A 115343-nucleotide genomic window follows, 5' to 3' on the forward strand; every position below is an offset into this window, starting at 1 on the left:
TACTAAAAGTGGCCACTGATATTCAGAAATTCGGAGCCCAGGGAATTACAATTCATCCACGTCCGGATGAGCGCCATATTCGTTATCAGGATGCACGCGATTTAAAAGCAATCGTTCATACTGAATATAATATCGAAGGAAATCCACAGCATAATTTTATCGATTTAGTTTTAGAATGCAAACCAACGCAAGTAACATTGGTTCCGGATGCCATTGGAGCAATTACATCTTCTGCAGGCTGGGATACAATAAAAAATCAATCGTATTTGACCGAAGTGATTCAGGAATTTCAGCGTAACGGAATCAGAACGTCTATTTTTGTTGATCCTGTTTTGGATATTATCGAAGGAGCAAAAAAAACAGGAACTGATCGTATCGAATTGTATACCGAAGCTTTTGCACATCAATATGACTTAGGAAACAAAAACGGAATTGACCCTTACGTGAAAGCTGCAGAATTGGCCAACGAATTAGATTTAGGAATTAATGCCGGACACGATTTAAGTTTAGATAATATTCAGTTCTTCAAACAAAATATTCCAGGTTTATTAGAAGTTTCTATTGGTCACGCTTTAATTGCAGAAGCCCTTTATCTTGGATTGGATAATGTAGTGAATATGTATTTGAATAAATTGAAGTAAGGTTTATAAAGAGCTATTTCTCAGAGATACATAAAAAATACACACAGAGATTCTCAAAGAAAATTTTGTGCTTCTTTGTGTAAAACCTTTGTGGAATAAGTTTTTCAATAAAAAATAATAAAAAATGTTATACTCAAAAATAGAAGGCGAAGGAAAACCATTTGTCATCATGCACGGATTTTTAGGAATGTCTGATAACTGGAAAACCTTGGCAGGACAATATGTAGAAGCCGGATTTCAGGTTCATATTTTAGATTTAAGAAATCACGGTCGTAGTTTTCATTCAGACGAATGGAGTTATGAAGCCATGGTGCAGGACGTATTTGAATATTGCCAGGCAAATCAATTGACTAAAATCGATATTTTAGGTCATTCGATGGGCGGAAAAGTAGCCATGCTTTTTGCTACCACACATCCTGAAATTGTAGATAAACTAATTGTGGCCGATATTGGTCCAAGATTTTACAAACAACACCATCAGGATATTTTGGCAGGTTTAAATGCTGTTGACTTTTCTGTAAAACCCAGCCGTAATGATGTCGAAGCAACTTTATCAGAATATGTTGCCGATTTTGTAACGCGCCAGTTTTTGTTGAAAAATTTATATTGGCAGGAACCGGGACAATTGGCTTTTCGATTTAATCTAACCGCTTTCAATAATAATCTGGATGCTATCGGGAAAGCTTTAAATGAGAATTTGGTTTTCGATAAACCAACCTTGTTTATTCGTGGAGGAAATTCCGGATATATTCAGGATGCTGATTTTGACGCTATACGTCAGCAATTTCCAAACGTTAAATTCGAAACAATTCCAAATGCAGGACATTGGCTTCACGCCGAAAATCCTAAATTGTTTTTCGAATTAACAACAGAATTTTTAAAAGAGTAATAGTTTTATAAAGTTCAAGAAAAAGGAAATGAGTGATCATAGTATATCTATAGTTTGCAGAAAATCAGCTTATCATGGTAATGAAGCTAAAGCAAAAGAAATTTTACAATGGTTAATATCAAAAGATATTGTTAAGCCTGAACTTTCAAACTGTATTTTAAGTGCTGATAAAGGTTATGCGATTTCTGATGGCGCAAGACAAATTGTTTCCTTTCCTGACGAACTTCCTTATTTTCTTATTTCGAATGGACTTGATGTTATAACTTCCCGACAAATATTTGATACAGGCGAAACGGGAATAGAAGAATGTATTTGTCCTAATTGCAAAAAAGATATTGCAAAAGAAGATTGGGATTTTTTTTATAATTGGTACGAGGTAAATGATGATCTAATTTGCCCCTTCTGTAATATTGCGGCAGATATTCATCAATTTAAGTTTACACCAGAATGGGGTTTTAGCGATTTGGGTTTTACATTTTGGAATTGGCCTGAATTTGAAGATAGTTTTATAAGCGAATTTAAAGAGAAACTAAATTGTGATGTGTCAGTTGTTTATCAGCATATTTAATTATAATCTCAGCGTGTCATTCATAAAAGTAGCCTGACAAACAAAGCCTGTTGCAAAATTTTATTACTTTTATTAAAATTTTAAATTCAAAAAATATGAAAATATTACTTAGACTCCTTGTTACTGCGGCCTTGGTGTTGTTAATTGCTAATTTTTTAACTGGCGTACATGTTGCGAGTTTTGGCACGGCAGTAATCGTTGCAATTGTTTTAGGATTATTAAATCTTTTTATAAAACCAATATTAGTTATCCTTACATTGCCTGTAACATTTATAACTTTAGGTTTATTTTTATTGGTAATTAATGCCATCATTATTTTGTTATGTACCAATATTGTAGGAGGTTTTGCAGTCGATTCCTTCTGGACCGCATTGATCTTTAGTGTTATACTATCTATCCTTCAGTCTATTACTTATAAAATATTAGGAGACGATAAATAAAATCGAAATCTAAGCGAGTTAAAAACCGCTTCAAATACAATAGATTAAAAACTTGGTTGGGTTGCAAAAATTTTATAATTTTGCAACCCAATTTTATTATGTAAATTAAAGAAGAAGATGGATATTAAAAGAGTAGCAATAGACGCTGTGAATGAAACGATTGTATTAAACGTTGTTCACATGGATTATAAAGGTCAGGTAGCAAAAAGAATAAACGAAAAAATGCCATTGGCTACCGTAAAAGGTTTTAGAAAAGGACAAGTTCCTAAAGACCTTGTTGAAAAACAATACGGAAAAGCAATTAAGCAGGAAGAAGTTAAAAAAGTAGTAGATTTGGCTTTAGAGCGTTTTGTTCAATCTGAAAGATTAAATCTTTTAGGAACTCCTCTTGCTAAAGAAAACGAAAACTTTGATTGGGATGCTGAAGAACTAACTTTCGAATACGAAATTGGTTTGGTTCCTAACTTCGAAATTGATTTAGAAGCAAAGAATAATATCGTAAAATATATCGTTACTGCTGATGATAAATTAATCGACGGACAAGTAGAGCGTATCCAAAAACAATTCGGAAAAGCAATTCCACAAGATAAAGTTGAAGCTGATTCTGATTTAACCGGAACTTTCGCTAACGAAGAAAAAGGGATCAACAATACAACTACAATTTCTGTAGCTACTTTCAACAAAGCTGCCGGAGATAAATTCATTGGTAAAAAAGTGGGTGATGTTGTAACAATAAGTACAAAAGGTTTATTCGAAGACGATCACCAATTAATGGATTACTTAAAAGTAGCTCATGATGATGTTCACGGTTTAGATGTTGAAGTAAACTTTACTATCGAGGCTATCAACGGAGCTGAATTGGCTGAATTAAATCAAGAGCTTTTTGATAAGCTTTTTGGTGAAGGAAAAGTAGCTTCTTTAGAAGATTTGAAAGCTAAAATTAAAGAAGATGCTGAAGCGCAGTTTGCACAACAAGCAGATCAAAAATTATTGTTAGACGTTCAGGATTTCCTGATCGAAAGTACAAAATTTGATTTACCGGCTGAATTCCTTAAAAAATGGTTGCAAACTGTTGGAGAGAAAAAACTTTCTGCAGAAGAAGCTGAAGTTGAATACGCAAGATCTGAAAAAGGTTTACGTTTTCAATTAATCGAAGGAAAAGCAATGGCTCAAAGCAATATCCAAATTACATTTGAAGACTTGAAAGCTTTTACAACAAACGCGATTAGACAACAAATGGCTCAATTTGGTCAAACAAACCCAACTGACGAAGAAGTTCAGGGAATCGTGGCTAGAGTTTTATCTAACCAGGAAGAAGTAAAAAGATTATCTGAGCAAGTTGTTGCTGAAAAATTATTGGAAGTGTTCAAAGAAAAAGCAAATCCAACAACTAAAGAAGTAACTTACGAAGAATTTATCGCTGCGTCTTACGGAGAATAATTTCTAAAACAATAAGTATATTTGAGCGTCGGGAAGTTTTTTCCTGACGCTCTTTTGTTTTAATTTATTTTTGATTACTTTTCAGAAGCTAATCCAGCTATTCGTTACAAGTTTTTTCTTCCGTTTAAGTTTTTTAAATTCTTGCAAGAGCTTCTTTCAGTCGCTTTACAAGAATAAAAAAACTAAAAAACGGAATTCAAAAAGCTTTTCACTGCTATCTGGGCTATTTAAGAAGCAAGTTCAAAAACTTGAAACCTGAAACAAAATTAAACTTGAAACAAAAAACTAAGACAAATTGACATTCTTTATAAAGAGGTATAACCTTTGATGGAAGAATATACAGATATTACGTAAAACTTAGAACACTTAAAATATGAACTACGGTAAAGAATTCAAAAAATTTGCTACAAAGCACCAAGGAGTAAACGCAATGTATTACGATAAAATCGTAGCAGCGATGAACCCAACAAACATGACTCCATACATTATCGAAGAGCGTCAGTTGAATGTTTCTCAATTAGATGTTTTTTCAAGATTAATGATGGACAGGATTATCTTTTTAGGAACTGGTATCGACGATCAAATCGCGAATATCGTTCAGGCTCAGTTATTATTTTTAGAAAGTGCTGATGCATCAAAAGATATTCAAATTTATCTAAATTCTCCTGGAGGAAGCGTTTACGCAGGATTGGGAATTTACGACACCATGCAATACATCAAACCAGACGTTGCGACAATTTGTACAGGTATGGCAGCCTCAATGGGCGCTGTATTATTATGTGCAGGAGCTGCAGGAAAACGTTCGGCTTTACCACATTCAAGAGTAATGATTCACCAGCCATCAGGAGGAGCACAAGGTGTTGCAACTGATATGGAAATCAACTTACGTGAAATGTTGAAACTAAAAGATGAATTATACAATATCATCTCTCAACATTCAGGACAATCTTTTGAAAGAGTGCACAAAGACAGTGAGCGTGATTACTGGATGAAAGCTGACGAAGCAAAAGAATACGGAATGATTGATGAAGTATTGAGAAGAGGATAATTTTCTAGTTAAAAATTTGTTTCAAGTTTTAGGTTTCAAGTTAACAAAGCAAACTTGACCCGAGGCTGCAAGCCGAACTGGCGAAGCAAACCTGAAACTTGAAACCTTTTTTAAAAACTTGAAACAAAAATATAAGTTAATAGGTTGCTAAGTTTTTGAGGTTTTAGTGATAAATCTCAAAAACTTAGTAACTTTGTCGCTTAGTAACTAAATAAGAATGGCTAAAGTAGTATTAGAATGTTCGTTTTGTGGAAGAAAAAAGCCAGAAACCAATTTATTGATTGCAGGTATTAATGCACATATCTGTGATAAGTGTATTGAACAAGCACACGGAATTGTATTAGAAGAATTAAAATCAAGCGGAAGCGCGAAATTAGTTGGCGACTTAATTTTAAAGAAACCAAAAGAAATCAGAGCTTTCTTAGATCAGTATGTTATTGGTCAGGATCAGACAAAAAAAGTAATGTCAGTTGCTGTTTACAATCACTACAAACGTTTAATGCAACAGCAATTAGACGATGAAGTAGAGATCGAAAAAAGTAACATCATTATGGTAGGTCAAACCGGAACCGGAAAAACATTGGTAGCCAAAACTATCGCAAAAATGTTAGACGTTCCTTTGGCTATTGTTGATGCGACTGTACTTACAGAAGCAGGTTATGTAGGAGAAGATGTCGAAAGTATTTTGACACGTCTATTACAAGCGGCTGATTATGATGTAACCAAAGCAGAAAGAGGAATCGTATTTATTGATGAAATTGATAAAATTGCCCGTAAGAGCGATAATCCATCTATAACTCGTGACGTTTCTGGAGAAGGTGTGCAACAAGCTTTATTGAAATTATTAGAAGGAACTGTTGTTAACGTGCCACCAAAAGGAGGACGTAAACATCCGGATCAAAAATTTGTTGAGGTAAATACGCAGAATATATTGTTTATTGCCGGTGGAGCTTTTGATGGAGTGGAACGTATTATTTCGAAACGTTTAAACCGTCAGGCAGTTGGATATTCTACTTCTAAAAACGTAGACAACATCGACAAAGACAATTTATTGCAATATATTATTCCAAAAGATATTAAAGATTTTGGTTTGATTCCGGAGATTATCGGTCGTTTGCCGGTTTTAACTCATATGGATCCTCTTGACAGAGAAACTTTACGTGCGATTTTGACACAACCTAAAAATGCCTTAATCAAACAATATCAAAAATTATTTTTAATGGATGATGTTGAATTTAATATTTCAGATGAAGCATTAGATTTTATTGTTGATAAAGCGTTAGAATACAAATTAGGAGCTCGTGGATTGCGTTCGCTATGTGAAGCTATCTTAACAGATGCGATGTACGAATTACCAAGTTCAGATGATAAAGTTTTGACAATCGATAAAGATTATGCAAAACATACTTTGAATAAAAATTTATTGAAGCGTATGGAAATTGCTTCGTAAATCTTGATATTACTTTGTCAAAGTTCAAAACTTTGACAAAGTTTACCTAAAACCTGCTCCTTTATTTGAGTAGGTTTTTTTTATGCTTTTTTCACACTCTTTTCGTTTCAGTTTTTATGTAAATTGGCATTATGAAAAAAATATTCCTCATCATAAGTTTGTTTTTGATGTTGTCCTGTAAAAACAAGACAGAAAAGCGAGAAGCAAGCGTTTTTAAGCCCGAAAAAGCAGTCGAAATTACTTCTAAAGAAAAACCTCGTAGCGAAATCAAAGACATTGATTACAGTACTTATTACAAAGAAGCACAACAATATTGCAAACGCAATAATCTCAATCAGGATACATTTTTCCTGATCGATTTAGGGATACATTCCGGTTTAAAGAGATTTTTTGTGTATGATTTTAAAAAGAATAAAATAACAAAATCATATATGGTAAGTCACGGTTGTGGCGATAATAGCTGGGGCGCGACGATGTCGAAAGAAAATGCACCAATAAGTAATGAGTTCGATTCGCATTGTTCTTCGATAGGTAAATTTATTATTCTGGACCGGGGAGTGAGTCAGTGGGGGATAAAAGTGAATTATGTTTTGCAGGGAAAAGAAAAGACAAATTCGCATGCCAGAAGCCGGGCGATAGTATTGCATTCCTGGGAAGCCATTTCAAGCGAAGAAGTATATCCCAAAGGAACTCCGGAAGGCTGGGGTTGTCCCGCGGTTTCTAATGTAGATATGAAAGAAATTGATAAACTCCTGAAAGAAAATAAAAAAGTCCTGATGTGGATTATTAAGTCTTGAGGTAGTTTTAACTTCCCAACCTGATTGTCTTCTAAAAATAAAAAGTTCTCGTATAGCCCTGATCGAAACGACATCCTTTTGCTGTGGGGTTCACAGCAAAAGATATAGTGGAGAGCAGGACAGGACGTCTTTTGAAAACCGAATTTCTGCTCCTGAAAAAAATTACTGCACTCTAAATTTTTCCCGATATTCTATGGGTTTCATGCCCACCATTTTAAAGAATACTTTACGGAAAGCCTTTGGATCATTATACCCTGTTTTTTCGATAATTTCCGAAATCGTAAGCTGGGTTTGTTCCAAGTATTTCTTAGAACTTTCGACTCTTATATTTTGTAAATATTCAATAGGCGGAATTCCTGTAACTTGTTTGAATCGTCGTGTCATGTTTCGGGCACTTGTGGGGATATCTTTGGTGATTTCTTCCAGTTTTTCGATGGTGTGATACTGACTTTCTATTTTTTGCTGCAACATCGCAACCAAAGTATCGTTGTGCAAATGATTGGGCCTGAAAGTACTAAAATAGCTCTGTTTGTATCGGTTTAAGTCGATGGAGAAAATTTTGGCGATTTGAACAGCAATTTCGTTTCCGCAATATTTCTGAACCAGTAAAATCAATAAATGAAAGGTTGAGGTTGAGCCGCCGCTGGTATATAAACTGCCATCTGCCGTTAGAGTTTCTTCGGCTTTTAGTTTTACCAACGGAAAAGCTTTTGTAAACGCACTACAAGCATCGACATGAGTTGTAGCCAGTTTTTCGTTTAATAATCCTGAAGCCGCAAACAAAAATGCGCCAGTACAAAAACTCGCCAATTCGGCTCCGAACTGATGTTGTTTTTTCAGCCAGGGAATAAAATTCTTGTTCTTGGCGATCATTTCGCTCATATTGTCTGTGGTAAAAGCAGGAATCAAAATTAGATCTAAAACTTGGGCTGAAACTTCTATAGCTTTCACTTCGTAACCAAACAAACGTTCTTCGTTGATTTGTTCTGAAGATTGAAATATCATAATTTCAAAATATTTATCTCCTTTAGAAAGTTTATTGGCCGTTTCAAAAACTTCTAAAATCGCAGCTATGCTTAATAATTTATAGTCGTGCGGTACAATTAAACCTACTTTCTTGCTCATGATAATCTCTGTTTTTAGAAAAATGATAACATACAAAAATAGTTAAATTGTCTTAAATGACCCTAAAGTTGGCTTTTTATGTATGTTAAAGCTTTCTGTAATATTTTAAATTTGTTTAATAAATTTTGTAAGTTTATGTATTAACTAGTATAAATTTAAGAAAAACACAATGATAACAGTACAAAATACGATTAATGCATCGATAGACAAAGTTTGGGAATTTTGGACGCAACCTGAACATATTAAGAACTGGAGTTTTGCTTCGGCAGAATGGCATACACCTTATGCGGAAAATGATTTAAGAGAAGGCGGAAAATTCAAATCGACTATGGCAGCAAAAGATGGCAGCATGAGTTTTGATCTTGGAGGTGAATATACTTTGGTAGAAAAAAATAAAGCGATTGAATATGTATTAGAAGACGGAAGAAAAGTCGAAATTACTTTTACAGAAACCCCGGACGGAGTAGAAATTATACAAAGCTTTGACCCTGAAACTCAAAATTCAGACGAAATGCAACAAGGAGGCTGGAATGCAATCCTGGATAATTTTAAAAGTTATGTAGAGCAAAATTAGTTTTTTTTGGAGGTCCAAAGGTCCAAAGTTTAGCAAAAAAAACTTTGTGACTTAGTGTCTTTGTGGTAAAACAATAAAAACAAGAAACAACAAAAAACTATGACAAAACAAATATGGCTGAATTTGCCAGTTAAGGATGTGGCAAAATCAAAAGATTTTTTCTGGAAAATCGGTTTTTCTTTTAATGAGCAACATGATACGCCTAGTTCAACATGTATGGTGGTAGGCGATTCTCATTTTGTTGTTATGCTTTTTGAAGAATCGTTATTTGCCAGTTTCTCTCAAAACAAACTGACAGATACACAATCAAGTTCAGAAGTTTTAATTTCGATTGATGCCGAAAGTGCTTCAGAAGTTGATGAATTAGCAAAAAAAGTCGAAGAAGCAGGCGGAACCATTTTTTCCCCTCCGGCAGAAAGCCAAGGCTGGATGTATGGCTTTGGTTTTGCAGATTTAGACGGCCATCGTTGGAATGTTTTATTTATGGATTTTAGTAAATTATCATAATTATGGAAACATTAGAATTTAAAATCAGAATTAAAGCACCGGCAGACAAAGTCTGGTCGGTTTTATGGAACGATGAAACTTATAAAAAATGGACAGGAGTTTTTTGTGAAGGATCATATACAATAACAGATTGGAATCAAGGTGATAAAGTGCATTTCATGTCACCAAATGGAGAAGGAATGTATAGTATTATCGAAACTAAAATTCCAAATGAATATATGGCTTTTAAACATTTAGGTGAAATAAAAGACTTTAAAGAGTTGCCTATTACCGAAGAAACAAAAAAGTGGAGCGGGGCAATGGAAACCTATCGATTAACTCCGGATGACGAATTTATAGATTTAGTCGCTCAGGTTGATACAGTCGAAAAGTATATCGATTATTTTAAAGGAGTTTTCCCGAAAGGCTTGGAAATAGTGAAGGAGCTTTCTGAAAACTAAATTGCAATTTCAATAAACAAACCATAAGTAATCATGGCAACATCAGTAAACCCTTATTTAATTTTTAACGGAAATTGCGAAGAGGCATTTTTGTTTTACAAATCAGTTTTAGGAGGAGAATTTCCGTATATCGGAAAATTTAAAGACATGCCTCCAGGTGAAGATGGCGGTTGTGCCGAAATATCAGAGAAAGATGCTGATAGAGTAATGCATGTTTCGTTACCCATTGGAAATACTATTTTAATGGGAAGTGACAGCAACGACCAATCTGGAGACGTAGTCTTTGGAGGAAATTTTTCAGTGTCTATAAATGTTGAAAGCGCAGCAGAAGCAGATAGAATCTTCAACGGACTTTCGGCAGACGGACTTATTTACATGCCAATGAATAAGACTTTTTGGGGCGCTTATTTCGGAATGTTCAAAGATAAATTCGGCGTAAGCTGGATGGTGAACTTTGATGAATCAGAACCTATGAAATAATTCAGAAGATAATTCGCCACGAATTCGCGAGTTTTAATTACTTAATTCGTGAATTCGTCGCGGAAAAAAAGCCTAACTTGTTACGTTATTTCGATAGTAAAGTATTATTGTTAAATTACTCAATAAAGTGCATTCTTGTGTGCTTTTTCTTTTCAAAAAAACAAACAATATTCTTTTTTATCAACAATAGATTGCCGATTTTTGTCGCTTCTTAAAATCAATAGATAAAATGGCAATAGAGGGTAAAGAGATTATTTTATTAAAAGTTTCAGGACATGATAAAATAGGAGTAACAGCAGGTTTAACAGCCGTATTGGCTACTTACGATGCCAATATTTTAGATATTGGTCAGGCTGATATTCATGACACACTTTCTTTAGGGATTTTGTTCGAGATCGAAGCCGGTTCAAGTTCAGGTCCTGTTTTAAAAGACCTATTGTTTAAAGCTTATGAATTAGGAGTTAAGGTAAAATTTATTCCAATTTCTGTAGAAGATTACGAAACCTGGGTAAAATCACAATCAAAACAACGCTATATCATCAATATTTTAGGAGAGAAACTGGCAGCTTCACAGTTGGCAGCGGTAACTAAAATAATGTCAGATCAAAACCTGAATATCGATTCTATTATCAGATTAACAGGCAGAACTTCTATTGTAGAAAAAGAAGAATATCCGCGTTCTTGTATACAGCTATCCGTTACCGGCGAAATTGTAAATAAGATCATCATGACAGCAAGTTTTATGGAGATTTCTAGAACTTTGAACGTCGATATTTCATTTCAGGAAGATAATATTTACAGACGAAACCGTCGTTTGGTTTGCTTCGATATGGATTCTACTTTAATCCAGACCGAAGTTATCGACGAACTCGCAGAACTAAACGGAGTAGGAGATCAGGTTCGTGCGATTACAGAATCTGCAATGAATGGCGAAATAGATTTCAACGAAAGCTTCAAACAGCGTATGGCGTTGCTGGAAGGTTTAAGCGAAGATGTTTTACAAAATGTTGCCATCAATTTACCTATTACAAAAGGTGCGCATCGTTTGATGAAAGCCCTGAAATATTACGGTTATAAAACTGCAATTCTATCCGGAGGTTTCACTTATTTTGGAGAATACCTGCAAAAAGAATTGGGTATCGATTATGTTCATGCCAATAGATTAGAGATCAAAGATGGTAAACTAACCGGTAAATATTTAGGCGAAATCGTAGACGGACAAAAGAAAGCCGAATACCTAAAAGCCATTGCCGAAAAAGAAGGAATCCACATCAATCAAACTATAGCAGTAGGAGACGGCGCCAATGACTTGCCAATGATAAATTTAGCCGGATTAGGAATCGCTTTTCATGCAAAACCAAAAGTAAAAGAAAGTGCTTCAACTTCAATATCAAGTTTAGGTCTTGATGGTGTCTTATACTTATTAGGATATCACGACCGATATATTGATATGATGTAATGTAACGTGTCGAATAAACATACAGTTTGTCATTTTGAGGAACGAAAAATCTCCACAAGTAACTCGACAATCTAAATAAATTAGACCTTAGTTTTTTAATAAAAGCTAAGGTTTTTTTATGGGCATGCCCCTCCGGGTCGGGCTATCCGTTCCACACGAGCGATAGCGAACTGACGAAGTAATCTTTTGTGTTCGCCACGGCGGACACAAAAGGATTTCCACTTCTATCCCTCATGCGATTTAGTATTTATAAGTTCATTTTGGGTCATTTGTGCTTCTATTAAGACTAGCTATTATGTTATTTTGAGCGTCTCCCATGAGTGTGCGAAACTTTTAAAAATAGGCTGAAAGCCCTAAAAAGCAATAGCGTAGTGCAACGCACTACAAATTAAGTCAAAAGGGGAAATGCCCTGAAAGGGCAAAAGAAAATTGATAATACAGATTCAAAGAAAAAGGTGTTTTAAAGCAGTACATCATGTAAAACATGGTGAAAAATGCTTTTTGAAATTAGGCTTCCGCCCTTACAGGGCTTAAAAATTATAATCGTTTTTCATTCATAGTGCTTCGCACCATGCTATTGCTAGAGCTCTTTCAGAGCAATAGGTTTCGGACACTTATAGTGTGTAGATAGTACACACACACAGCAAAGTAAAAAAAAAATAAAATTGATTATGCTCACGGGCGAGACATCCGCGCCAGCGAGAAGTTTTGTTTTGAATAGCCTCCTGCTTTACCTGGAGGGAATTAATAGAAATGAATTTAATCTATCTCAAAAGTAAAATCTACTTTTGTCCTAACGTGATATCCTTCGTGTTCTCCACAAAGCCATTTCGGAGATTTTTCTAATATTCTCTTAAGTGTTTTTCCTGTTTTTATCCCGTAATCTTTTATAATTGCAACATTCGTTATCGAACCATCCATTTCAACAATAAAATTTGCAAGAATCGATCCTTTAATATTTTTATTAATGTTTGACTTTTTGAAATTTATTTGTACGTATTCAAGAAATTTTTCTTTTCCACCAGGAAATTCTGGTTTTACTTGAACTGTTTCAAAATCATAAAGTACTTTTTGAATTGGACTTAGTGGTTCAATATTTTGAGATATCAGGCTTTGAGTGAATAGGATAAAAAGCACTAGTATGCTATTTTTCATTACTAATTTATTTTTTTAAGCTGAGTTCCTTGTACTCGTAGAAGTTTTTTAGGTCGATGTAGTCACAAGCTAGGCGATCGCATCAGCGACATAACTTCGTGAAAATTCGTGAAATTAGTGTTTAACCACACACATCTCCTTCAACTGCTCCAAATAATCCCTTTGATTAGAAAGTCTCGGAATTTTATGCTGTCCGCCTAGTTTATCACGTTCTTTCAGCCAATCATAAAACAAATTCTCACGAGCCACATTAATCACCAAAGGATTCAATGTCATATTATTGTGACGTTTCGCTTCGTAATCAGAGTTTAAGGTCTGTAACGTTTCATCCAGCACTTTCTGGAAAAGGCCAACATCAGCCGGTTTTTTCTTGAATTCGATCATCCATTCGTGTGCGCCTTTTTCTTTGTCCTGCATAAAAATTGGGGCAACCGTATAATCAATCACTTCAGTTTGGGTAATTTGGCAGGCTTTGGCAATAGCCTGATCGGTATTTTCGACCATTAATTCTTCGCCAAAAACATTAATATGATGTTTGGTTCTGCCTGTAACACGAATTCTGTATGGGTTTAAGGATGTAAAACGCACCGTATCACCAATCAAATAGCGCCATAAACCCGAATTGGTTGTAATGACAATCGCGTAGTTTTTATTCAGTTCAACATCAGCCAGACGAATTACTTTTTGATCCGGAGTTCCAAAGGTATCCATGGATATAAATTCGTAGAAAATGCCGTAATCCAGCATCAGTAATAAGTCGCTGGAATTATTCAAATCCTGAATGGCAAAGAAACCTTCAGAAGCATTATATATTTCGTAATATTTGAAATCTTTACTAGGTAAAATTTTCTTGTATTGTTCTTTATAAGGAGAAAAACTTACACCTCCGTGAAAGTAAACTTCCAGATTAGGCCAAATTTCCAATAAGTTTTGTTTGCCGGTATTTTCTAAAACCTTATTCATTAAAACCAACATCCACGAAGGAACACCCGCAAAACTGGTCACGTTTTCGTTTTTGGTTTCGTTTATGATGGCAGCAATTTTAGTTTCCCATTCGCTCATCAACGAAGTTTTGCTGCTTGGCGTACTGCTGAATTCAGCCCAGATTGGCATATTCTCAATCAAAATAGCTGATAAATCTCCAAAGAAAGTATTGTTGTTTTCGTAGATCTGAGAACTTCCGCCCAAGCGAAGACTTTTTCCTAAAAACAATTCCGAGTCTTCGTTGTTGTTCAAATACAAACAAAGCAAATCTTTACTTCCTTTATAGTGACAATCTTCAAGAGCCTCATTACTTACCGGAATAAATTTACTTTTTGCATTCGTAGTACCGCTCGATTTGGCAAACCATTTTATAGGCGTTTCCCAAAAAACTCCCTGCTCGCCCTGACGGGTACGTTCTATTAAAGGTTGTAATTCTTCATAAGTTGCGATAGGAACTCTTTCAGCAAAAGTGGCATAGGATGTAATCGATTCAAAATCATATTTCTTTCCTACAATCGTGTTTTCCGAAGCCGTCAATAAATTATGCAGCAGTTCTTCCTGAACTTCGTTGGGATATTTTAGAAAAAGTTCTATTTGATGTATCCTTTGTTTCAGGACCCAAGAGGCAAACGAATTGATTATTGATAAGGGCATGAGTTAATTTTTAGATTGCTGATTTTACATTTTAAATTTCTCTTGACACGAAAATCAAAAAATATAAAATTTGAATATCGATCGACAAATACTAACTTTGCCGTTGTATCAAAAATAGTGTTTTTTTGTAAAAAAACAGTTCTATAAAAGGAAAGATTCCAATTGATAATTGGAATTTTAACAAAATAAAAGTTCATAATACAGAGCAAATCTAATATCTGAAATCTACAATCTACAATTCTTATGACATATCAAGGAGTACTTACAAAAATGCAAACTGAATTAGGGAACCCAATACAATATTATTTGGTTTTCGAAGATAGTTTTCTACATATGAATCAACTTTTGAATAAAGAGATTGAGATTAATTTTGCAGGTTATGAATGTTTGAATTGTCATAAAAAGAAAAAAATATTCCGTCAGGGTTTTTGCTACGATTGCTTTTACTCCAGTCCTGCAGTTGGTGACTGGATTATGAGGCCGGAATTAAGTACTGCCCATCTGGGGATTGCAGATCGTGATCTGGAGTATGAACAAAAAGTACAATTACAGCCTCACGTTGTTTATCTGGCGTTGGCAAGTGAAGTAAAAGTGGGAGTAACCCGTAAAACCCAGGTTCCAACCCGTTGGATCGATCAGGGCGCAACACAGGCAGTCGCAATTGTTGAGGTTCCAAACAGATATTTAGCCGGAATTACAGAGGTCGCATTAAAAGATCATTATACGGATAAAACCAATTGGAGAAAGATGCTTCAGAATACAGGGGGAATTTTTGATCTTCTTGCTGAAAAAGTAAAAGTAGAAAGCTTAATTCCTGATGAGGCTAAAGAGTATTTTTATTCCCAAAAAAATGATCTGTATGAATTGCATTATCCGGTTCTCAATTATCCTGCAAAAGTAGCCAGTTTAAATTTGGATAAAAATCCATCGTTTCAGGGAAAATTAATAGGGATTAAAGGGCAGTATTTAATTTTTGAAAATGGAACTGTTTTTAATGTTCGCAGTTCAGAAGGGTACGTAGTCACAATAAACGTCTAGCGTTATTGGTTATTCGTCTTGTTTTTTTGACTAACTGTCTAGTATTTATTTGATTAAGAAATATTTTTAGTAGTTTTAAATTGCTTTCAACTAGTTGAATATGTGAATGTTGATACATTTGGTTACAATTTTGTAATAATTGCTTATTGAAAGAATTTAATTTTAAAAAATAAAAGAGACTAGTTTTAAACTAGTTTAAACACTCTGTTTTTTTTAAAATTTAAATGAAAATTTAATAACTCCTAAATTATTTACAAGATGGCTATTCTCAATAAAATAAATGTTTTTAGACGCGGCTTAATGCGCAATCTTACTAAGAATATTGGAAAAGCAAGATCACAAGGAGATATTATTTTAGTCGATAAAAATGACATAAAAAAAATCTTAATCTGCAGACCAAACGGAAGATTAGGAAACTTATTATTGATCACACCTCTCGTTCAGGAAGTCACAGAAATATTTCCAAATTGTAAAGTCGATTTGTTTGTTAAGGGAACGTTAGCTCCAATTATTTTTGAAAATTATGATAATATTGGTAAAATAATTGACTTACCCAGAAAGCCTTTCAAAAGTTTATTGAAATATCTGAATGTCTGGATTTCAATAAAAAAACAAAATTATGATATCGCAATTAATGTAGATCAAAACTCTTCTTCGGGACGTTTAGCCGTTCAGTTTTCAAACGCCAAGTATAAATTTTTTGGAGATTCTAATGAAGAAACCCAATTTGTAAAAAGCGATTATGAGCATATTGCCAAATATCCTGTTTATAATTTTCGAAATTATCTCACCCAGCTGCGTTTTCCAAAAAGCAATAAAATAATAGCTCCTTTAGATCTTAAGTTATCTTCTTTTGAAATGACCGAAGGCAAAAGAATTTTAAATGACTTATTCCATAACGATAAAAAAACAATCTGCATTTTTACATACGCAACAGGCGAAAAGTGTTTGTCTGAGGAGTGGTGGGGAAAATTTTACTCACAGCTTAAAGAAGAATATAAAAATTATAATATTATCGAAATCCTGCCTGTAGAAAATGTTTCGCAAATTGCTTTTAAAGCACCTACATTTTATAGTAAAGATATTCGCGAAATAGGAGCTGTCATTGCCAATGCCGATTTATTTATAGGTGCCGACAGCGGTATTATGCATTTGGCAAGTGCTGTACAAACTCCAACAATAGGGTTGTTTTCTATATCGAAGATCAAAAAATACGAACCTTATGACAATTCAAGTATTGGAATAGATGTCAAATTATATACTAAAAAGGATTATCTAAAAGTCATCAATTCCATTTTGAATAATGGAAAAATAAATAGTTATTCAAAAGCGATTTAATAAAATATAGTATAAAAAAAGAGGCATTCGTTGTAATGGATGCCTCTTTTTTTGTGTAAATCTTTGTTTTATTTTTTCTTAAATAAACCATTGATTAAGTCGCTCGCTTTTTTTGTAGCTTCTTGCGTTTTCTGCTCTTTTTCTGTTTTTGCAGCCTGTGTAGTATCTTTTGCTTTTGTATTCTTATTGATCAGGTCAGTAAGAGCCGAAGTACCTTTTTGAGTCAGTTTTTCTTTTTGCTGGTTTACCAGTTGAGTGGTTAAGCTTGTAACAGCCGTTTTCATGTCTGTAGAAACTTTCGGGTTAGAAAAATTACCTGTAATCAAAGCGTTTATCGGAATGTTTTGCAATTTTGCAGCATCTGCCGGAGACATTTTAGCAATAAAGGCGTTGGCCTCAGTTCCTAAATATTTAGCCGGTACATCTAACTTTAAGTTGTAATTCATTGTTTGATCAAAACCATGAGTTCCGCCAACAGTTACTTTGATGTCCTGATATTTAATATCAAAAGGTTTTACGTTTACTTTTCCATTTTCAAAAGTTACCGCAGCTTTAATATCATTTAAATTCACCTTACTCATATCAAGAAATTTGATATTTGAAGTTAAGGCATTTAATACCGTTGAATTTTTAGCATTCACAGTTGTCGAAAGCAATTGCCCGATTAAATCTCCTGAAATTGATTTTAAATCCGGAGTAAGTTCGTTGGCATCAAGATTACCGTTTAATTTAATAGTCGAATTTAATTTTCCATTAATGATTCCGGCAATTGGAGCAATCTTTTTCATCATGTCCAGTTGCGTAAAAGTCTGCGCAATATCCACCTGATTAAAACCTAAATTCATATCAAAAGTAGGTACTTTTGCTTTTGTAGAAACCGTTCCTGTAAGACCAATTGTTCCTCCAAAAATAGAAGTTTTAAAGTTTTCTAAAGTTGCTTTTTCATCCTTTACAATCAGTTTTCCTGAAACAGCAGTTAGTTTTAAATTGTCATACAAAACCGTGTTTGCTTTTGCATTTATGGTGCAATTCAGGAAAGCAGGAATCTTCATTGCATCAGCAGGTTTTGCAGGTGTTGCCTTTGTTCCTCCTTCTTTTCCGGTTGCAGTTCCCGTTTTAGCAGGTTCCCCGGCAGTCATAAAATCATCAACAGCTAACTGGTTCGAACTCATGTTGAAGTTTCCTCTTAGTTCTTGTTTCTTAAACATAAAACCATAGAAATTTTCTAAAACTCCATTAATGCTCAAATCACTTTTTCCGGTTGTAGCATCAAATTTTTTCAGGTTAATTGTACTTGGGTTAAACTCAACCAAAGCCGTACTAATGTTCATCGATTTATTGTTTTCGTCAGTATATTTAAATCCTGACAAACTCATCGTTCCTGCGTTTTTAATGTTTTGATATTGGCTTTTTTCTACAGATGCCATATCAAATTGTGTCGTTACATCAGCTTTTAGAATACCGGCAAGAGGTTTATCCATTTTAATTGGATATGCTTTCGAAAGATTGGCTAAATTGATAGTTCCTTTTAAAGCCGCATCTACAAACGGATTGACGGTTATGTTTTTGATATTGGCTTTAGCATTAAAAACATCCTGATCAATTCTAAAAGAAAGTTTATCTAGGTTTATATAAGTATCATTTAGAATCCCCGTTTCATTGATGATTTTTGTGTCGATTACAATATTCTGAACTGATTTTGGTAAGTTAGGATATTGAAAAGAAGCATTATTAGAAGCAATTGCAATGTTGAATTTAGGAACAGTAGTATCTGTAAGTTCTCCTTTTGCAAAACCAACAACGGTAAAATCTCCGGTTGTTTTTACACCATCTAAGCTTGAAGCATAGGCCGAAGGAATTAATCCTAAGAAATTCGTAAACGATGACGTTGGCGTTTTAAACTTTAAATCATAAACCTGACCTTTCTCCACCATCTTGATAAATCCGTCAAATTCTAATGGCAATTGGTTAATTAAAGCTTTATTTTCTTTAAAAGTATATTTACTTTGTTCTAGATCAATTCCAAGAACAGCATCTAAAGTCAGTTTTACATTTTTCATGTAATTCATTTTATCCATATCCAAAGACACGTTGGCGGTAGATTTTGTTGTCAAATCTAATTTAGAATTGGTAAAATCTCCGGTTCCCTCATGGTTCAGACTATCAATTACCATTTTTATTTTAGAACCCTGATCGATATATCTAAAAGTAAAATTCTCGATTTTATAATTTTGGATTTTTAAAGAAAGCGGTTTGCTTGCTTCGTCTGTTTTTGTTTCTTTTTTATCTTTTAAGGCAATATCAAAGTTACCAAGACCGTCTTTATTAAAAATAATATTGATTAAACCATTTGTAGAGCTTATTCCCTGAATATTCAAAGGTTCATCTTTTCCTTTAAAAAGTTCTTTAATGCTCATCTTTAAATTCAGTTCGCCTAACGAAACCAATGTGTCACCTTCAAAAGGAGCTTTGTTGATAATGACTAGTTTTTCGATCCCTACAGTTGCGTTTGGGAAGTTTTTAAACAAGCTTAAATCAGCATCGGCAAAACTTACTTTGGCATCAACACTTTCGTTGATAGCATCAGCAATTTTAGCTTTTATTTGATCTTTAAAGAAATACGGAATGGCAAATAATGCGGCTACAATCACCACGAGAACTATGGCTGTGATTTTTAAAATTTTCTTTAACATATTAATAGATTTGAGAGTTTAAATTCATAAAATGAGCTCGTACAAAAATAGTTTTTTTTGATTGAGATCAAAGCTAAAGTTTTTACAAAAAGTAGGAATATTTTTATTTTATTGAAAAATAAAAAATCCGTTTGAATATAAGTTCAAACGGATTTTTAATGATTTTATGATTTTGATTATTTTTTAATGAAAGAAATAATCTTGTTGGTCATGATTTCTGAGATTGGTAAGCTTTCATTATTATAACTTTCCATATTTGCCTGAGTGTCACCTTCGATAGTTTTCATGATATGATTCATTTTGTCTACAATCAATAGTTCGGCACTTTTATTGGCTTGCGATAAAAGTTCAGCGTCTTTTACTGTAACTTGTAAATCCTTGTTTCCTTGCAAAATTAAAACGGGAACCTTTAAAGCTTTAATCTCTGCTTGAGGATTATATTTAAACCAGGAAATTAAATAAGGCTGAATACTTGGTCTAAAAAGAGAATTCAGCATTGGGTCAATTTTTTGTGCATAATGTCCGCTTTTTAAACTATCAATAATAGGAAAAGTCATTTCTTCTAATTGTTTGTTTGACTTAGAAGCAATTTGCGCTTTAATCAATTTATCAGCAGATTCTCCCGGACCGGCAATAGAAATAAATTTGTTTGCTTTTGCTCCGGCAATCATTCCTATCAAAGAACCTTCGCTGTGCCCGATAACAATTACTTCAGAAAAACGTCTGTCTTGTTTTAATAGATTTATCCAGCTTTTGGCATCTTCAGTATAATTTTCGAATACCAAAGTTTGTTCTGTTACAGCTGAAGCTTTGCTTTCGCCAATTCCTCGTTTATCGTATCGTACTGATGCAATCCCTTTTTTTGCTAAAGCTTCTGCCAGCATTTTTAGCGAATTATTTTTCATCATCGGATTATTTCCGTTTCGGTCTGTTGGTCCTGAACCCGAAATGATTAACGCCACCGGATATTTCGTTGTGAGATCCGGAGTGGTCAGCGTACCAAAAATCTGATCGATATTAATTTTTAATATTAACGGAGATTCTTTAAACGTAAGTTCTTTTTTATCCTGAGCATTTACAAAACCCAAGAATAAAAAAGCAGCAAGAGCAAATAATTTTTTCATTTTACAAAATGTAATTATTTAATATTTAATCCAAAAGGAAGCATTGCCTGAACTCCTTTTTGTTTCTGAAGTCTTTTTACCTGCTCGATAAGCATATAATTCTCTTCACCAATTTCTTCTTTTATAAATGCTTCTTTCGATTGTGCAAATGGTAAACCTGAAAGAATATCATTGAATGTTTTCTCGTATTCAGGATAGTTTTGTGTGCTGTATGATTTTACTTTGGCAATTCGTGCAGCTTCGGCAATAGCATCATTTAATCCACCAATTTTATCCACTAAACCAATTTTTAAAGCTTCAGATCCTGACCATACTCTTCCTTGTGCAATGGCATCAACCTGAGCAAAAGTCATTTTTCTGCCTTCGGCAACATGCGTTACAAAAGTGTTGTAAATGTGTTCAACACCTTCTAAAGTAAAAGCTTTGAATTTTTCATCAACAGGTACAAACGGACTATAATTAGCCGAGTTTTCATGCGTTTTTACCTGCTCAGTATTAATTCCTAATTTATTGGCTAAAGGACTAAAATTTGGTAAAATTCCAAAAACACCAATAGAACCGGTAATAGTATTGCTTTCGGCAAAAATAGTATTGGCATTACAAGCGATATAATATCCTCCTGAAGCGGCATAATTTCCCATAGAAACAACCACAGGTTTTACTTTTTTGGTAATTTCAATTTCTCTCCAGATCAGGTCAGAAGTTAAAGCGTTTCCTCCAGGACTGTCAATTCTAAGCACGATTGCTTTTACATCTTCATTTTTACGGGCTTCTTGTAAAGAACGACGCATAGAACCTTCGCCAATTACGGTAACATCTCCTTCGCCGCTTTGTATTTCGCCTTGAGCGTAAATAATCGCAATTTGATCTGTTGCTGTATTCGTTAAAGCAGTTGTAACATTATTTTGAGTATAATCTAAAATCGAGATTTTATTATAATCGTCATCGCCGGTTACTTTCAGGGCTTTTTTAATGGCATTATGGTACACATCTTCGTAAGCGACAATATCTACTAAATGCTGCGCTTTTGCCATTTCGGGAGTTCTGGCCAATAAACCGTTTGCAATTTCATTTAATTTATCAAGCGGAATGTTTCTGCTTTTTGCAATATCGGTAGAAACCGTTGTCCAGATCGAATTTAAAAGTGCCGTAACTTGTTCTCTGTTGGCATCACTCATTTTATTTTCTAAAAACGGTTCAACAGCACTTTTGTATTTTCCGTGACGAATCACTTCCATATGAATGCCTGATTTATCCTGGAAATCTTTAAAGAACATTACTTCAGACGAAAGTCCTTTAAAATCTAAATCACCTGCAGGATTAATGTAAACTGTATTGGCGACAGAGTTTAAATAATATTCTTTTTGCGAATAAGTATTGGCGTACGCCCAAACAAATTTTCCTGATTTTTTGAAACTTTCAAGTGCGTTTCTCAAATCTTTATATTGAGCTAATCCTAAAGAAGATTCATCATTAAGTATTGAAATTCCTTTAATATTATCATCTGTTTTTGCTGCTTCGATCGCATTAATAACATCGGTCAAACCAACTCCTTTTTTATCAGAGAAAACAGTTACCCACGGATCTTTGTATTTTCCGGCATAATCGTTTTGAATTTGTTTTAAATTTAATTCTATAACAGAATCACTTTTGACAGAAACAGTATCGTCTCCTCCAAAAATAGCTCCGATAAGAATTATTCCAAAAAAGAAGAACATAATAAATACAAAAATACCGACAACTGTGGCAATTACATTTCCTAAAAACTTCATAAGTATATTTTTTTTAATAAGTAGCGAAAAAGGCTGGTTTGTTACAAATGTACTCTAAAAACAAATTATTTCGAATATACGATTTGATCAAATAGTTGTGCTTTTTACATTTTTAACTATCTTAATTAAAGATAGGATATTTTGTATCATATCAGCAATTTTTTAGGAAGTTATAAGAAATAAAAAATCAGAAACAGTTCGAAACTTCTAATTCTTGATTTAAATAATATGGGTAATTCTAAAATAGTTTTAGTTAATTTGCATTTATTATGAAGTCACAGCATCAAGTCGTTTTATCTATAGGGAGTAATCAGGGAAACAGGTTAGCAAACATCGAAAGTTGTATCGATTTGATACATCAGGAAGTAGGAACTGTAATCAGGGTTTCAAAACTATACGAAACTCCCGCCTGGGGTTTTGAAAGCGATGCTTTTTATAACTGTGCTCTCCTTTTACATACTACTTCATCAGCACAAAAAATACTAAATCAGGTTTTAAAAGTCGAAAAACATTTAGGGCGAATCCGTTCGAATCAGGAAGGCTATCAATCCCGAATTATCGATATTGATTTAATTGCTTTTGATGATGAAATTATTGATTCTGAAAAACTGAAAATTCCGCATCCTTTAATGCAGAACAGAAATTTTGTTTTGATGCCGGTTCAGGATTTAAAATTAGACTGGAAACATCCTGTTTTTCAAAAATCGGTTTCAGAATTAATTGCCGTTTCACCAGATGACAGTGTTTGTACAGTAGTTCAGGATTTAAAAAATCCTCTACGCGAAATAGCCTTAGAAACCTTTAATTATATTGCTTTTGAAGGAAATATAGGAGCAGGAAAAACAACTTTGGTACAAAAAATTGCTGAAGATTTTAATGCCAAAACAGTTTTAGAGCGTTTTGCCGATAATCCTTTTTTACCTAAATTTTATAAGGATCAAAATAGATATGCTTTTCCATTGGAAATGTCTTTTCTTGCAGATCGTTATCAGCAATTATCAGATGATTTGGCGCAGTTTGATTTGTTTAAAGATTTCATAGTAGCCGATTATCATATTTTTAAATCTTTGATTTTTGCCAAAATTACCCTGGCAGAAGATGAATATCGTTTGTATCGAAACTTATTCGATATTATTTATAAAGAAATGCCAAAACCTGATTTGTACGTTTATCTGTATCAGAATTCAGAACGATTGCTTCAGAATATCAAAAAACGCGGTAGAACTTACGAACAGAATATTGAGGCAGAATATTTGGATAAAATTAATAATGGTTATCTGGATTATATTAAATCCCAAAAAGACCTCAATGTCCTTATTATAGATGTTTCAGATCGTGATTTTGTAAAAAAGCACGAAGACTATCTTTTTATATTAGATGAAATTCAGAAAAAAATAAATTAATTAGAGAATTAGAGAATGTGTCAATTAGATAATTCTAATAGCGTATTTGAATTATCTAATTAACAGAATTATCTCTTCAAAGAAAAATGACCTTTAAAAACAGGATGTGTATTGTCAATTTTTAGCGCATACCAATAATCAGAAGCGGGAAGAGGCATTTTATTAAAAGTTCCGTCCCAACTCATTTTAGCAGCGGTAAGTTGTGCAATTAGTTTTCCGTAGCGATCAAAAATGGTGACTTGCGCCTGCGGATAATTTTCCATTCCGGTTACTTGCCATACGTCATTATAAGAATCATTGTTTGGAGTGAAAAAAGGAGGGAACACAAGTACAACAAATTCTTGGATAATTTGTCCGCAACCGCTTTTTTCTCTAACATAAGCTGTTTGTAATCCTCCGGAAACATCAAAAAAAGTATTTGAATCCTGAAAGTTTATTCCATCAACAGAAAATTCAAAATAATCGGCTTCTTTTTTAAGATAAATTACAGCTGTAGTTCCGTTTACATCAATTCGATCTATTTGCGGAATTTGATGTTCTTCGACTACTATTGTTTTTCTGCTCGTGCAATTTTCGGGAGCAGGACTTGTAACGTCTACGGTGTAAGTTCCGCCTGTAGTAACATCAATAGTGGGCGATGTTGCACCGGTATTCCATACATAAGTCATTCCCGAAATTCCTGCGTCAAGTGTTATAGTCTGAAATTGACATAAAGGTAAAGTTTCGTCAGTGACAATAGGAGGCGTATAGATGACAATGTTTACAACTGTACGATCAGTATTAATGCAAGTGCCATTTGAGGCCTGTGCATAATAAGTAATATTGTTCGAAATGGCTGGTGTTGTAAAACTATTTCCTGTATAAACACTATTTCCTCCAGCAGAAGATGTAAACCAACTGATAGTACCCATATTAGAATTGGCTTCGAGAGTTACGCTTCCAGGTCCGCAATTATAAACTGTTGAAGATGCTGCAACTGGGGTTGAAGGTGTTGTATTTACAGTAGCAACAACTGATTTTCTGTTTGATTCACAACCGGCATCAACATAATAAGTTGTTGTTGTAGTTAGAGTTGGAGTAGTGTAAGTGTTTCCTGTTCCCAGTAAAGTTCCACCAACAGCCTCGTTGTACCAACTAATTGTTGAGCCAGCTGTTGCTGTAGCGCTAAATGTAAAACTCCCGGAATCACACACAGGACTCGGATTTGCGGCAGGTGTTGCAACGGGAATTGTAATTTTGGTACTCGCAGCAATTTCTAACGGTAATTCGCCAGGCATTCCGCCATATTCTACTACATAACCTTTGGGCTGGTAATTACCACTTGTATCTCCCATATTTGATAAATCATTCCATGATCCTCTTATTCCAACTCCGGGTTGGGTAATATGGGCATAGTCTTCATCTCCCTGATTATTGGGTTCGCCAGTATTCCAGAAAGCAAAATTTGGAGTAGAGCCATTTACTGCTCCATTCCAGAAGACAGTGCCTTCTTCAGGTCCTGTAACCCATTTCCATACACCTTCAGTTTCTGAGTCACTTCCACCAATCCATCCGGTTCCTGAAGCTTGTTCACCAATTAATTTAGCTTCATCTGCAGATAATATAGTAGCCAGATAACCTTGTAATCCGTAATAATTACTGTTTTCGGCAGCAGTTTTTGCTGCGGTCCAGGAAATACCAATGCTGGGAACAAATAAATAGTAATGTTGAGTAGATGGAAGATAATTGGCGTTACCAATCGTGATAGAAAAAGTTTTAGTTCCGGAAGCGGTAGCCGAAGAATTGGAGAATATCACATCTTTGATAGCAGATTCTAAATCAGTATATAAAACATTACCACCTGTTGCACTTGATATTTTTAATTTTCCGGCAGTAGCATCCCAACTTGTAGTGATTGAAGGATGTGTTGCAGCGTTTGAAAGAGCTAATTGATCGAAACCACTGGAATAACCTGAAGAGACCTGGATATATCCGGCTTCAGTTCCCGGTTCTAAGGGATCATGAGTAATGATAATGCTGGTTACAACATTAGTAGTAGTTTGTGGACAGTAAAATTGATCTCCGCTAGCTTTAATTGACGGAGGAACGATGGCAAGACCTAAAGAGCCCTTTTTTTTGTTTGGCTTAAGAGTGTCATTCGTTATCTTAATTAGACATCTGTCTAAAGATCTAATTTTTTCAATTGAATAAGACTGTTTAAAGCTTAATACAAAAAATATTATGATTATTTTTAAGAAATTGATACTTTTCATTTTATAAAAGTATCAATTTTATAATAACAAAAAAATATATTTAAATATCTAACATTTAAACCTTAAATCTTCTTTAAAAATAACATTTTATGAAAGGAAATTCTGTTATTAAATAGTGCTTGGCCAATTTAATTTTTGAAATAAATCCCAAACTACAATTCCTGCACTTACTGCAATGTTTAAGGAGTGTTTTGTTCCTAATTGAGGAATCTCGATACAGCCATCACAAATTGCAACTGCTTCCTGTGCTACGCCATAAACCTCATTTCCAAAGACAAGAGCGTATTTTTGATTTTGCTTCACTTTAAAATCCTGAAGAAAAACAGAACTTTCAACCTGTTCAATAGCCATTGTTATTACGTTCTCTTTTTTAAGATTTTCAATAACTTCTAATACGTTTTCATGATGTTCCCAAGCCACAGTTTCAGTAGCGCCAAGAGCGGTTTTATGAATTTCTTTATTGGGAGGAGTTGCTGTAATACCGCACAGAATTATTTTTTCGACCAAAAAAGCGTCAGAAGTTCTAAATACAGATCCAATGTTGTGTAGGCTGCGAATGTCGTCTAACACTATTATAAGAGGAGTTTTGTCTGATTTTTTAAAATCTTCAATCGATTTTCTGTCAAGTTCGCTATTTTCGAGTTTTCTCATTTGTGTTGTATTCAGGTCATAAAAAAAGCTTCCAAAGATAAGGAAGCTTTTTCGAATTATTTTATTTTGTTTTTCAGATTAGCTTTTAACCGGATCTGGTAAAACTGTACCTTTAATAGTAAGTACTTTTGTTGGTTGTCCTTCAGCATTAGAAGTTACAGTTACAGTTTTAGTAAAAGTACCTACTCTGTCAGTAGCATATTTTACACCAATAATACCTTTAGCACCCGGAGCGATTGGCTCTTTTGGAGTTGTTGGTACAGTACAACCACAAGATCCTTGTGTATTTGTAATGATTAGTGGTTTAGTTCCGTTGTTTACAAAAACAAATTCACGTTTTCCGTCAGCATTGTGAGCGATAGTTCCGTAGTCAATAGTTTCTGTTTCGAAAGCCATTCCTGCTCCTTCAACCTTAGCAACCTTAGCAGCTTTAGCTGTTGTTTTTTTAGCTTGAGCGTTAGAAGCAGTAATTCCAACTACAGCTAACATAGCGAATAAAATTATTTTTTTCATCTTTAGAATCTTTGTTTTAATTATGAACAAATCTATAGAAAAATCTAATATCTTAATATAAAAATATCTTAAAATATTTTAATTTTTGATCCACTTCGATATTCCTTTAAAATATTATAAATTCGCTATCTTAATTTTTCATTTAAAAGACAATAATTTGGCAGCGAAAGAGAAAGTGGTGAAAGAAACACCCTTAATGAAACAGTACAACGAAATCAAGAGAAAATATCCTGATGCATGTCTGCTTTTTAGAGTGGGTGATTTTTACGAAACCTTTGGCGAAGACGCGATTAGGGCATCAAAAATCCTTGGAATAACCTTGACCAAAAGAGGTGCTGGTTCTGAAACAGAAACAGCTTTGGCAGGTTTTCCGCATCATTCTATTAATACTTATTTGCCAAAATTGGTTAAAGCCGGACTTCGTGTAGCGATTTGCGATCAGCTTGAAGATCCTAAAATGACCAAAACTATCGTGAAACGTGGCGTTACTGAGTTGGTAACTCCGGGAGTTTCTTTAAATGATGAAGTTTTACAATCCAAAACAAACAACTTTTTAGCATCAGTTTATTTTGCTAATAAAAATATAGGAGTTTCTTTTCTGGACGTTTCGACCGGAGAGTTTTTGACGGCTCAGGGAAATGCAGAATATATAGATAAGTTATTGCAGAATTTTAATCCAAGTGAAATTCTGGTGCCTAAAAATAATAAAGGAGATTTTAAAGCTTCTTTCGGCGAAGATTTTCATACTTTTTATCTGGAAGACTGGATTTATAAAGAAGATTATGCTGTAGAAACCCTGACTAAACATTTTCAGACCGTTTCATTAAAAGGGTTTGGAATCGAAGAATTAAAAGAAGGGATTATTGCTTCGGGAGCGATTTTGTATTATTTGTCTGAAACGCAGCACAATCGTGTCCAGCATATAACCGCAATTCAGCGTATTGCAGAAGATGCTTATGTTTGGATGGATCGTTTTACCATTAGAAACTTAGAATTATATCATAGTTACAATCCAAATGCAGTAACGCTTTTAGATGTTATCGACAGAACGCTTTCGCCAATGGGCGGTCGTTTGTTAAAACGTTGGCTTGCTTTACCGTTAAAAGATAGCAATAAGATAAAAGGACGTCATGATGTGGTTTCGTATCTGAAATCAAATTCTGAAGTTCTGTATAATATTCAATATCAAATTAAGCAAATTTCAGATTTAGAGCGTTTAATTTCTAAAATCGCTGCGGGGAAAGTTTCACCGAGAGAAATTGTGTATTTAAAAGAATCTCTGGATGCTATTATTCCAATAAAAACTTTGGCCTTGCAAAGTCCGCAGGAAGCTGTAAAAGTTATTGGGGATAGTTTGCATGCTTGTGATTTATTGAGAGAGAAGATCAAAACAACTTTGAATCAGGATGCGCCTGTCGCAATTGCAAAAGGAAATGCAATTGCAAGAGGTATTAGTGAAGAGTTAGATGATTTACGTGATATTTCAACTTCTGGGAAAGAGTATTTGGAAGGAATCGAAAAAAGAGAATCAGAAAGAACAGGGATTTCTTCTTTAAAAATATCCTTCAATAATGTTTTTGGATATTATATTGAAGTAAGAAATACGCATAAAGATAAAGTGCCGACAGAATGGATTCGTAAACAAACTCTTGTAAATGCCGAACGTTATATTACAGAGGAATTAAAAGAATACGAAACGAAAATTCTGGGTGCCGAAGAGAAAATTCATAAAATCGAATCAGAGCTTTTTGAGCAATTAGTAGCCTGGATTGCGACTTATATCAAACCAGTTCAAATGAATGCTAATCTGATAGCGCAATTAGATTGTTTGTGTTCGTTTACGCAATTGGCTGTAGAGAATAAATATGTTTGTCCTGAAATTGATGAAACATTCGAACTCGAAATCAAGAACGGTAGACATCCTGTTATCGAAAAACAATTGCCGGTAGGAACTCCTTATATTGCCAACGATGTTTATTTAGACAGAGAAACGCAGCAAATTATAATGATTACCGGACCCAACATGTCGGGTAAGTCGGCTATTTTAAGGCAAACGGCTTTGATTGTATTATTGGCTCAAATGGGAAGTTTTGTTCCTGCTGATAGCGTGAGAATGGGAATTGTAGATAAAATCTTTACCAGAGTAGGAGCGTCGGACAATATTTCGATGGGAGAATCTACTTTTATGGTCGAGATGAACGAAACGGCTTCGATTTTGAATAATATCTCAGATCGTAGTTTGGTGCTGTTAGATGAAATTGGTAGAGGAACCAGTACCTATGACGGAATCTCGATTGCCTGGGCGATTGCTGAATTTTTGCACGAACATCCAGGAAAGCCTAAAACTTTGTTTGCGACACATTATCATGAATTAAACGAAATGACGGAATCGTTACCGAGAATTCAAAATTACAATGTTGCGGTAAAAGAATTAAAAGATACCGTTCTTTTTATCAGAAAGCTGGTAAAAGGAGGAAGTGCCCATAGTTTTGGAATTCATGTTGCAAAAATGGCGGGAATGCCTCAGATTGTAATTTTGAAAGCACAAAAGTTATTAAAAAAATTAGAAAAGAATCATTCAAGCGATGCATTAAACGGGATAAAAGAAACTGCTGACGAAATGCAAATGAGTTTCTTTAATCTGGATGATCCTTTGTTAGAAGAAATAAAAGAAGAGATCATGAGTCTTGATATAAATGCGATAACACCAGTCGAAGCATTGATGAAGCTTAACGAGATTAAAAGAATGTTGGTTAAAAAATAATTTCAGATTTAAAGTTTAGGTTATCAGAAAGTTATAAAATAAGTATATTTTTTTTTCAAAAAACGCTTGTATAATTGAATAAATGTCCTAAATTTGCACTCGCAATACAGAACAAGTCAGGTATTGCGTAGTTCTTACAAGAATTTGAAATGCGAAAATAGCTCAGTTGGTAGAGCGCGACCTTGCCAAGGTCGAGGTCGCGGGTTCGAGCCCCGTTTTTCGCTCAATGTCATATTAATGCTCGGATGGTGAAATTGGTAGACACGCTGGACTTAAAATCCAGTGAACAGCAATGTTCGTGCGGGTTCAAGTCCCGCTCTGAGTACTAAAGCCTCTTCTTTTGAAGAGGCTTTTTTTATTGTGTAAACTCGCGCAACATAAAATAAATTTGCGAAGTAAATTTATTTTAATGAATCTAAGAATCTATCCCGATAGCTATCGGGACTAAGAATTTAAAATCAACAATCTAAAATCTAAAATAATAAATGGGTGCTTTCGTAATTAGCAAGAGGTTTAACGATGAGTATAAGTTCGTGTTTACTTCAAGAAAGGGTAAAGTGATCTTTACGAGTTTGAGTTATGAATTGAAATTTGAAGGTGAGGAGGATATTGAAAAGTTTAAGGCAAATATAGATCAGGCTAAGTTTTTAAAATTTAAAGGTTCTGGAGGGAAATATTTCTTTAAGTTAATGTTAGGTGAGGTTCACTTCGCAACAAGTCGTAAGTATACTACGGAGTTGCTTTTGCAAAAGGGAATAAAGGAGATTGTAACGTACGGTGCAAGATCTGAGATTTTAGATTTTTCGTCGAGTGAGTTGATTTTTGAAGATGAAGAGGAAGAGGTGGAAGTAGGAGAAGAGGTGGAAGATTAGAGTAAAATTCCAATGTTGTAAATTCTAAATTCCAATAATTTGGTCGCTTATTTGATTTTGTTTAATAAGTTTTGAAAAAAAAAATCCCGAATTCCAAAAAGACATTAAGTGTTGTTGGAATTCGGGATTTGTGCTATTGAACTTGGAGTTTAAAATATTGGAATTTTAAATTAGTTTTTGAGCATAAAAAAAACCATCTCAAGGATGGTTTTAAAATTTTTAGAACTTAGGTTCTAATTATTTTTTTACTTCTTCTACTTTAGCAGCAGCAGAATCAACTTTAGCAGCAGCAGAATCAACAGTTGCAGCAGCAGAATCAACTACAGCAGCAGCAGAATCAACAGCAACAGCAGTAGAATCTACAGACTCAGTAGCTGCAGCATCAGCTTTTTTACAAGAAACAACAGTTAAAACAGCAACAACAGCTAAACTTAAAAATACTTTTTTCATCTTACTTTATTATAAAAGGTTAATTATTAATTCGTGGCAAAGATATAAATTTTTTAATATGTAAAATATTTTTTCACTTTTTTTTTAAAATATTTTCATTGCTCACGATTATCTTAGTTATCAAATAATATGCCAAAATGCTAAAATTATGTTATATTGTTGTATTTTTCGAATAAATTATTTTTTGTTGAATATTCAATAAGAGAATTGGCTGTTTCTATTCTCTTCCTTGCGGTTTATTTTGTTTTTGATTCATTATTTGATAAGCTAAAAAAGCGAAAAAGAGCTTGTTTAAGCTCTTTTATAAATAATAACGACAGGAAATCTTATTTTACATGAATAAATCGCTTAAGAAACGATATTCATAATGGTATTTGTAGCTCCTTTATTGTCCTGAATATAAGATCTGCAAATGCTGCTTTTTTCTTCAAAGAAATTAGTATCATTAAGCAAACGATCCAGTGTTTCTTTTAACTCCTTACTATTAGAAATTGTAATACATCCTTCAAGCGCAACTAATTGGACTGCTTCTGCGAAATTGGAGTAATTCGGACCAATTACAATCGGAATTCCAAATGTTGCAGGTTCAAGAATATTATGAATTCCCGGATTTCCAAAACCGCCTCCAACATACGCTATTGTTCCATAGCTGTAAATTTTAGTCAATAATCCTATTGTATCTATAATGAAGACATTATATCCAGATAAGTCAAGGTCTCTCTTTTCTGAAAATAATACAGTCGATTTTGTGATTTGACTTTTTAAACTTGTGATTTGATCTGGTTTAATGTTATGAGGAGCAATAATAAATTTTACATGCTCAGGCGCCTGATTAATATATTCTGCTAATAAAGCCTCGTCTTTTGGCCAGGAACTTCCTATTACTATAGTAGGGGAATCATTTTTGAAGTTTTCGATAAAGTCAAGTGTGTTGTCTCTTTCTAAAATTGCATTAACACGGTCAAAACGAGTGTCGCCGGAAACGATCACATTATGAAAACCTATTGCTTCAATTTTTTCTTTAGAACTTTCATTCTGAACAAAGAAATAAGTAAAAGCCTTTAATGCTTTTCTGTAAAAACCGCCATACCATTTAAAAAACATCTGATTGTCTCTAAAGATTCCGGAAATTAAATAAGTAGGTGTTTTGCTTGTTTCCAGTTCTTTTAGGTAGTTGAGCCAAAATTCATATTTAATAAAAAATACCAATTCAGGATGTGCTAATTTTAAAAATTGCTTCGCATTACTTTTAGTATCTAACGGAAGGTAAACAGTTACATCGGCAACTGTGTTATTTTTACGCACTTCATAACCTGATGGAGAGAAAAAAGTAACAATGATTTTATGGTCAGGATATTTTTCTTTGATTTTTTCGATTACCGGTAAACCTTGTTCGTATTCGCCAAGTGATGCCGAATGAAACCAAATGGTTTTATCTGAGGATTTTATTTTTTCCTCTAAAATAGAAAAAACATTTTTCCTACCGTTTACAAAAAGTTTAATTTTCGGACTAAAAAGTGCTACAATTTTCAGAAAAAACCCCGCAATAGAAATGACTAAATTATATAGAAAAAGCATCTGTTTATTTTTGTGGCTAAATTACGCTTCTTTCGATTATTTTCATTGGTTTGAAGGTATTAAATAACTATTTTTGTTCCTCCTTTTAGAGATTCTGATTACAAAACAGGTCTTTAATTTTAAAATATATTGAAAATGAAAAAAATTCAAATGGTTGACTTAAAAAGTCAATACGAAAAAATAAAAACTACCGTTGATGCTTCGATTCAAGAAGTTTTAGATACAAATACTTATATAAACGGACCAATAGTACATCAATTTCAAAAAAATCTTGAAGATTATTTGGGAGCAAAACATGTAATTCCGTGTGCAAACGGTACAGATGCTTTACAGATTGCTATGATGGGGTTGGACTTAAAGCCAGGCGATGAGGTAATTACTGCCGATTTTACTTTTGCGGCAACTGTTGAGGTCATTGCTTTATTGCAATTAACACCGGTTTTGGTTGATGTTGATATGACTAATATGAATATCGATATCGAAGCTATTAAAAAAGCAATTACGCCAAAAACAAAAGCAATTGTTCCGGTACACTTATTTGGACGTGCTGCCAACATGGACGCAATTATGGAAATTGCAACTGAACATAATTTATATGTAATTGAAGATAATGCGCAGGCAATTGGAGCTGACTATATTTCTAAATCTGGAACAAAAAGTAAAGTGGGAGTTATTGGTCATGTGGCTGCAACTTCATTCTTTCCGTCTAAAAACTTAGGCTGTTATGGAGATGGTGGAGCGATTTTTACCAACGACGATAAATTAGCACACATCATCCGCGGAATTGTAAATCACGGAATGTACGAGCGTTATCATCATGATGTTGTGGGTGTAAATTCACGTTTAGACAGTATTCAGGCAGGAGTTTTAAATGCGAAATTGCCACTTTTAGACGAATATAATGCAGCACGTCGTTTGGCAGCTTCAAAATATAATGCAGCTTTTGCCGGAAATGCACATATCATTACGCCGGAATTTGATGCAAACGAAAATGATCACGTTTTTCATCAATATGTATTGAGAATTATCGATGCAGACAGAAATGCTTTATTACAGCATTTGCAGGATAAGCAAATTCCATGTGCAATTTACTATCCAATTCCATTACATTCTCAAAAAGCGTATGTTGATCCTCGTTATAAAGAAGAGCAATTCCCGGTTACCAATCAATTAGTGAAAGAAGTTATTGCTTTACCAATGCATACTGAGCTTGATGATGAACAAATTAAATTTATTACAGATTCTGTTTTAGAATTTTTAAATAAATAATTATGAGAAGTTTACGTGTTTTAATTTTGATGGTTCTGGTTTCGTTTTCGGCTTTTGCTCAAAAATCGAATGCAAAAGATGAAACTGCTATTATTAATCAGGTTGAAATTTTGCGTAAAGCAATGATTGATGCTGATGGAGCGAAATTAAAAGCATTAACTTCTGATAAATTGACCTATGTTCATTCGAACGGTAATTTTCAAAACCAGGCAGAATTTGTGGACGGAATCGTGAGCGGAAAATCTGATTTTGTTAATATAGAGTTTCAGAATCAAGTTATAGCGATTCAGGATAATGTTGCAATAGTGCGACATGTTTTGTCTGCCCATACCAAAGATGACGGAATCGACAGGGATATAAAAATAGGAATAATGCTTGTTTGGCAAAAGCAAAAGAACAACTGGATTTTGATTGCCAGACAAGCTTACAAATTAACTACATAATAAAAACAACCGCAAAATGAAAGTATTAGTAACAGGAGGATTAGGATTTATTGGTTCTCACACCGTAGTCGAATTGCAAAATGAAGGCTTTGAAGTAGTGATAATTGATAATCTTTCTAACTCTACAGAAGATGTTTTAAAAGGAATTACAGCCATTACAGGAAAAACGCCTTTATTTGAAAAAATTGATTTAAGAGAGAAAAGTGCCGTTCAGGATTTCTTTAAAAAACACAATGATGTTACAGGAGTAATTCATTTTGCAGCTTCAAAAGCGGTAGGTGAAAGTGTAGAACAACCTCTATTGTATTATGAAAACAATATTGCTTCGTTGGTTTATTTGCTGCAGGAATTACAGCAAAAACCAGAGGCAAGTTTTATTTTTAGCTCGTCTTGTACAGTTTACGGTCAAGCCGAAAAAATGCCAATTACAGAAGATGCTCCCGTACAGGCAGCAATGTCTCCTTACGGAAATACCAAGCAAATAGGGGAAGAAATAATCACAGATACAGCTAAAGTTACTAATATTAGCGCCATTTTATTACGTTATTTTAATCCTGTGGGAGCGCATTCAAGTACTGAAATTGGAGAACTACCATTGGGAGTTCCTCAAAATTTAGTGCCTTTTATTACGCAAACCGGAATGGGATTACGTCAGGAATTATCAGTTTTTGGAAATGATTACCCAACACCTGACGGAACTGCAGTTCGTGATTATATTCACGTTGTCGATTTGGCAAAAGCACACGTAATCGCTTTACAGCGTTTATTCAATAAAAAGAATTTGCAAAAGGTTGAAACGTTTAATTTAGGGACAGGAACGGGAAGTTCAGTCCTTGAAGTAATTCATAGTTTCGAAAAAGTAAGCGATAAAAAACTACCATATGTAATTAAGCCGCGCCGCGAAGGTGATATTACCGAAGCGTACGCAAACACAGATAAAGCAAACGATGTTTTAGGCTGGAAAGCAGAATTAAGTTTAGACGAAGCAATGGCAAGTGCCTGGAAATGGGAGCAGAAAGTTCGCTCTTAATTTAGTGTTCAGTCTCAGTCACGGTTTACAGTTGCTGACGATAAAACAAAAAGTCCCAAATAATATTTATTTGGGACTTTTTTATAGATATAGTTTTTAAACTGAAAACTGCGACCGAAAACTGAATACTAAAAATTAAGCATTCGCAGTAACCGCTTCTTTATCGATTTTGTTGATCAAACCTGCTAACACTTTTCCCGGACCAACTTCAGTAAACAAAGTAGCGCCGTCAGCGATCATTTGCTGAACTGATTGTGTCCATTTTACAGGAGCAGTCAATTGAATGATTAAATTCTTTTTGATTTCGTTTGCATCTGAAACTGCATTTGCTGTAACGTTTTGGTAAACAGGGCAAATAGGAGTAGAGAAAGTTGTAGCTTCAATTGCAGCTGCTAATTCTTCTCTCGCTGGTTCCATCATTGGTGAGTGAAAAGCTCCTCCAACAGGTAAAATCAGCGCCCGTTTTGCTCCTGCAGCTTTCATGGCTTCACAAGCTTTTTCAACTGCTGTAGTTTCTCCGGAAATTACTAGTTGTCCAGGACAGTTGTAATTTGCAGCAACCACGATTCCGTCTATCGAAGCACAAACTTCTTCAACAATGTTATCCGCCAATCCTAAAACAGCAGCCATTGTAGATGGAGTAATTTCGCAGGCTTTTTGCATAGCTAGAGCACGTTGAGAAACTAATTTCAAACCGTCTTCAAAAGATAAAGTTCCGTTGGCAACCAAAGCTGAAAATTCGCCCAATGAATGTCCTGCAACCATTTCTGGTTTAAAATCTTCTCCTAAAGTTTTAGCTAAAATAACCGAGTGTAAAAAAACCGCTGGCTGAGTCACTTTAGTTTCTTTTAGTTCTTCGGCAGTACCTTCGAACATGATATCTGTAATTCTGAAACCAAGAATTTCATTGGCTTTTTCGAATAATTCTTTGGCTAAAGCCGAACTTTCATATAAGTCTTTGCCCATTCCTGTAAACTGTGCGCCCTGACCTGGAAATACGTATGCTTTCATTTGTCTAATTTAAGATTGAATTTTTTTAAATTGAAAATTAGTTTCAATTGAAAGGCAAAAATAGTATTTTTTTAGCTCGTATAATCCTTAAACATGTAAATCCATGCTAATCTTGAAAATCGGAGATTGAAAGAAGTGAGTAAGATAATTACAACGGCAATAATAGGAATGATTCTTAAATCGAAATTTTTCTCAAAGAAAAATTGAGCAACGCAGTAAGTTGCAATACCCTGAGCGACTGTTAATCCGTAATTTACATACATCGCACCAAAGAAATAACCAGGTTCTTTCTGGAACTTGTAATTGCAATGACTGCAGTATTCATTCATTTTGGGCAAACTAAAATTTAGAAAGATATTTTTGTCTTTAAATACTTTTCCTTTATGACAAATAGGACATTCGTTACTTAAAATATGAGTTAATGCACTTGACATGATTTTGTTGTTTTTTATTTATACAAAGGTAATTTGTAATCTGTTAAAAGTCTTTTTTATATCTTCGCCACTTATAGCACAATAAAGACATTTTGATTGAAATTCCAAAATCTAAAATCTGCAATCTAAAATCTAACCTCGTATGAAAAGATATCCCGTTTATAGTGTTCAGAATTTTAGCTGTAATGATATCCATCGTGATTTTTATGTGAATACTTTTAAGGAACATCTAAAAAGTCACAGTTTTGTCGAAGAACCACATCGTCACGATTCCTATTTAATGGTATTTTTTACCAAAGGTTCAGGACAGCATGAAGTTGATTTTGATCAATTCGAAATCAAAAAAGGAAGTTTGTTTGTGTTGCAGCCAGGACAAATGCATCATTGGAGTTTGTCTGAAGATATTGAAGGATTTGTGATAATCTTTTCACAGGAATTGTATAATTTGTATTTCGGGCAGAAAAACATCAATGAATATAATTTTTACCATTCTATTCATAATCGGCCGGAAATGGTTTTTGAAGAAAAAGAAATTCCAAAAATCCTTCCGTATTTTGATTTGCTAATTCAGGAAAATAATCAGGAAAATAAATATCAACTCGATAAAATGCTGAATTTGTTAGACTGTGTTCATATCGAAATCACCAGGAAATACAACGAAACCTATTCGCATCAAACGCATTCTTATAATATTAAAATCGATAAGTTCGAAATACTTTTGGAACAATATTTTAAAGAAGAAAAACTGCCCTCTTTTTACGCTGAAAAATTAAACATTACATTAAAACACTTAAACAGAATCTGCAATGAGATTCTACAAAAAACAGCCACAGAAGTAATCACAGATCGCGTGGTTTTAGAAATAAAAAGAATGTTGATCGACAAACAATTAGCAGTAAACGAAGTGGCGTTTAAAGTAGGTTACGAAGATTACTCGTATTTCTCCCGATTCTTCAAAAAACAAACCGGAATGTCCCCAAGTGACTTTAGGAATGCTACTCGGTAATTTTTCGCCACGAATTCACGAATTAAGTTCAACTCAAAGCTTAAATTAATTCGTGAATTCGTGGCTATTTTTTTCTAATCTAAACAAAAAAATCCTGCACTTCCAAAAAAGTACAGGATTTTAAACCAACCAAATTAAATTCTATTATTGTCGGATTAAGCTTGTTTTACAAATTGTAATTCAATGTTTAATTTTACTTCTTCGCCTACTAAAACACCTCCGGTTTCAAGAGCAGAGTTCCAGTTTAAACCCCAGTCTTTACGATTAATTTTTCCTTCTATGCTTAAACCTACTTTAGTATTTCCCCAAGGATCAGTCAGGATTCCGCTATATTCTACAGGAAAAGTTACGGTTTTAGAAACACCTTTAATGTTTAAATCTCCAGTGATTTCATAGCTTCCAGAATTAATTTTTTTGAATGATGAAGCTTTGAAAGTTAGTTTTGGATGATTTTCTACATCAAAAAAGTCACCACTTCTTAAATGTCCGTCTCTGTCTGCGTTTGCAGTATCGACAGAAGCAATATCAGCAGAAAATTCGATAGCTGCATTTTCGAAGTTGTCTCCGTCTGTAGTAATTGTAGCGTCGTATGTTCCAAATTTTCCTGAAACATTTGTAAACATCATGTGTTTAACTTTAAAACCAATTTCTGAATGTGTTGGGTCGATTGACCATTTTGTAGTTGCCATAATTTTTATTTTTAAATAATTAATTTCATTTTGATAGGACAAAGTTACGTCCGTAGTACTCGAAACACACTTAACCTAGATTAAGAAATGAAAAATGTGATTTTTATTTTTTTAAATAGATTATCTTAAAAATACAATTCTCACGTAGATTAAAATTATCTTTTAGGAAAAGTTTAGTAAAAAAAGAAACGATAATAAGTTGAATTTCAGCTTATATATCGTTTCTTAAAAAAAATATTAATTATAATCTTTGAATTAATAGTTCATCGGAATGTCCATCAATAAAAATTCAGCATCAGTATTTGCCTGAATGTTTAAAGTGTCGGTTCCTGAAATTCCAACAGCATCACGAGTGTTTAATTCCTGACCGTTAATGGTAACATTTCCTTTTAATATGAAAGCATAAACTCCGTTTCCTTCTTTTTTGATTTTATATTCAGTAGATACACCTGAGTCAAAATTACCCATGTTAAACCAGGCATCCTGATGAATCCAAACTCCTTCATCATCAGCATTTGGAGATAAAATTTGCGCTAATTTATTGTGTCTGTCCGCAACGTTCAAAGTTATTTGTTGGTAACGAGGATCTACATTTCTTTTGTTTGGAAACAACCAGATTTGCAATAATTTAGTTTGCTGATCTGCATTTGGGTTAAACTCACTATGTTGAACTCCGGTTCCGGCACTCATCACCTGAATATCACCATTTTTGATGATCTCCGTATTTCCCATACTGTCTTTGTGCGCTAAATCTCCTTCAAGCGGAATCGTAATGATTTCCATATTATCGTGAGGGTGCGTTCCAAAACCCATTCCACCAGCGATTGTGTCATCGTTCAAAACACGAAGAGCGCCAAACTGAATTCTTTCTGGGTTGTACCAGCTTGCAAAACTAAAGCTATGATAAGCGTTAAGCCATCCGTGATTTGCATTTCCTCTTGTTTCTGCTTTGTGTAATACTATATTTTCCATGATCTGTGTGTTTTGTTATTTTTATAGTACAAAGATACCACCGAGGTGAATGAAAGGCACTTAACCTAGATTAAGAAAAAGATGCTAAGATTCTGAGGAGCTAAGAGGCTAAGGTTTTTCTGGAGCAGAAATTTTGGTTTTCAAAAGACGTCTGGTCCCGCTATTCCTTCCAATCTTTTATGTCCGCCGCGGCGGACACAAAAGGATTTCCAGTGCTATCGGGGCTAAATTAGAAGTTTTGTTTTCAGAAGATGTATCGATGCAAAGCGACAAAGTAACCACGTAGCTTTGTCATCTCGACGAAGGAGAGATCTCCGCAAGTAACTCTGCACAGTAAGTCGCTAATCTTTACAGAGCTTCTCGCGGAGATCTCTCCTTCGTCGAGATGACAAGATTATGCTGAGATAATTATATTGAAAGGGAAATAAAACGTTTTGTGACTTCGCGGGATCAAAAGAAACTAAATTACTTAATTTTAATCAATTTCCCTTTTCCAACAACTTCGTCAAGATAATTCGCAGCCGAACTTTGCTTATCATGCATATCAAACAAGATAGTGTCTTTTTTGATTTGATCTTTTGGAATACTTATAATTAAATCTCTATTGATGAAATTATCCAATACTATTACATTGCCATACGATATTTTTCCTTTTGGCAGATACTTATTATCAAATACAAAAACGCTATCCTTAAAAGTGATTTTATCTTTTTGAACGTAGACATTATCATCTTCTAACAAATAATTATAACGGCCATTGAGTTTATCTGTTTCCTGATTGAAGTTAATAGAAAGCAGCGTTATTATTAAAACAAGATATTTCATAATATTCTAACTAAATTGATTTATAAATTGCTGAACCACTGCATCCGTATTCTCATGTCGTCTTTTCTTCTCTAATGCAATTGGCGGTGCAGCTCTTTCAAGACAATTTTTTACGTCACAAGTCTCACAAGTTACACCCACAATTCTTTTTACCAAAGGTTTTCCTTCGATAAATTTGAATTTCTTTTTCATGGTCGGATTGATTAAAATTCCAACTGAAATACTTCGAATGGTATTCTGCAAAAAAGGGTCTTTTGTGGCTGATGAAAAAACCAAATATTCATTGCCACTGTGTGCATAACTTGAAATTTGAGCGTCAAAAAAATGAGGTTTATTTTGTGTAATAGCTTCATCAATCGTTTTTACCGAAACCCATCTTCTGCAATAATGTTCGTCGGTTTCGTTGGCATGCGGTTCTTGCTGATTGGTAATGTGTAATTCTTTTTTGATTTGATATTTATCAGAGCCAATTTTATGGGACATTCTTAAAAAGAATAAATTTTTAAGGTGAAAATCTTTTGGCAATAGATTGGTCAGTCTCTGATAGAAAGATTCCGGCGAAACCTCAAAACTCTCAATGAGCGATACAAATTCTTCGGGATTAGGTTTTTCGTTGTTTAAAAAATCATTGATTTTGCTGGCAACCAATTGTCTTGGCAGCAACAAAGCTCCTGCAAAGTACGAAGCATAAAAGTTATGCAGCACCTGATCGAAATTTTCGAACTTAATCCAGCTAAAAGTGAGTAATCTGTCTGAAATTTTCAAATAATTATAGGCGATTTCTTTGGCTAAAATAAACGCTTTCTGCGGATTATCTAATTCTGTAGAGAGTAATAATGTTTTGCTTTTAGGAACGAAAATAGAGCGTAAATCGCCTAAAGCTTCCTGTTCAGAAAATACTATTTCTTTTATTTTATAATCATATTCTACTTTTAAAATGGCCTCTAATTCTTCGATACTCACTTTTGAATCTAAGTTGATCTGAAATGATTTCGAAAAAGAAATGACTTTCTCTTCCAGATCCTCAAAATAATTATTGTGTGCTTCCTGATACGATCGTAAAGCGGCCAAAAAGAAACTTTCGCGACTTAAATTATAATGCTGCGCGATTTCGATAATCGTACTAATAAAGGCATTAACCTTAGCTGGTGCATTAGCAATAATGTCTATTAAGTCGGCTTCCTGAATTCCAAAAAGTTCTAAAGGAATTTCTTTTAAAATGCCTGATTTCAGAATTTCTCCAATGGGAGCGAGATTATTATCAAGTTTTAAAGAGACCATTTGGTCATAACTTGTTTCTAAATGCTCGCACAGAAGTAAAATTTTATCTGTTTTTGGATATTTTTTTCCCTTTTCAATCTCGTTTAAGTACGATTTTGAAAGATTGGTCAATTTGGCTAAGCCAAAAAGAGAAAGATTTTTTTGAGTTCTGACTTGCTTGAGTTTTAGCCCAAATATCAGCTTTATATAGTCTTTTTCGATATCCATGTCTCAAATATAGTCATATTAAAAATAATCGCCAAAAAATTATTTTTAATATTTAGCGAACGTTCGCTTGTTTTGTAAAAAACTTTTTTCTAATATTGTCGTGTAGAAAATATTAGATATCAGATTGTTATGGTTTTAATTTTTAAAATAAAAACAGGTGATCTGATTATTACTAATTAAAATAAAATCCACAGCTATGAAAAACCAATTAGAAATTACCGCAACGGCAATGGAATTTTTAGCCGAAAAGAAACTTTCTTATCCAAAGATCTGGACCGAAGAAGCAATTGTTTTTATAACTGAATTGCATCGAAAATTCGAATCGCAACGAAAACTGTTATTGTTACAACGCGAACAAAAACAAACAGCTTTTGATCAGGGCGTTATGCCGGTTTTTACACCTGAAACGAAAAGTGTCAGAGAAAGTAATTGGACAGCTGGCGAAATCCCCAAAGATTTATTAGATCGTAGAGTAGAGATTACCGGACCAGTGGATCGCAAAATGATTATCAATGCATTGAATTCTGGAGCGAAAACTTTTATGGCTGATTTTGAAGACAGCACTTCGCCAACCTGGCAGAATTTGATGGAAGGGCAGCTGAATTTAATCGACGCAGTAAACAAAACCATTACGTATACAGATTTGGTGAAGCAAAAATCTTATCATTTAAATGAAAAAACAGCAACATTAATCGTGCGCCCAAGAGGTTTGCATTTGCCTGAAAAGCATGTTTTGATAGAAGGACAAGAAGTTTCGGGTTCTTTGGTAGATTTTGGTTTGTATGTTTTTCATAATCATAAACGACTTTTAGAAAACAATTCTGCACCCTATTTCTATATTCCAAAATTAGAGCATTATCTCGAAGCGCGTTGGTGGAATACCGTAATTGATTTTACTGAGAATTATCTAAAATTGAAAAGAGGAGCTATAAAAGTGACGGTTTTAATCGAAACGATAACGGCAAGTTTTCAATTGGATGAAATTATCTACGAATTGAAAGAACATATCGTTGGCTTGAATTGCGGACGTTGGGATTATATTTTTTCTTACATCAAAAAGTTTAGAAAAAATCCAAAATTTATTGTTCCGGATCGCGATCAGGTAACTATGACCTCGCCTTTTATGAATGCGTACTCTAATCTTGTAATTCAAAGATGTCATAAACGCGGTATTCACGCGATTGGCGGAATGGCCGCACAAATTCCGATTAAAAATAATGAAGAAGCCAATGCGATTGCTTTCGCAAAAGTAAAAACCGATAAAGAACGAGAAGTTCGAAACGGTCATGATGGAACATGGGTGGCGCATCCGGATTTGGTGGCAATAGCAAAAGAAATTTTTGATAAAGGAATGCCAACTCCAAATCAGATTCATATTAAAAGGGAACATCGCAAAATAACAGAAACAGATTTGATTGAACCACCAATCGGAATCATAACAGAAAACGGTGTTCGAAAAAATATCAATGTCGGAGTTTTATATCTGGCTTCATGGCTAAACGGACAAGGCGCAGCAGCTTTACACAATTTGATGGAAGATGCTGCAACGGCCGAAATTTCGAGATCACAATTATGGCAATGGCTTCAGAATAAAGTGACTTTGGATAATGACAGAAAATTAGATTTGGCTTATTATCATGAACTGGCTTTAGACGAATATCAAAAGATTAAAGACGAATTGGGAGAAGAAAACTATGAAAAACGTCAATTTCCTTTAGCCGAAAAAGTACTGGAAAGATTAGTAGTAAATACTGATTTTGTTGACTTTTTGACTATTCCATGTTATAAATACCTTTAAACAATTAAAAATTGAGAATTAAAAATTAAAAATCTGCGGTATGTGCAAATCTGCGGACGAATAATTTTCTCGCAGATTTTGCAGATCAGGCAGATAGAATGAGATTGTAAAATTTTCGCAGATTATAAACTAAACAAAACAATTAATGCTTTTTAGTCTTAGTTAAAAATTTAGAATTAAAAATTAAAAATCTGCGGTATCTGCTAAATCTGCGGGCGAATAATTTTTCACGCAGATTTAGCAGATCAGGCAGATAAAATGAGATTGTAAAATTTTCGCAGATTATAAACTAAACAAAACAATTAATGCTTTTTAGTCTTAATTAAAAATTTAGAATTAAAAATTAAAAATCTGCGGTATCTGCTAAATCTGCGGACGAATAATTTTTCACGCAGATTTAGCAGATCAGGCAGATAAAATGAGATTGTAAAATTTTCGCAGATTATAAACTAAACAAAACAATTAATGCTTTTTAGTCTTAATTAAAAATTGAGAATTAAAAATTAAAAATCTGCGGTATCTGCTAAATCTGCGGGCAAATAATTTTTCACGCAGATTTAGCAGATCAGGCAGATAAAATGAGATTGTAAAATTTTCGCAGATTATAAACTAAACAAAACAATTAATGCTTTTTAGTCTTAATTAAAAATTTAGAATTAAAAATTAAAAATCTGCGGTATCTGCTAAATCTGCGGGCGAATAATTTTTTACAAAGATTTTGCAGATCAGGCAGATAAAATGATAATATAAAAAAATCTGCGAATGATTTTAAACACATAGAAACATAGATTAAAATGTGAATAAAAAGAGTTTAAAAAAAATCTGGATTTTCACACATAGCTATGTTTGTTTAGACAAATGAAATGACTTAACCACAACGAAAAGCTATGTTTCTATGTGTTTAAAAAAATAAGTCCAGTTAAAACTGAATACTTACAACTGGGACTTAAAACTATTTACTTACTAACCACTTTAACTATAACATTTATGAAAACAACAGAAGACAGAATTCAGGAATTGATTAACGATTGGATTACGAACCCGAGATGGAAAGGCGTTGAACGTCCGTACACCGCTACAGAAGTGGTTACACTTCAGGGTTCGTATCAAATTGAGCATTCTATTGCCAAAATGGGAGCGCAAAAATTATGGAGAAAGTTAAAAAGTCAGGATTATGTTGCTGGTTTGGGCGCCTTAACTGGGAATCAGGCGATTCAGGAAGTCGACGCTGGTTTAGAAGCGATTTATTTGAGTGGCTGGCAAGTTGCGGCCGATGCAAATTTGGCAGGAGAAATGTATCCAGACCAATCGCTTTATCCGGTAAATAGTGTACCAATGGTGGTAAAAAAAATTAATAACGCTTTGTTACGTGCTGATCAGATTCAGACCGTAAATGAAGTGGAAGATAAAAAAGATTATTTAGTTCCGATTGTGGCTGATGCCGAGGCTGGTTTTGGGGGAAACCTAAATGCTTTTGAACTAATGAAGTCAATGATTGAAGCCGGAGCTTCCGGAGTTCACTTTGAGGATCAGTTAAGTTCTGCTAAAAAATGCGGGCATTTGGGCGGAAAAGTTTTGGTTCCAACACAAGAAGCAATTAATAAACTGATTGCAGCTCGTTTGGCTGCAGATGTTATGGGAGTTTCGACTTTGATTGTTGCAAGAACGGATGCTGACGCTGCTAATTTATTAACCAGCGATGCTGACCCAAGAGATGCTAAATTTATTACAGGCGAAAAAACAAACGAAGGTTTTTTCTATGTAAACAGCGGAATCGATCAGGGAATTGCAAGAGGTTTGAGCTACGCACCTTATGCCGATTTGATTTGGATGGAAACCAGTAATCCGGATTTAGTATATGCTAAAAAGTTTGCGGATGCCATGCGAAAAGAATTTCCGGATAAAATGCTGGCTTACAATTGTTCTCCTTCTTTCAATTGGGCGGCAAAATTATCTGTTGCTGAAATGGAAACGTTCAGAGAAGATTTGGCCGCAATGGGATATAAATTCCAATTCATCACTTTGGCAGGATTCCATGCTTTGAATACCAGTATGTTCGAATTGTCTAAAGCGTATAAAGAACGCGGAATGGCAGGTTACTCTGAATTGCAGGAAAGAGAATTTGCATTACAGAAAAACGGATTCAGAGCGGTAAAACACCAGGCTTTTGTGGGGACTTCTTATTTTGACGCTGTACAGAATACAGTTATGATTGGAAAATCAACAATAACGGCGATGGAACATTCTACGGAGGTAGAACAATTTTAATTTTTTTCCGCCACGAATTCCCGAATTTTTACTCTTAAAGATTGTAAAAAAATAATTCGTGAATTCGTGGCGGAAAATCTTATTTCTTCAAAAGTCTAGCTTTCATTTTGCTGAAAAATTCTGGTGTAACACCAATGAAAGAAGCGATTTGTTTTTGAGGAACTTTATGAACCAGTGATCCGTATTTGGTCGTGAATTTCTCGAAACGTTCTTCCGCAGGTAAACTTAAATTATCCATTAATCTTTGCTGATTGGCAACTAAAGAGTTTTCGATCAAAATTCTAAAAAACCGTTCCAGTTTTGGAATTTCAAGATACAATTGTTCCTGATTTTCTTTGGATAAAGAAACTACTTCGGCTTCTTCAAGAACTTCAATAAAAAGCTGTCCCGGTTTTTGCGAAAAAAAACTGTACATATCGCTCATCCACCAGCCTTCGCAGGCAAATGAAAGAACGTGCTCAACAATATTATCGTTGACGTTGAAACTTCTTAAAATTCCCGAGTTTACGAAATACGAATGTTTACAAACTTCGCCAGCGTTTAATAAAATCGTTTTGGGCTTGTAAGTATTCGTTTCTAGTTTAGATAAAAAAAGTGCTTGCTCTTCTGAAGTCAATGAAACGTGTTTGGCAATGTTTTCAAGAATTAATTCCATTATTTTTTGTCATCTATTAAAGTGAATGATGTCGCTTTAAAACGATCTTTTTCGATTGTTCCCGTTACAGAAGCCTTTCTAACAGCATTGCAAAAACCATTATCAGCATGTGCGTCGCCGTGATCGTGAATGGTTGTTCCGTCAACAAAATAGGATTTTCCGTCAATACGAACGGCTAAATCACAACTTTTACCTTTCATTCCAAATTGACATTCTCCGCAAGAAGCCTCTACAATTGTTGGTTTATCAAATTTCTTTTTAGTTTGAGCCTGAGCTGCAATTCCGATAATCAGGAAAAGCACGAATATAAGTTTTTTCATTTTTTAAGAATTTACAGTTATTAATTTAGAGGTAGTTTTGGCACGTTCTACTATTTCTTCGATTGGGGTTGCTAATGAATCATGACTTAAAACAATGCCCATTCGGCGATACGGTCTTGAAGTTGGTTTTCCGAAGATTCTGAAATCGGTTTTTGGCAAGGCTGCTACTTTTTCTATTCCGCTAAAAGTTGGATTTGTCGAATCTTCAGAAGCTAAAATTACGGCACTTGCTCCGGCTTTTTCTAAAGTGATTTCGAAAATAGGCAAACTTAAAATAGCGCGTAAATGCAATTCAAATTCGTTGAAGTTTTGCGTTCCGGCCAAAGTTACCATTCCGGTATCGTGTGGGCGAGGAGAAAGTTCAGAGAAATAAACGCCTTCATTAGTTAAGAAAAATTCTACGCCAAAAAGTCCTGCGCCGCCAAGTGCTTCCGTTATTTTTTCGGCCATGTCCTGAGCTTCGTACAAATCTTTTTCTGAAACTAAAGCGGGTTGCCAGCTTTCCTGATAATCGCCTCGTTCTTGTCTGTGTCCAATTGGAGCGCAAAATAAGGTTGGATTATTATTCTGTGTAATGGTTAAAAGTGTGATTTCTGAATTGAAATCAACAAATGCTTCTACTATTACTTCGATAACATCGCCACGTGAACCAGCAACGGCATATTGCCAGGCTTTTTCGATATCACTTTCAGTTTTAATTGTCGATTGTCCTTTTCCTGATGAAGACATTAAAGGTTTTACCACACACGGAATTCCAACTTCCTGAACTGCTTTTTGCAATTCTTCTGCTGAAGTGGCATATTGGTATTTGGCAGTTTTTAATCCGAGTTCTTTTGCGGCTAAATCACGAATGGCTTTGCGATTCATGGTGAAGTTTGCTGCTTTTGCAGAAGGAACAACGGTAATGCCCTGTTTTTCGTAATCGTAAAAACGTTCTGTGCGAATGGCTTCTATTTCGGGAACTATAAAATCAGGTTTGTGTTTGGCTACGATTCGGTCAAGAGCTTCGCCATCGAGCATGTTGATCACTTCAAAACCGTGAGCAACTTGCATAGCCGGAGCATTTTCGTAACTGTCAACAGCAATTATAGTTTGTCCGATTCGTTGTGCGGCAATAACAAATTCTTTGCCTAATTCGCCTGAACCGAGGAGTAGTATTTTCATTTTGGAGTGTTGTAATGTTTGAGTAGTAAAAGTAACTAAAAATGTTTTTAACCGCAAAGTGCGCAAAGGGATTACGCGAAGAGCGCTAAGTTTTTATTTTTAAATTAAAAAAGTTCTCAAAGAATTTCTCGCAGATTTTGCAGATTCGGCAGATTTTAATATTCAGTAACCATACAGTTTGTCATTTCGACGAAGGAGAAATCCTCGCGAGGAGCTAGACAAAGATTGGCTTATTGGAACGGAGTTACTTGCGAGGATTTCTCCTTCGTCGAAATGACAAGATTGTGGGAATATTTGTGGTTAGCAAACATAAATTTTCTCGCTTTACGGTTTGCGTGAGGGATAGAAGTGGAAAGCCCACAGCCGTGAGGAACGAACAGGCGAGGACTTGTAACGGATAGCCCGGCCCAGAGGGACACGCCCAAATAAAAAAACCGATACTTCTTTTAAAAGCATCGGTTTATATTTTAATGAAAATGATCTTCTTCAATTTCAAACTCGGCATCTTTTTCCCAAATTTCCATTTCACAAGGCTTACAGTTGAATTTTAGTTTGTATTCTAATTCACCTTGTTTTAAAACCAAAGGTTCTTTGACTTTAACACCTACGATATCTTTTTGGTGTATCGGGCATTTTTTTAATTCGTATTTGATGCAATATTTGGTTGTCATTACACGAGATTTTCCTGGATCCCATTGTAATTCGAATGCTTTTTCGATTTCGGTAACACCGTGACGTTCGTAGAATTTGCGAGCAACTTTGTTTGAAACATTGTACATGAAATCTAATTTAGTTTCAGGATACGGATGTGACGTTTTTACTATTTGGTGTTCTTCGCGTTTGTAATTTTTCAAACGAATTTCGGTTAGCTGATCGTAAACCGTTCTTCTCATTTCGTTGATTTTTGAAATAGGAAGGAACCAGTTTTGCGAGAACATAATATTGATTTCATTAGCAGTATAAGGTGTAAAACCTGTTTTTGCTAATTGCGTTTTGATGTTTTCTTCGATTGATTCGCCAGTTTTAGTCTGCTCTTTTGCGTGTTCTAAATTTACGATGCTTACATTTCCGTCTTCATCGGTAGCGATTAGTTCGAAACCAGTTTCTGTTTCTGTAAGTAATAAAGTTGTACTTAATTTACGAACAGCACTGTCTTCTCTTTCTACAATTTTAATGAAAGCAGCGTCGTTATTTCTATAGATGAAAGTTCCGTCCTTTACTTCTTTTAAAACGTTCGGGTAAATTTTACCGTTTTCGGCTTTGTTTACGTAGATTCCATCCGCTTCGTTGTTTTCATTGATGAAACAAAGTCCGTCGCCGTTGTTTAGTAATTCGCCGTTTTCGATTTCGTAAGCGTTTCCAACCGTTCTGATTAATTTACCAATATATTGACCTTTTGATTTTGGACTTTCCCAAGAACCAATAGAGCTATGTCTTTCGTTTACAAAATAATCGGTATAACCACGGTTGAAAGTTCTGTTTAAAGACGAATCAAAAGTATACGTACAAGTTCCAGATGAAGCTTTCCTGTATTTATCGCTTCCTGCTCCTTCTAAATAACTGTCTAGTTTTTGACGTAAGTAGGAAACGTTATTTTTTACATAAACGACATCTTTCAATCTTCCTTCAATTTTAAAAGAAACAATTCCTGCCTCAATCAAATTCGGAATCTGTTCTGAAATATCTAAATCTTTTATCGAAAGTAAGTGACTGTTTTTGATTAAAGTTTCTCCGTTTCCGTCGATTAAGTTATAAGGTAAACGACAGTTTTGAGCGCAAGAACCACGGTTGGCGCTGCGTTCTCCGTTGGCCACACTCATATAACAGTTTCCACTGAAAGAAACACATAAAGCTCCGGTTACGAAAAACTCTAATTCAACATCTGCTTCGTCGTATATTGTTTTAATTTGATGCAGGTTTAATTCACGGGCTAAAACCACACGTTTGATTCCGGCATCTTTTAAGAATTTAATTTTATCAGCGTCACGGTTATTGGCTTGTGTGCTGGCGTGAAGTACGATAGGAGGTAAGTCCATTTCCATAATCGCCATATCCTGAATAATCAAAGCATCAACACCAATATCGTACAATTCCCAAATCATTGAGCGACAAGTTTCTAATTCGTTGTCGTACAAAATGGTATTCATAACAACAAAAACCTGAGCATTAAATAAATGCGCATATTGTACCAAAGCGGCAACATCTTCAATAGAATTGTTGGCATTAGAACGTGCGCCAAACTGCGGTGCACCAATATAAACTGCATCGGCACCACTGTTGATGGCGGCCATTCCTCCAATTAAATCTTTAGCAGGAGCTAATATTTCAATTTTCTTCTTCATTTTTAGAACTTTAGGCTTTTGTGGTATTCGTGGAAAAAAGTTTGCAAAGTTCTTATAAATATTTCGAGTTTACTAATGCTGAAGTGACTTTTTTTGAAATAGTTAGATTATATGGAATGATGATGATTAAAGATGTTTCTTTTTCCTAATTACTTATATATTTTATAATTAATCCAAAGGAAAAGAATATCCTGCTGCAAATCCTCCAAATGATTGTTTAGTAGATAGATTTGAATAGAAAGAAACTCCGATTTCGATATTGTTTTTCCGACCCAATGCAAGACCTAAGCCGATAGGAATATGTGCAAATACACCACTTTTTTTCTCATTGACATAATTAGTGTAGGTTTTGAAGGAGCCTATCGATGCGCCAATACCGGTTTCTATAAATGGTGCAACCCATGGAATAGGAGCACAAAGACGAACTTTTGTTCCTAATAAAAACGCGTTAGTTTCTACTTTATAGCCTTGTGGGTTTTTAACCTTATCGTCATCAGTTGAGGTAAAAATAGCTCCGGCATACGGCCTTACACTAAACCATCTTGTTAAACCAATTATATATTCTCCTTGGGTATAAAAACCAAATCCATCGATCACTTCTGGATTTTCTTCTTCGTAATCGGAAGTGCTTGATCCAAAACCAATTGAGGCTTTAATAAATCTTCCCTCTGTTTGGGCATCTGCCTGATTTGAAAAAAATAGTGTAAAAATTAAAATTAAAGAGAGGTTACGTACAGTTTGTATCATGAATATTTACGATTTATAAAATGCCGTAAATGTAGGATTATTTTTCAATTCAAATAAAAAAAAACTACCCAGTCTAAGTAACCGGATAGTTTCATTCTCAAAAAAATAGTGCCAAATATTATGACAGTTTTTTCGCTTTGATTTTAGTCAAAGTATTTTCGATACTGTTTAATTGTTTTGAAACGATACCAATTTGACTTGAATCAAGATGGTTGTGTTCAAGAGCCATTTTATATTTTTCGATAGCAGCTTCTTCTCCGGTAATACAAGCATTAATAATCGCTTCTGTATCTCCGCTTGTGAAAGAAGATTTAATATCGATCCATGCACGGTGTATTGCTCCTAATGGTCCGCCGCCTGAAGTATCAGTTGATTTTCCTAGTTTGTTGATTTCGTCTTGTATTTCTACAATAAATAGCGCACGCTCGCGGGCATATTCTAAAAAGTCGGTTTTGATTGCCGGGCTGTCTACATGTTCTGCGGCATTAGTATATCCTAGTTTTCCGTCTTCAAGAATTGAAATTAATCCTTCTAATGTGCTAACTGCTTTTTCTGTGGTTTCATCTGTATGTATCATAATAAATAATTTTTATATTAAAGTATAATACAAAGTTGGGATTTTGTAAGAGGTTATGTCTTATAGAATTACAATGAGTGTTTATAAAATTGTGGAATGGGAATTTTGAAAGACTTATTTATATTTTTACCTTAATATCTTTTGAAACACCATATATTTTTGAATAAAAGAAAATAGTATTGTCAAACGCAAAATCGTGTTCGATCACATTATAAAATCCATTTTCTTTCATTTTTTGTAATTTCTCTACTGGTAAAAGTTTTTTCAACTCTTCTTTAGTGATTTTTCTATTTAATTTAAAAATATCATAAAGGTCTTTGTAGATAAGATAAGACATGTTTGATCCCAATTTTCTTTCATTTTTATTATTGATGTCTAGTGCCCAATAATTAAAATTTTCAGCTTTTTTATTGAATTCATTACTTTCGTTTAAAACATCAAAGACAAAAATTTTGTTATAAATTTCTACTATTTTTATTTCCTTTTTATTTATTGAAAACGTAGTAATTAAATTTGATTTATTTAATTTTTGAATAGCATAGTCTGTTAAGATTTTTACATTATATGTTGCAAATCCTGTTGCTTTTTTTGAAGAAGTATTAATGTTATCCTGAAATTTGATAGTATGATAGGTTAAATCTTTGTCTAAAAGCGTACCTCCGTTCTCGCTTGTGGTATGGATGCTGTCAATTACTATTTTCTTTTTATTTTCATTAATTGCATCAAAAGATTTTAATTTTATTTTGACAAAATCGAGATCATTGTTTTTTTGAAAGAAGCTCGGGAAATTTGATTCAAGTACAAGTTGTTGCTTATTAAATTGAGTCACTAAGCTTAATTTTGAATTTTTTGAAAGTGAATCGATGCAGGAAATTAATTTTTCGTTGGAAAGAGTACTTTTAAAGAAAACTTCTTTTTCATCAAATTTTTTAAGGCTTACTTCTTTTGAAATGGCATTGTAGTTTTCAAACATACCATAAATTGCATCATATATAGCCGAAGAATTTTCGTTATTAATCTTTTCACTTTCGCCTTTGTAAAAAACGGAAAGCATGATGTTTGGATTTTGCTGTGCGTTAATTTCTTTAGAAAACAGTATAAATGTTAGAACAAGAAGTAATCTTTTTTTCATTTTTGTCGGTGGTTTTATTAACTGAAGTTGCAAACATATCATTTTACATTAACTTCTGAATTATAAAGATTATAATTAATTTAAAGTGTTATATACAGCAAAAAAAAAGCCTCAGGGATTTCCTGAGGCCTTATTTTTATAAATTTGAATGTGTTAATTACACAGCCAAAGCTTCTTTGATTCTGCGTAATGCTTCTTTTAAGATATCGTCGCTTGTTGCGTAAGAAAAACGAATACAATTTGGATTTCCAAAAGCATCTCCTGTTACTGTTGCTACGTTTGCTTCAGCTAAAAGGTACATTGAAACATCGTTTGCATCTTTAATTTCGGTTCCTCTTAAAGTTTTTCCGAAGAAAGAAGAAACGTCTGGGAATACGTAAAAAGCTCCTTCCGGAACGTTGATTTTTACTCCAGGAATTTCTTTTAATAATCCAACTACTAAATCTCTACGAGTATGGAAAGCCTGAACCATGTGGTTTAATACGCTTGGATCAGCTTCTACAGCCGTAATTGTAGCACGTTGCGCTACTGAATTTGCTCCTGAAGTTACTTGTCCCTGAATTTTTGTACATGCTTTTGCGATGAATTCCGGTGCTCCGATGTAACCAATTCTGTATCCTGTCATAGCAAATGCTTTTGCTACTCCGTTTACAGTAATGGTTCTTTCTAACATTCCCGGGATTGACCCGATGCTGCAGAAAGTTCCTGAGAAATTGATGTGCTCATAAATCTCATCAGCAACTACATATATGTTTGGGTATTTTTCTAAAACTTTTGCAAGAGCTGTAAGCTCTTCTCTGCTGTAAACAGATCCAGATGGGTTACAAGGAGAAGAGAACCACATCATTTTTGTTTTTGGTGTGATGGCAGCTTCTAATTGTTCTGGTGTAATTTTGAAATCAGTATCTACAGATGTTGGAACTTCAACCGGAACTCCTCCTGAAAGTTTTACAATTTCAAAGTAAGAAACCCAGTAAGGTGCCGGTAAAATAACCTCGTCACCGTCGTTTAACATTACTTGTGCAATGTTGTACAAAGATTGTTTTGCTCCTGTAGAAACTACAATTTGTGATGGTTTGTACTCTAAATTATTGTCTCTTTTGAATTTTTTACAAATTGCCTCTCTCAATTCTAAATAACCTTCTACCGGAGAATAGGTGCTGTAGTTTTCATCTACTGCTTTTTTTACAGCTTCTTTGATGAAGTCAGGAGTATTAAAGTCAGGTTCGCCTAAACTTAAACTGATAATGTCTTTTCCTTGTGCTTTTAACTCACGTGCTAAAGCAGCCATTGCTAAGGTTTGTGATGTTGCTAAGTTGTTGATTCTGTCTGAAAGAATATGATTCATTATAAAATTTTTGAATGTCCTTAATTTCAACTTTAATTAAGGAAGGTTAATTATTAATAGTTTTTTATTTTATGCTAGTTCTGGTTTCATTCCAAGATCTTTAAGATGCTTGTAATGTGCGATAACAGCTCCTCTCATGGTTCTGAATTCATGATAAGGCAGGTTACACTCGATGGCAGTTTGTTTTACGATTTCGGCAATTTTCCCGTAATGGATATGACTGATATTCGGGAAAATGTGGTGTTCAATCTGATGATTTAATCCTCCGGTAAACCAGTTGATTACTTTGTTTTTTGGAGCAAAATTAGCTGTTGTGTACAATTGGTGAATTGCCCAGGTGTTTTCCATTTCGCCATCTTCATTAGGAATCGGGTTTGCAGTTTCCTCTACTACGTGAGCCAATTGAAAAACAATACTTAAAATTAATCCGGCTACGTAATGCATTACGAAAAATCCAATAACAACTTTCCACCATGTTACGCCAAGTACCATTGGTAAAACCATCCAGATTAAAACGTAGATTATTTTTGTGATAACCAAAACAGTCCATAATTTGGCAGGACTTTGAGGTGTTCCATAAGATAATTTTCTTTTAAGATAGTTTTTCATTTGCTTGAAATCGGTTGTTAAAGCCCAATTGAAAGTCAATAGTCCGTATAAAAAGAAAGAATAATAATGTTGGAATTTATGAAAACGTTGCCATTCGGCATTTTGTGTAAAACGAATAATTCTTCCGGCATCAAGATCTTCATCATGACCGTGAATATTGGTATATGTATGGTGCAATACATTGTGTTGTACTTGCCAGTTGTGAACATTTCCTGCCAGAATATAAATACTTCCGCCCATAATCTTGTTGATCCATGATTTAGAAGAGTATGATCCGTGGTTTCCGTCGTGCATCACGTTCATTCCAATTCCGGCCATTCCAACTCCCATCAAAATGTTTAATAGCAATTGTGCCCAAAAAGGCATCTCAAGAGTTAGTATCAGGAAATAAGGTGTTAGGAAAACTGCAAAAAGAATTATTGCTTTTAAATGCAATTTCCAGTTTCCTGTTTTCTGAATGTTATTCTCCTTGAAGTAATTGTTTACTCGTGAGTTAAGTGTTCTGAAGAACTTCAGATTGTCTTGCTTGGCAAATGTAGGCGCAGTGTTATTCATAATTAATTTAAATAGTTTTCAAAGGTAATTATTATAAATTTTCAATTTGCAAAATTGAGTTAAATATTTCAACTCTAAAGTAGTACTTTTGTTAAAAAATTAAAGCAATGGATGAGATATTGAAATATTTTCCTGATTTGACCGACATTCAAATCGAACAATTTCAAAAATTAGACTTTTTATACCACGATTGGAATGAAAAAATCAATGTTATTTCGCGTAAAGACATTGATGCATTATATACAAAACACGTTTTGCATTCGCTTGGAATTGCAAAAATCATGAAATTCGAACCTGGAACATTTGTTCTTGATGTTGGAACCGGAGGAGGATTTCCCGGAATACCGTTGGCAATTCTTTTTCCTGAAACACGTTTTTATCTTATTGATGTTATTGCCAAAAAAATAAAAGTAGTTCAGGGCGTTGTTGATGCATTAGAATTAAAGAACGTAAAAGCAGAACAATTGCGTGCCGAAAATGTAAAAGGCGATTTTGACTTTATTGTAAGTCGTGCCGTGACAAATATGCCGGATTTTGTTTCGTGGATTAAAACTAAAATCAAAAAGCAGCACAAGCACACGTTGAAAAACGGAATTTTATACCTAAAAGGCGGAGATTTGACCGAAGAATTAAAGGATTTTCCAAAAGCAACTTTATATGATTTGTCTACGATTTTTGAAGATGAATTTTTTGAAACCAAAAAAGTAGTGCATTTGCCTTTGAAGTTTACCGTTTAATATTCTTTAAAAAATAAAAAAACCGACAGCATGCTTATTAAGTATGCTGTCGGTTTTTTGTTTGTCCTTAAAATAAGATGCTTTTGAGCAATTATCATAACACAATGATAATTTTGTGGTTGAACGTATTTCTTTATCTTTGAAATTACTATAAATAAAGTAATAATGGATAGAAGGAAGTTCTTTAAAAATGGTTCTTTATTAACGATTGGAGCCGCAGTTATGAATCCGTTTCAGGGTGCTGCAAACATTTTAGATTTAGAATCGGTAAATAAAAATAAGAAAGCCAAAAATATTATTTTACTCGTTAGTGACGGAATGAGTACCGGAACACTTAATATGACCGATTTATTCCTGAACAGAAAAACGGGAAAAGGTTCTAACTGGATTCAATTGTACAAAGATAACAGGGTTTCAAGAGCTTTGATGGATACGGCTTCTGCAAGTTCTATTGTAACTGATTCCTCGGCTGCGAGTTCCTCCTGGGGTGGCGGTTTTAGGGTAAATAACGGAGCGCTTAATGTGAGTCCGCAAGGAGAACCCCATTTACCAATTTGGCAAAAGTTCAGGAAATCCGGAAAAATGGCGGGCTGTGTAACAACGGTTCCTATAACTCATGCGACTCCGGCAGGTTTTTGCGTAAACAGTAAAAGCAGAAATGCACAGGATGATATTGCCCAACAATATTTAGATCTTGGTTTTGATGTTATGATGGGAGGAGGTTCAAACTATTTTAGTCCGGAGTCCAGAAAAGATAAAAAAGATATGTTTGCTGCTTTTAAAGCAAAAGGATATCAGGTGGTAAAAAATCGCGCTGATATGGATTCGGCTTCAAATTCTCAGCCTATTTTGGGTGTATTTGCAGAAGATGGTGTACCGTATTATGTGGATAGAAATAGTGATCAAAATTTACAAAATACGATTCCGAGCCTTGCAGAAATGGCGCAGAAAGCTATTGACAGAATGAAAAATCATAAAAATGGTTTTGTTTTGCAAATAGAAAGTGGAAAAGTCGACTGGGCCGCGCACGCAAATGATATTGCCGGTTTAATTCACGATCAGATAGAATTTGATGAGGCCGTGAAAATTGCCATAGATTTTGCCGAAAAAGACAAAGAAACATTAGTTATTATTACGACAGATCACGGAAATGCCAATCCTGGAATTATTTATGGTAAAGATGCCAATGATAATTTTGACAGCATCCAGAAATATACCCAGACAAATGAATGGATTTTGAATCAGATAAAACCGGAATCTTCTATACCGCAAGTAAAGGAAATTATCGAAAAGGCAAATGGACATTCGGTTTCTGATGAAGAGGCTAAAACGGTATTATCTTATTATGACGGATTGCATAAAGAAGATGGACTTTACAATTATAAAAAATTACCCTATAAAGCTTTTGCAGAAATGCAGGGAAAAATAAATTCTGTAGGATGGATTAGTATGGACCATTCTGCAGATTATGTAGAGTTGGCGATGTTTGGTCCCGGAAGTGAACTTTTAAAACCTTTCGTAAAAAATACCGATTTACATTATCTGATGCTACAGGCTGCAGAAGTTGAAAATAAGTTTTAATTGAATTTAAAAAATAACCCCACAAGTTTCATTGAAGTTTGTGGGGTTATTTTTTAAACGATATATCAATTAAGAGGCTCTTTTTGAGAAACACAAAAACTGATTGGCTTTAGTATCTACATTATGAATGAGTTCGCTTATTGCTTTTTCTGTTGCATCAATAGAATTTTCAAATTCTGGATTAAAGAAAAAATCACGGCAAATTACAGCTTCGTTTGATGAGTCGTAAATTGCTCCGTAATCCTGATCTGCATTATTATATTCACATGGGTAATCACGTTTTAAAACAGCTATTGTTCTGTTAAACCATTTATCAAAAACTCGTTTTCTTGGTGTAATATGACGCGCCAATAATACCAGTCCAATGAGTTCGCTCTGAATAAAATAAGATCCTTTTCTGTACATAACATCGATCATTGTTACATTCATGTGGGCGATCCATAATGGTCCGTTTACATGTCCTGAGGCCGAAATGTCAAAGTCAGTATCAAAATCCAATGGTTTTGTATTTTCGATATTACCAATAGAACACCATAAAGCCTCGATTCTTTTTTGGGTATCATTATTCATTTTTGTATATCCTGTATAGCGCCAGTATATCCATTCGAGCAAAGCTGCTGTAAGTCCCATAGAAGCTTTATGGTTAATTTGCATTAATGCATGTTCAAGATCGTCATTCCCATCTAAAGGGTCTAAAAATTGGTCTATCTTTTTTTTATTCCATTTAAAGTCAATTGGGTGTCCGATACTTTTTGCCTGTACAATTACTGGCGGTGTGTTTTGTAAATTTCTCATCGTGTATTTTTTTATTTTTTTCTTAATTGCTGTAAATTTTGATTGTAAAGCTCTTTCTTAATTTTCTTAATTTTTTCAACTTTAAATAGGATATAAAAGTATGTTGAGATATATTTTTAGAGTATCAAAAAAAGCTTTAAAAATAACAGAATAGGATTTTTAAACGTGTATCATATTGATAATCAATATAATAAGAAAAGTATTACAAATGATGAAAATACAAGTTTGTCTGAATAATGATATTTTTGCTTTTGTTTTATGTTTTAAATTATAACTATTTGTTTTTTAGTCGTTTGTTGTTTTGGTTCACTTGATTAAAAAGAAGGAAACAATAAATGAGCACTCGGGATATTGTATGAAAAACAACATTAATATGCATTCATCCTTTATTATTTTGCGTTCCTGTACTTTTATTTGCTCAATCTTTAATAGAGGAATACCTTTACGACAGGACTAAAAAAAATACTTTTGAAAACAACTACTGTACTATCGACATATTGGAAAATTCAACTTACAGGATGGATTATTGCTTCTTTATATTGGGGATTATCGGCCTTCCTGAGTGGTAATTTTATTTGGGAAATGGGTATAATAGATTTAATGCTGGATGTATCAATTGGTATTGTACTAACACATATTTACAGGAATTTTGCTTTAAAAAACGGATGGAATAAACTGAATCTGAAAATGTTATTACCAAGAATTCTATTCAGTATTTTATTACTTTCATTATTGTATACGGTTTTGATCATTGGTAAGCTTTATTTGGTGCGTCTGTTGATTTTTAAAAATGAAATGGGTTCTTTTTTACTATTTTTTAAATCAGTACAATTACAGGTTTTTATCACCGGTACAAGATTAATGTCTATTTGGGTGTTGGCTTACCATCTTTATCATTATTCAAGACTCGAATTAGAAACAGTAAAGGAAAATGCCCGATTATCCATTATAATAAAAGAGGCACAACTCAATAGTCTGAGTGCACAGCTCAATCCTCATTTCTTTTTTAATTCATTAAACAATATAAAATTTTTGGTTATAGAAAATCCCAATGCCGCCAGAAGAGCTATCGATTTATTGTCTGAACTTTTAAGAAATTCCTTAAACACTAATATAGCAAAATTAATATCGCTTGACGACGAAATTAATCTGGTGCGGGATTATCTGGAATTAGAAAAAATACGATTTGAGGAACGTCTGCAGATCAAAATTGAAACCAGTGTAAACATATCTCAACATCTAATGCTGCCTTTTAGTATTCAGTCATTGGTTGAAAATGCCATAAAACATGGCATCGAAAAGAGAAAAATCGGAGGGTTTATTACTGTGAAAATTGAAACGAAAAATGATTTTATAAAGATCACTGTTCAGAACTCGGGAAAACTAAACAGAGAGATTCAAAATTCAGGTATTGGGTTAAGGAATCTCAAAGAAAGATTATTATTGCAATATAACGGAAATGCTTCTTTTGAGATTAAAGAGCTGGAAGATGAAACGGTTTTGGCTACTATTTTAATACCATCAAAATGAAAAAGATAAAAGTTATTATAGTAGACGACGAACGTTTAGCAAGAGAAGAAGTAAAAAGAGCTTTAAAAAACTATGAAGACTTTGTGCTTATTGGCGAAGCTGAAAATGCAGATGACGCGAAGATTTTGATCGAAAAAGAAATGCCTGATTTAATTTTTCTTGATATTCAGATGCCTGAGAAATCCGGTTTCGATTTATTAGAGTCTTTAGAAAATGTGCCAAATGTTTTATTCATTACAGCTTATGATCAATATGCAATACAGGCGTTTGAGGTAAATGCTTTAGATTATTTAATGAAGCCTATCAGGGAGGAACGTTTTGCAAAAGCCATTCAAAAAATAAGAGATACAATACAACAGAGGTCCTTTGTAAATGAGATTATAGCAAAAGATCGAAAGATTTTCATAAAAGATGGAGAAAAACGGTTCTTTATTCAATTAGATGAAATTTATTTAATTGAATCTTTAGAACATTATACCCGATTGTTTTTTCAGGATAAAAAAGCACTTCAAAGACGTTCTCTCCGCCAATGGGAAGAAATTTTAGACGAAAATATTTTCTTTAGAATCAACAGAACCGAGATTATAAATATAAAATACATCGAGGCAATCAATACAACAGATAGCGGAAGGTTAGAGGTAAAACTGAAAACCGGAGAACTATTAGAAGTGTCAAACCGCCAATCAGTGAAATTCAAAAACCGGAACGGGATCTAATTCATCACTTTCAACATTATTTTAATGCTTACAGCTAATGCTATTAGTTGAGGATCTCTGCATGCTTTTTTCAGATTTAATAACGCAGTTTATTATAAACAACAAAAGCTTTTAAAATAAAGCTTCCCAATAAAAAACTATCAAATGAAAACAATTTTAAATTTTGTATTTCTTATCCTGATCATATCCCATACATTCTCTCAGCAAACCAGAAGGACAAAATCCGAAGATCTAAAAAGTGCTTATGATATTCAGGACAGCGTCATGATCAAAACGCGTGATGGCGCTTTGATATCGGCAATTGTAGTACGCAAGAAAGGAATTTTGGTTCCCAAACCTGTAATACTTCAACATACAATTTATGTTGCCGAAGAAGGAAAATCAACTAAATCATTGAAAGAGGCGGCAGATCAAGATTATGTGGGTGTTATATCGTATTCCCGTGGTAAACGATTTAGTCCCAATGAAATATTTCCATATGAAAATGAAGCCAATGACGCTTATTATGTCATCGATTGGATTAGCAAACAAGAATGGTGTAACGGAAGTATCGGAATGTTTGGCGGCAGTTATAATGGCTTGACGCAATGGGCAGCGTGCAAAAAAATGCATCCGGCGCTTAAAACTATCGTTCCTTATGTTGCCAATAGAGCAGGAATGGGTTTGCCGATGGAAAACAATGTGTTTATAAATCCTAATTACGAATGGTCGTTTTATGTTGGCAGTAACAAATATCTTGATACAGTTGCAGGAAATGACAGGCAGCGATTTAGAAATATGCAGTTTAAATGGTGGGAAACCGGAGTTGCCTACAAAAAAATGGACAGCATAGACGGAACTCCAAACAGGCTATTTCAGCGATGGTTACAACATCCTTCGTTTGATGAATATTGGCAGAAAATGTCGCCATACAAAAAGGAGTTTGCCCAAATAAATATTCCGGTTTTAGTCATCGATGGCTATTATAATGATTCTCAAAATTCGAGTTTGTATTATTTAAGGGAACTTCAAAAATACAATCCGAAAGCCAATTCTTATTTAGTCATTGGTCCATACAGTCATTTTGGGGCGCAAAAAGGAGGTTCTCCTGTAATAAATGGTTATAAAGTTGATAAAGACGCATTAATTAATACCAAAAAAATAACATACGAATGGTTCGATTACATTTTAAAAAACGGACCTAAACCGGAAATTTTAAAAGACAGGATTAATTATCAGGTAATGGGAGCTAACGAGTGGAGAAGTGCTCCATCTTTTGATAACATGAGCAATGGTTTCCTGAAGCTATATTTAACGAATAATAAAGCTGGAAAATTTTATGCTTTGAATGCTTCAAAGCCTTCTAAAAATGGTTATTTATCGCAGGAAGTAGATTTTGCCGACAGACAAACTCAAAATAATGAGTATTATCCGGATCCGATTATCAAAAAAGAAATTGATACAACAAACGGATATATTTTTATAAGTGATCCTTTTAAAGAATCGATATTGGTAAACGGATCATTTTTAGGAGAAATAAAAGCAAGCATCAATAAAAAAGATATGGATATTGGTGTTACGTTATATGAATTAACACCAAACGGAGAATATTTTCATTTATCTTATTTTTTGGGACGTGCGAGTTATGCCAAAGATAGTACAACAAGAAATTTATTAGAACCCAATAAAATAGAATCGATTCCTTTTTCGAATACACATTTGGTCAGTAAACAATTAAGTAAAGGAAGTCGTTTAGTGGTAGTATTAAACGTAAATAAAAACCCTTTTTCAGAACTCAATTACGGAACAGGAAAAACGGTTATCGATGAAACCATTCAAGATGCAAAAGAACCATTAAAAGTAAAATGGTTCAATGATAGTTTTGTAAAAATCCCGATTTGGAAGTAAATTAATAAAAAGTAAAAGCCGCAAATTTCAAAATGAAGTTTGCGGCTTTTTTTATAATCTAAAATCTGAACTCTAAAATCAGAAATTATCCTAAGAAAGGGTATCTGTAATCCTCAGGAGTTACAAAAGTTTCTTTGATCGTTCTAGGAGAAGCCCAACGTAGTAAGTTCAATGCAGAACCTGCTTTATCGTTAGTTCCTGAAGCTCTTGCACCACCAAAAGGCTGCATACCTACAACCGCTCCTGTTGGTTTATCGTTGATGTAGAAGTTACCGGCAGCATTTTGCAATTTCGTAGTTGCTACTTCAATAGCATAACGATCCTGGCTAAATACAGCTCCTGTAAGAGCATACTCAGAAGTAGTATCAACTAATTCTAAAGTCTCTTCCCATTTTGTATCTTCGTAAACGTATATAGTAATAACTGGTCCGAATAATTCGGTTTCCATTGTAGTATATTTAGGATTTGTAGTTACAATAATTGTTGGCTCAATAAAGTAACCTACAGATTTATCGTAATTTCCACCAGCAATGATTTCAGCATCAGCATCTTTTTTAGCCTGATCTATAAAACCTGCTAATTTATCAAAAGAACCTTCGTGAATAACTGCAGTAATAAAGTTTCCGAAATCTTCCGGAGAACCCATTTTCATCGATTTTACATCAGCAATTAATTGTTCTTTTACAGCTGGCCATAAACTTTGCGGAACATAAGCTCTTGAAGCAGCAGAACATTTTTGCCCTTGAAATTCAAATGCACCACGAGTAATTCCTGTAGATACTTGTTTTGCATTAGCGCTTGGGTGAGCAATGATAAAATCTTTACCACCAGTTTCTCCAACGATTCTTGGGTATGTTTTGTAGTGGTGAATGTTAGCACCAATTTTAGCCCAGATATCTTTAAATACATGAGTCGATCCTGTAAAGTGAACTCCGGCAAAATCACGGCTTGCTAAAACAGTATCTGTAATCATTAAAGCATCTCCAAAAACAACGTTGATAACGCCATCAGGAACACCTGCTTCTTTGAAAACATCGATAATGATTTTTGCAGAAAAAACCTGGCTATCACTTGGTTTCCAAACCACAACGTTACCCATCATTGCAGCGCTTGCAGGAAGATTTGCAGCAATAGCAGTAAAGTTAAAAGGAGTAATCGCATAAATAAAACCTTCAAGAGGTCTGTATTCTAAACGGTTCCAAGTAGTAGAATCAGACTTTGGCTGATCTCCGTAAATTTGTGTCATAAATTCTACGTTGTAACGTAAAAAGTCGATCAATTCGCAAGAAGCATCAATTTCTGCCTGATGAATATTTTTAGACTGACCAATCATTGTCGCAGCGTTAATACGTGCTCTGTATGGTCCTGCAATAAGTTCTGCAGCTTTTAAGAAAATAGCAGCACGTTGTTCCCATGCCATGTTTGCCCATGCTGTTCTTGATTCAAGTGCATTTGCAATTGCTTTTTCAATATGTTGTTTTTCAGCTAAGTGATAAGTTCCTACAATGTGTTTGTGATCGTGAGGAGCTGATATTGTTCTTGTATTTCCAGTTCTGATTTCTTCGCTTCCAATGTATAACGGAACGTCAATTTTAGAATTCCACAATGTTGTGTAAGCTGCCTGAACAGCTGCTTTTTCTGGTGAGTTAGGTGCGTAGCTTTTTACGGGCTCGTTTACCGCTTTTGGTACATGAAAGAATCCTTTTAGCATTTTATTTAAAATTAGATAATTAGACAATTTAAGGGTTAGATGATTTGATTTGTTACGAATAATCTAACGCTGCACAAAAGTACAAAGGATAAATTAATAATTTGACAAATTTATGATTAAGATAACGATAAAAAAGAGCAGGTTTTTTTAAACTTTTTTTAGTTTAAAGCAAAAGGAGCACACATTCTAAAAGTAGGAACAATTACTTTGAATGTTTTTGTAGAGGTAAAATTGATCATATTAAAATAACCTTTCATTGCACCATAAGGAGATGACAATAAACAACCTGAGCTATACGTGTGATTTTCTCCAGGTTTCAAAACTGGTTTTTTACCAATAACGCCTTCTCCGTCTACAACCTCAAGATCATTCAAAGAATCAAATATTTCCCAGTGACGAGAAGTTAACTGTACTGAATCTTTGCTGTGATTTTCGATTGTAACTACATAACTAAAAGCAAAGTGGATCTTGTAGTTCTTGAAGTAAGTACCTTCAAAACTAGTCAAAACAGATATTTTTATGCCTCGTGTTATCTGAGAAACCATACTAAAGTAGTTAATATGTGTGCGTTATACGTGCAAATCTACAAAAAAAAATCTTTCGATCTAAATCCTTAACAATGTTTTAATTTATGATGTTTATAGAGTTGGCATTTCCTTTTCCTATAACTCTTTGATAACGATCGGTACTTTCTTTATAATAAACCAATATGGTATACTCATTTTCAGTTTGATAAAAGTTTCCATCTATAGCATTTTCATAATCAATAGCCCCTTTTTTATCGGCAATTGTATATTGAAAATTGGTAAAACCTTGTTTGATCATTACAGCTTTTTCAAAAACACCTTTTTCGGTATTATAGTCCATTTTGTATTCTGGCGATAAACTATAATTGTTAAACATTCCTGTAATATAAATGTCTTTGCTGTTTGATCTGAAAGTTGGAGCCGAAAGTGTAAAATACACCCAGGCATAATCGGCTTCGATTTCGTTGTTTGAAGCATTGATGTTTTTCACCACAAAATTTCCGTTTACATCCTGATACACGGTATAAATCTGATTGGCTCTTGCCGGATTAGTATATAAGTACGAATTGTAAATGTCATTATTAGCACCAACTCTTCCTACATTATTGCTTGCTGCACGAATATCTTTATTTTCGAAATATAAAAATTCATTTCCACCCCAGAATTGCGTTTCGGTATTGTATTTGTACACCAGCTGATTTCCTATTGTATATTGCGGAGGAACATTTTTAATAGCAGTATCAAAATTGCCATTTTGCAATAATAGAATTTTTACATTTTGTGTTGGCGTTTGAAAAACAATGTCGTTTGAAACTATTGCAAAATCTAAGTTTTGTTTGTAATCAATATTGGTTACATCACGGCTGCGTTTTACCTGTGCCGCTACAGTTGAATGATTTTCGTATAAAATAAATTTTCGGGACAAAACAACTTCTTTGTCTTCATTAAGAATTCTCAGCATATAATTTCCTGAAATTCGTAATTGTGTTGTAAACTGATTTGGGAACGAAAGTCGGTAATGTGAATATACCTGAAGCGTATTAAAAGAATTAGAGTAATCCGTAATTCTTTGATTATCAAAACCTGTAATATAATCTGTTTTCGGGATATCTGTTGGTTTCCAGTTGTAATCGCAATGTATAATTTCAAAATAATAATTGGCTTCATTACCAAATAAATCATCAAACTGAAAAGTAAAAGTATCGCCCAACTCAAATATAGGCACTACATTACTGCCGTTTTTAACAAACGAAATAGTTTTTATATTATATGGAGGATCAATCTCGGTTTGTATTCCCTGAGCTGTTGCCGAAGTAAAAATGAAAATAAGAAGAAGATTTCTAAACAAAAATTTTGGCATCATATTACAATTGTAAGATTGTAAATATAAGAATTTTATATAATGTAATAAGATGCCACTTTTTACTGCTTCAGAAAACAAATTTATTAAGAGCTCAAAATGTATTCTAAATTCACTTCGATTTCGTCATTAATATAACTTTCCTCTAAAAGCGAATCAGATAATAACTTTTTGTTTTCCTGTAGTTTGATGATTTTTTCTTCAACCGTATTTTTCGAAATAAACCTGATAACATTTACTTTATTCAATTGCCCAATTCGGTGCGCTCGTCCAACTCCCTGCTTTTCAGCAAAAGGATTCCACCAAGGATCTAAAAACAAAACATAAGAAGCTTTCGTAATATTCAAACCAACGCCACCCGCTTTGAGCGAAATAAAGAATAACAATGGCTTTTCTTTTTCCTGAAATAGTTTTACCTGTTGTTCTCTTTTACTGGCAGGAGTTTCTCCGGTAATCTCACAAAAGTCTATTTTATTTTCTTTACACCAATCTGTATAAAAATGCAAATTAGTCACAAACGAACTAAAAATGATCGCTTTTTGTTTCTCTTTTACTAAAGTTTCCAGATAATTAGTAACGGCGTTATATTTTCCAGAATCAATTTCAGATTCCTGATCCACCATTTTCGGGTGATTACTCAGTTGTCTTAACTTCATCAGCGTATTAATAATACTAATTTTGTCCGGGCTCGATCCGTCTGTTTTTAGTAAAAAGTTCCGCGCTTTCGATTTTTCTTTTTCATATAATTTTTCCTGTTCAGGATCCATATCGCAATAATAAATCTGCTCCGTTAATTCCGGTAAATCTTTCAAGACCTGCTCTTTGGTTCGTCGCAAAATATAAGGCTGAATGAGGTTTTTTAGTTCGGACAAAGTATTTTCGTCCTGCTTTTTCTCAATCGGAATTTTAAAATTCTGAGCAAAAAAATCATAACTACCCAAAATATCCGGATTTATAAATTGCATTTGTGACCATAAATCATCTAATGAATTTTCGATAGGAGTACCGCTTAAGGCAATTTTATGAGCCGTATTTATTTTAGTAATGGCTTTAAAAATCTTTGAGTTTTTATTTTTAATGTACTGACTTTCGTCTAAAATTAAATACCGGAAATTGTATTTTTCTAAAATTGAAATATCACGGTGAACAATGCTGTAGCTGGTAAAAACTAAATCAGTTGATGCTAATCTGCTGGCTAATAATTTTCGGTCATTGCCTACATATTGCATTTTTGAAAAATGCGGAGTAAATTTTGCCGCTTCATTGTACCAGTTAAAAACCAGTGAAGAAGGTAAAACAATCAAAGCTTTTAAAGGTTCTCTTTCAATAGTAGTTTCATTTTGAAACAAATCAAAATTCGTGGTTTTAGTCGTAAATCCCAGTTGTTCCTGTACGGCAACAAGAACAGCAAGAGTTTGTAATGTCTTACCAAGTCCCATATCATCAGCCAGACAAGCACCTAAATTAGAGTTAAAATGACCCAAAAGCCATTTTACGCCATCGATTTGATAAGGTCGTAAAGCTGCTTTTAATAAATCAGAAGATACGTATTCGGCTTTGTGAATGATATCATCTTTGATTTCCGGAATCGCATCCAAAGCGGCAAAATTGCTTTTACGTAAAAGTAAATTTCCGTTTTCTGTTTTGGCCAACTTGGCCAGCGAACCATATTTACTCAGCCATTCTAACGGAATCAAAAAGTAGTTTCCGTCAGGCAATAAAAAGAGTCTTTCTTTACTTTTTATGTTCGGAATAATTTCACTGAAATTGATAGTATAAGCGCCAATCGTAATAACTATTCTGATATCGAACCAATCTTCTTTTGTTTCTTCTTTCGAAGCAGAAACAGTATGGTTTTCTGTAATGATTTCTTTGCTTTCCAGTTTTAAATTACAAATCGTGAATCCTAAACTTTCCAGTTCTTCCTTACGATCAATAATAAATTGAATATTCACATAAGGATCAGGATTTTCTGCATCAGAATTTAATCCAAACAATTCATTTTTGATTTTTATTAAACCCAGTGCAAGTAATTTGTCTGTATATAAAGTTTCGTCATCACTGCGTTTAAACTGAATGATTTTAGGTTCATTGGCAACGCTAAAATCAACAAACGAATGTGTTTTTTTAGTTTTACTGCTATCAAATGAATAACCGTTATAATCAAAATAAAGGTTGAGGTAATAGCAGTTTTTAAAGAAATCGTAAACAGGCTGAATCGTACCTGAAATAATTTGATCTCGATGTTCAATATCAAAACCAGTAGCTTCGATGTCTATTTTTTTTGCTATTTCAGGAATGAAACTTTTAAAATAATTGTCAACTAATTTTGAAGGTATTTCAATTGACTGTTTCTTTAAAAACGGCGTAAGTTTTTTAGCATTAAGATCCTTTAACTGTCCTAATTTTTTATCGATAATCAACCAGCTTGGCTCATCCAGCAGTATTTCGGCACTGCTGTTCATTGGTGAAAATAAAGTTTCGTTTTCTTTTAAAGATAAAGTATATGTAATTCCTTCGACATGTTTATTAAATTGAATCTGAGGTTCAAAATACAACGGATTGGTGTTTACTCTGGATCTGTAAAAATCCTTTTCAGCACTCATATTTAGGGATAACGGAAATTGCTTTTGTACAATAAGACTATAAAAAGAACCTAAATTTAATTGCAGATGCTGACGAATGGCAAATTCAATTTTGGAATCTTTTTGCAAATCAGCAATTGTTTTTGCCGATTTGACTTTTGTACTGAATTTTTTAAAAATAAACTCAGGCTTTAAAGATTCGCAAACCGTCAATATCTTTTTTGTGTCAGGATCTAATTGATCAAAAACAATAAAAAAACTTTCAAGTACGTCTTTAGTTGCTTTTTTATTTAAATATTTAATGTCATCGGTATTCTCAACAATGTAGGCGGTTGGAATATAATGATTCAGATTTTTTTCAAAACTGATATCAAAACAAAATTGAAATGAATTTGAAAGATCCAAGATAAGGCGGTTAGGTTGGTTGTAATTTGGGAAGTGGTTTAAACTAAAAAAAGTTTTCAAAATACTGCTATTCTGAAAACTTTTTTAAATGAACTTATATCACTTATATGGTGAAAAATCCGAATGATTTAGTTTTCTGGTTTGAAGCAAAGCGGAATAATTTCTCCTTTTGCCAAACAATATTTCTCTACTAATTCCGGTGTAATTTTATTGGTATAATCTTCTTCGATTACGATAAAACCAATGCTTCTTAATTTATCAAAATAATCGCGGCCGTAAATACGAACGTGATCGTACTGACCGAATATTTTAGCACGTTCTTTTTGATCTGTAATTGTATCGTCTGCAAAAGTTACCGCTCTCGACAAATCTTGTGGAATTTGAAGAATCGCCATTCCGCCTGGTTTTAAAACACGAAATAACTCCTGCATGGCTTTTGTGTCGTCCGGAATATGTTCCAAAACGTGATTGCACAAAATAACATCGTATTCATTGTCTTTAAAAGGCAAATTGCAAATGTCTGCTTTTACATCGGCCAAAGGCGAAAATAAGTCAGTTGTCGTGTAATCAAGGTTTTTTTGCTTGCGGAATCTTTTATAAAAAGCTTGTTCCGGAGCAAAATGCAATACTTTTTTCGGAGCTGTAAAAAAATCTGTCTGATCGTTTAAATACAACCATAGTAAACGGTGTCTTTCTAAAGAAAGCGTACTTGGCGAAAGCACATTGTTACGTTGTTTTCCATATCCATAAGGTAAAAACGATTTAAAACTTCTCCCATCAATAGGATCGGTATATTTTGTTCCTTTTAATGAAAATGCCAAAACCGGACGAGCCACATAGCTCAAACGAATTAATAATGGACGCGGTATTGTATTGAGTACGAGTTTAAAAAGTTTCTTCATGGGGTTGTTTCGCAGAGTTACACAAAGGAGACACGGAGTTTCACAGAGTGTTTATAAATCTTTTTATGTTGTTTTTTAAAATTTTTGAATCAAAATTAATTAATAATCCTAATGGATAATTTCCAAGTTTTAGATAAGTAAGTATTTGAGCAAAATGAACATCTGTAAAAGCTTCAACAGTTTTTAATTCAATTACAATTTTGTTTTCAATCAGTAAATCAATTCTATATCCATGATCAAGTTTGATATCTTTATAAATTATTGGCAAGGCTTTTTGCTTTTCAACAATAAGACCAGAATTCACAATTTCGTAGTATAAACATTCCTGATAAGCAGATTCTAATAAACCGGGTCCAAGTTGTTTGTGTACTTCAATTGCAAGTCCAATTATTTTATATGTAATGGCATCTAGCCGATCACGAGATTCGGTGTTTTCTTCATACATTATAAAAAAGGCTTATAGATAACTTTTGTGAATCTTGGCGTATAACTTTGTGAATCTCTGTGGAATCCTTATAACACCAACGGCACTTTTCTGAATTCATCTTCTTCATTGCTTTCAATTCCTAAAGCTTTGTAGATGTATTGGAAAGTCGATAATAATTCTGGTTTTCCATCAATTAAAGCTACATCATGTTCGAAATGCGCGCTTGGTTTTCCATCAGAGGTTGTAATTGTCCAGCCGTCTTTATGTTGTTTGATGTTTTTGGTTCCCATATTAATCATTGGCTCAATGGCAACGACCATTCCTTCAACAAAAAGTTTTCCGCGACCACGTTTTCCGTAGTTAGGCATTTCTGGTTCTTCGTGCATTTTTTGACCTAAACCGTGTCCTACCAATTCGCGAACGACTCCGTAACCGTGAGCTTCAGTATATTTCTGAATCGCATTTCCAACGTCTTCAACACGATTTCCTGCTTTAAATTCTCTGATTCCTACGTAAAGAGATTCTTTAGTAACCTGCAAAAGTTTTTTAACTTCAGGAGCAACTTCTCCAATTTCGAAACTATACGCGTGATCACCGTGATATCCATTTTTGAAAGCACCACAATCTACCGATATAACATCACCACTTTTCAAAGGTGTATTATTAGGTATTCCGTGTACGACTTGTGAGTTTGGACTCATACAAAGTGAATTCGGAAAATCATATAATCCTAAAAAGCTTGGTACAGCACCGTGATCACGGATAAATTCCTCAGCTAATTTGTCTAAATATAATGTGGTAACTCCTTCTTTAATTTCAGAAGCAATCATTCCTAATGTTTTAGATACGATCAAAGCACTTTCGCGCATTAATTCGATTTCTTCACGTGATTTTACTATAATCATAATTTCGGATTTTCAGTTGGCAAAAGTACGACTTTTTATTTAAAATTTTTCGCCATGAATGGCACGAATTGGCACAAATTAGAATTACTTTAAAATTGAATTTCACTAATGTAAATTGAGTTTTAAAATGAGTGATAATAATATAATTTATAAATTAGTGTCAATTCGTGCAATTCGTGGCGAACTGACAATTAAGATCAATTAGTTTTTCCAATTACTATTTGCGAGAAAAAACGTAAATTAGTAAGTGTTAAAAAATAATAAGTTATGGAAACGTCTATAGATCAGGAAAATATATTAAAAAAGAAAGCTTTAAATAAAATGAAAGGCAGCGCTTTGGCACTTTTAGGTGTTGCAGTGCTTTTATTTATCATTGCAATTTATTTTAAAATTCCCATGTTGCAGGCTTTTAGTGAAGCAGCAATGGTGGGGGGAATTGCCGATTGGTTTGCTGTCGTGGCATTATTTCGTCATCCGTTAGGAATCCCAATTTGGCATACGGCAATTATACCGACCAAGAAAAATGAGATTGGCGAAAACCTTGGGAATTTTGTTTCGGAAGAATTTCTGAATCGCGAAAAATTAGAAATTAAATTAGAAGAATTCAACTTCGCCACAAAAGCATCAGATTGGTTGTCACAACACGAAAATGCCAATAAAATTGCCAATCTGGTCGCGGTGAATATTATTCCCGGAATTTTAAAAACAATAAAAGATGAAGATATAAAGCGATTTATTCAATATCAATTTAAGGAAAAACTGGAAGGAATCAATTTTGGAGATTGGGTAGCATTGGCTTTAGAGCCTTTGCAAAAAGGAAATGTAAAAGATGAATTACTTACCAATCTTCTGGATGTAATGAGTACAGAACTGAATAATAACAAAGATCTGATTCGTAAAAAAGTGAAAGAATCTACGCCGTTCTTAAGTTTTGGTCTGGCCGATAAAAAGATTTCTGACGGTGTTTTTAATGGACTGGCGGAGTTTTTACATGAAGCTAAAAATCCGGAAAGCGCAGTAAGAATAAAAATAGACGAATATGTTTATGATTTTCTGGATAAAGTAAAAAACTCTGAAGAAATGCGAATAAAGATCAATAACATGATTATGAGTTTTGCAGGTAAAAAAGAAGTTCAGGATTATATCAACGGAATTTGGGATGAAATAAAACTATCAATTTCGAATGATTTAGACAAAGGAGATCAATCTTCTATTAAAAACAGCATTTCAGGTCTGATTCAGGGTTTTGGAAATGGAATAAAAGAAGATCCTGTAATGATTGATAAGATCAATAATTTTATCAAAAACGATTTACTTTCTATTCTTTTAAACAATAAAAAAGTGATTGGAGATTTGATTTCCTCTACAGTAAAAAGCTGGGACGGGAAAGAAGTTTCAGAAAAATTAGAATTAGAAATAGGGAAGGATCTTCAATACATTAGAATCAACGGGACTCTTGTTGGAGGTTTAATAGGGATTATAATTTATTGTGTCGAATGGACGTATCACTATTTTGTGTAAAAAAATAAAACCATATAAGTAATATAAGTTATTATAAGCTTTACGCAGCTTTATTAAATGAACTTATATTACTTATATGGTTTAAAAAAAATAAGTGTTTCTACAACAACGAATGACAAGTCATTGCATTTGGCTGCTGAACTCCCATTAGTTCTAAAATTGTAGGAGCAATGTCGCCAAGAACACCATTCTGAATATTTTTTAATTCTTTGTCCACCAAAATAATCGGCACAGGATTCGTTGTGTGAGCTGTATTTGGGCTTCCGTCAGGATTAATCATTGTTTCGCAATTTCCGTGATCGGCAATTACAATTGTAGTATAATCATTGGCAAGAGCTGCTTCGATCACTTGTTTTACACAAGCATCAACCGCTTCGCAGGCAAGAATAGCTGCGCTCATAATTCCGGTATGACCTACCATGTCTCCGTTAGCGAAGTTTAGGCAAACAAAATCAACTTCTTTTTTGTTCAATTCCGGAACAAGAGCTGCCGTAAGTTCATAAGCACTCATTTCTGGTTGCAAATCATAAGTCGCTACTTTTGGGGAATTTCTCAAAATACGGGATTCACCTTCAAAAGGAGTTTCTCTACCGCCAGAAAAGAAAAATGTCACGTGCGGATATTTCTCTGTTTCGGCAATACGAATTTGTTTTTTGCCTGCTTTTTCAAGAACCTCACCAAGAGTTTCGGTAATGTTATCTTTGTTGTAAACTACTTTTACGTTTTGGTATGTTTCGTCGTAATTGGTAAGCGTTACATAATACAAGTTTAGCTTGTGCATGTTTTGCTCATGAAAATCGTGTTGCGAAAGCGCTTCTGTAAGTTCACGACCTCTATCGGTTCTAAAGTTAAAGAAAATCACCACATCACCTTCAACAATTGTAGCTAATGGTTTTTCTTCTTCATCTACCATTACAATTGGTTCGATAAATTCATCTGTAACATGGTGTGAGTAACTGTCAAGCATACTTGCAACTGCATTTTTAGACGGAGTTCCTATTGCATTAACAACTAAATCGTAAGCTAATTTTACACGTTCCCAACGTTTATCACGGTCCATCGCATAATAACGACCAATGATTGAAGCGATTTTTACAGGAGTATCTTTGATATGTTCCTCTAGATCCTGAATATATTTTGCGCCTGATTTAGGGTCAACATCACGGCCATCTGTAAAAGCATGAATGTATACCTGATCTAAGCCGTATTCTTGCGAAGCATCAATTAATCCGCGTAGGTGAGAGGTATGAGAGTGAACGCCACCATCAGAAACTAATCCTAAAAAGTGAACTTTTTTATTGTTTTCTTTAGCATAAGTAAAAGCATCAACAAGAACTTGTTCTTTGGCAAGTGTTTGGTGTGCTACAGCTAAGTTTATTTTGGCTAAATCCTGATATACAATTCTTCCGGCGCCCAGGTTCATGTGACCTACTTCGCTGTTTCCCATTTGACCTTCAGGTAAACCAACATTTAATCCGTCGGTTCTAAGTTGTGCACTTGGGTAGTTTTGGTAGAGGCTGTTTATAAAAGGAACGTTTGCATTGTCTATTGCAGATACTTTAGGGTCAGGAGATTTTCCCCACCCGTCTAAAATCATAAGTATTACTTTTTTGTTCATCATTTTTAGTTTTTTACAAAGATAAGTCATTTCTAAAATGTGCACGAAAGCATTTGTACAATTATGTTTAATAAAATGAAGTGTATTAAAATATAATAAATTAATTAAAGAATTCTTTATTTTTTAAAATAAATTCATAGTAAGCTCTTTTTCTAATCTTATTTTTAGATGCGTTAAAGTGTATAATGTAATCTATACTTACAAAAAAGTGCTTTTTAAGCCGCTATTATCGGGTAATCGAAATGTTGTTTTTTGGAATCCATTTAGAGACTAAATTTGAAATTGAAGCATTTTTTTAATAGAATAAACAAAGGCAGATTTACAGAAATGCGGTAGATTATTTAATCCCTTTTTCTGATTCGTAAAACAATAGTTTCGGGAGAATAAAACACTTCTTTTTAATGAAATTGTCATAATTTACAATAAAACAGACACTTTTTTGTTTTATTTATTAGAGAAGAAGTTTCAGAATTACCATTAATTTTTGTTTTTATTAAGAAAATTGCTATAATTATTAAGATTGTTTGCAGAAGAAAAAATCTTACAGAAACAATGTTTTTATGTTAATAATGTTAAAATTTCAACAAAAAAGCCTTGATTTTCAGGCTAATATTTTGAGAGCGTAAAAATATTTATACTTTTGCCCTACCCAGATTTTTTATTAACCTAAAGAAATTCAATGATTTACAAAATTTATCCATTGCTAGTGTTTTTGCTATTATCTTTTGGTAAAGATTCAAATAACACTCCCGAAATTAAAGAAGCAACTACAAAAAGTATTGCTAAAGTTGAAAAATTTACTGTCGAAGCAAAAATTGAAAGTGTTTATCATATGCTAAATTCTAACAATTTTAATTTGCCAGGGCTTAAAACTTTTTCTGAGGCCTTAAAAGGGTTTTATTTATTAAAAGAAAAAGGAGTTATCCAGAAAGATATTTTAACTGTTATTGATTTTAGTTTGTCATCAAATACAAAACGCCTTTGGGTAATTGATCTGACAACAAATACAATCCTGTTTAATTCTTTAGTTGCTCACGGAAGAAATACCGGAGAGGAATTTGCATCGAACTTTTCGAATTCAAATTCATCTTTTAAAAGCAGTTTAGGTTTTTATGCAACAGGAGAAATTTATCAGGGAAAACACGGAGCTTCTTTGCGTTTAGATGGTTTGGAAAACGGAATCAACAGTAATGCCCGCCAAAGGGGAGTTGTAATGCATGGTGCCGATTATGTTTCTGAATCTTTTATCAGAGATCATAAAAGATTAGGCAGAAGCCAGGGATGTCCAGCTCTTCCAGTCGAATTGACGGATGAAATAATAGAACTAATAAAAAATAAATCGTGTTTGTATATCTACCATCCGTCAAGAAGTTTTGCGATGGAACAAAGATTAATTTCTTAGTTTAGCATACAAATTCGAATCAAGATTATAAATATCAGCTCTGAAAATGAGCTGATTTTTTTTGCTCCATGCCGTCCAGTACCACTGATATAAAGCGTATTTTTTTGTAATTCTGATACTCGTTGTCTTTTTTGAGGCAATGATCGTATCGATTCTGTCTTTTGACCATTTCTCTGAATCGTTTAAGATATGTTCGGCCAATTCCAGAGGATTCTCCACGCGCACACATCCGGAACTCAACGAACGATTGCTTCTTCCAAAATTGTTACGATGATTGGTATCGTGTAAATACACGCTGTGATGATTTGGAAATAGAATTTTCATTAACCCCAAAGCATTATTGTAACCAGGGCTTTGTACATAACGATAGTTTCCGGGTCTGTTTTCGTTCCAGTTGTTAGGGTCAACTGCGTTTCCGGCAGTATCATATATAGTAATGTTTTTATTGGCTAAGTAATTGCGATTTCGTTTCATTGCCGGAACGACATCTTCTTTTAATATCGTTGGCGGAACGGTCCATGTAGGATTAAAAACAACCGTTTTTAGCGTAGATGTTATAATAGGTGTTTTTCTTTTACTGGTTCCTACAACAACATTGCGAACCAAAGTAGTGTCCTGATTCTCGACTACATTCAGGCTGTAATCCGGAATGTTTATGATGAAATAGTTTTCGGCTAAATCATTAGTGTACCATCTCCAACGCTCTAAGTTGGCGATAATTTGTTGCTTTCTTTTTTCTTTAGAATAATTTAAAGCGCTAATGGTCCCGGCGCCAATTACGCCATCAGAAGCTAAGCCATGTCTTTCCTGGAATTTCTTTATAGATTCAAAAGTTTTTTGATCATAAATTTTAGTCAGACTGTCTTTTTTAGGCATGTCTTGCCAATAAATAAGTCTTTTTTTGATGTTTATCAAGGCTGCATTGGTGTCGTTTAAAGTGATTTTTTCTGCAGATTCAATATTTTTGATATCATCATCGGGAAAAGTATTAATAATTTCAAGTGACTTTAAAAGCTGTTTATAGATATACGCCTTTGATTGAATGTTATCAACCACGCTGTCTAATTTATTTTTATTAAAAGCTTTTATAAGAACATTATTTACATCAAAAGTTTTTTCCTCTAAATCCCAATCGTTATATAGTTTTTTAGGATCTAATTTGCCTTTATAGAGATGATTTAAATATTTTTCAAAATTATAAGTAATAAGTATGTCGTACGTCGCAAGGTCAGTATCGCTTAAAGACGCAATTTTTTCTTCGAACTTTTTTAGCTTAGAGGCTTTGTAATCTTCAGGATCTAAACCCAATTCTTCGGCTTTTGATAATTGAGATAAAACGTAAGTTCTCTTTTTTAAGTTTCCCCAAACCGTTTTGTTTTCAGATGAATTATAAAACTGTTTAAGTGTTTCGCTTTTAAAAGTACCAATAAGTGCAGTATCTATTGCTACTTTTCGTTCATCAGTAAGTATGATAGCTGGTGCGGTTTTTTTTACCACGGCAGGAATGATTTTTGGAGCATCTTTCTTGCAGCCAATAAAAAGTAATATTACTAATAAGAAGTAAAGTTTGTTCATTCTGTGTTTTTTAAACATTAAATAATGTTCTTTTTTTTTTAATAGTTTGCCCTTGGGTTGGCGTTCCATTTTTTTATATAAAAGCCATTTATGGCAGTTTTGATGCTAAAATCAGGCCAACTTTTTTGAATTGCAGTAGGTTTTGCAATCCTTAATTGAAGTCTTTTTTAAAATCTTTTTTAGATTCGTTTGTATTGCAATCATTAAAGAAATCTGTTCCCGATTTTGCTGGGCAAATATAACATTGATTTTATTGAATAAGGAAATAATTCCTATTAAATTTTTATTACCAAATAAATCAAAATCTACTTTGGTTCTTTAATTATAGTATTGAAAGAGGTAATCGTCTGCTTTTTTTATTTTTTACTAATCAGTTGTCAGGCGATCTCAGCTTTTTTGGTGCTATTATTTAATAATGTTGCTGTTTTTTTGAAAAAAAATGATGTTATAACTTTTTAGTTTTAAATGTCTTATAAATTATTGTTGTTTTTTATTGAATTTTTTTGCGAAAAAGCTTGTTTTGAACTTAACTTTATTTTTATATTTGCACCACAGTAATGCGAAAGTAGCTCAGTTGGTAGAGCTCCAGCCTTCCAAGCTGGTTGTCGCGAGTTCGAGCCTCGTCTTTCGCTCTAAAAGACCGGAATTTCATTATTTCGGTTTTTTTATCAAAGTTAAATAATTATTGTTTTTTATTTTTTTAAACCATTTAATTATTTATATTTGCACCCTGTTAATGCGAAAGTAGCTCAGTTGGTAGAGCTCCAGCCTTCCAAGCTGGTTGTCGCGAGTTCGAGCCTCGTCTTTCGCTCTTCAAGATCCTCAAACAATTTGTTTGGGGATTTTTTGTTTTTTACCATCAAGATATTAAGCTTATTAAGGACTGAACTTAATATTTTAATTTGAAAAGTTAGTTACTAACATTGAACTTAATTTTTCTTAATATCTTAATGGTTAAAAAGGAAACTTTATTTTAGACTACTTAAATCACTTTCTGTTTTTAATTCTTTCGGTGTTTCATTTTGTAAAAACAAACGCGCCGATAAATTTCCTTTTAAAGTGATTTTATCACCTTTTACTTCAAGCCAGCTTCCTTCCCTTAAACCTAAAACAGGAATGGCATTAAAAGCATGAAACTCTTTGATTCTTGTTTCGCGTGTTTCTCCCATATGTTTAGATTGCGTGTCAGGGTCTAAGTAATGAGGATTTAAATTAAAAGGAATCAGTCCCAAGGTCTGAAAACTTGGAGGGTAAATGATAGGCATATCATTCGTGGTTTGCATGGATAAGCCGCAAATATTGGATCCTGCACTTGTTCCCAGATATGGAGTTCCGTTTTTTACAGTTTCTGCGAGAATTTGCATCACATTGTGTTTGTACAATTGTGTAACGAGTAAAAAAGTATTTCCTCCTCCTGTAAATATTCCTTCGGCATTTTTGATTGCATCTCCGGTATCTTCAAATTCATGAATTCCTTTAACAGAAATATTTATTAATGCAAAAGCTTCAGAAACTTTGCTGGTATAATCCTCATGTGAAATGCCGCCCGGACGCGCATATGGTATAAATATAATGCTTTTGCAATCTTTAAAATGAGATTGTAATGTTGGAAGTAAATACTCTAAGTAGGTGCCCTCGTGAAGAGTAGAAGTGCTGGCAATGATAATGCTTTTCATAAAATTTAAACTCAAATTGATGAGGTTAAAGATATTAAAAAGTCTCTTTTTACTAGTGGTACATAAACTTTAATTAACATATTTTTACCATGTCCTTAATACTAAATTTGCAATACATTAAGATATTTTTACACCTTTAAGAAAATCTCTAATTTTTTGTCATTTTGATTCATAAGGCTATATGTGTTTTGATGTTTGTTACAGTTCAGGCCGGTTGGTCTCAAGCTGAAGAAAGAACTGCGTTTAATGGGCGAATAACTGCAAACAGTACCGACTTAGAAGGTGTTTATGTTATTAATGCACAGACAGAGGTCATGACTACAACCAATGATTTGGGAGCTTTTTCGATTGCTGCAAAACCAGGCGATGAAATTGTTTTTTCGTCGATACAATTCAAAGAAAACAGAGTTTTGTTGCAACAGGAAAATTTTTCTGATATCAATTTCTCCGTGAGACTGAATGTAGTAATGCATCAATTGCAAGAAGTTGTTATTAAGAATTATAATGGTATAAATGCTGTTGCTTTGGGTATTATTCCCGGAAATCAAAAAAAATATACAGAGGCAGAAAGGAAATTGCATACTGCTACTGCATTAAACGCCACTGCAAACGCAGGAAGTATGGCCGGAGGATCAGTTTCTGCAGATCCGTTATTGAATTTTCTTTCCGGTCGTACGGCAATGCTTAAAAAAGAATTGGCGGTTGAGAAAAAAGAGTTTTTCTTAAAGCTTTTAGAACGCATGTTCACGCTGGAGCATTTTATTGACCGATTGAAAATTCCGGCAGAATATGTAAAAGGTTTTGAATATTATGCAGTCGAAAACGATAAATTCACAGTAATTTTGAATTCTAAAAACAAAACTTCAACAGAGTTCTTATTAGGAGAATTAGCTGTAAAATATAAAGAAATAATTGAACGTGAGAATAAATAGGATTTTACAAATAATACTTTTTTTATTGACAGTTCAGATTGGTTTTGGTCAAAACAATACTTCAAAAGAAATTACCGGACAAATATTTGAACAATCGTCGAATGTCGAAGGGGTAAATATTATTAATAATACAACTCAGGTTACGGCTGTATCAAATGCAGCGGGTGTGTTTACTATTGTGGTAAGAGAAGGTGATGTTCTGGTTTTTTCGGCTGTTAATTTAGAGCCTTTTAAACGGAGAATTACATTTGAGGACTTAAATTCAGCTTCTGTTATAATCAAAATGTCAGCTAAGGAAATAGAACTGAAAGAAGTAATTGTAAATGATAATGGGGGTATTACAGCAGAAAATTTAGGTGTGATTCCGTACGGTCAAAAAAAATACACCCCGGCCGAAAGAAAAGTTTATACCGCTACTTCAACTCCTGGAGATATGTTGCTTAACGCAATTTCCGGGCGAACTGCAATGCTGAAGAAAGAAGTAAATGTAGAGAAGAAAGAGATGCTTTTCAGGAAAATTGAATACCTTTTTGATGAGAATTATTATACGGAAAGATTGAAAATTCCGGTGGCAGATATCAAAGGATTTCAATTATATTGTGTAGATGATGCTGAATTTGCCGTATCTTTGGATACAAAGAACAAAACGATGAGTATGTTTTTAATAACAGATTTAGCAAGGAAATATCTAACAATTCTCGAAAATGAAAAATAAACTAGGAATACTCGTTGTGTGCTTATTTTGCCAGATTGCGCTTGGACAAAATAATTCAAGGAAGCCACTACATGGACAAGTTGTGAATGATTCTATAACTCTGGAAAGTGGTTATGTAATGAATTTAAATGCCAATATCAGAACTTTTATTAGTTCAAATGGTTTGTTTGATATTATGGCAAAACCAAAAGATACTTTACTGATCACAAGTATGGCTTTTCAGTCTAAAAAAATTGTTTTAACAGAAAAAAATTGTGCCGACAGACTTTTCTTAATACAGATGGATCTGGTAAGCAATCAGTTAAAAGAGGTAGTAGTTCATAAAGATTTAAAAGTAAAAGCATTTGATAAAAATAGCCAGGCTATAGTAGATACTAAATTTGTTGATGATGAAAAGTCGTCTCCAAAAAACAGGTTTATTTATGATGGAACAATTGAAAATGGAGTTGATTTTGTGCGAATATTTAAAGACGCAAAAAAATTAATGAGAAAGAAAGATGTTGATGTAGTGCCGGAAGAAGAAGCGAGCGATTTTGCTTTTACGATGTATGCAAAAGCCAATTTTACGCCAGATTTTTATACAGATACATTAAAATTGAAGAAAGAAGAAGTAGATATATTTCTGTTGTTTTGTGCTGTAGATCCGGAATCTAAAAAACATTTAAAACAAGAAGAAAAGTTTGAATTAATGGATTTTCTGATCACTAAAAATCAGGAATTCAAAAAAGTGAAGGTTGCCGGGAAATGAAAAAAAGAGTAACTTATTTTTTTATAGTAATACTGTTTTTATCGCTCACAGCATTTTCATTCCATAAATTTTATATGGGAGTTTTTCAGGTTAATTATGCGGCCGAAAAGAAGATGATTCAAATTACTTCCCGAATTTTTATTGATGATTTGAATAACGGGATGGAAAAGAAATACCATCAAAAAACGTTCGTTGGTACTGATAAAGAGACTCAGGCTGATATTGATTTATTAAAAAAATATCTTTCTGAAAATTTTGCTATAAAAATAAACGGTCAGTCAAAACCCATTACTTTTTTATCTAAAGAAGTAGAGTCAAACGATGTTTTGGTTTGTTATTCCAGAATAAAAGATATTAATACATTCAAAACAATCGAAATTCTAAATACTATTTTATTAGATTGGAATGCCGAACAGCAGAACATTACACATATTTCAGCATTTGGCACCAAAAAGAGTGTTCTTTTTACAGAATCTTCAAGGAAAGAATTGTTAAAGTACTAAATGATAGTTAAAATTATTATTTTAATTGTTATTTTCACACCCTGATATAATTACCATTAAAAATTTATGAAAAAGCTTTCATTATTATTGATTTTTCCTGCAATCTTAATTGCTCAGGAAAAAACAATTACTCCAAAACAACAAGGAAAGTACGATACGAACAAATTCAGCCAAATGTATGATTTGTTAGCAACACCTAATATGTTTCGTACAGCTTCCGGAGCTCCGGGACCGGCATATTATCAGCAACAGGCAGATTATAAAATTGATATTGAATTAGACGATAAAAATTCAAAAATAAACGGTTCTGAGGTTATTACGTATTCAAACAATTCACCTGATAGTTTAGAGTATTTATGGATTCAGTTGGATCAGAATCAGGCAAAAGCAAAAACTCAGACCTCTTTGGCCGAAAGCGAAAAAATTAATCAGGTTTTTCCACTTGAAGGTTTTTCGAGCAAATATTTAAAAAAAGATCTCGAGCGTGGTTTTAATATCGAATCTGTAAAAGATTCAAAAGGAAGTCCAATGTCGTACACCATCAACGAAACGATGATGCGTATTAATCTTGTAACACCTTTAAAGCCTGGTGAAAAAATTTCAATGGCTATAAAATGGTGGTACAATGTAAATAATTACAGAAAAGAAGGCGGACGTTCAGGTTATGAATTCTTCGAAAAAGACGGAAACAAATTATACGTAATTGCACAGTTTTACCCAAGAATGGCCGTTTATAACGATGTCGAAGGCTGGCAAAACATGCAGTTCTGGGGAAGTGGAGAATTTGCTTTACCTTTTGGAAATTTTGATGTAAACATTACAGTTCCTGCAGATCATGTAATAGATGCTACAGGAGAATTAACCAACAGAAGCGAAGTTTTTACACCAGAACAGGTAAAACGTTACGAGCAAGCTCAAAAATCATTTGATAAACCTGTTGTAATTGTAACGCAGGCAGAAGCTGAAGCAGCGGAAAAAGGTTTCTCTGAAAAGAAAAAAACATGGAAATTTAGTGCAAAAAATGTACGTGATTTCGGTATTGCATCTTCAAGAAAATTTATTTACGATGCAATGGCGGTAAAGATTGGTAACAAAGTAGTTATGGCCGAATCTCTTTATCCGAAAGAAGCAAATCCGCTTTGGGGAGAAACATCAACAATGGTTGTGGCGCATACCTTAAAAAGTTATTCATCACACACGTTCGATTATCCTTATCCAAAAGCAGTATCAGTTTCTGCAGAAGATCAAGGTATGGAATACCCAATGATTTGTTGGAATTTTGGTCGTCCTGACGAAAACGGAGTGACTAGTAAAGAAGTTAAAAACGGAATGATTGGTGTGGTAATTCATGAAGTAGGACATACTTTTTTCCCAATGATTGTAAACTCTGATGAGCGTCAATGGAGCTGGATGGATGAAGGTTTGAATTCATTTTTAGAGTATTTGGCAGAGCAGGAATTAGATCCTAATTTCCCGTCAAGACGTGGTCCTGCAAAAAATATCGTTCCTTACATGAGTGGTGATCAAAAGTTTTTAGAACCTATTATGTCCAACTCTGAAACGATTCATCAATTTGGAAATAATGCTTACGGAAAACCTGCTACAGGACTTAATATTTTAAGAGAAGTAGTAATGGGAAGAGAACTGTTTGACTATGCTTTTAAAACCTATGCAAACAGATGGAAGTTCAAACACCCAACCCCTGAAGATTTCTTTAGAACTATGGAGGATGCTTCTGCCGTAGATCTTGACTGGTTTTTTAGAGGGTGGTTTTACTCAACAGATTTTGTCGATATCGGTATCAAAGATGTAAAACAATATTATGTTTCTGAAACTCCAACAGCCGATCTTAAAGATGTAAAAGTTAGAAAAGGACGCTTTGGTTTCGAAAAAGGACCATTTGTTTATTTAGTAGCAGGAGATAATGCAGAGGTAAATAATTCGAGCAAAAAAGCTTTAAAAGTAGAAGATGTAAAATCATTGGCTGATTACGTAAGCCAAACCTTTACGGCTCAGGAAAAAGCAGAACTTAAATCGCCTAAATATTTCTATGAAGTAGAATTCAACAAACCAGGCGGAATGATTATGCCAATTCTGGTAGAGATTACTTACGAAGACGGAACAAAAGACAATTACCAGTATCCGGCTCAAATCTGGAGAAAAAGTAATGATACCGCAAAGAAAGTTTATGCAACTTCAAAAGCGATAAAAAGCATTCAGATAGATCCAAAATTAATGACTGCTGATATTGATGTGACCAATAATTCCTGGCCAAAAGTAGAAGTAAAGTCTAAATTTGACTAATAATAAATCTAAAAGACTCTGAAAAGAGTCTTTTTTTTTAAGTAAATTTTAAAACTCACAGCTACAAAATTTAATATCTTTGTGGCACACTAAAATAAAAGATATGTTTGGTATAGGAGGAGGAGAACTAGTTTTTATACTGTTTATAGTATTAATGCTTTTTGGTTCAGACAAAGTGCCGGAAATTGCCCGTACAATGGGTAAAGCAATGGCGCAGCTAAAAAATGCAACCAATGATATTAAAAGTGAAATTCAAAAAGGAGCTGAGGCCAATGGTCTTGACCAGAATGCTTTAAATAGTATCACAGGTAATATTAATGCTCAGATTAACGATGCCAAAACAAATCTATTAGGAGACAGTACAAATTTAACTTCAAACATGTTAGGTGATACGGCCACAGAAATAGATAAAGTAAAAGAAGATATCGATTCTATCTCAGGACCTGTAAAACGCCAATTATAATGCTTGAAAGAATAAAAGAATTAGATATCAATTTATTGGTATACCTTAACAGTTTAGGATCTGAAACATTCGATAAATTTTGGCTTATTATTACCAATCAGTTAAATTGGACACCACTTTTTTTATTAATGTTTTATGGCATCTATAAAAAAATAGGAGGAAAGCAAACCTTGTATGTAATACTTTTTATCGCGATTTTGATCACTTTTACAGATCAGACAACCAATTTGTTCAAACATACTTTTCAACGTTTGCGTCCTTGTAATAATCCTGATATCAATTCGATCATACGTGTTGTTCAGGTTCGTAATTCCTATAGTTTTTTCTCAGGACATGCAGCAAATACTATGGCAGTGGCCACCTTTTTATTTTTGGTTCTAAAACGCTATTTCAAGTATTTAGGATTCTTGTTTTTATGGCCATTAATTTTCGCTTATAGTAGGATTTATTTAGGATTGCACTATCCTGGAGATATCTTAACTGGTTATTTCTTTGGAGCACTTTTCGGGTTCTTGATTTATTTAGTCTATCGAAAACTAAAGCCACAATATTTTCCGGGATAATTTTCAGGAGCTATTTACTTCGTCAGTTCGCTGTCGCTCTTGTTCAGCTATCCGTTTCAATCTTTTATGGCAAACCCTGGATAAAAGTATTTACACTTCTATCTGGGCTAGGGCACTCTTTTCAAAATAAAATTTAATTCTCAAGAATAGTCTTTTCACTCCATTCTAGATCTTCAGGAAGCTTTTGTTTGCTCAATTCAATATGAATAACCCTTCTTCTTTCGTTATTGGTAGTTTTGTTTGATGCGTGAAATAATAAAGGTTTCATAATCATAATGCCACCTTTTTCTACTTCACACATGGTTTCTTTTTCTTTCTCGAAATCCATGTTTTCAATTCTCAAGATTCCTTTAGAATGAGAGTTATTGATAACCTTGAGAGCGCCATTATCTTTCGTTGTTTTATCAAGATGAATCCTTATTGTAAAATTATCTTCTAAAATTTCTTTAGGAGGTTGAACAGCAAACTGATTTTGTTTTACGGTCCAGTTTTCAAAGTTTGCAGTTTCAGTTTTTTTATTAACCGAAATAGTTAGATCTTGATGGTAAGCCACAAACCAATTCGATTTTTCAGGCTTATCAAAATAAATTGATTTGGTTATAAAATAGCCTTTTCCAAAATTCGACTCTACAATACTTTTTAAATTCTCATTAAAAATATAAGGCAGCGTTTCAGGAATTTGTTTGTGAAATTGTCTGATTGCAAATAGATCCTGAGATTTTCGAAAGGTTGAATTCTTAGTTTTATTTTCTGTGCTATTTTCAATTAAAGAAATCAGTTTTCCGATTTCATTTTCAGAATAAATATCATTAATAATTGTAAAACCTTTGGAATTTATTTCGGCAATATTTTTCATCATTAATTTATTTTTTGTGAATAGCCTTCTGCTTTGAAGGATATTATATGAAAAAAGAATGGGGCTTTAGCCAAAAAAAGACTTAGTAGTTGGTTTCGGCTAAAGCCATAATCTTTGTCTAAAATTTGAACCTCCAGCTAAAGCAGGAGGCTATTCAGATTTACAGAATTAAAAAACTTAGTATCTCAGCATCTCAGAACCTTAGCGCCTTTTTTTAAAGCACCCTACTAACCGTCAACCCATCACGAATAGGCAATAAAACCGTTTCTACTCTGGGATCATTTTTTAAAAGTAAGTTATATTCTAAAAGTACTTTTGTGCTCACATCATTAGGGTGAACAGGTTCCAGGATTTTTCCGCTCCACAAAACATTATCAGATAAAATAATTCCGCCCTTATTCATTTTCGGAACAATCATTTCCCAGTAATTCAGATAATTTTCTTTATCGGCATCAATAAAAACCAAATCAAATTTTACGTCAAGATCCGGAATAATATCAACGGCTTCACCTAAATGTTGAAAAATTTGTTTTCCCCATGGAGATGCATCAAAATATTTACGCTGAAAATCAACCAATTCTTCTTTGATGTCAATAGTATGCAATTGCCCGTTTTCCTTGATTCCTTCGCACAAACACAAAGCAGCATAACCTGTATAAGTACCAATTTCAAGAATATTTACGGGACGAATCAGTTTAGACAGCATACTTAATACACGACCCTGAAAATGTCCGCTTAACATTCTTGGTAAAAGTATTTTCTGGTACGTTTCTTTGTTAAGTTTCGCTAATAATTCCGGTTCGTTTTCAGAATGTTGTTCGATATAATCTTCTAATTCTTGTGATATAAAATGCATATTGTAGTATTGTAAATTTGAACAGCAAAAATACAAAAAATATTGCTTTGCTTTTTTTGCATAAAAAAACCATCCACAGCGGTGGATGGTTTTAATTTTAAAATAAAAAGAAACTATTTTTTCAAAGCTTCATTTACATCTTTAGCAGTTTTTACTGTTCCGTCTTTGGCTGCTTTTGCAGCTGCTTCGGCTTTAGTAGCTGCTTTTTGAGAAGCTTCTTTTACATCAGTAGCTGTTTTTTTAGCAGCGTTTTCTACATCATTTGCTGTTTTTTTGGTAGCATCTTTTACATCCTGAACTGCATTTTGAGAGGCTTCTTTAGCGTTTGCAGCAGCATTTTCGGCTTTAATGACTGCACTGTCTTTTACTTCTTCAATATCTGTTGTCAAAGTATCTACTTTGTTTCCAAGAGTCAATTCATCTTCTCCCGGTTTTGGTTCTTTCTTTTCGCAAGATTGAACAGCGAATGCTAATAAAGCCACGACAGCTAAGCTTAAAATTTGTTTTTTCATAATGAATAATTTTTTTTAGGTTGATAAATTTTAAAGGTTATAAAGCTGAAAAATAAAGATACACATTTTAAAATGACTGAGCTCTTGTAAGATTATTTTCCTTTCGAGGCTAAGACAATTCTCGTGCCAAATTTTAAGATCTAAAAAAATACTATGAAATTGGTAAAATAAAAAAAAGGTATCTCGCCACAAGATACCTTTAACAATAAATCAAACATGAAAACAAATTTAAAGTGAAATTATAAATTAGATTTTTAGTTTTTATATAAACTAAAATTAACTACGATTTCATCTCTAACTTTTATTAATCCCGCCATTTTTACGGGAGGTTCTAATTCTATATCAGAAAAATTTAAATTAAGTGATCCCTGAACTTTATTGTCAGAGCTGTACAATATAAAATCTTTGTACTTAAGTGTTTTGTTTGTTATTAAAAAGTTAAGGTTACATTTGTAATTTTTACCAAATTGTCTTACATCTGTAATCGTTACAGTACTGTTAGGAAACGTTTTTACTTTTACTGTTCCTTGTAAATCTTTAGTCATGATTTTGTTTCCACAATCAAAATCCGACATTTTGATTTCAGTATTAAAATTGTTTTTTTTGCTCGAATTCAGGAAAACAGTATCTTTTTTTGAAAATGTATTCGAGCAATTATATTTTCCAACTGTAGATACTCCGGTGATTTCTATTTTAATTTTATTTATTACCAGCGTTGTATCTTCTGTTAAAAAAGTGGGTTTAGCACTTCCGAAAAAAAAGAAAAGAACTAAACCCATAATTAAGATTGAAAATCTTGTTTTCATTTTTTTTTTAGAATGAAATTGTAGCTTCGAATACTAAACCTTCAAATTTACCACCATAAAAGTTGTTTAGATTTCCAGTAGCAGGATCTCCTGTAAATTGTGAATAATCTTTGTATTTTTGATTAACGTAGTTTAATTTAGCTAAAATGTTTTTAGTCATAAACCAGCCAGCGCTTGCTTCAAATTTATCTACAGTAACTTTTTTAGCATCAGCATTAGATAATTTTCCAGATACGGTATTGTATTTTCCTCCGATATAGAATTGTTCTGTTTCTCCAAATCTGTAAATAAGTTCTGAAGCATATTGATTAGCAGTACGTTTGTCGTCAGTACCAGCTTTATCTCCTCCTGCAGCTAATTCAATTGTTCCGAAGAATTCAAGTCCTTTATATTTTACAAAAGGGTTAATCATATACGTAGTAGCCCAATTTTTGAAATTAGGGTTGAACGTTGCCTCTGGAGTGGATGTTTTACTGAAACTAGTAGCAACATCAGTAGTATTTGTAGAAATAACATTACCAGTAGCATCGGTCTTAGTAATGGTATTTTTGTAAGGGTTATTGTTTAATATACCCCAATAACCAAATCCTGATCTATTAGCAGAATATATGTTTGCGTTACCAAGATTTGCATTATGGTAATAAGAACCAGTTAATCTTACTCTTAAATCTTTATTAAGCTGTTTGTCATATCCAAGTTTAGCTAAGATTGAAGGACTATGCGTTGTGTTTGCATCTGGACCATTAGCATAAAAAACTTCCTCATTACTTTGATTTAAATTACCATTTGTAACACCTAACATACTTACCAATCCACTTTTGTTGTAGTAAACCTCCATACCCATTTCTGTAGTGAAAGAATACATGATGTTGTTTCCAACAAATGCATTTCTGATTGTATTACCATTATCAGAACCTCTGAAGTGAGCATCACCAAAATTGTTCTCCATTTGCCCAATTTTAATTGTAGCATATTTCATTACATCAGCAAGGAAGTCTTTTTTGATGAAGTCTAACTTGTCTATTTGTAAGTATCCACCTTTTACATAACCATCATTGTGGTGTCTTGAAGCTAAATAAACATCTAAATTTACTCTTACTCCGTCAAACAATTGAGCACCAATATACATATCAGCACCAGGAAGAGAAAAATTGTTTTCAGTATTCATTAAACGGTATCCGGTAATTGATCTAGTAGTCGTCCCGTTAGCTGTAGTAGTTGTAATGTTAGCAGGTTGGTCGTTAAATGAATTTGTTGCTTGGAAATCCATGTTGAAAGCACCGCCAAGGTCAATACTAAGGCCTTTAAATTCTCTTGTATCTTTTTGTACGTCAAAAACGTTGATACCGTCTTTCCCTCTAGAGATTTGGTTTTGCATATTTCCAAAACTTACTTGTGCATTTACAGCAAACGTACTTGCTAATGCTATAAATAGTAGATAGATTTTTTTCATGGTTATTATAAATTAAAGTTTAAATTAAATTTTAAGGTCAGATCCTGACCAGTTTTAATGGTGCCTAACATTGCAGTAGGGGATTTCATTCCAAACTCAGTAAAAGTGATTTTGTTCGTTCCCTGCAAGTTTAGTCCGTCTTTTGTAACAGTTGTTTTTACAGTTGTTTTAAGTAATTTGCTCACTCCTGCAATGGTATACGTTCCAGTTAATTCCCATGTAGTTTCATTTACTTTTTCAGCAGATTTAAGAACATATTTGATGTTTTTATTTTTATCCGTTTTTAAAGTTTCATAAGCTACTTTGTCCATACTTTTTTTCTCACTTTTTACACTTTCTGCTAAAAGGGTTATAGATAAAGATTCTATGTCCGTTAGTTTAGAATTTGCAATGGCCAGGTTTGCAGTTCCTGTTCCTGATGCTGATTTCATTTCCCAATCATGTAAGGTGGATGTTCCTGCAACTGAAAATGTAGATTTACTATCTAGTGTATAACTTTTTTGAGCTGTTGCAATTGTAGTTATTCCTAAAAAGGAGATAACAAATGCTAGTAATTTTATTTTTGTAGTTTTCATAATTATTTGTAGTTTGAAATATTAGATTTCTGAGTTAATTTTATTTTAGTACTAATGCTTTAACTTGTGTCAAATGTAGGGGCATTAAAAAGTTAATTATATGATAAAAGTCATTGTTAAAATTTTATTAAAAATGTATTTAATAACTACAACGTTTTCTTTTTGCTGAAATATCCGTAAAATCAATAATAAATTTTATTAATTTATTATTTATGAGGTTTTTGAGTAATCGTTTTTAAATAGATTAATTTTGGTTATTTTAATTATCACTGTTTTTGATTTTAAGAATTCCTTAGCTTAAAATAATATTGAAGATTACAGTTAAGTCTTTTCCTGTTTTAACAACTCCAAGCGCTGCCTTGGGAGGTGTCATTTCAAAATCACCAAAAGTAATTTGATTAGATCCCTGTAAAGTAAAAGTGCCGCCATCTGCAATTACCTTTACCTGAGTTTTGTATTCTTTGCTGACACCTGCAATGGTGTAAATTCCGGTTAGAGTCCAGGTTGTTTCATCGATTTTTTCTGCAGATCTTAAAACGTATTCGATAGTTTGATTTGTTTCTGTATTTAAGGCTTCGTAAGCCACCTTATCCATACTTGCTTTGCTGCTTTTTAAGCTTTCAGCCATTAAAGTAATAGTCAGACTATTTACTTCGGCGAGTTTAGAATCCTTAACTGTTAGATTGGCAGTACCAGTTCCTTCTGTAGATTTCATTACCCAATCGTGCACAGTAGAAGTTCCGGCAACTTCAAAAGTTGATTTATTTACCGTGTAGTTTTTTTGGGCGTTTGTGTGTAATGACAATGTGGTAAATAACATTGCCAATAAAATTGATTGTAGTGATTGAATTGTTTTCATTCGATGATGCATTGGGTTATCATTCAAGTATGGAATTTTAATTTATTAGTATTTTGCATCTAATAAGTGGTATTATTTCTTAGGTCAAAAGTATTGTCCACACACAGAAAAGGATATGATAAAAATCATTGTAAAAATTGTATTAAAATTATATTTATAGCTAAAACGTTTTCATCTTTCTCTTTAAGAAATAAAAACTTACAAGTAGCCTGTAATTTTCAGTTATTTAAAATGATATTTTTTTGTAATTGAATCATTTTTTAAGATTGTGTGGTACTTTATACCATTAGAAATGAACAAATACTTAAATTTGCACCATGCAAATTGAGAAAAAAGACATACGAGCCTTATCAAAAGATCAGTTACGAGATTTTTTTGTCGCTAATAATGACAAAGCTTTTCGCGGAAATCAGGTCTATGAATGGTTATGGAGTAAAGGAGCACATAGTTTTGAAGATATGACGAACGTTGCTAAAACAACGCGTTCTATGCTCGAGGATAATTTTGTTATCAATCATATTAAGGTTGATACCATGCAGCGCAGCAGCGACGGAACTGTAAAAAATGCAGTTCGTTTGCATGACGGTCTTGTGGTTGAATCTGTTTTGATTCCTACTGATACAAGAACAACAGCTTGTGTTTCAAGTCAGGTGGGTTGTAGTTTAGATTGTAATTTTTGTGCTACCGCACGTTTAAAAAGAATGCGAAATCTGGAAGCCGGAGAAATCTATGATCAGGTTATTGCAATAGATAAAGAAAGTCGTTTGTATCACAATCATCCGCTTTCGAATATTGTTTTTATGGGAATGGGAGAACCTTTGATGAATTATAACAACGTCATTAAAGCTATTGATATGATTACTTCTCCGGAAGGATTAGGAATGTCGCCAAAACGTATTATGGTGTCGACGTCAGGAATTCCAAAAATGATTAAAAAAATGGCTGATGATGATGTAAAATTCAAATTGGCAGTTTCGCTGCATTCGGCTATTGATGAAATTCGTGCTCGAATCATGCCTTTTAGTAAAAACTTCCCGCTGGCAGATTTAAGAGAAGCATTAGAATATTGGTACAGAAAAACAAAAAACAAAATTTCATACGAATATGTAGTCTGGAAAGGAATCAATGATGATAAAGCTTCAATTGATGCTTTGGTGAAGTTTTGTAAATATGTGCCATGTAAAGTAAATCTAATAGAATACAATCCTATTGATGATGGAGAATTCCAGCAAGCATCCGAAGAATCTATTCTAGGTTACATAAAAGCATTAGAAAATATTGGAGTTGTGGTAAAAGTGCGCCGCAGCCGAGGAAAAGATATTGATGCCGCTTGTGGGCAATTAGCTAATAAAGAAGCAGAAATGTAATTCCCTCAGGAAATCTTCAACCTTAAACATTTTCCATAGGAAAATTTCATAACTAAAGCATTAAAAACGAGATCGATTCTTGTTCTTAATGCTTTTTTTGGGCAAAAAGAATGCTGATTTTTTGGGACAATCTTTTTTGAAAATATATTGGTGTTCGATTTTCTTTTAATTTGATGGATTCAAATTGGCAGGTAAATTGATAATGTTTTAGGGGTGTTTTCTTAATTATTCTATAAATTATTGATATACTAACCTAAAAGACACAACGTTTTTTTATTTAAAATAGTATATTTGGGATCGAAATGAATATTACTTCTCAAATAAAACAGCCCATTTTTAACGAGATGGAACTTTTTGAAAAAAAGTTCCATGAATCGATGACTTCAAAAGTGGCTTTACTGAACCGTATTACGTATTATATCGTAAACCGAAAAGGAAAACAAATGCGTCCGATGTTTGTTTTTTTAACCGCAAAGATGGTTTCAGAAGGCACTGTAAACGAAAGAACCTATCGTGGTGCTTCGGTAATCGAACTTATTCATACTGCAACTTTGGTACACGATGATGTGGTAGATGATAGTAATCGCCGTCGCGGATTTTTCTCTATTAATGCTCTTTGGAAAAATAAAATTGCCGTTTTGGTTGGAGATTATTTATTGTCTAAAGGATTATTGCTATCTATAGATAATGGTGATTTTGATTTACTAAGAATCATTTCTGTCGCTGTTCGCGAAATGAGCGAAGGAGAATTACTGCAGATCGAAAAAGCCAGAAGACTTGATATTACAGAAGATGTTTACTACGAAATCATCAGAAAAAAAACCGCAACACTTATTGCCGCTTGTTGTGCTCTTGGTGCAAAATCAGTAATTGAAGATGATAATAAAGTAGAGAGCATGCGTAAGTTTGGCGAACTTATCGGGATGGCTTTTCAAATCAAAGACGATTTATTCGATTATAGCGAAGAAGCCATTGGTAAACCAACCGGAATCGATATTAAAGAACAAAAAATGACTTTGCCTTTAATTCATGTTTTAAATACCTGTATTGCACAGGAAAAAAAATGGCTGATCAACTCCATCAAAAACCATAATAAAGACAAAAAGCGCGTAAAAGAAGTAATTGCTTTTGTGAAAAATAATAATGGTTTGGCTTACGCCGAAAATAAAATGGTGCAATTTCAGCAGGAGGCACTTTCATTACTAGAAAATTTCCCAGATTCTGAGTTCAAAGATGCGCTTACTTTAATGGTAAACTACGTTATCGAGAGAAAAAAATAATTTCATCCTCTATTCTTAATATTTTTATTGTTAAATTGGACATTAATTTAATAATGAAATATGATTATTTTACTCGTAATACTTTCACTAGTTGTTATTTTAGGTGGTTACCTGATAATACTTTACAATAGCTTTGTATCTAAACGCAATATGCTTCAGGAAGCATTAAGCGGGATCGATGTTATTCTAAAAAAACGATTTGATTTAATTCCGAATCTGGTTGAAACCGTTAAAGGATATTTAACCCACGAAAAAGAAACACTTGCCAATATTGTAAGTTTGCGTAATCAAGCCTTAAATGCTGGTAGTGCAGATGAAAAATTGCAATTCGACAAGAAGCTAGGTAATGCTGTGGGAACTATTTTTGCCCTTGCAGAAAATTATCCCGATTTAAAAGCCAATACCAATTTTTTGAGTTTACAGGAAGAATTGAGCGAAATCGAAACCGAAGTAGAACGATCTAAACGATATTATAATGCAACTGTTAGAGATTACAATATTGCTGTAGAATCTTTTCCGGGCAATATTGTGGCGAATTCTTTTGGTTTTCCAAAGAAAAACTTCCTTGAAATAGAAGACGAAAAACAAAGAGAAACACCTAAAGTTCAGTTTTAATTGTATTATACTATGCTCCTAAGAAAAATATACTTTGTTCTGTTTTCTATTGTTTTCTTTCAGGCTCACGCACAGGAAAGAATTTTAAATTTTGATGTTAAAATTAAGATAGAAAAGTCCGGTAATATCAATGTAGTCGAAAACATTACCATAAATGCCGAAGGTAACGATTTTAGGCACGGGCTTTTAAGGGTTTTGCCATTAAGCAGACGAGATAAAGATGGCCATCAAATTGATGTGAAATACACTATAAACTCCATAAAAAAAGATGGTGTCACAGAAAATTATTTTACAAAAGAAGAATCCGGTGACTGGAAAATCTATATAGGTAATAAAGACATCGATCTGGAAAGAGGAATTTACGACTATCAAATTAGTTATACCGTTCCTTTTCAGGTAGGCTATTTTGATAAATACGATGAGTTGTATTGGAATGTAACCGGAAATGGCTGGAATTTGCCAATAGATAAAGCAACATGCGAAATTTCTCTTCCGTCAGAAAATAATGCATTCGAAAATTTACATTGTTATACAGGTAGGGCAGGATCTAAAGCGTCAGATTGTATAAGTTCCCTAAATACGAATCGCACTGTTGCCAGTTTTGCTGCAATACAGCTTAATAATTATGAAGGCTTAACGGTTGCTGCATCATTTCCTAAGGGAATTGTTGATCCTCCTACTTTTTTGCAGGAAGCAAGTTCATTTTATAAGCAGATAAAAACAAATTTGTGGTCTGTTATTTACGGAATAGGCATGTCGCTTTTCTTCTTTTTTAGTTGGAAGAAATACGGTAAAGACCCCGTTAAAAAAACATTGATGCCTGAATTTATGCCGCCTTTCGATTGGTCTCCTGCGATTATAGGTTATGTGTACGACAGAAAAATTACGCGTAAAGCGTATATGTCATCTGTTATAAATGCTTGTGTAAAAGGCGCCATTAGAATTTTGTCTACGGTAGAAAATGGAGTTTTTAAAAACAAACAAACCTATGAGATCGAGGTTTTAAATAATTTATCACAAAAATTAAGTGCAGAAGAATCAGATATAGTAAGCGGTTTTACAAAAAAAGATAAAATAAAAGTATCCGATTCTAACTATAAGATTTTTGAAAAAGCATATTCTAAATGGCTTAAAACGGTAACAAAACAAATAAAACTGGAAGAGTTTTACCAAAACAATACTCAAAAAAAATGGCTTGGTTTTGCTGTTTTTTTAATTGCAGGACTTGCTTACCAGTTGCTATCTAATAATAAAGGATATATTAATTATGCTTTTTATTTAGGACTAATCGTTGCGGTTTCAGGGCTGACTTATTGGTTTACAAAAAAAGAGATTGGTGTTGGAATGCTTGTTTTAAGAGGTATTCTCGCTTTCTTTATTTTACCAGCAGCGCTTTTCATATTTTTCGTTTCTATTGCTTTTTTAAGCACGATACAAATCGTTGTTATTGGCGTTGTTTTCTTAATGTATATTTTTTACGCAAGAACTTTAGGAAAGTATACACAAAAAGGTGCTGATGCATTGCATAGATTAGAAGGTTTTAAACACTATATGCAAACGGCAGAGAAAGATAGAATGAATATGTTGAATCCTCCTGAGTTGACTCCGCAATTGTTCGAAAAATTATTTCCGTATGCTATTGCATTGGGAGTCGAAATAGAGTGGGGGAAGCAATTCGCAGAAATTTTAGAATTAGCCAAATATGATCCTGCTTGGTATCAGGGCGAAGATACGTTTTACATGCAGCCCGCAATGTTCCTGTCCAGTTTTGGAAATTCTGTGAGCAGTGCAGCAGTTGATCCTAGTCCTCCTTCATCATCATCAGGTTCTTCATCGAGTTCCAGCGGAAGTAGCGGAAGCTGGAGCAGCGGAAGTTCAGGTGGCGGAAGCTCCGGAGGCGGCGGAGGCGGCGGTGGAGGTGGCGGTTGGTAAAATTTTAGCAACCAGCGGCTATTTAAAATATTGTATTAAGGAAACCTTGTATTATTTATAATAGTACAAGGTTTTTTTATTTTCGATTGGGTTTGATTTAGATTATCTTGCCTGAGTGAAGAAAATAATGAGATAATTAGAAAATTAGTCAATTAGATAATTGATTGTAATGTTTTAAAAATCAGTTTATTGTTTTTGTTGTTTGGAATTTGGAAATTTTTTTATTGATTTTTTTTCCCTTTGATGCAACCATTTTAAAACTTAACTCGTCTATGCTAATAGAAGATCATTACTAAACCAAAAAACCAAAAGCTTATAAATGAAAATTATTCATTTACATCAGGAAGAAACCGAAATTATAAAGTTGGCTGTCGCAAATAATCGACAAGCGCAACAGCAAATTTATAGTCGGTTTTCTTCAAAAATGTTAAGTGTTTGCCGGCAGTACATAAAAGACATTCAACTGGCAGAAGATGTAATGATAACGGCTTTTATGAAAGTGTTTGCCAACTTAAACAAATTTGAAAATAAAGGAAGTTTTGAAGGTTGGATTCGCCGAATCATGGTGAACGAATGTATATCGTATTTAAGAGTTCAGAAAAAAGTAAAATTTGTTGAAGATGAGATTTACGTCGAAGAAAGTTTTAATGCAACCGATAGTCAGTTTTCAATAGACCAGATTCAGTTTTTAATAGATGCTTTACCAGACGGATATAAAATGATTTTTAATTTATACGCCATCGAAGGATACAAACATAATGAAATTGCAAAGATGTTAGGGATTAATGAGGGAACATCAAAATCGCAATTATCGCACGCCAGAAAGATGCTGCAAACACAAATTACTATTTTAAAAAAACAAGATAATGGAACCGAATAATTTTGAAAAGGATTTCCGTGAAAAACTAAACCAACGTAAAATTGAACCAAGCGATAAAGCCTGGGATCGATTAGATGCGATGCTTAGTGTTGCTGAAGAAAAGAAACAACCCACAGTTGGACTTCGTTCACTGCAAACTTCTAAAAAAAGGTGGTGGTACATCGCAGCCAGTATTGTTGGTTTTTTATTAGTGGGAACATTCTTTTTTAATCCGGAAAAAAGTGTCCTTAAAACACCAGAAAAAACAGTGGTTGTCAAAGAGAATTTACAGAAGGATTCTGTTGTAAAACCAGCTTTAAACGTAATAAGTCCCGTAAAGACAGAAGTTGCAGTTTCAGAAAAAACAGCAAATCAGAATTTAATAAAAGAACAAAAAAGTCGTAATGTAGAACCAATTAAAACCCTCAAAAACAAATCAAATCAAGTAGCGGAGTCTTCAATCATCATCAAAAACAATCAAGAAAAACAATCTGTAAATAATCAATCTTTAGCTGTTGAAACTTCTAAAAAAGAAACAGTAGATCAATTATTGCAATCGGCCGAAAAAACTATTGTTGCAGAGAATTCGGTAAAACCAAAATCAAAAGTAAAAATCAATGCTAATGATTTACTCCATCAGGTCGATGGCGAATTAGAGCTTTCGTTTAGAGAGAAAATGATTACAAAAGTCAATAAAAACTACCAAACGGTAAAAGTGGCTTTGGCGAATCGAAATCAACAAGAATAAAAGGATGCAGAATATAGAATAAAGATTACAGAATAAAGAATACAGAGTATAGATTTTTAGTTCCGGAGGAACGATCCATATTGTAGCGTCGGGTTTTAACCCGATGGAGATGGAATACAGAATACAGAGTATAGATTTTTAGTTCCGGAGTAACGATCCATATTATAGCGTCGTCCCTAGGCTTCGGGATTAACCCGATGGAGATAGAATATGTAATTCACAATTAATAATTAAATAATCATCAATCACAATCAATTTTAAAAATCAATCAATCATGAAAAATTTTACACTTTACCTCGTTGTCCTTATATTCTTATTTGTTAGTAAGGTTCTGGGGCAGGAAACATTTGAGTCGAAAGCAAAAAAAATTGCGAATAAAATCGAGAAGATTACCAAAGAAGAAAAAGCAGCTTTGAAAGAAGAGGTAGAAGTTGTAAATGTGCAACTGTCTGAAGGGAAAATTACCCTGGAACAAGCAGACAAACGTAAAAAAGAATTAGCAGAAGCAAGAGCTACAATTATTGAGGAAAAAGTAACAGAGGCCCAAAATGAACTTAATGATTTGGTTCAGCAAAAAGTTGACGGAAAAATCAAAGAAGATTCATTAACTAAAAAATACAGCATTGTATTTCATGTAAGAGACAAGGATCGTGATAAAGATTCAATTCATGGAGAAAAAAGAACCACTTCGCAGTTTGTATTTGCAATGGGTTTAAATAATATGATGGTCGATGGTAAGCTTCAGGATTCTAATTATAGTTTTGGAGGTTCACATTTCTACGAATGGGGTTTTACGTATAACAGCAGATTAATGAAAAACGATAATTTATTACATGCCAAATACGGACTTTCATTGATGTACAATAATATTCGTCCAACAGATAACAGGAGTTTTGTAGTAAATGGAGATCAGACTGAATTGCAAACCAATGCTATAAATCTTGATGAATCACGTTTTAGAAATGTTTACATCGTGTTGCCGCTGCATTTAGAATTTGATTTCTCAAAGCCTGAGGTAAGTAATGGAAAAACATATTTTAGAACCCACAAAAGTTTCCGTTTTGGGATTGGAGGTTATGCTGGAATAAATGTAAAATCGAAACAAATTCTAAAATTTGATCAGGATGATTTAGATTATAAAACAACAATAAGAGGAGATTATAATGTAAATAATTTTATTTACGGACTGAGTTCTTATATCGGCTATAAAGAATTTAGTTTGTATGCAAAATATGATTTAAATCCGTTGTTTCAGGATAATTTAATCAAAGAAAATAATATTTCACTGGGTATCAGAGTGGATTTAAATTAAGAATGCAGTTTAATTAGTTAGTAGAAAAAGCACTTCATAAGAGGTGCTTTTTTTATGTTAAATCGCCAAATTTCAAGATTCATTTGTGTACTTTTACAGACTTCAAATTTTTAAAAATATTTTACGTTTTGATTTCACAAGCTACTATTGATTCTGTTTTTGAAACTGCTCGTGTAGAGGAGGTTATTGGTGATTATGTTAATTTAAAACGTGCAGGGAGTAACTATAAAGGATTGAGTCCTTTCTCAGATGAGCGCTCTCCGTCGTTCATGGTTTCGCCTGCAAAAGGAATCTGGAAAGATTTTAGTACTGGAAAAGGAGGGAATTCTGTCAAGTTTTTGATGGAACATTCACAATTTACCTATCCGGAAGCCATTCGATATTTGGCCAGAAAATATAATATCGAAATTGAAGAAACAGAACAAACAGATGCAGAAAAAGCGATGACCGATGTTCGCGAAAGTATGTATTTGGTTTCAGAATTTGCAAAAGATTATTTTAATAAAACGCTTTTAAATTCAGAAGAAGGAAAAGCAATTGGACTCTCTTATTTTAAAGAAAGAGGTTTTACCAATGAAACAATCAAAAAGTTTAGTTTAGGATATTCACCCGAAACCTGGGATGCTTTGACCAAGGAAGCATTGGGTAAAGGATATAAATTGGAGTTTCTGGAAAGCACCGGTTTAACCATTGCGAGAGAAGATCGACCTTTTGATCGTTTTAAAGGTCGTGTTATGTTTCCTATAGAAAGTATGTCCGGCCGTGTATTAGGTTTTGGCGGACGTATTTTAACCAATGATAAAAAAGCAGCGAAGTACCTGAACTCGCCCGAAAGTGATATTTACCATAAAAGTAAAGTGCTTTATGGTATTTTCCAGGCCAAACAATCCATCGCCAAACAAAACAATTGTTATCTAGTTGAAGGTTATACAGATGTGATTCAATTTCATCAGGCAGGGATCGAGAATGTTGTGGCTTCGTCAGGAACCGCTTTAACGCCGGATCAGATTCGTTTGATCAATAGATTAACAAGAAATATTACAGTGCTGTTTGACGGAGATGCTGCAGGATTACGTGCTTCTGTTCGAGGAATCGATTTGATTCTGGAAGAAGGAATGAATGTAAGGGTTTGTGCTTTTCCTGACGGAGAAGATCCTGATAGTTTTGCACGAAAAACTTCACATGATGAGCTTGTTGCCTATTTAGAAGAAAACAGTAAAGATTTTATACAATTTAAAGCCTCCCTCTTAATGAAAGAGGCTAAAAACGATCCTATCAAAAAAGCCGATTTGATTCGCGATATGGTCGTGAGTATTTCGAAAATTCCGGATCGTATCCAGCGTGAAATTTATACGCAGGAATGTGCCAGAATCATGGATATTTCTGAGCAGGTATTAGTGAGTACTTTAGCTCAGTTAATTCAAAAAGATCTTACAGAGGCTAGTAAAAAACAAAAGCAGGAACAAAAACCTTTTGAAGTTTTTAGAAACCAAACTCCAAAACAAGGCAGTTTTTCAGGAGGAGATCCTGAGGATCCAAGAAATGGGCCTCCGGAGGATTATTATCCGGGAGAGCCTGGATATCCGGTAGGAGAACCTACAGAGAAAGTAGATATTCTGTATCGTTTAGAACGAAAAGTAATTGAGATTTTATTGCTTTACGGAGATAAGACTGAAGAGTTCGAAGATGTACTTTTAAAAAATAACGACGAAGGCGAAGTAGTAATGGTCTCTGAAATGAGAGCTTACAAAGTATACCAGCGTATTTATTTGAGTTTGCAGGAAGATGAGGTAGAACTGTCTAATAATTTATTCCGTGATATTTTTACAGACTTAATTGGGTTTTATAACCAACACGAAAAATTTAGTCTCGAGCAGTATTTAATGCGTTTACAGCCAGATTTTGCTCAGGAAGTTACTGATATTTTGATGGAAGATGAGCGACTAACGCTTCACGACTGGGAAGGGCAGAATATTTTTTCGAAAATGAAACACGAAACGATTGCGCAATACGTTACTGAAACGATTATGTCTATGCGCTGGTTTTTGGTAGATAAAATTATCGAAGAATTAAAAAGCTCTATACAACCTGATAATTCAGATAATACAGAGCTTTTGTCTATGGTTGTCGATTACTCAAAACTAGTTAATTCGTTCTCAAAAAAACTCGGACGAGTAATGTCGAGATACCATTAAATAATTTCTAAAGTCTTCGCTTTGTTAACTAAGTCAACTAAATTAGTAACATTCAATTTAGTCAATAATCTTAATTTGTAAGTACTGATCGTTTTTTCGTTCAGATTTAAGATTTTAGAGATTTCATTATTTTTTTTACCATCACTTAAGTAACGTAAAACTTCAATCTCGCGATTAGAAAGTTTTCTGTACAAACGTTCGCTTTTGCTTTGTTTAGCAATTAAGGCCATGTTTTTACGAACGGTTTCATTGATGATAATTTTTCCTTCGTGTACTTTAATGATAGAAAGACCTAATGTTTCAAGTTTTTCTGTTTTGTGTACATACCCGGAAACTCCTGCTTTAATTGCATTTGGAGCATACATTTGCTCGGCGAGGTCACTAAAAATTACAATTTTTGTTTTTGGAAAATTTTTCAAAATCGACTTCACTTCGAAGATACTCGATAGGCCTTCAAGCTCTAAGTCGAGAATTAGGATGTCAATTTCCTTCGTTTGAAGGATATCTCTAACCATTGAAAAATTGCCTACGTTGGCAACAATTGAAATTTGATCGTGGTCTTTAAAATAAGACTTAACGCCAAAGTGAGTCACAGGATGATTGTCTGCAAGACATACTTTAATCATAATTTTTACCTTTTTTAGAATTGTTCATGTTTTTGGAACTGTAAAATTAATAAATAAATTCTGTAATTAATTGCAGACAAATGTTAAAATGTTTTATTTTAACGTTTTTGGTATGATACAAACCGGAATTGCATCCATTTTATGCTTGTTGCTGGTGTTTAAACGTTTATAAATTTCAAAGACAGATTTTTCTCTCCCTGTGAAGTCAGCTGGCGTTTTTCCTGACTCCGCGGCTAACATGGCCCATTCAAGTTCGTCGTAACTGGCGCCTAATTGATCTTCGTCAGTACGATTGTCACCAAATAATCCATCTGTAGGTGCAGCGGTTAAAATTGAGTCAGGAATCGCTAAAAACTCTCCAAGAGCATAAACATCCGACTTCATTAAGTCAGCTATCGGACTTAAATCGACTCCGCCGTCGCCGTATTTAGTATAAAATCCTACACCAAAATCTTCTACTTTATTTCCAGTACCTGCAACCAAAAGCCCATGAATTCCGGCTAAATAATATAAAGAGGTCATTCTCAGACGTGCACGAGTGTTCGCTAATGATAAATTAACTTTTGTTGAATCTTTTGTTGTGGGCACAGCAGTCTTAAAAGCTTCAAAAGTATCCGTTAAGTCAGTTTTTACATCCAAAACGTTAGGAAAACGTTTTTTTAATTGTTCGATATGTTCTCTTCCTCTTAAAACTTGATTTGGCGCTTGATGAATCGGCATTTCAACACATAAAACCTGTAAGCCCGTCTGAGCGCATAAGGTCGAAGTTACCGCAGAGTCAACTCCGCCTGAAATTCCAATTACAAAACCGTTTGCTTTTGCATTGTTAGCATAATTTTTTAGCCACTCTACAATGTGGATATTTACTTTTTCTGTTTGAATGGTACTTTTTTTAGCCATAATAGTTCAAGTTTTAAAATGCAGGGATGTATATTTGCAGAATTATTTTTTAAGTATGCATTTACTTAAAATCCAGCAACACAAATCTAATTAAAATAAAATGAAAATTTATCGCTTTGTAGTGGTTCTGTGCTTGTTTTTTTTGTCATGTGAACAAAAAACCAAAGTAGAAAAGGCAGTCGAAGAAATCCCGGTTGATATAAAAGTAGAACGTTTTGATAAGGTATTTTTTGAAACTAAACCCGAAGATTTAGAGAAAGTAAAAAAACAATATCCTTTCTTCTTTCCTGCAGGTAATGATGATGCTATCTGGCTAAAAAAAATGCAGGATCCTTTATGGAGAGAAGTATATACTGAAGTGCAAAAAAAATACGCCAATTTTGAAACTGTTCGTCAGGAGTTTAATAAGTTGTTTCAGCACGTAAAATATTATTTTCCAAAAACTAAAATTCCTAAAGTAATTACTGTAATTGGAGAAATGGATTATAATGCTAAAGCGATTTATGCCGATAGCCTTGTGATTGTTGCTTTAGAACTGTATTTGGGAAAAGAACACAAGTTCTATGAATTTCCAAACTATCTAAAACAAAATTTTGAGGAAAAACAAATTATGCCGGATGTGGTTTCTAGTTTTGCTTTTAGAAACATTCCTGCCTTTCCGGATAAAAATTTAGTTTCGCAAATGATTTTCGAAGGAAAGCAATTGTATGCAAAAGATTTGCTTTTACCTGAATATACAGATGCTGAAAAAATTGGTTATACGCCGGAACAAATAAAATGGAGCCAGGAAAATGAAGCTTATATGTGGCGCTTTTTTATCGAAAGCGAACTGTTATACAGCGAAGATCCTAAATTAAACACCCGATTTATTGCACCTGCTCCGTTTTCTAAATTTTATTTAGAAATCGATAATGATTCTCCCGGACGAATTGGTGCTTGGCTCGGATGGCAAATGGTACGTTCTTATATGAAGAATAATACTAATGTTACCTTGTCGGAATTATTAAAAACAAACGCAAAAGAAATTTTTGAACAGTCAAAATATAAACCTAAGAAATAATGTCAGATACAATAAACTCAGAAATTAAATTCAATATAGAATTAGATGAAAACCGCGTGCCGGAAAAACTAACCTGGAGCGCTCAGGATGGTGGTGTGCAGGCAGAAGAAGCAAAAGCTATTATGTTGTCTATTTGGGACAGTAAAGCCAAAGAAACGATGCGTATTGATCTTTGGACAAAAGATATGCCGGTAGATGAAATGAAAATTTTCTTTCACCAAACATTAGTTGCGATGTCAGATACTTTTAAGCGTGCTACAGACGACGAGAAAATGTCAGATACGATGAAAGATTTCTGTGATTATTTTGCGGAAAAACTGGAACTTGCGAAATAAAGAAATTCCAATACAGAAAGGAAATTCCAAAAATAGAATCCCAAATTCCAACCTTACAATTGGAATTTGGGATTTTTTATTTTTTGGAATTTATTTTACTTAACAGATCTTTTGTCTAAATCTTTAAATATTCGTTTTAAAGCTCCTTCTATTAATTGATTTGCATTTTTGTAAAGCATAATATTGTCTTTAAGTTTACTGGAGGTTTGACTATTATGGTCAGATGGAGTGTTTACTTTTGAAGTAGTGCCAATTACATTTTGAGAGTAAATAATCTGCTGTAAATTTAAATCGTAAATCTCTACAATTACAGAGGCTTCGTTTCTTCCTGCGTCGTTAGCTTGCTGATAAAGTTCGAGAGAAGAAAAGTCGTTTTTGTTTTTTTGGGTAGAAATATTAATGAAAAAATCAAAACCAGTTCCGTCTTTGAGCTCCTTCAGTTTTGTTTTACCCGGATTTAAGTTAATTTTTCGGGCAACCAGTAATCCATTAACATCATGAATATATGATAATCGATCTCCTGTATGTTTTTTAAAATATTTTAAGCACTCTTCGGTTAGTTTGTCTTTAGAGCCGTTGGGGCAATCCAATTCGTTTAAGAGCCATTTCCCTGATGTAAAATCAACTCCGGTTCGCTGTCCTGTAGCAAATGTATAGGATGCTGTGGTGCAAGATGAAAAAGAAATTGAGATAAAAAAGAAAACGAGGAGTGTGGTATTCTTCATATATTACAAATTGATTCGTTTCAAATGTAAATATAAAATACGTTGTGTTTTAATTTGTTGTAAAATATCTTTGAAGATTTTAACTACAAATAAAAAAATCCCAAATTCCAATTGTAAAACTTGGGATTTGGGATTTTTTTTTAATTTCCTTCCCGTTTTGGAATTTTAAATTTGGAATTTATTTTTTAAAACTGTGAGTTGTTTTTAAATACTTCCTGATTTACCTCATCAATATAACTTAAAACGTCCTCTTTTCCTGTTTGTTCTGTTGCCGAAGTCACAAAATAATGTGGCATCTCTTCCCAGTTATTGGCAAACATTTGTTTTTTGTATGCTGCAATGTGCGAATCGATTTTTACTTTACTAATTTTATCAGCTTTGGTAAAAATAATGCAAAACGGAATCTCACTTTCGCCCATATATGACATAAATTCAATGTCGATTGCTTGTGCTTCATGGCGAATATCAATCAAAACAAAAGCACAAACTAATTGCTCTCTGGTTTCAAAATAATCTGTAATGAATTGTTGGAAAACCGATTTTGTCTTTTTTGATACTTTAGCATAACCATAACCAGGTAAATCGACAAGGAACCAATTATTGTTAATCTTAAAGTGATTAATCAATTGGGTTTTTCCCGGCCTTCCTGAAGTTTTAGCTAAATTTTTATGATTGGTAAGCATATTGATCAACGAAGATTTCCCTACGTTTGATCTTCCGATAAAAGCATATTCCGGCAAAAAATCCTGGGGACATTTTGCAACTTCAGAATTACTGATAATAAATTCGGCGGTATTAATTTTCATGTTTTTTGTGTTTAAGACCTCCTTAAAGTCGAAAGTTAGGTGCTACAAATTCGTTTTAACGAGCCATTCTTCAAGAATTGTATTGAATTCCTGAGGATGTTCCATCATAGCAGCGTGTCCACATTTGTCTATCCAATACAAAGTTGAATTAGGCAATAATTTGTCAAATTCTTCAGCCACATTTGGCGGAGTTACAGCGTCATTTTTACCCCAAATAATACAGGTTTCCACTGTCATTTTTGGTAAATCTTTGGCCATATTATGACGAATTGCACTTTTGGCAATCGTTAGGGTTTTGATCAGTTTGATACGATCATTAACCGTTGCATAAACTTCATCTATAAGTTCCGGAGTTGCAATTTTAGGATCGTAAAATACATCTTCAGCTTTCTTTTTGATGTATTCATAATCGCCTCTTTTTGGATAACTATCTCCCATTGCGCTTTCGTAAAGACCAGAGCTTCCGGTAATTACAAGTCCTGCAACTTTTTCAGGATATAGTTTTGTGTGATAAAGTGCGATGTGACCTCCTAGTGAATTGCCTAGTAAAATTACCTTATCATAACCTTTAAAAGTGATAAAGTCTTTAACGTATTTAGCAAAGCTTTTTACGTTCGTTTTTAAAATACTCTGAGTATATATTGGCAAATCCGGGATAACAACTTTGTATCCTTTCGTTGGGAAATATTCTGCTACAGCATCAAAGTTACTAAGGCCTCCCATTAAGCCATGTAAAATAACGATAGGAGTTCCTTCTCCAGCTTCATAATAGCTGTATTTGCCTTCTTTTTTGTAGTGTTTGTCCATTTAATTTAATGCCAATTTCAATTGGGACAAATATAGGGTTTAATAAATAAAAATGAATTTTTGCCACCCTTTTTTAACTAGATAATTTTAGTAGAACTTGTAAGTCGTTAAAAATCAGCTTTTATAGGTGGTTTTGATGTATTTCTTAAATGTTAAGAAAACTGCATAATAACTAATTTTTTAAGAAATATTATGCATTATTTTTTTGATGTCGAAGTGTTATTGACTTTTCGTTAATTATAAGTTAAAGTATTGATTGTCTATAAATTAAGGATAGTGGTAAGAAAGTGGTTAAACTTATTAACAAAGTGGTATATTGTGGTAAAATGTGGTAATATTTTTTATATTTTTGCTGTATAACATATTAATGTAATATTCTTGAATACAATTGTTGGAACATATGAGTGTAAAGTCGATGCTAAGGGGAGGCTAATGATGCCTGCGCCCTTAAAAAAGCAATTGGCTTCATCTCTTCAGGACGGATTCGTTTTGAAGCGCTCTGTTTTTCAGCCGTGTTTAGAATTGTATCCAATGGATGAATGGAACTTGATGATGCAAAAAATCAACAAGCTGAATCGTTTCGTAAAAAAGAACAATGATTTCATTCGAAGATTTACTGCCGGTGTTAAGATGGTAGAGATTGATGCATTGGGAAGGTTATTGGTTCCAAAGGATTTGGTAGCTTTTTCAAGTATTTCTAAAGATGTGGTTTTTTCATCTGCGGTTAATATTGTGGAGATTTGGGATAAAGATTTATATGAAAAATCAATAAGCGGCGAAGATATGGATTTTGCCGATCTAGCCGAAGAAGTAATGGGAAATATTAATGACGACGACAATGGAATATCATAATCCGGTTTTGCTTCACCCTACAGTTGATGGTTTAAATATTAAACCAGATGGCATATATGTAGATGTTACGTTTGGTGGCGGTGGTCATTCAAAAGAAATTTTGAGACGATTAGGGCCAAACGGAAAATTATTTGCTTTTGATCAGGATGAAGATGCTCTTGCAAATGCGTTGCCGGATGAACGGTTTACCTTAATAAATGAGAACTTTAGATTTATAAAAAGATTTCTGCGTTTTCACGGTGTTAAAAGTGTAGATGGGATTTTGGCTGATTTAGGTGTTTCATCGCATCAGTTTGATGTTCCCGAAAGAGGATTCTCGACAAGATTTGATGCCGAACTCGATATGCGGATGAGTCAAAAAAATGATTTAAGTGCTTATCGTGTGGTTAACGAATATGAAGAACAGGATTTACGTCGTGTTTTTTTTGATTATGGGGAGTTGAAGAACGCACCGCTTTTGGCAAGAACAATTGTAGAAGCAAGAGAGCATTACCCAATTAAAACAACAGACGAACTGAAAGATGTTTTAGCGAAATTTTTACCTGAAAGAGTAAAAAATAAAATACTGGCTCAGATTTATCAGGCGATTCGAATTGAGGTAAATCAGGAAATGGATGTTTTAAAAGAATTTATTGAGCAGTCTCTTGAAATTCTTAATCCGGGCGGAAGATTCTCAGTAATCTCTTATCATTCTCTCGAAGACAGACTGGTAAAAAGATTTATAAAAAACGGAATGTTTGAAGGGGAACCGGAACGCGATTTTTTTGGAAACTTTTCTGTTCCGTATAAAACAATAGGAAAATTAATTGTTCCTGATGATGCTGAAATCAAAATCAACAATAGAGCAAGAAGTGCAAAATTAAGAATTGCCGAGAAGATATAATATATATAGGTAGAAAATGAAAAGTGGAGTATTTGGCATATTAAAAGCAAGATTTCTGTTAAACGATGACGCGGTGAAGAACTGGAGGTTCATTGTTTTTATCATTCTGCTTGCTATACTAATGATTGCCAATACACAGCGATACGAACAAAAGGTTTTTGAAATTGCAAAAATAAGCAATGAAGTAAAAGAATTACGATCAGAATTTGTAGATCGCCGTTCAGAATTACAGAAACTAAAAATGGAGTCAACAGTAACAAGTGAAATGGAGAAAAAAGATATTCATCCTTCAACTGTTCCTCCGGTTAAAATAGAAGTAACAAAAGAAGAAGAAAAAAGTTTCTTTAAAAGAATATGGAAGTAGAAGATAAACATATATCCTACAGAATTTACCTCGTAGCAGTTTTCATCTTTGTGATGGCAATTGCTATTGTTGTTAAGTTAACCAATATTCAATGGGTTGAAGGAGATTATTACAGAAAACTGGCGAAACAGCGTACAGTTAGAAATTTTGTGATTCCGGCCAACAAAGGAAACATTTATTCTGCTGACGGAAGTTTATTAGCGACATCGATCCCTAATTATGAAATTCGATTTGATGCCAAAGCACCAAAAACAGAAACTTTTGAGAAGTATATAAAATCATTGTCAGATTCATTGGCAACGGTTTTAGATAAACCGGGAAGCTATTTCGAAAAAGAATTAAGAAAAGCTAGAGATAATAAAAATCGTTATTATTTGATTGCCAGAAAATTGAGTTATACCGAATATGTAAAAATAAAAGGTTTTCCATTATTCAATTTAGGCGCTTTCAAAGGTGGGATTATAATCGAGCAGGAAACTGTTAGAAAACATCCGATAGGGAAAATTGCAGAAAGAACAATCGGTTACGACAAAATCGATCCTGCAACAGGAGTCGAAGTAGGTAAAGGAATCGAGTGGGCTTTTAAAGATTATCTGAACGGAAAAGACGGCAAGATTTTAAAACAAAAAATTGCAAAAGGCCAATGGAAACCTATTCGTGATTTAAACGAGGTAGATCCAATTGATGGTTATGATGTAATCTCGACAATTGATGTTTTTATTCAGGATATTGCACACCATGCTTTATTGAAACAGCTTGAAGAATACGAAGCTGATCACGGTTGTGTAGTAGTAATGGAAACAGAAACGGGGCATGTAAAAGCAATTTCGAATTTAGGAAGAGCAGAAGACGGATCGTATTATGAAACTACAAATTATGCTGTAGCAGAATCTCATGAGCCGGGATCTACTTTTAAATTAGTCGATTTAATGGCGATTTTAGATGATAAAGTAGCAGATACAAGTACTGTTTTTGATAGTCACAACGGACAAGTAAAATATTATGGTCGTTCAGTTACTGATTCGCATAGAGGTGGTTACGGAAAAGTTACATTAGCACGTGGTTTTGAGCTTTCATCCAATACAGTAATGGTTCAGGCAGTTTATGATAATTACAAAAGCAATCCATCCAAATTTGTAAATCATATTAAGAGTTATGGATTAGATAAACCATTAGGATTGCATTTTAAAGGAGAAGGAAGACCTTATATACCGCAACCTGGAGACAAACACTGGTCAGGTGTTTCACTTCCGTGGATGGCATTTGGATACGGAGTTTCGGTTACGCCGATGCAGACTTTGGCTTTTTATAATTCAGTGGCCAATAATGGAGTAATGGTGAAGCCACAATTTGTATCAGAAATTAAAGAGTGGAATAAAACCATTAAAAAGTTTGATGTTGAAGTAATAAATCCAAGAGTTTGTTCGCCGGAAACCATTAAAAAACTGAAAGCAGTTTTAGCGAATGTGGTTAAAAAAGGAACAGGATCTAAACTGTATTCAAAAGATTTTTCGATGGCGGGTAAAACAGGAACAGCTCAGGTAAATTACGGAGGAAAAGAAGGGAAGTCGGCATTGTATTACGCATCTTCTTTTGTGGGTTATTTCCCGGCAGATCATCCTAAATATTCTTGTATTGTGGTAGTTCATAAACCAAATACATCAAAAAATAATTATTACGGAGCAGACGTTGCAGGACCGGTTTTTAAAAGAATCGCCCAAAAAATATTTACAGATGCACCTTCGACAAATAAAATTAAAAAACTGGATTCTAAAATTTCAAAACAAGAGATTAGTTACGAAAAGTACGATATAGAATCCAGAAAAAAATCAAGTCAAATTCCTGATTTAAAAGGAATGCCAGGAATGGATGCCATTGCTTTACTGGAAAATTTAGGTTTAAAAGTAAAGGTAAACGGAGTAGGGAAAGTAAAAAAACAGTCTTTGCAGGCTGGACAAAATATTAGTAAAAACACAACAATAGTATTAGAATTATCGTGAAAATACTGAAAGACATATTATATAAAGTAGCTATTGAGTCTGTAACAGGTTCGACAGAAATCGACATACATAAAATTGATTTTGATTCAAGAAAAATTGAAGAAAAAGATGTTTTTGTAGCGATTCGTGGATCCCTTTCTGATGGTCATGATTATATAGAAAAAGCGATTCAATTAGGTGCTGTTGCAGTGATTTGCGATACGCTGCCTGAAAATATTGAAAAAGGAATTACTTATATTAAAGTAAAAGATACGAATACCGCTTTGGCTTTTATGGCGGCTAATTATTTTGGAAATCCTTCAGAAAAATTAAAATTAGTTGGCGTAACAGGTACAAACGGAAAAACAACAATTGCTTCATTATTGTTTCAGTTGTTTCAAAAAGCAGGATTTAAAGTTGGTTTATTATCAACTGTAAAAATCATGGTGGATGAGACTGAATATAAAGCAACGCATACAACACCGGATTCAATAACCATCAATCATTATTTAAATGAAATGATTGAAGCCGGAGTAACGCATTGTTTTATGGAGGTAAGTTCACACGGAATTCACCAAAAACGTACAGAAGCGTTGCATTTTGTGGGTGGAGTTTTTACAAATCTTTCTCACGATCATTTAGATTATCATCCAACGTTCGCGGAATACAGAGATGTAAAAAAATCATTTTTTGATTCGTTGCCCAAAACAGCTTTTGCATTATCAAACATCGATGATAAAAATGGAACTGTGATGTTACAAAATACGGTTGCCAGAAAATTTACATACGCCTTAAAATCGTATGCTGATTTCAAAGCTACAATATTAGAAAGCCAACTGTCAGGTTTATTATTAAAAGTAAATGATAATGAAGTTTGGGTAAAATTGATCGGAACTTTTAATGCTTACAACGTTTTGGCCATTTACGGAACTGCTGTAGAATTAGGAATGGATAGTCTTGAAGCACTAAGATTATTGTCTGATTTAGAGAGCGTTTCAGGGCGCTTTCAATATATTGTTTCAGAGGGGAATATTACAGCTATTGTAGATTATGCACATACTCCGGATGCTTTGGATAATGTTTTAAAAACGATAGGAGATATCCGTACTAAAAACGAGCAATTGATAACAGTTGTGGGCTGTGGCGGAAACAGAGATAAAACAAAAAGGCCAATTATGGCTAAAATAGCTACGGATCTTAGTGATAAAGCAATTTTAACTTCTGATAATCCAAGAAATGAAGATCCTGAAGTGATTCTGGATGAAATGGAAAAAGGTGTTGAAGCCCATAATTACAAAAAAGTACTGAGAATTACCGACAGAAAACAGGCCATAAAAACGGCTTGTCAATTGGCTCAGCCAAATGATATTATTTTAATTGCCGGTAAAGGTCATGAAACGTATCAGGAAATAAATGGTGTTCGTCATCATTTTGATGATATGGAAACTGTAAAAGAAATTTTAAATCAACTAAATAAATAATTAATCAATTTAAATTCTAAAATACCACAGAACAAAATTGGAATTTGGAATTTCAACATTGGAATTTAAAATAAAGAAATATGCTATACTATTTATTTGAATACTTGAGAAAAACATTAGATATGCCAGGGGCTGGTGTTTTTCAGTACATCACTTTTAGATCAGCTTTAGCATTTATGCTTTCGTTACTTCTGTCAACAATTTACGGAAAAAGAATTATTAATTTTTTACGTAGACAACAAGTTGGTGAAACAGTTCGTGAGCTTGGTCTTGCAGGTCAGAATGAAAAAGCCGGAACGCCAACAATGGGTGGACTGATTATCATTTTTGCAACTCTTGTACCCGTGTTGTTGTTTGCTCGTTTACAAAACATCTATATAGTATTGCTTATCGTAACCACATTATGGATGGGAACCATTGGTTTTGTTGATGATTATATCAAGATATTCAAAAAAGATAAACAAGGTCTTAAAGGAATTTTTAAAGTTATTGGTCAGGTAGGTTTAGGTCTTATTGTAGGAACGGTACTTTATTTTAATCCTGCTGTTACTGTAAGAACTGATACAGGTTATAGCGGAGGAGTAAAAGCATCTTCGTCGATAGTTATGCCTGCACAAATTGAGGAAAAGTCTACAGCAACGACAATTCCTTTTGTAAAAAATAATGAATTTGATTACGCAGAATTATTGGCCTGGACTGGTGAAGGATATGAAAAATGGGCTTGGTTAATTTTTATTCCAGTGGTTATTTTTATTATCACAGCGGTTTCAAACGGAGCTAATTTAACAGACGGAATCGATGGTCTCGCTGCAGGAACTTCGGCAATTTCAGTCTTGGCGCTCGGGATATTTACTTTTGTTTCCGGTAATATTATTTTTTCTAATTATCTGAATATAATGTACATCCCCAATTCGGGAGAGATGACTGTATTTATATCCGCATTTGTTGGGGCGCTAATTGGTTTTCTTTGGTACAATTCCTTTCCCGCATCTGTGTTTATGGGAGATACAGGAAGTTTAACGATTGGAGGAATCATTGCCGTTTTAGCCATTGCTGTTCGTAAAGAAATATTGATTGTATTATTCTGTGGAATTTTCCTTGCAGAAAGTGCTTCGGTGATTATTCAGGTAGCTTATTTTAAATATACGAAAAGACGTTTTGGCGAAGGCCGAAGAATTTTTCTGATGTCGCCATTGCACCATCATTATCAAAAGAAAGGATACCACGAAAGTAAAATCGTAACCCGTTTTTGGATTGTTGCAATAATGTTAGCCATATTATCAATTGTTACTTTAAAATTAAGATAGAGTTTTAATTAAAAATTGAGAATTAAAAATTAAAAATTGTGTGTTTGGGTAGATGAAGGAGAATATTATTCAAGAGAAGTCATTTCTCTTTGCGGTTAGAGTAGTCAATTTATATAAATACCTAACTGATACAAAAAAGGAGTTTGTTTTAAGTAAACAACTTTTAAGATCGGGGACTTCAATTGGAGCAAACATTGAAGAGTCGATTGGAGGACGTTCTGATAAAGAGTTTCTGTTTAAGCTTGAGATTTCATATAAAGAAGCCAGAGAAACGATTTATTGGTTGAAATTATTGAAAGCAACAGATTATATTTCTGCAAATGAGTTCGAAAGTGTTCATAAAGAAGCAGAAGAAATATGTAAAATATTAGCGAAAATTATAATAACCCTAAAAGGGAAAACGTGATGGAATTAGAAACTTTATATGTTAGATTTTTAATTTTTAATTCTCAATTTTTAATTTATAAAGTATGAGGTTAGTAGTACTTGGTGGAGGAGAAAGTGGCGTTGGAACGGCTATTCTCGGAAAAAAACAAGGATATGAGGTTTTCGTATCTGATTTTGGAAAAATAAAGGAGAGCTATAAAGAAGTTCTTATCATTAATAAAATTGCTTGGGAAGAAGAAAAACATACCGAAGACCTGATTTTAAATGCCGACGTGGTTATGAAAAGTCCGGGAATTCCAGAGAAATCTCCCATAGTACAAAAACTGATCGCTGCCGGAATTAAAGTCATTTCGGAAATTGAGTTCGCTAAACCTTTTACAGAAGCATTGACTATCGGGATTACAGGTAGTAACGGTAAAACCACCACTACGATGTTAACGCATCACTTGTTAAAGTCTGCCGGTTTGAATGTAGGTTTAGGAGGAAACATCGGAAAAAGTTTTGCCTGGCAGGTTGCCGAAAATAAATACGATGCCTATGTTCTTGAATTAAGCAGTTTTCAGCTCGACGGAATTATAGATTACAGGCCGGATATTGCCATAATTACGAATATCAGTCCGGATCATTTAGACCGGTACGAATATAAATATCAAAAGTATATCGATTCAAAGTTTCGAATAACAATGAATCAGACCGAAAGCGATTATCTTATTTACGATGCAGATGATGAGGCAATT

The 115343-nt window shown here is 33.7% G+C and carries 105 protein-coding genes and 4 tRNA genes (2 of these 109 cut by a window edge); 60 read left to right on the plus strand and 49 right to left on the minus strand.

The features are described from left to right. The 8 genes from FLP_RS24245 to FLP_RS24280 all read left to right on the plus strand — a co-directional run. Nucleotides 1–641: the 3' portion of a pyridoxine 5'-phosphate synthase gene (locus tag FLP_RS24245; RefSeq protein WP_065452073.1), read on the plus strand. 73 nt of this gene lie to the left of the window's left edge; 641 of the gene's 714 nt are visible here — the last part of the coding sequence; its start codon lies beyond the left edge, outside the window; its stop codon occupies nucleotides 639–641. Between the two features lie 124 nt (nucleotides 642–765). After that, entirely contained in the window at nucleotides 766–1530 is a 765-nt protein-coding gene (locus FLP_RS24250; RefSeq protein WP_065452074.1) for an alpha/beta fold hydrolase, read from the plus strand. 28 nt (nucleotides 1531–1558) lie between these two features. Then, complete coding sequence (locus FLP_RS24255) at nucleotides 1559–2098, plus strand: hypothetical protein (RefSeq protein ID WP_065452075.1); 540 nt, start codon at nucleotides 1559–1561, stop codon at nucleotides 2096–2098. 95 nt (nucleotides 2099–2193) lie between these two features. After that, the gene (locus FLP_RS24260) at nucleotides 2194–2538 is read left to right on the plus strand and encodes a phage holin family protein (protein ID WP_065452076.1); all 345 of its coding nucleotides are present in this window, start codon (nucleotides 2194–2196) and stop codon (nucleotides 2536–2538) included. Nucleotides 2539–2655: 117 nt separating this feature from the next. Then, entirely contained in the window at nucleotides 2656–3978 is a 1323-nt protein-coding gene (locus FLP_RS24265; protein ID WP_065452077.1) for a trigger factor, read from the plus strand. 373 nt (nucleotides 3979–4351) lie between these two features. Beyond that, nucleotides 4352–5026, plus strand: a complete 675-nt coding sequence (gene clpP / locus FLP_RS24270; RefSeq protein ID WP_065452078.1) for an ATP-dependent Clp endopeptidase proteolytic subunit ClpP — start codon at nucleotides 4352–4354, stop codon at nucleotides 5024–5026. 217 nt (nucleotides 5027–5243) lie between these two features. Continuing rightward, on the plus strand, nucleotides 5244–6476 hold the full coding sequence (gene clpX / locus FLP_RS24275) for an ATP-dependent Clp protease ATP-binding subunit ClpX (protein ID WP_065452079.1): 1233 nt from the start codon (nucleotides 5244–5246) through the stop codon (nucleotides 6474–6476). Nucleotides 6477–6607: 131 nt separating this feature from the next. Next, nucleotides 6608–7273: a murein L,D-transpeptidase catalytic domain-containing protein gene (locus FLP_RS24280; protein ID WP_065452080.1), complete on the plus strand. Its 666-nt coding sequence runs from the start codon at nucleotides 6608–6610 to the stop codon at nucleotides 7271–7273. Nucleotides 7274–7435: 162 nt separating this feature from the next. On the opposite strand, the gene FLP_RS24285 is transcribed toward FLP_RS24280, so the two are convergent. Then, on the minus strand, nucleotides 7436–8398 hold the full coding sequence (locus FLP_RS24285) for a GlxA family transcriptional regulator (protein ID WP_065452081.1): 963 nt from the start codon (nucleotides 8396–8398) through the stop codon (nucleotides 7436–7438). Between the two features lie 169 nt (nucleotides 8399–8567). Here FLP_RS24285 and FLP_RS24290 point away from each other — a divergent pair, with 169 nt between their 5' ends. The 5 genes from FLP_RS24290 to serB all read left to right on the plus strand — a co-directional run bounded on the left by FLP_RS24290 (nucleotide 8568) and on the right by serB (nucleotide 11858). Further along, on the plus strand, nucleotides 8568–8972 hold the full coding sequence (locus tag FLP_RS24290) for an SRPBCC family protein (RefSeq protein ID WP_065452082.1): 405 nt from the start codon (nucleotides 8568–8570) through the stop codon (nucleotides 8970–8972). 99 nt (nucleotides 8973–9071) lie between these two features. After that, entirely contained in the window at nucleotides 9072–9479 is a 408-nt protein-coding gene (locus FLP_RS24295; RefSeq protein ID WP_065452083.1) for a VOC family protein, read from the plus strand. A gap of 2 nt (nucleotides 9480–9481) precedes the next feature. Further along, a complete protein-coding gene (locus tag FLP_RS24300; protein WP_065452084.1) occupies nucleotides 9482–9919 on the plus strand; it encodes an SRPBCC family protein in 438 nt (145 codons plus the stop codon). Between the two features lie 33 nt (nucleotides 9920–9952). Next, nucleotides 9953–10399 (plus strand): VOC family protein, encoded by a 447-nt coding sequence (locus tag FLP_RS24305; protein ID WP_065452085.1) that lies wholly within the window; start codon nucleotides 9953–9955, stop codon nucleotides 10397–10399. Nucleotides 10400–10628: 229 nt separating this feature from the next. Continuing rightward, nucleotides 10629–11858 (plus strand): phosphoserine phosphatase SerB, encoded by a 1230-nt coding sequence (serB, locus tag FLP_RS24310; RefSeq protein ID WP_065452086.1) that lies wholly within the window; start codon nucleotides 10629–10631, stop codon nucleotides 11856–11858. Nucleotides 11859–12617: 759 nt separating this feature from the next. Here serB and FLP_RS24315 read toward each other — a convergent pair. Together FLP_RS24315 and FLP_RS24320 are read right to left on the minus strand one after the other, a co-directional pair. Then, the gene (locus tag FLP_RS24315) at nucleotides 12618–13013 is read right to left on the minus strand and encodes a hypothetical protein (RefSeq protein WP_065452087.1); all 396 of its coding nucleotides are present in this window, start codon (nucleotides 13011–13013) and stop codon (nucleotides 12618–12620) included. Nucleotides 13014–13127: 114 nt separating this feature from the next. Further along, nucleotides 13128–14651 carry a GH3 auxin-responsive promoter family protein gene (locus tag FLP_RS24320; protein ID WP_065452088.1) on the minus strand — a complete coding sequence of 508 codons (1524 nt, stop codon included), beginning with the start codon at nucleotides 14649–14651 and terminating at the stop codon, nucleotides 13128–13130. Nucleotides 14652–14894: 243 nt separating this feature from the next. Here FLP_RS24320 and FLP_RS24325 point away from each other — a divergent pair, with 243 nt between their 5' ends. Together FLP_RS24325 and FLP_RS24330 are read left to right on the plus strand one after the other, a co-directional pair. Next, nucleotides 14895–15689: a DUF2797 domain-containing protein gene (locus tag FLP_RS24325; protein ID WP_065452089.1), complete on the plus strand. Its 795-nt coding sequence runs from the start codon at nucleotides 14895–14897 to the stop codon at nucleotides 15687–15689. Between the two features lie 258 nt (nucleotides 15690–15947). Further along, a complete protein-coding gene (locus FLP_RS24330; protein ID WP_065452090.1) occupies nucleotides 15948–17027 on the plus strand; it encodes a glycosyltransferase family 9 protein in 1080 nt (359 codons plus the stop codon). Nucleotides 17028–17095: 68 nt separating this feature from the next. On the opposite strand, the gene FLP_RS24335 is transcribed toward FLP_RS24330, so the two are convergent. The 3 genes from FLP_RS24335 to sppA form a co-directional block, all read right to left on the minus strand. Further along, nucleotides 17096–19720: an AsmA family protein gene (locus FLP_RS24335; protein ID WP_065452091.1), complete on the minus strand. Its 2625-nt coding sequence runs from the start codon at nucleotides 19718–19720 to the stop codon at nucleotides 17096–17098. A 176-nt stretch (nucleotides 19721–19896) separates the two neighbouring features. Then, complete coding sequence (locus FLP_RS24340; RefSeq protein ID WP_065452092.1) at nucleotides 19897–20844, minus strand: alpha/beta hydrolase; 948 nt, start codon at nucleotides 20842–20844, stop codon at nucleotides 19897–19899. A 14-nt stretch (nucleotides 20845–20858) separates the two neighbouring features. Next, nucleotides 20859–22616 (minus strand): signal peptide peptidase SppA, encoded by a 1758-nt coding sequence (sppA, locus tag FLP_RS24345; protein ID WP_065452093.1) that lies wholly within the window; start codon nucleotides 22614–22616, stop codon nucleotides 20859–20861. A gap of 269 nt (nucleotides 22617–22885) precedes the next feature. On the opposite strand from sppA, the gene folK reads away from it, so the two are divergent. Next, nucleotides 22886–24019, plus strand: a complete 1134-nt coding sequence (gene folK / locus FLP_RS24350; RefSeq protein WP_065452094.1) for a 2-amino-4-hydroxy-6-hydroxymethyldihydropteridine diphosphokinase — start codon at nucleotides 22886–22888, stop codon at nucleotides 24017–24019. Between the two features lie 68 nt (nucleotides 24020–24087). Here folK and FLP_RS24355 read toward each other — a convergent pair whose 3' ends face one another. The 3 genes from FLP_RS24355 to FLP_RS24365 all read right to left on the minus strand — a co-directional run bounded on the left by FLP_RS24355 (nucleotide 24088) and on the right by FLP_RS24365 (nucleotide 27435). Then, on the minus strand, nucleotides 24088–26271 hold the full coding sequence (locus tag FLP_RS24355) for a T9SS type B sorting domain-containing protein (protein ID WP_065452095.1): 2184 nt from the start codon (nucleotides 26269–26271) through the stop codon (nucleotides 24088–24090). Nucleotides 26272–26379: 108 nt separating this feature from the next. Next, nucleotides 26380–26922 (minus strand): RNA methyltransferase, encoded by a 543-nt coding sequence (locus tag FLP_RS24360; protein ID WP_065452096.1) that lies wholly within the window; start codon nucleotides 26920–26922, stop codon nucleotides 26380–26382. A gap of 78 nt (nucleotides 26923–27000) precedes the next feature. Next, nucleotides 27001–27435, minus strand: a complete 435-nt coding sequence (locus FLP_RS24365) for a DUF1573 domain-containing protein (RefSeq protein WP_065452097.1) — start codon at nucleotides 27433–27435, stop codon at nucleotides 27001–27003. Nucleotides 27436–27592: 157 nt separating this feature from the next. On the opposite strand from FLP_RS24365, the gene mutS reads away from it, so the two are divergent. From mutS to FLP_RS24385, 4 genes are all read left to right on the plus strand, one after another. Then, complete coding sequence (mutS, locus tag FLP_RS24370) at nucleotides 27593–30199, plus strand: DNA mismatch repair protein MutS (RefSeq protein ID WP_065452215.1); 2607 nt, start codon at nucleotides 27593–27595, stop codon at nucleotides 30197–30199. A 151-nt stretch (nucleotides 30200–30350) separates the two neighbouring features. After that, nucleotides 30351–30423 (plus strand) — tRNA-Gly (locus FLP_RS24375). A gap of 15 nt (nucleotides 30424–30438) precedes the next feature. Then, nucleotides 30439–30524 (plus strand) — tRNA-Leu (locus FLP_RS24380). A 160-nt stretch (nucleotides 30525–30684) separates the two neighbouring features. Further along, nucleotides 30685–31071: a DUF1508 domain-containing protein gene (locus FLP_RS24385; RefSeq protein ID WP_065452098.1), complete on the plus strand. Its 387-nt coding sequence runs from the start codon at nucleotides 30685–30687 to the stop codon at nucleotides 31069–31071. A 237-nt stretch (nucleotides 31072–31308) separates the two neighbouring features. Here the strand turns inward: FLP_RS24385 and FLP_RS24390 are convergent, their stop codons facing one another. Then, on the minus strand, nucleotides 31309–31521 hold the full coding sequence (locus tag FLP_RS24390) for a PG1828 family lipoprotein (protein WP_055095081.1): 213 nt from the start codon (nucleotides 31519–31521) through the stop codon (nucleotides 31309–31311). A 348-nt stretch (nucleotides 31522–31869) separates the two neighbouring features. Beyond that, nucleotides 31870–33099 carry a 3-deoxy-D-manno-octulosonic acid transferase gene (locus FLP_RS24395; protein WP_065452099.1) on the minus strand — a complete coding sequence of 410 codons (1230 nt, stop codon included), beginning with the start codon at nucleotides 33097–33099 and terminating at the stop codon, nucleotides 31870–31872. Between the two features lie 135 nt (nucleotides 33100–33234). Between FLP_RS24395 and FLP_RS24400 the strand changes: the two genes are divergently transcribed. From FLP_RS24400 to galE, 3 genes are read left to right on the plus strand one after another with little or no spacing between them, the layout of a single operon-like run. Next, nucleotides 33235–34368 (plus strand): DegT/DnrJ/EryC1/StrS family aminotransferase, encoded by a 1134-nt coding sequence (locus FLP_RS24400; protein ID WP_065452100.1) that lies wholly within the window; start codon nucleotides 33235–33237, stop codon nucleotides 34366–34368. A gap of 2 nt (nucleotides 34369–34370) precedes the next feature. Beyond that, a complete protein-coding gene (locus FLP_RS24405; RefSeq protein WP_065452101.1) occupies nucleotides 34371–34811 on the plus strand; it encodes a nuclear transport factor 2 family protein in 441 nt (146 codons plus the stop codon). A gap of 16 nt (nucleotides 34812–34827) precedes the next feature. After that, nucleotides 34828–35841, plus strand: coding sequence for a UDP-glucose 4-epimerase GalE (galE, locus tag FLP_RS24410; protein WP_065452102.1), 1014 nt, complete (start codon nucleotides 34828–34830; stop codon nucleotides 35839–35841). 135 nt (nucleotides 35842–35976) lie between these two features. Here the strand turns inward: galE and fabD are convergent, their stop codons facing one another. Next, entirely contained in the window at nucleotides 35977–36852 is an 876-nt protein-coding gene (gene fabD, locus FLP_RS24415; RefSeq protein ID WP_056190824.1) for an ACP S-malonyltransferase, read from the minus strand. A 71-nt stretch (nucleotides 36853–36923) separates the two neighbouring features. Next, nucleotides 36924–37286, minus strand: coding sequence for a DUF983 domain-containing protein (locus FLP_RS24420; protein WP_065452103.1), 363 nt, complete (start codon nucleotides 37284–37286; stop codon nucleotides 36924–36926). A 142-nt stretch (nucleotides 37287–37428) separates the two neighbouring features. Between FLP_RS24420 and FLP_RS24425 the strand changes: the two genes are divergently transcribed. Further along, the gene (locus FLP_RS24425; RefSeq protein WP_065452104.1) at nucleotides 37429–38292 is read left to right on the plus strand and encodes a helix-turn-helix domain-containing protein; all 864 of its coding nucleotides are present in this window, start codon (nucleotides 37429–37431) and stop codon (nucleotides 38290–38292) included. A 155-nt stretch (nucleotides 38293–38447) separates the two neighbouring features. Here the strand turns inward: FLP_RS24425 and FLP_RS24430 are convergent, their stop codons facing one another. From FLP_RS24430 to FLP_RS24445, 4 genes are all read right to left on the minus strand, one after another. Continuing rightward, nucleotides 38448–38981, minus strand: coding sequence for a YceI family protein (locus FLP_RS24430; RefSeq protein WP_065452105.1), 534 nt, complete (start codon nucleotides 38979–38981; stop codon nucleotides 38448–38450). A 255-nt stretch (nucleotides 38982–39236) separates the two neighbouring features. Beyond that, entirely contained in the window at nucleotides 39237–39953 is a 717-nt protein-coding gene (locus FLP_RS24435; RefSeq protein WP_065452106.1) for a pirin family protein, read from the minus strand. A 465-nt stretch (nucleotides 39954–40418) separates the two neighbouring features. Continuing rightward, nucleotides 40419–40778 (minus strand): hypothetical protein, encoded by a 360-nt coding sequence (locus FLP_RS24440; RefSeq protein WP_065452107.1) that lies wholly within the window; start codon nucleotides 40776–40778, stop codon nucleotides 40419–40421. 6 nt (nucleotides 40779–40784) lie between these two features. Continuing rightward, on the minus strand, nucleotides 40785–42266 hold the full coding sequence (locus tag FLP_RS24445; protein WP_065452108.1) for a helix-turn-helix domain-containing protein: 1482 nt from the start codon (nucleotides 42264–42266) through the stop codon (nucleotides 40785–40787). Between the two features lie 196 nt (nucleotides 42267–42462). Between FLP_RS24445 and aceB the strand changes: the two genes are divergently transcribed. Together aceB and aceA are read left to right on the plus strand one after the other, a co-directional pair. After that, a complete protein-coding gene (aceB, locus tag FLP_RS24450; RefSeq protein WP_065452109.1) occupies nucleotides 42463–44064 on the plus strand; it encodes a malate synthase A in 1602 nt (533 codons plus the stop codon). Between the two features lie 987 nt (nucleotides 44065–45051). Beyond that, nucleotides 45052–46332: an isocitrate lyase gene (gene aceA / locus FLP_RS24455; RefSeq protein WP_065452110.1), complete on the plus strand. Its 1281-nt coding sequence runs from the start codon at nucleotides 45052–45054 to the stop codon at nucleotides 46330–46332. A gap of 79 nt (nucleotides 46333–46411) precedes the next feature. On the opposite strand, the gene FLP_RS24460 is transcribed toward aceA, so the two are convergent. The 9 genes from FLP_RS24460 to FLP_RS24500 all read right to left on the minus strand — a co-directional run bounded on the left by FLP_RS24460 (nucleotide 46412) and on the right by FLP_RS24500 (nucleotide 55781). Beyond that, a complete protein-coding gene (locus FLP_RS24460; protein ID WP_065452111.1) occupies nucleotides 46412–46987 on the minus strand; it encodes a Crp/Fnr family transcriptional regulator in 576 nt (191 codons plus the stop codon). After that, on the minus strand, nucleotides 46987–47307 hold the full coding sequence (locus FLP_RS24465; protein WP_065452112.1) for a DUF6370 family protein: 321 nt from the start codon (nucleotides 47305–47307) through the stop codon (nucleotides 46987–46989). Before FLP_RS24465 ends, FLP_RS24460 begins: the two co-directional genes overlap by 1 nt. A gap of 3 nt (nucleotides 47308–47310) precedes the next feature. Beyond that, complete coding sequence (gene purT / locus FLP_RS24470) at nucleotides 47311–48471, minus strand: formate-dependent phosphoribosylglycinamide formyltransferase (protein WP_065452113.1); 1161 nt, start codon at nucleotides 48469–48471, stop codon at nucleotides 47311–47313. Between the two features lie 467 nt (nucleotides 48472–48938). Next, nucleotides 48939–50813 carry a peptidase U32 family protein gene (locus FLP_RS24475; RefSeq protein WP_065452114.1) on the minus strand — a complete coding sequence of 625 codons (1875 nt, stop codon included), beginning with the start codon at nucleotides 50811–50813 and terminating at the stop codon, nucleotides 48939–48941. Between the two features lie 168 nt (nucleotides 50814–50981). Beyond that, nucleotides 50982–51560 carry an outer membrane beta-barrel protein gene (locus tag FLP_RS24480; RefSeq protein ID WP_065452115.1) on the minus strand — a complete coding sequence of 193 codons (579 nt, stop codon included), beginning with the start codon at nucleotides 51558–51560 and terminating at the stop codon, nucleotides 50982–50984. Nucleotides 51561–51678: 118 nt separating this feature from the next. Beyond that, nucleotides 51679–52137, minus strand: coding sequence for a ferritin-like domain-containing protein (locus FLP_RS24485; protein ID WP_065452116.1), 459 nt, complete (start codon nucleotides 52135–52137; stop codon nucleotides 51679–51681). A gap of 118 nt (nucleotides 52138–52255) precedes the next feature. After that, nucleotides 52256–53269, minus strand: coding sequence for a hypothetical protein (locus tag FLP_RS24490; RefSeq protein WP_065452117.1), 1014 nt, complete (start codon nucleotides 53267–53269; stop codon nucleotides 52256–52258). A 157-nt stretch (nucleotides 53270–53426) separates the two neighbouring features. Continuing rightward, nucleotides 53427–54617, minus strand: a complete 1191-nt coding sequence (locus tag FLP_RS24495) for a pyridoxal phosphate-dependent aminotransferase (protein WP_065452118.1) — start codon at nucleotides 54615–54617, stop codon at nucleotides 53427–53429. A 69-nt stretch (nucleotides 54618–54686) separates the two neighbouring features. Then, a complete protein-coding gene (locus tag FLP_RS24500) occupies nucleotides 54687–55781 on the minus strand; it encodes a fatty acid desaturase family protein (RefSeq protein ID WP_065452119.1) in 1095 nt (364 codons plus the stop codon). Nucleotides 55782–55888: 107 nt separating this feature from the next. On the opposite strand from FLP_RS24500, the gene rsmG reads away from it, so the two are divergent. After that, nucleotides 55889–56518 carry a 16S rRNA (guanine(527)-N(7))-methyltransferase RsmG gene (rsmG, locus tag FLP_RS24505; protein ID WP_065452120.1) on the plus strand — a complete coding sequence of 210 codons (630 nt, stop codon included), beginning with the start codon at nucleotides 55889–55891 and terminating at the stop codon, nucleotides 56516–56518. Between the two features lie 165 nt (nucleotides 56519–56683). Continuing rightward, entirely contained in the window at nucleotides 56684–58099 is a 1416-nt protein-coding gene (locus FLP_RS24510; protein WP_065452121.1) for an alkaline phosphatase, read from the plus strand. A 69-nt stretch (nucleotides 58100–58168) separates the two neighbouring features. Here the strand turns inward: FLP_RS24510 and FLP_RS24515 are convergent, their stop codons facing one another. Beyond that, nucleotides 58169–58894 (minus strand): hypothetical protein, encoded by a 726-nt coding sequence (locus FLP_RS24515; RefSeq protein WP_065452122.1) that lies wholly within the window; start codon nucleotides 58892–58894, stop codon nucleotides 58169–58171. Nucleotides 58895–59362: 468 nt separating this feature from the next. On the opposite strand from FLP_RS24515, the gene FLP_RS24520 reads away from it, so the two are divergent. The 3 genes from FLP_RS24520 to FLP_RS24530 all read left to right on the plus strand — a co-directional run bounded on the left by FLP_RS24520 (nucleotide 59363) and on the right by FLP_RS24530 (nucleotide 63027). Then, on the plus strand, nucleotides 59363–60424 hold the full coding sequence (locus FLP_RS24520; protein ID WP_083195940.1) for a sensor histidine kinase: 1062 nt from the start codon (nucleotides 59363–59365) through the stop codon (nucleotides 60422–60424). After that, a complete protein-coding gene (locus FLP_RS24525) occupies nucleotides 60421–61140 on the plus strand; it encodes a LytR/AlgR family response regulator transcription factor (RefSeq protein WP_065452124.1) in 720 nt (239 codons plus the stop codon). Before FLP_RS24520 ends, FLP_RS24525 begins: the two co-directional genes overlap by 4 nt. Nucleotides 61141–61284: 144 nt before the next feature. Then, a complete protein-coding gene (locus tag FLP_RS24530) occupies nucleotides 61285–63027 on the plus strand; it encodes a CocE/NonD family hydrolase (RefSeq protein ID WP_065452125.1) in 1743 nt (580 codons plus the stop codon). A gap of 85 nt (nucleotides 63028–63112) precedes the next feature. Here FLP_RS24530 and pruA read toward each other — a convergent pair whose 3' ends face one another. From pruA to map, 7 genes are all read right to left on the minus strand, one after another. Continuing rightward, nucleotides 63113–64738: an L-glutamate gamma-semialdehyde dehydrogenase gene (gene pruA, locus FLP_RS24535; protein ID WP_065452126.1), complete on the minus strand. Its 1626-nt coding sequence runs from the start codon at nucleotides 64736–64738 to the stop codon at nucleotides 63113–63115. Between the two features lie 158 nt (nucleotides 64739–64896). Next, entirely contained in the window at nucleotides 64897–65283 is a 387-nt protein-coding gene (gene apaG, locus FLP_RS24540) for a Co2+/Mg2+ efflux protein ApaG (RefSeq protein ID WP_065452127.1), read from the minus strand. A 79-nt stretch (nucleotides 65284–65362) separates the two neighbouring features. Continuing rightward, on the minus strand, nucleotides 65363–66625 hold the full coding sequence (locus FLP_RS24545) for a type IX secretion system plug protein (protein WP_065452216.1): 1263 nt from the start codon (nucleotides 66623–66625) through the stop codon (nucleotides 65363–65365). An 86-nt stretch (nucleotides 66626–66711) separates the two neighbouring features. Then, on the minus strand, nucleotides 66712–69615 hold the full coding sequence (locus FLP_RS24550) for a DEAD/DEAH box helicase (protein ID WP_065452217.1): 2904 nt from the start codon (nucleotides 69613–69615) through the stop codon (nucleotides 66712–66714). Nucleotides 69616–69743: 128 nt separating this feature from the next. Further along, nucleotides 69744–70517 carry a class I SAM-dependent methyltransferase gene (locus tag FLP_RS24555; protein WP_065452128.1) on the minus strand — a complete coding sequence of 258 codons (774 nt, stop codon included), beginning with the start codon at nucleotides 70515–70517 and terminating at the stop codon, nucleotides 69744–69746. Nucleotides 70518–70557: 40 nt separating this feature from the next. After that, nucleotides 70558–70962 (minus strand): GxxExxY protein, encoded by a 405-nt coding sequence (locus FLP_RS24560; protein WP_065452129.1) that lies wholly within the window; start codon nucleotides 70960–70962, stop codon nucleotides 70558–70560. A 68-nt stretch (nucleotides 70963–71030) separates the two neighbouring features. Continuing rightward, nucleotides 71031–71849 carry a type I methionyl aminopeptidase gene (gene map, locus FLP_RS24565; protein ID WP_065452130.1) on the minus strand — a complete coding sequence of 273 codons (819 nt, stop codon included), beginning with the start codon at nucleotides 71847–71849 and terminating at the stop codon, nucleotides 71031–71033. 267 nt (nucleotides 71850–72116) lie between these two features. Between map and FLP_RS24570 the strand changes: the two genes are divergently transcribed. Beyond that, nucleotides 72117–73370: a DUF445 domain-containing protein gene (locus FLP_RS24570; protein WP_065452131.1), complete on the plus strand. Its 1254-nt coding sequence runs from the start codon at nucleotides 72117–72119 to the stop codon at nucleotides 73368–73370. A gap of 100 nt (nucleotides 73371–73470) precedes the next feature. Here the strand turns inward: FLP_RS24570 and gpmI are convergent, their stop codons facing one another. Next, nucleotides 73471–74988, minus strand: a complete 1518-nt coding sequence (gene gpmI / locus FLP_RS24575; protein ID WP_065452132.1) for a 2,3-bisphosphoglycerate-independent phosphoglycerate mutase — start codon at nucleotides 74986–74988, stop codon at nucleotides 73471–73473. Nucleotides 74989–75667: 679 nt separating this feature from the next. On the opposite strand from gpmI, the gene FLP_RS24580 reads away from it, so the two are divergent. Beyond that, complete coding sequence (locus FLP_RS24580) at nucleotides 75668–76390, plus strand: murein L,D-transpeptidase catalytic domain family protein (protein WP_065452133.1); 723 nt, start codon at nucleotides 75668–75670, stop codon at nucleotides 76388–76390. On the opposite strand, the gene FLP_RS24585 is transcribed toward FLP_RS24580, so the two are convergent. After that, nucleotides 76379–77965 (minus strand): L,D-transpeptidase family protein, encoded by a 1587-nt coding sequence (locus tag FLP_RS24585; protein WP_065452218.1) that lies wholly within the window; start codon nucleotides 77963–77965, stop codon nucleotides 76379–76381. The two genes, FLP_RS24580 and FLP_RS24585, sit on opposite strands and share 12 nt — an antisense overlap. Nucleotides 77966–78524: 559 nt before the next feature. Between FLP_RS24585 and FLP_RS24590 the strand changes: the two genes are divergently transcribed. Together FLP_RS24590 and FLP_RS24595 are read left to right on the plus strand one after the other, a co-directional pair. Continuing rightward, nucleotides 78525–78597: transfer RNA gene (locus FLP_RS24590), tRNA-Gly, on the plus strand. 106 nt (nucleotides 78598–78703) lie between these two features. Next, nucleotides 78704–78776, plus strand: a tRNA-Gly gene (locus FLP_RS24595). A gap of 157 nt (nucleotides 78777–78933) precedes the next feature. Here the strand turns inward: FLP_RS24595 and pepE are convergent. Further along, a complete protein-coding gene (gene pepE / locus FLP_RS24600) occupies nucleotides 78934–79641 on the minus strand; it encodes a dipeptidase PepE (RefSeq protein ID WP_089477434.1) in 708 nt (235 codons plus the stop codon). 191 nt (nucleotides 79642–79832) lie between these two features. Here pepE and FLP_RS24605 point away from each other — a divergent pair, with 191 nt between their 5' ends. The 7 genes from FLP_RS24605 (at nucleotide 79833) to FLP_RS24635 (ending at nucleotide 85869) form a co-directional block, all read left to right on the plus strand. Continuing rightward, nucleotides 79833–80573, plus strand: coding sequence for a hypothetical protein (locus FLP_RS24605; protein ID WP_065452135.1), 741 nt, complete (start codon nucleotides 79833–79835; stop codon nucleotides 80571–80573). Between the two features lie 25 nt (nucleotides 80574–80598). Next, on the plus strand, nucleotides 80599–81288 hold the full coding sequence (locus FLP_RS24610) for a carboxypeptidase-like regulatory domain-containing protein (RefSeq protein WP_083195941.1): 690 nt from the start codon (nucleotides 80599–80601) through the stop codon (nucleotides 81286–81288). Next, nucleotides 81278–82036: a BamP family beta-barrel-assembly machinery protein gene (gene bamP / locus FLP_RS24615; protein WP_065452137.1), complete on the plus strand. Its 759-nt coding sequence runs from the start codon at nucleotides 81278–81280 to the stop codon at nucleotides 82034–82036. Before FLP_RS24610 ends, bamP begins: the two co-directional genes overlap by 11 nt. Beyond that, the gene (locus FLP_RS24620) at nucleotides 82033–82539 is read left to right on the plus strand and encodes a DUF6702 family protein (protein ID WP_065452138.1); all 507 of its coding nucleotides are present in this window, start codon (nucleotides 82033–82035) and stop codon (nucleotides 82537–82539) included. The genes bamP and FLP_RS24620 overlap by 4 nt, the downstream gene beginning before the upstream one ends. A gap of 66 nt (nucleotides 82540–82605) precedes the next feature. After that, nucleotides 82606–84843, plus strand: coding sequence for a M1 family metallopeptidase (locus FLP_RS24625; protein ID WP_065452139.1), 2238 nt, complete (start codon nucleotides 82606–82608; stop codon nucleotides 84841–84843). 103 nt (nucleotides 84844–84946) lie between these two features. After that, on the plus strand, nucleotides 84947–85306 hold the full coding sequence (locus FLP_RS24630) for a Sec-independent protein translocase subunit TatA/TatB (protein ID WP_065452140.1): 360 nt from the start codon (nucleotides 84947–84949) through the stop codon (nucleotides 85304–85306). Further along, a complete protein-coding gene (locus FLP_RS24635) occupies nucleotides 85306–85869 on the plus strand; it encodes a phosphatase PAP2 family protein (RefSeq protein ID WP_065452141.1) in 564 nt (187 codons plus the stop codon). Before FLP_RS24630 ends, FLP_RS24635 begins: the two co-directional genes overlap by 1 nt. Nucleotides 85870–86002: 133 nt before the next feature. On the opposite strand, the gene FLP_RS24640 is transcribed toward FLP_RS24635, so the two are convergent. The 7 genes from FLP_RS24640 to FLP_RS24670 all read right to left on the minus strand — a co-directional run bounded on the left by FLP_RS24640 (nucleotide 86003) and on the right by FLP_RS24670 (nucleotide 91786). After that, nucleotides 86003–86725, minus strand: a complete 723-nt coding sequence (locus FLP_RS24640) for a phytanoyl-CoA dioxygenase family protein (protein WP_065452142.1) — start codon at nucleotides 86723–86725, stop codon at nucleotides 86003–86005. 214 nt (nucleotides 86726–86939) lie between these two features. Beyond that, nucleotides 86940–87581, minus strand: a complete 642-nt coding sequence (locus tag FLP_RS24645) for an O-methyltransferase (RefSeq protein WP_065452143.1) — start codon at nucleotides 87579–87581, stop codon at nucleotides 86940–86942. Nucleotides 87582–87694: 113 nt separating this feature from the next. Next, complete coding sequence (locus tag FLP_RS24650) at nucleotides 87695–88093, minus strand: hypothetical protein (protein WP_065452144.1); 399 nt, start codon at nucleotides 88091–88093, stop codon at nucleotides 87695–87697. A 254-nt stretch (nucleotides 88094–88347) separates the two neighbouring features. After that, complete coding sequence (locus FLP_RS24655) at nucleotides 88348–88899, minus strand: hypothetical protein (protein ID WP_065452145.1); 552 nt, start codon at nucleotides 88897–88899, stop codon at nucleotides 88348–88350. 7 nt (nucleotides 88900–88906) lie between these two features. Beyond that, a complete protein-coding gene (locus FLP_RS24660; protein ID WP_065452146.1) occupies nucleotides 88907–90352 on the minus strand; it encodes a hypothetical protein in 1446 nt (481 codons plus the stop codon). Nucleotides 90353–90357: 5 nt separating this feature from the next. Continuing rightward, a complete protein-coding gene (locus FLP_RS24665; RefSeq protein ID WP_065452147.1) occupies nucleotides 90358–90927 on the minus strand; it encodes a YceI family protein in 570 nt (189 codons plus the stop codon). 292 nt (nucleotides 90928–91219) lie between these two features. After that, the gene (locus FLP_RS24670) at nucleotides 91220–91786 is read right to left on the minus strand and encodes a YceI family protein (RefSeq protein WP_065452148.1); all 567 of its coding nucleotides are present in this window, start codon (nucleotides 91784–91786) and stop codon (nucleotides 91220–91222) included. A 317-nt stretch (nucleotides 91787–92103) separates the two neighbouring features. Here FLP_RS24670 and rlmN point away from each other — a divergent pair, with 317 nt between their 5' ends. The 8 genes from rlmN to dnaG all read left to right on the plus strand — a co-directional run bounded on the left by rlmN (nucleotide 92104) and on the right by dnaG (nucleotide 102094). After that, nucleotides 92104–93153: a dual-specificity RNA methyltransferase RlmN gene (rlmN, locus tag FLP_RS24675; protein WP_065452149.1), complete on the plus strand. Its 1050-nt coding sequence runs from the start codon at nucleotides 92104–92106 to the stop codon at nucleotides 93151–93153. Nucleotides 93154–93455: 302 nt separating this feature from the next. Next, nucleotides 93456–94433 carry a polyprenyl synthetase family protein gene (locus FLP_RS24680; RefSeq protein WP_065452150.1) on the plus strand — a complete coding sequence of 326 codons (978 nt, stop codon included), beginning with the start codon at nucleotides 93456–93458 and terminating at the stop codon, nucleotides 94431–94433. A 60-nt stretch (nucleotides 94434–94493) separates the two neighbouring features. Beyond that, on the plus strand, nucleotides 94494–95048 hold the full coding sequence (locus FLP_RS24685; protein ID WP_065452151.1) for a LemA family protein: 555 nt from the start codon (nucleotides 94494–94496) through the stop codon (nucleotides 95046–95048). A gap of 12 nt (nucleotides 95049–95060) precedes the next feature. After that, nucleotides 95061–96980, plus strand: a complete 1920-nt coding sequence (locus FLP_RS24690) for a DUF2207 domain-containing protein (protein ID WP_065452152.1) — start codon at nucleotides 95061–95063, stop codon at nucleotides 96978–96980. Nucleotides 96981–97299: 319 nt separating this feature from the next. Next, nucleotides 97300–97860: an RNA polymerase sigma factor gene (locus FLP_RS24695; RefSeq protein ID WP_065452153.1), complete on the plus strand. Its 561-nt coding sequence runs from the start codon at nucleotides 97300–97302 to the stop codon at nucleotides 97858–97860. Beyond that, entirely contained in the window at nucleotides 97847–98587 is a 741-nt protein-coding gene (locus FLP_RS24700; protein WP_065452154.1) for a hypothetical protein, read from the plus strand. Before FLP_RS24695 ends, FLP_RS24700 begins: the two co-directional genes overlap by 14 nt. A 274-nt stretch (nucleotides 98588–98861) precedes the next feature. Further along, nucleotides 98862–99899 (plus strand): F0F1 ATP synthase subunit B family protein, encoded by a 1038-nt coding sequence (locus FLP_RS24705; protein ID WP_065452155.1) that lies wholly within the window; start codon nucleotides 98862–98864, stop codon nucleotides 99897–99899. Nucleotides 99900–100027: 128 nt separating this feature from the next. Next, nucleotides 100028–102094, plus strand: coding sequence for a DNA primase (gene dnaG, locus FLP_RS24710; RefSeq protein ID WP_065452219.1), 2067 nt, complete (start codon nucleotides 100028–100030; stop codon nucleotides 102092–102094). On the opposite strand, the gene FLP_RS24715 is transcribed toward dnaG, so the two are convergent. Both FLP_RS24715 and nadE read right to left on the minus strand, forming a co-directional pair. After that, complete coding sequence (locus tag FLP_RS24715) at nucleotides 102091–102720, minus strand: response regulator transcription factor (protein ID WP_026730588.1); 630 nt, start codon at nucleotides 102718–102720, stop codon at nucleotides 102091–102093. The two genes, dnaG and FLP_RS24715, sit on opposite strands and share 4 nt — an antisense overlap. Nucleotides 102721–102813: 93 nt before the next feature. Next, entirely contained in the window at nucleotides 102814–103620 is an 807-nt protein-coding gene (nadE, locus tag FLP_RS24720) for an NAD(+) synthase (protein WP_065452156.1), read from the minus strand. A gap of 100 nt (nucleotides 103621–103720) precedes the next feature. Between nadE and gldB the strand changes: the two genes are divergently transcribed. Together gldB and gldC are read left to right on the plus strand one after the other, a co-directional pair. Further along, nucleotides 103721–104680: a gliding motility lipoprotein GldB gene (gene gldB, locus FLP_RS24725; RefSeq protein ID WP_065452157.1), complete on the plus strand. Its 960-nt coding sequence runs from the start codon at nucleotides 103721–103723 to the stop codon at nucleotides 104678–104680. Further along, entirely contained in the window at nucleotides 104680–105015 is a 336-nt protein-coding gene (gene gldC, locus FLP_RS24730; RefSeq protein WP_065452158.1) for a gliding motility protein GldC, read from the plus strand. Before gldB ends, gldC begins: the two co-directional genes overlap by 1 nt. Nucleotides 105016–105110: 95 nt before the next feature. Here the strand turns inward: gldC and FLP_RS24735 are convergent, their stop codons facing one another. The 3 genes from FLP_RS24735 to FLP_RS24745 all read right to left on the minus strand — a co-directional run bounded on the left by FLP_RS24735 (nucleotide 105111) and on the right by FLP_RS24745 (nucleotide 107353). Continuing rightward, nucleotides 105111–105740 carry a hypothetical protein gene (locus FLP_RS24735; protein ID WP_065452159.1) on the minus strand — a complete coding sequence of 210 codons (630 nt, stop codon included), beginning with the start codon at nucleotides 105738–105740 and terminating at the stop codon, nucleotides 105111–105113. Between the two features lie 185 nt (nucleotides 105741–105925). Further along, complete coding sequence (gene yihA, locus FLP_RS24740) at nucleotides 105926–106546, minus strand: ribosome biogenesis GTP-binding protein YihA/YsxC (RefSeq protein ID WP_065452160.1); 621 nt, start codon at nucleotides 106544–106546, stop codon at nucleotides 105926–105928. A gap of 42 nt (nucleotides 106547–106588) precedes the next feature. Further along, on the minus strand, nucleotides 106589–107353 hold the full coding sequence (locus tag FLP_RS24745) for an alpha/beta fold hydrolase (RefSeq protein ID WP_065452161.1): 765 nt from the start codon (nucleotides 107351–107353) through the stop codon (nucleotides 106589–106591). Between the two features lie 378 nt (nucleotides 107354–107731). Here FLP_RS24745 and mraZ point away from each other — a divergent pair, with 378 nt between their 5' ends. The 8 genes from mraZ to murD all read left to right on the plus strand — a co-directional run. Then, nucleotides 107732–108205 carry a division/cell wall cluster transcriptional repressor MraZ gene (gene mraZ / locus FLP_RS24750; protein WP_065452162.1) on the plus strand — a complete coding sequence of 158 codons (474 nt, stop codon included), beginning with the start codon at nucleotides 107732–107734 and terminating at the stop codon, nucleotides 108203–108205. Then, complete coding sequence (rsmH, locus tag FLP_RS24755) at nucleotides 108180–109088, plus strand: 16S rRNA (cytosine(1402)-N(4))-methyltransferase RsmH (protein ID WP_174548801.1); 909 nt, start codon at nucleotides 108180–108182, stop codon at nucleotides 109086–109088. Before mraZ ends, rsmH begins: the two co-directional genes overlap by 26 nt. A gap of 16 nt (nucleotides 109089–109104) precedes the next feature. After that, nucleotides 109105–109452, plus strand: a complete 348-nt coding sequence (locus FLP_RS24760; RefSeq protein ID WP_065452163.1) for an FtsL-like putative cell division protein — start codon at nucleotides 109105–109107, stop codon at nucleotides 109450–109452. Further along, nucleotides 109443–111452, plus strand: a complete 2010-nt coding sequence (locus tag FLP_RS24765; protein WP_065452164.1) for a penicillin-binding protein — start codon at nucleotides 109443–109445, stop codon at nucleotides 111450–111452. The genes FLP_RS24760 and FLP_RS24765 overlap by 10 nt, the downstream gene beginning before the upstream one ends. After that, nucleotides 111449–112912: a UDP-N-acetylmuramoyl-L-alanyl-D-glutamate--2,6-diaminopimelate ligase gene (locus FLP_RS24770; RefSeq protein ID WP_065452165.1), complete on the plus strand. Its 1464-nt coding sequence runs from the start codon at nucleotides 111449–111451 to the stop codon at nucleotides 112910–112912. The genes FLP_RS24765 and FLP_RS24770 overlap by 4 nt, the downstream gene beginning before the upstream one ends. 80 nt (nucleotides 112913–112992) lie before the next feature. Next, nucleotides 112993–114219 (plus strand): phospho-N-acetylmuramoyl-pentapeptide-transferase, encoded by a 1227-nt coding sequence (gene mraY / locus FLP_RS24775; protein ID WP_065452166.1) that lies wholly within the window; start codon nucleotides 112993–112995, stop codon nucleotides 114217–114219. 52 nt (nucleotides 114220–114271) lie between these two features. Continuing rightward, entirely contained in the window at nucleotides 114272–114625 is a 354-nt protein-coding gene (locus tag FLP_RS24780; protein WP_065452167.1) for a four helix bundle protein, read from the plus strand. A 64-nt stretch (nucleotides 114626–114689) separates the two neighbouring features. Further along, nucleotides 114690–115343, plus strand: the start of a protein-coding gene (gene murD / locus FLP_RS24785; protein WP_065452168.1) for a UDP-N-acetylmuramoyl-L-alanine--D-glutamate ligase. Its footprint extends 678 nt past the window's final position; only the first 654 of its 1332 coding nucleotides appear in the window; the start codon lies at nucleotides 114690–114692; its stop codon lies beyond the right edge, outside the window.

The sequence above is a fragment of the Flavobacterium piscis genome (assembly GCF_001686925.1).
Taxonomy (GTDB): domain Bacteria; phylum Bacteroidota; class Bacteroidia; order Flavobacteriales; family Flavobacteriaceae; genus Flavobacterium; species Flavobacterium piscis.

Excerpts from the sequence above, each read along its gene's own strand:
- FLP_RS24510 (WP_065452121.1), top strand. The coding sequence starts at position 56,684 with ATGGATAGAAGGAAGTTCTTTAAAAATGGTTCTTTATTAACGATTGGA.
- sppA (WP_065452093.1), bottom strand. The coding sequence starts at position 22,616 with ATGAAGTTTTTAGGAAATGTAATTGCCACAGTTGTCGGTATTTTTGTA.
- FLP_RS24280 (WP_065452080.1), top strand. The coding sequence starts at position 6,608 with ATGAAAAAAATATTCCTCATCATAAGTTTGTTTTTGATGTTGTCCTGT.
- pepE (WP_089477434.1), bottom strand. The coding sequence starts at position 79,641 with ATGAAAAGCATTATCATTGCCAGCACTTCTACTCTTCACGAGGGCACC.
- FLP_RS24580 (WP_065452133.1), top strand. The coding sequence starts at position 75,668 with ATGATTTACAAAATTTATCCATTGCTAGTGTTTTTGCTATTATCTTTT.
- FLP_RS24285 (WP_065452081.1), bottom strand. The coding sequence starts at position 8,398 with ATGAGCAAGAAAGTAGGTTTAATTGTACCGCACGACTATAAATTATTA.
- FLP_RS24405 (WP_065452101.1), top strand. The coding sequence starts at position 34,371 with ATGAGAAGTTTACGTGTTTTAATTTTGATGGTTCTGGTTTCGTTTTCG.
- FLP_RS24680 (WP_065452150.1), top strand. The coding sequence starts at position 93,456 with ATGAATATTACTTCTCAAATAAAACAGCCCATTTTTAACGAGATGGAA.
- apaG (WP_065452127.1), bottom strand. The coding sequence starts at position 65,283 with ATGGTTTCTCAGATAACACGAGGCATAAAAATATCTGTTTTGACTAGT.
- FLP_RS24260 (WP_065452076.1), top strand. The coding sequence starts at position 2,194 with ATGAAAATATTACTTAGACTCCTTGTTACTGCGGCCTTGGTGTTGTTA.
- FLP_RS24390 (WP_055095081.1), bottom strand. The coding sequence starts at position 31,521 with ATGAAAAAAGTATTTTTAAGTTTAGCTGTTGTTGCTGTTTTAACTGTT.
- nadE (WP_065452156.1), bottom strand. The coding sequence starts at position 103,620 with ATGGCTAAAAAAAGTACCATTCAAACAGAAAAAGTAAATATCCACATT.
- purT (WP_065452113.1), bottom strand. The coding sequence starts at position 48,471 with ATGAAAATACTACTCCTCGGTTCAGGCGAATTAGGCAAAGAATTTGTT.
- rsmH (WP_174548801.1), top strand. The coding sequence starts at position 108,180 with ATGACGACGACAATGGAATATCATAATCCGGTTTTGCTTCACCCTACA.
- FLP_RS24330 (WP_065452090.1), top strand. The coding sequence starts at position 15,948 with ATGGCTATTCTCAATAAAATAAATGTTTTTAGACGCGGCTTAATGCGC.
- FLP_RS24495 (WP_065452118.1), bottom strand. The coding sequence starts at position 54,617 with ATGAATCATATTCTTTCAGACAGAATCAACAACTTAGCAACATCACAA.
- FLP_RS24650 (WP_065452144.1), bottom strand. The coding sequence starts at position 88,093 with ATGAAAAAACAAATTTTAAGCTTAGCTGTCGTGGCTTTATTAGCATTC.
- gldC (WP_065452158.1), top strand. The coding sequence starts at position 104,680 with ATGTCAGATACAATAAACTCAGAAATTAAATTCAATATAGAATTAGAT.
- FLP_RS24445 (WP_065452108.1), bottom strand. The coding sequence starts at position 42,266 with ATGGATATCGAAAAAGACTATATAAAGCTGATATTTGGGCTAAAACTC.
- bamP (WP_065452137.1), top strand. The coding sequence starts at position 81,278 with ATGAAAAATAAACTAGGAATACTCGTTGTGTGCTTATTTTGCCAGATT.
- folK (WP_065452094.1), top strand. The coding sequence starts at position 22,886 with ATGAAGTCACAGCATCAAGTCGTTTTATCTATAGGGAGTAATCAGGGA.
- FLP_RS24340 (WP_065452092.1), bottom strand. The coding sequence starts at position 20,844 with ATGAAAAAATTATTTGCTCTTGCTGCTTTTTTATTCTTGGGTTTTGTA.
- FLP_RS24465 (WP_065452112.1), bottom strand. The coding sequence starts at position 47,307 with ATGAAAAAACTTATATTCGTGCTTTTCCTGATTATCGGAATTGCAGCT.
- gldB (WP_065452157.1), top strand. The coding sequence starts at position 103,721 with ATGAAAATTTATCGCTTTGTAGTGGTTCTGTGCTTGTTTTTTTTGTCA.
- FLP_RS24585 (WP_065452218.1), bottom strand. The coding sequence starts at position 77,965 with ATGAACAAACTTTACTTCTTATTAGTAATATTACTTTTTATTGGCTGC.
- FLP_RS24295 (WP_065452083.1), top strand. The coding sequence starts at position 9,072 with ATGACAAAACAAATATGGCTGAATTTGCCAGTTAAGGATGTGGCAAAA.
- aceA (WP_065452110.1), top strand. The coding sequence starts at position 45,052 with ATGAAAACAACAGAAGACAGAATTCAGGAATTGATTAACGATTGGATT.
- rlmN (WP_065452149.1), top strand. The coding sequence starts at position 92,104 with ATGCAAATTGAGAAAAAAGACATACGAGCCTTATCAAAAGATCAGTTA.
- FLP_RS24265 (WP_065452077.1), top strand. The coding sequence starts at position 2,656 with ATGGATATTAAAAGAGTAGCAATAGACGCTGTGAATGAAACGATTGTA.
- FLP_RS24685 (WP_065452151.1), top strand. The coding sequence starts at position 94,494 with ATGATTATTTTACTCGTAATACTTTCACTAGTTGTTATTTTAGGTGGT.
- FLP_RS24385 (WP_065452098.1), top strand. The coding sequence starts at position 30,685 with ATGGGTGCTTTCGTAATTAGCAAGAGGTTTAACGATGAGTATAAGTTC.
- FLP_RS24525 (WP_065452124.1), top strand. The coding sequence starts at position 60,421 with ATGAAAAAGATAAAAGTTATTATAGTAGACGACGAACGTTTAGCAAGA.
- FLP_RS24620 (WP_065452138.1), top strand. The coding sequence starts at position 82,033 with ATGAAAAAAAGAGTAACTTATTTTTTTATAGTAATACTGTTTTTATCG.
- FLP_RS24300 (WP_065452084.1), top strand. The coding sequence starts at position 9,482 with ATGGAAACATTAGAATTTAAAATCAGAATTAAAGCACCGGCAGACAAA.
- FLP_RS24625 (WP_065452139.1), top strand. The coding sequence starts at position 82,606 with ATGAAAAAGCTTTCATTATTATTGATTTTTCCTGCAATCTTAATTGCT.
- FLP_RS24305 (WP_065452085.1), top strand. The coding sequence starts at position 9,953 with ATGGCAACATCAGTAAACCCTTATTTAATTTTTAACGGAAATTGCGAA.
- FLP_RS24700 (WP_065452154.1), top strand. The coding sequence starts at position 97,847 with ATGGAACCGAATAATTTTGAAAAGGATTTCCGTGAAAAACTAAACCAA.
- FLP_RS24695 (WP_065452153.1), top strand. The coding sequence starts at position 97,300 with ATGAAAATTATTCATTTACATCAGGAAGAAACCGAAATTATAAAGTTG.
- FLP_RS24290 (WP_065452082.1), top strand. The coding sequence starts at position 8,568 with ATGATAACAGTACAAAATACGATTAATGCATCGATAGACAAAGTTTGG.
- FLP_RS24555 (WP_065452128.1), bottom strand. The coding sequence starts at position 70,517 with ATGAAGAAACTTTTTAAACTCGTACTCAATACAATACCGCGTCCATTA.
- FLP_RS24460 (WP_065452111.1), bottom strand. The coding sequence starts at position 46,987 with ATGGAATTAATTCTTGAAAACATTGCCAAACACGTTTCATTGACTTCA.
- FLP_RS24780 (WP_065452167.1), top strand. The coding sequence starts at position 114,272 with ATGAAGGAGAATATTATTCAAGAGAAGTCATTTCTCTTTGCGGTTAGA.
- FLP_RS24645 (WP_065452143.1), bottom strand. The coding sequence starts at position 87,581 with ATGCATTTTATATCACAAGAATTAGAAGATTATATCGAACAACATTCT.
- FLP_RS24430 (WP_065452105.1), bottom strand. The coding sequence starts at position 38,981 with ATGGCAACTACAAAATGGTCAATCGACCCAACACATTCAGAAATTGGT.
- FLP_RS24325 (WP_065452089.1), top strand. The coding sequence starts at position 14,895 with ATGACATATCAAGGAGTACTTACAAAAATGCAAACTGAATTAGGGAAC.
- FLP_RS24425 (WP_065452104.1), top strand. The coding sequence starts at position 37,429 with ATGAAAAGATATCCCGTTTATAGTGTTCAGAATTTTAGCTGTAATGAT.
- fabD (WP_056190824.1), bottom strand. The coding sequence starts at position 36,852 with ATGAAAGCATACGTATTTCCAGGTCAGGGCGCACAGTTTACAGGAATG.
- pruA (WP_065452126.1), bottom strand. The coding sequence starts at position 64,738 with ATGCTAAAAGGATTCTTTCATGTACCAAAAGCGGTAAACGAGCCCGTA.
- FLP_RS24660 (WP_065452146.1), bottom strand. The coding sequence starts at position 90,352 with ATGAAAAAAATCTATCTACTATTTATAGCATTAGCAAGTACGTTTGCT.
- FLP_RS24735 (WP_065452159.1), bottom strand. The coding sequence starts at position 105,740 with ATGAAGAATACCACACTCCTCGTTTTCTTTTTTATCTCAATTTCTTTT.
- FLP_RS24640 (WP_065452142.1), bottom strand. The coding sequence starts at position 86,725 with ATGAAAAATATTGCCGAAATAAATTCCAAAGGTTTTACAATTATTAAT.
- FLP_RS24365 (WP_065452097.1), bottom strand. The coding sequence starts at position 27,435 with ATGAAAAAAATAATTTTATTCGCTATGTTAGCTGTAGTTGGAATTACT.
- FLP_RS24400 (WP_065452100.1), top strand. The coding sequence starts at position 33,235 with ATGAAAAAAATTCAAATGGTTGACTTAAAAAGTCAATACGAAAAAATA.
- FLP_RS24605 (WP_065452135.1), top strand. The coding sequence starts at position 79,833 with ATGTTTGTTACAGTTCAGGCCGGTTGGTCTCAAGCTGAAGAAAGAACT.
- FLP_RS24255 (WP_065452075.1), top strand. The coding sequence starts at position 1,559 with ATGAGTGATCATAGTATATCTATAGTTTGCAGAAAATCAGCTTATCAT.
- FLP_RS24670 (WP_065452148.1), bottom strand. The coding sequence starts at position 91,786 with ATGAAAACAATTCAATCACTACAATCAATTTTATTGGCAATGTTATTT.
- yihA (WP_065452160.1), bottom strand. The coding sequence starts at position 106,546 with ATGAAAATTAATACCGCCGAATTTATTATCAGTAATTCTGAAGTTGCA.
- FLP_RS24320 (WP_065452088.1), bottom strand. The coding sequence starts at position 14,651 with ATGCCCTTATCAATAATCAATTCGTTTGCCTCTTGGGTCCTGAAACAA.
- FLP_RS24630 (WP_065452140.1), top strand. The coding sequence starts at position 84,947 with ATGTTTGGTATAGGAGGAGGAGAACTAGTTTTTATACTGTTTATAGTA.
- FLP_RS24560 (WP_065452129.1), bottom strand. The coding sequence starts at position 70,962 with ATGTATGAAGAAAACACCGAATCTCGTGATCGGCTAGATGCCATTACA.
- map (WP_065452130.1), bottom strand. The coding sequence starts at position 71,849 with ATGATTATAGTAAAATCACGTGAAGAAATCGAATTAATGCGCGAAAGT.
- rsmG (WP_065452120.1), top strand. The coding sequence starts at position 55,889 with ATGGATGAGATATTGAAATATTTTCCTGATTTGACCGACATTCAAATC.
- FLP_RS24435 (WP_065452106.1), bottom strand. The coding sequence starts at position 39,953 with ATGGAAAATATAGTATTACACAAAGCAGAAACAAGAGGAAATGCAAAT.
- galE (WP_065452102.1), top strand. The coding sequence starts at position 34,828 with ATGAAAGTATTAGTAACAGGAGGATTAGGATTTATTGGTTCTCACACC.
- FLP_RS24490 (WP_065452117.1), bottom strand. The coding sequence starts at position 53,269 with ATGAAAAAAAGATTACTTCTTGTTCTAACATTTATACTGTTTTCTAAA.
- clpX (WP_065452079.1), top strand. The coding sequence starts at position 5,244 with ATGGCTAAAGTAGTATTAGAATGTTCGTTTTGTGGAAGAAAAAAGCCA.
- FLP_RS24705 (WP_065452155.1), top strand. The coding sequence starts at position 98,862 with ATGAAAAATTTTACACTTTACCTCGTTGTCCTTATATTCTTATTTGTT.
- FLP_RS24760 (WP_065452163.1), top strand. The coding sequence starts at position 109,105 with ATGAAAAGTGGAGTATTTGGCATATTAAAAGCAAGATTTCTGTTAAAC.
- FLP_RS24570 (WP_065452131.1), top strand. The coding sequence starts at position 72,117 with ATGGAAACGTCTATAGATCAGGAAAATATATTAAAAAAGAAAGCTTTA.
- FLP_RS24335 (WP_065452091.1), bottom strand. The coding sequence starts at position 19,720 with ATGTTAAAGAAAATTTTAAAAATCACAGCCATAGTTCTCGTGGTGATT.
- FLP_RS24745 (WP_065452161.1), bottom strand. The coding sequence starts at position 107,353 with ATGGACAAACACTACAAAAAAGAAGGCAAATACAGCTATTATGAAGCT.
- FLP_RS24475 (WP_065452114.1), bottom strand. The coding sequence starts at position 50,813 with ATGAAGAAGAAAATTGAAATATTAGCTCCTGCTAAAGATTTAATTGGA.
- FLP_RS24480 (WP_065452115.1), bottom strand. The coding sequence starts at position 51,560 with ATGATACAAACTGTACGTAACCTCTCTTTAATTTTAATTTTTACACTA.
- FLP_RS24665 (WP_065452147.1), bottom strand. The coding sequence starts at position 90,927 with ATGAAAACTACAAAAATAAAATTACTAGCATTTGTTATCTCCTTTTTA.
- gpmI (WP_065452132.1), bottom strand. The coding sequence starts at position 74,988 with ATGAACAAAAAAGTAATACTTATGATTTTAGACGGGTGGGGAAAATCT.
- aceB (WP_065452109.1), top strand. The coding sequence starts at position 42,463 with ATGAAAAACCAATTAGAAATTACCGCAACGGCAATGGAATTTTTAGCC.
- FLP_RS24515 (WP_065452122.1), bottom strand. The coding sequence starts at position 58,894 with ATGAGAAATTTACAAAACACACCGCCAGTAATTGTACAGGCAAAAAGT.
- FLP_RS24715 (WP_026730588.1), bottom strand. The coding sequence starts at position 102,720 with ATGATTAAAGTATGTCTTGCAGACAATCATCCTGTGACTCACTTTGGC.
- FLP_RS24530 (WP_065452125.1), top strand. The coding sequence starts at position 61,285 with ATGAAAACAATTTTAAATTTTGTATTTCTTATCCTGATCATATCCCAT.
- FLP_RS24635 (WP_065452141.1), top strand. The coding sequence starts at position 85,306 with ATGCTTGAAAGAATAAAAGAATTAGATATCAATTTATTGGTATACCTT.
- mraY (WP_065452166.1), top strand. The coding sequence starts at position 112,993 with ATGCTATACTATTTATTTGAATACTTGAGAAAAACATTAGATATGCCA.
- FLP_RS24250 (WP_065452074.1), top strand. The coding sequence starts at position 766 with ATGTTATACTCAAAAATAGAAGGCGAAGGAAAACCATTTGTCATCATG.
- FLP_RS24355 (WP_065452095.1), bottom strand. The coding sequence starts at position 26,271 with ATGAAAAGTATCAATTTCTTAAAAATAATCATAATATTTTTTGTATTA.
- clpP (WP_065452078.1), top strand. The coding sequence starts at position 4,352 with ATGAACTACGGTAAAGAATTCAAAAAATTTGCTACAAAGCACCAAGGA.
- serB (WP_065452086.1), top strand. The coding sequence starts at position 10,629 with ATGGCAATAGAGGGTAAAGAGATTATTTTATTAAAAGTTTCAGGACAT.
- FLP_RS24655 (WP_065452145.1), bottom strand. The coding sequence starts at position 88,899 with ATGAAAACAAGATTTTCAATCTTAATTATGGGTTTAGTTCTTTTCTTT.
- FLP_RS24395 (WP_065452099.1), bottom strand. The coding sequence starts at position 33,099 with ATGCTTTTTCTATATAATTTAGTCATTTCTATTGCGGGGTTTTTTCTG.
- FLP_RS24690 (WP_065452152.1), top strand. The coding sequence starts at position 95,061 with ATGCTCCTAAGAAAAATATACTTTGTTCTGTTTTCTATTGTTTTCTTT.
- FLP_RS24500 (WP_065452119.1), bottom strand. The coding sequence starts at position 55,781 with ATGAATAACACTGCGCCTACATTTGCCAAGCAAGACAATCTGAAGTTC.
- FLP_RS24765 (WP_065452164.1), top strand. The coding sequence starts at position 109,443 with ATGGAAGTAGAAGATAAACATATATCCTACAGAATTTACCTCGTAGCA.
- FLP_RS24420 (WP_065452103.1), bottom strand. The coding sequence starts at position 37,286 with ATGTCAAGTGCATTAACTCATATTTTAAGTAACGAATGTCCTATTTGT.
- FLP_RS24315 (WP_065452087.1), bottom strand. The coding sequence starts at position 13,013 with ATGAAAAATAGCATACTAGTGCTTTTTATCCTATTCACTCAAAGCCTG.
- FLP_RS24440 (WP_065452107.1), bottom strand. The coding sequence starts at position 40,778 with ATGAAATATCTTGTTTTAATAATAACGCTGCTTTCTATTAACTTCAAT.
- FLP_RS24485 (WP_065452116.1), bottom strand. The coding sequence starts at position 52,137 with ATGATACATACAGATGAAACCACAGAAAAAGCAGTTAGCACATTAGAA.
- FLP_RS24545 (WP_065452216.1), bottom strand. The coding sequence starts at position 66,625 with ATGCCAAAATTTTTGTTTAGAAATCTTCTTCTTATTTTCATTTTTACT.
- FLP_RS24360 (WP_065452096.1), bottom strand. The coding sequence starts at position 26,922 with ATGAGAAAACTCGAAAATAGCGAACTTGACAGAAAATCGATTGAAGAT.